At 65.8% G+C, this 113668-nt stretch carries 103 protein-coding genes (2 of these 103 only partly in view); 56 read left to right on the top strand and 47 right to left on the bottom strand.

Annotated elements, in window-relative coordinates:
- The 3 genes in view from rnr to dapE are tightly spaced (at most 31 nt apart) and all read right to left on the bottom strand, a layout consistent with a single transcriptional unit that may run on beyond the window.
- Positions 1–1790, bottom strand: the 5' portion of a protein-coding gene (gene rnr, locus EU800_RS06770; protein WP_129629881.1) for a ribonuclease R. It extends 538 nt beyond the left edge of the window; the window shows 1790 of its 2328 coding nt (coding positions 1–1790); the start codon lies at positions 1788–1790; its stop codon lies off the left edge, out of view.
- 31 nt (positions 1791–1821) lie between these two features.
- Positions 1822–2466 carry a TIGR04282 family arsenosugar biosynthesis glycosyltransferase gene (locus EU800_RS06765; RefSeq protein ID WP_129629879.1) on the bottom strand — a complete coding sequence of 215 codons (645 nt, stop codon included), beginning with the start codon at positions 2464–2466 and terminating at the stop codon, positions 1822–1824.
- 3 nt (positions 2467–2469) lie between these two features.
- The gene (dapE, locus tag EU800_RS06760; RefSeq protein ID WP_129629876.1) at positions 2470–3609 is read right to left on the bottom strand and encodes a succinyl-diaminopimelate desuccinylase; all 1140 of its coding nucleotides are present in this window, start codon (positions 3607–3609) and stop codon (positions 2470–2472) included.
- Between the two features lie 156 nt (positions 3610–3765).
- Here dapE and EU800_RS06755 point away from each other — a divergent pair, with 156 nt between their 5' ends.
- From EU800_RS06755 to yaaA, 3 genes are all read left to right on the top strand, one after another.
- A complete protein-coding gene (locus EU800_RS06755) occupies positions 3766–4056 on the top strand; it encodes a YggT family protein (RefSeq protein ID WP_129629874.1) in 291 nt (96 codons plus the stop codon).
- An 85-nt stretch (positions 4057–4141) separates the two neighbouring features.
- Positions 4142–6196: a DNA helicase RecQ gene (gene recQ, locus EU800_RS06750; RefSeq protein WP_129629872.1), complete on the top strand. Its 2055-nt coding sequence runs from the start codon at positions 4142–4144 to the stop codon at positions 6194–6196.
- Positions 6197–6255: 59 nt separating this feature from the next.
- Complete coding sequence (yaaA, locus tag EU800_RS06745) at positions 6256–7041, top strand: peroxide stress protein YaaA (protein ID WP_129629870.1); 786 nt, start codon at positions 6256–6258, stop codon at positions 7039–7041.
- Positions 7042–7045: 4 nt separating this feature from the next.
- Here yaaA and EU800_RS06740 read toward each other — a convergent pair whose 3' ends face one another.
- Positions 7046–9370, bottom strand: a complete 2325-nt coding sequence (locus tag EU800_RS06740; protein WP_129629868.1) for a response regulator — start codon at positions 9368–9370, stop codon at positions 7046–7048.
- A 163-nt stretch (positions 9371–9533) separates the two neighbouring features.
- On the opposite strand from EU800_RS06740, the gene EU800_RS06735 reads away from it, so the two are divergent.
- Both EU800_RS06735 and pbpC read left to right on the top strand, forming a co-directional pair.
- Entirely contained in the window at positions 9534–14978 is a 5445-nt protein-coding gene (locus tag EU800_RS06735; protein WP_242500423.1) for an alpha-2-macroglobulin family protein, read from the top strand.
- A 313-nt stretch (positions 14979–15291) separates the two neighbouring features.
- A complete protein-coding gene (gene pbpC, locus EU800_RS06730; RefSeq protein WP_129629866.1) occupies positions 15292–17325 on the top strand; it encodes a penicillin-binding protein 1C in 2034 nt (677 codons plus the stop codon).
- 103 nt (positions 17326–17428) lie between these two features.
- On the opposite strand, the gene EU800_RS06725 is transcribed toward pbpC, so the two are convergent.
- From EU800_RS06725 to EU800_RS06710, 4 genes are all read right to left on the bottom strand, one after another.
- Positions 17429–18604: an acetyl-CoA C-acyltransferase family protein gene (locus EU800_RS06725; protein WP_129629863.1), complete on the bottom strand. Its 1176-nt coding sequence runs from the start codon at positions 18602–18604 to the stop codon at positions 17429–17431.
- 241 nt (positions 18605–18845) lie between these two features.
- Positions 18846–19199, bottom strand: a complete 354-nt coding sequence (locus tag EU800_RS06720) for a hypothetical protein (protein ID WP_129629861.1) — start codon at positions 19197–19199, stop codon at positions 18846–18848.
- The gene (locus tag EU800_RS06715) at positions 19196–20128 is read right to left on the bottom strand and encodes a DnaJ C-terminal domain-containing protein (protein ID WP_129629859.1); all 933 of its coding nucleotides are present in this window, start codon (positions 20126–20128) and stop codon (positions 19196–19198) included. The genes EU800_RS06720 and EU800_RS06715 overlap by 4 nt, the downstream gene beginning before the upstream one ends.
- A gap of 136 nt (positions 20129–20264) precedes the next feature.
- Positions 20265–20699 carry a MarR family winged helix-turn-helix transcriptional regulator gene (locus tag EU800_RS06710; RefSeq protein ID WP_129629857.1) on the bottom strand — a complete coding sequence of 145 codons (435 nt, stop codon included), beginning with the start codon at positions 20697–20699 and terminating at the stop codon, positions 20265–20267.
- 129 nt (positions 20700–20828) lie between these two features.
- Between EU800_RS06710 and EU800_RS06705 the strand changes: the two genes are divergently transcribed.
- Together EU800_RS06705 and tdh are read left to right on the top strand one after the other, a co-directional pair.
- A complete protein-coding gene (locus EU800_RS06705) occupies positions 20829–22022 on the top strand; it encodes a glycine C-acetyltransferase (protein ID WP_129629855.1) in 1194 nt (397 codons plus the stop codon).
- An 8-nt stretch (positions 22023–22030) separates the two neighbouring features.
- Positions 22031–23056: an L-threonine 3-dehydrogenase gene (gene tdh, locus EU800_RS06700; protein ID WP_129630017.1), complete on the top strand. Its 1026-nt coding sequence runs from the start codon at positions 22031–22033 to the stop codon at positions 23054–23056.
- Between the two features lie 18 nt (positions 23057–23074).
- Here the strand turns inward: tdh and EU800_RS06695 are convergent, their stop codons facing one another.
- The 3 genes from EU800_RS06695 to EU800_RS06685 all read right to left on the bottom strand — a co-directional run bounded on the left by EU800_RS06695 (position 23075) and on the right by EU800_RS06685 (position 26907).
- Positions 23075–23914 carry an amino acid ABC transporter substrate-binding protein gene (locus EU800_RS06695; RefSeq protein ID WP_129629853.1) on the bottom strand — a complete coding sequence of 280 codons (840 nt, stop codon included), beginning with the start codon at positions 23912–23914 and terminating at the stop codon, positions 23075–23077.
- Positions 23915–24082: 168 nt separating this feature from the next.
- Positions 24083–25678 carry a phosphoglycerate dehydrogenase gene (serA, locus tag EU800_RS06690; protein WP_129629851.1) on the bottom strand — a complete coding sequence of 532 codons (1596 nt, stop codon included), beginning with the start codon at positions 25676–25678 and terminating at the stop codon, positions 24083–24085.
- A gap of 74 nt (positions 25679–25752) precedes the next feature.
- A complete protein-coding gene (locus EU800_RS06685; RefSeq protein WP_129629848.1) occupies positions 25753–26907 on the bottom strand; it encodes a phosphoserine transaminase in 1155 nt (384 codons plus the stop codon).
- A gap of 251 nt (positions 26908–27158) precedes the next feature.
- On the opposite strand from EU800_RS06685, the gene serB reads away from it, so the two are divergent.
- Both serB and EU800_RS06675 read left to right on the top strand, forming a co-directional pair.
- Positions 27159–28037, top strand: a complete 879-nt coding sequence (gene serB, locus EU800_RS06680) for a phosphoserine phosphatase SerB (protein ID WP_129629846.1) — start codon at positions 27159–27161, stop codon at positions 28035–28037.
- 75 nt (positions 28038–28112) lie between these two features.
- Positions 28113–28427 carry a YciI family protein gene (locus tag EU800_RS06675; RefSeq protein WP_129629844.1) on the top strand — a complete coding sequence of 105 codons (315 nt, stop codon included), beginning with the start codon at positions 28113–28115 and terminating at the stop codon, positions 28425–28427.
- On the opposite strand, the gene EU800_RS06670 is transcribed toward EU800_RS06675, so the two are convergent.
- Entirely contained in the window at positions 28414–29424 is a 1011-nt protein-coding gene (locus EU800_RS06670) for an asparaginase (protein WP_129629842.1), read from the bottom strand. The genes EU800_RS06675 and EU800_RS06670 overlap by 14 nt on opposite strands.
- A 169-nt stretch (positions 29425–29593) precedes the next feature.
- On the opposite strand from EU800_RS06670, the gene EU800_RS06665 reads away from it, so the two are divergent.
- From EU800_RS06665 to EU800_RS06655, 3 genes are all read left to right on the top strand, one after another.
- Positions 29594–30124 carry an invasion associated locus B family protein gene (locus tag EU800_RS06665; RefSeq protein WP_129630015.1) on the top strand — a complete coding sequence of 177 codons (531 nt, stop codon included), beginning with the start codon at positions 29594–29596 and terminating at the stop codon, positions 30122–30124.
- A 287-nt stretch (positions 30125–30411) separates the two neighbouring features.
- A complete protein-coding gene (gene rlmN, locus EU800_RS06660) occupies positions 30412–31599 on the top strand; it encodes a 23S rRNA (adenine(2503)-C(2))-methyltransferase RlmN (RefSeq protein WP_129629840.1) in 1188 nt (395 codons plus the stop codon).
- A 4-nt stretch (positions 31600–31603) separates the two neighbouring features.
- The gene (locus tag EU800_RS06655; protein ID WP_129629838.1) at positions 31604–32299 is read left to right on the top strand and encodes a DsbA family protein; all 696 of its coding nucleotides are present in this window, start codon (positions 31604–31606) and stop codon (positions 32297–32299) included.
- A gap of 50 nt (positions 32300–32349) precedes the next feature.
- Here EU800_RS06655 and EU800_RS06650 read toward each other — a convergent pair whose 3' ends face one another.
- Together EU800_RS06650 and EU800_RS06645 are read right to left on the bottom strand one after the other, a co-directional pair.
- The gene (locus EU800_RS06650) at positions 32350–32874 is read right to left on the bottom strand and encodes an HdeD family acid-resistance protein (protein WP_165354580.1); all 525 of its coding nucleotides are present in this window, start codon (positions 32872–32874) and stop codon (positions 32350–32352) included.
- Positions 32875–33009: 135 nt separating this feature from the next.
- On the bottom strand, positions 33010–33861 hold the full coding sequence (locus EU800_RS06645) for an LOG family protein (protein ID WP_129629834.1): 852 nt from the start codon (positions 33859–33861) through the stop codon (positions 33010–33012).
- 66 nt (positions 33862–33927) lie between these two features.
- Between EU800_RS06645 and EU800_RS06640 the strand changes: the two genes are divergently transcribed.
- The 7 genes from EU800_RS06640 to mepA all read left to right on the top strand — a co-directional run bounded on the left by EU800_RS06640 (position 33928) and on the right by mepA (position 40002).
- Entirely contained in the window at positions 33928–34863 is a 936-nt protein-coding gene (locus tag EU800_RS06640; protein ID WP_129629832.1) for a threonine/serine dehydratase, read from the top strand.
- A gap of 56 nt (positions 34864–34919) precedes the next feature.
- Positions 34920–35759: a 2,3,4,5-tetrahydropyridine-2,6-dicarboxylate N-succinyltransferase gene (gene dapD, locus EU800_RS06635; RefSeq protein WP_129629830.1), complete on the top strand. Its 840-nt coding sequence runs from the start codon at positions 34920–34922 to the stop codon at positions 35757–35759.
- 226 nt (positions 35760–35985) lie between these two features.
- Complete coding sequence (locus EU800_RS06630; protein WP_129629828.1) at positions 35986–36948, top strand: hypothetical protein; 963 nt, start codon at positions 35986–35988, stop codon at positions 36946–36948.
- A 60-nt stretch (positions 36949–37008) separates the two neighbouring features.
- On the top strand, positions 37009–37347 hold the full coding sequence (locus EU800_RS06625; RefSeq protein ID WP_129629826.1) for a hypothetical protein: 339 nt from the start codon (positions 37009–37011) through the stop codon (positions 37345–37347).
- A gap of 129 nt (positions 37348–37476) precedes the next feature.
- Positions 37477–37689, top strand: coding sequence for a hypothetical protein (locus EU800_RS06620; protein ID WP_129629824.1), 213 nt, complete (start codon positions 37477–37479; stop codon positions 37687–37689).
- Between the two features lie 37 nt (positions 37690–37726).
- A complete protein-coding gene (locus tag EU800_RS06615) occupies positions 37727–39136 on the top strand; it encodes an MFS transporter (RefSeq protein WP_242500422.1) in 1410 nt (469 codons plus the stop codon).
- Complete coding sequence (mepA, locus tag EU800_RS06610) at positions 39100–40002, top strand: penicillin-insensitive murein endopeptidase (RefSeq protein WP_129629822.1); 903 nt, start codon at positions 39100–39102, stop codon at positions 40000–40002. The genes EU800_RS06615 and mepA overlap by 37 nt, the downstream gene beginning before the upstream one ends.
- 43 nt (positions 40003–40045) lie before the next feature.
- Here the strand turns inward: mepA and EU800_RS06605 are convergent, their stop codons facing one another.
- From EU800_RS06605 to aguA, 4 genes are all read right to left on the bottom strand, one after another.
- On the bottom strand, positions 40046–42532 hold the full coding sequence (locus EU800_RS06605; RefSeq protein ID WP_165354578.1) for an ATP-binding protein: 2487 nt from the start codon (positions 42530–42532) through the stop codon (positions 40046–40048).
- 134 nt (positions 42533–42666) lie between these two features.
- Positions 42667–43530, bottom strand: coding sequence for a YjjW family glycine radical enzyme activase (locus tag EU800_RS06600; RefSeq protein WP_129629818.1), 864 nt, complete (start codon positions 43528–43530; stop codon positions 42667–42669).
- Positions 43502–45037 (bottom strand): YjjI family glycine radical enzyme, encoded by a 1536-nt coding sequence (locus EU800_RS06595; RefSeq protein WP_129629815.1) that lies wholly within the window; start codon positions 45035–45037, stop codon positions 43502–43504. Before EU800_RS06595 ends, EU800_RS06600 begins: the two co-directional genes overlap by 29 nt.
- Positions 45038–45116: 79 nt before the next feature.
- Entirely contained in the window at positions 45117–46208 is a 1092-nt protein-coding gene (gene aguA, locus EU800_RS06590; RefSeq protein WP_129629813.1) for an agmatine deiminase, read from the bottom strand.
- Positions 46209–46413: 205 nt separating this feature from the next.
- Between aguA and EU800_RS06585 the strand changes: the two genes are divergently transcribed.
- The 5 genes from EU800_RS06585 to EU800_RS06565 all read left to right on the top strand — a co-directional run bounded on the left by EU800_RS06585 (position 46414) and on the right by EU800_RS06565 (position 49994).
- The gene (locus EU800_RS06585) at positions 46414–47352 is read left to right on the top strand and encodes an aspartate carbamoyltransferase catalytic subunit (protein WP_129629812.1); all 939 of its coding nucleotides are present in this window, start codon (positions 46414–46416) and stop codon (positions 47350–47352) included.
- Positions 47349–47948, top strand: coding sequence for a hypothetical protein (locus tag EU800_RS06580; protein ID WP_129629810.1), 600 nt, complete (start codon positions 47349–47351; stop codon positions 47946–47948). The genes EU800_RS06585 and EU800_RS06580 overlap by 4 nt, the downstream gene beginning before the upstream one ends.
- Positions 47945–48358: a hypothetical protein gene (locus EU800_RS06575; RefSeq protein ID WP_129629809.1), complete on the top strand. Its 414-nt coding sequence runs from the start codon at positions 47945–47947 to the stop codon at positions 48356–48358. Before EU800_RS06580 ends, EU800_RS06575 begins: the two co-directional genes overlap by 4 nt.
- Positions 48355–49626, top strand: coding sequence for a dihydroorotase (pyrC, locus tag EU800_RS06570; protein ID WP_129629807.1), 1272 nt, complete (start codon positions 48355–48357; stop codon positions 49624–49626). Before EU800_RS06575 ends, pyrC begins: the two co-directional genes overlap by 4 nt.
- 80 nt (positions 49627–49706) lie before the next feature.
- Positions 49707–49994, top strand: a complete 288-nt coding sequence (locus tag EU800_RS06565; protein WP_129629806.1) for a hypothetical protein — start codon at positions 49707–49709, stop codon at positions 49992–49994.
- Here the strand turns inward: EU800_RS06565 and EU800_RS06560 are convergent.
- Positions 49991–50686 carry a class I SAM-dependent methyltransferase gene (locus EU800_RS06560; RefSeq protein ID WP_129629804.1) on the bottom strand — a complete coding sequence of 232 codons (696 nt, stop codon included), beginning with the start codon at positions 50684–50686 and terminating at the stop codon, positions 49991–49993. The two genes, EU800_RS06565 and EU800_RS06560, sit on opposite strands and share 4 nt — an antisense overlap.
- An 18-nt stretch (positions 50687–50704) precedes the next feature.
- Positions 50705–51721, bottom strand: coding sequence for a glycosyltransferase family 2 protein (locus EU800_RS06555; RefSeq protein WP_242500421.1), 1017 nt, complete (start codon positions 51719–51721; stop codon positions 50705–50707).
- 139 nt (positions 51722–51860) lie between these two features.
- Between EU800_RS06555 and EU800_RS06550 the strand changes: the two genes are divergently transcribed.
- From EU800_RS06550 to EU800_RS06535, 4 genes are all read left to right on the top strand, one after another.
- Positions 51861–53423 (top strand): glycosyltransferase family 39 protein, encoded by a 1563-nt coding sequence (locus EU800_RS06550; protein ID WP_129629802.1) that lies wholly within the window; start codon positions 51861–51863, stop codon positions 53421–53423.
- 107 nt (positions 53424–53530) lie between these two features.
- The gene (locus tag EU800_RS06545; RefSeq protein ID WP_129629800.1) at positions 53531–54583 is read left to right on the top strand and encodes an OmpA family protein; all 1053 of its coding nucleotides are present in this window, start codon (positions 53531–53533) and stop codon (positions 54581–54583) included.
- Positions 54584–54587: 4 nt separating this feature from the next.
- Positions 54588–56126 carry a caspase family protein gene (locus EU800_RS06540; protein WP_129629798.1) on the top strand — a complete coding sequence of 513 codons (1539 nt, stop codon included), beginning with the start codon at positions 54588–54590 and terminating at the stop codon, positions 56124–56126.
- Positions 56127–56254: 128 nt separating this feature from the next.
- On the top strand, positions 56255–56575 hold the full coding sequence (locus tag EU800_RS06535) for a hypothetical protein (protein ID WP_129629796.1): 321 nt from the start codon (positions 56255–56257) through the stop codon (positions 56573–56575).
- A gap of 274 nt (positions 56576–56849) precedes the next feature.
- Here EU800_RS06535 and EU800_RS06530 read toward each other — a convergent pair whose 3' ends face one another.
- From EU800_RS06530 to EU800_RS06515, 4 genes are all read right to left on the bottom strand, one after another.
- Positions 56850–57191, bottom strand: a complete 342-nt coding sequence (locus EU800_RS06530; RefSeq protein ID WP_129629794.1) for a DUF2853 family protein — start codon at positions 57189–57191, stop codon at positions 56850–56852.
- Between the two features lie 119 nt (positions 57192–57310).
- Positions 57311–59149, bottom strand: a complete 1839-nt coding sequence (locus tag EU800_RS06525; RefSeq protein ID WP_129629792.1) for an ABC transporter ATP-binding protein — start codon at positions 59147–59149, stop codon at positions 57311–57313.
- 300 nt (positions 59150–59449) lie between these two features.
- Positions 59450–60841 (bottom strand): adenosylhomocysteinase, encoded by a 1392-nt coding sequence (gene ahcY, locus EU800_RS06520; protein ID WP_129629790.1) that lies wholly within the window; start codon positions 60839–60841, stop codon positions 59450–59452.
- A gap of 103 nt (positions 60842–60944) precedes the next feature.
- Entirely contained in the window at positions 60945–61685 is a 741-nt protein-coding gene (locus tag EU800_RS06515) for a sulfite exporter TauE/SafE family protein (RefSeq protein WP_242500420.1), read from the bottom strand.
- 167 nt (positions 61686–61852) lie between these two features.
- On the opposite strand from EU800_RS06515, the gene EU800_RS06510 reads away from it, so the two are divergent.
- A complete protein-coding gene (locus EU800_RS06510) occupies positions 61853–62446 on the top strand; it encodes an HD domain-containing protein (protein ID WP_129629788.1) in 594 nt (197 codons plus the stop codon).
- Here the strand turns inward: EU800_RS06510 and EU800_RS06505 are convergent.
- From EU800_RS06505 to EU800_RS06495, 3 genes are all read right to left on the bottom strand, one after another.
- Positions 62441–62815, bottom strand: coding sequence for a hypothetical protein (locus EU800_RS06505; protein ID WP_129629786.1), 375 nt, complete (start codon positions 62813–62815; stop codon positions 62441–62443). The two genes, EU800_RS06510 and EU800_RS06505, sit on opposite strands and share 6 nt — an antisense overlap.
- 9 nt (positions 62816–62824) lie before the next feature.
- Positions 62825–63379, bottom strand: coding sequence for an ActR/PrrA/RegA family redox response regulator transcription factor (locus tag EU800_RS06500; protein WP_129629785.1), 555 nt, complete (start codon positions 63377–63379; stop codon positions 62825–62827).
- Between the two features lie 119 nt (positions 63380–63498).
- On the bottom strand, positions 63499–64122 hold the full coding sequence (locus tag EU800_RS06495) for an SCO family protein (protein WP_129629783.1): 624 nt from the start codon (positions 64120–64122) through the stop codon (positions 63499–63501).
- 99 nt (positions 64123–64221) lie between these two features.
- Here EU800_RS06495 and regB point away from each other — a divergent pair, with 99 nt between their 5' ends.
- The 11 genes from regB to EU800_RS06440 all read left to right on the top strand — a co-directional run bounded on the left by regB (position 64222) and on the right by EU800_RS06440 (position 79035).
- Complete coding sequence (gene regB / locus EU800_RS06490) at positions 64222–65619, top strand: sensor histidine kinase RegB (protein WP_129629781.1); 1398 nt, start codon at positions 64222–64224, stop codon at positions 65617–65619.
- A 78-nt stretch (positions 65620–65697) separates the two neighbouring features.
- Complete coding sequence (locus EU800_RS06485; RefSeq protein WP_129629779.1) at positions 65698–67290, top strand: PAS-domain containing protein; 1593 nt, start codon at positions 65698–65700, stop codon at positions 67288–67290.
- Positions 67291–67357: 67 nt separating this feature from the next.
- Positions 67358–67885, top strand: a complete 528-nt coding sequence (gene tsaE, locus EU800_RS06480; protein WP_129629777.1) for a tRNA (adenosine(37)-N6)-threonylcarbamoyltransferase complex ATPase subunit type 1 TsaE — start codon at positions 67358–67360, stop codon at positions 67883–67885.
- Positions 67869–68891 (top strand): aminoglycoside phosphotransferase family protein, encoded by a 1023-nt coding sequence (locus EU800_RS06475; RefSeq protein WP_129629775.1) that lies wholly within the window; start codon positions 67869–67871, stop codon positions 68889–68891. Before tsaE ends, EU800_RS06475 begins: the two co-directional genes overlap by 17 nt.
- Entirely contained in the window at positions 68876–69565 is a 690-nt protein-coding gene (locus tag EU800_RS06470; RefSeq protein WP_129629773.1) for a nucleotidyltransferase family protein, read from the top strand. Before EU800_RS06475 ends, EU800_RS06470 begins: the two co-directional genes overlap by 16 nt.
- Entirely contained in the window at positions 69558–72524 is a 2967-nt protein-coding gene (addB, locus tag EU800_RS06465; protein ID WP_129629771.1) for a double-strand break repair protein AddB, read from the top strand. Before EU800_RS06470 ends, addB begins: the two co-directional genes overlap by 8 nt.
- Positions 72521–75904 (top strand): double-strand break repair helicase AddA, encoded by a 3384-nt coding sequence (gene addA / locus EU800_RS06460; RefSeq protein WP_129629769.1) that lies wholly within the window; start codon positions 72521–72523, stop codon positions 75902–75904. The genes addB and addA overlap by 4 nt, the downstream gene beginning before the upstream one ends.
- Positions 75905–75962: 58 nt before the next feature.
- Positions 75963–76283, top strand: a complete 321-nt coding sequence (gene trxA, locus EU800_RS06455) for a thioredoxin (protein ID WP_129629767.1) — start codon at positions 75963–75965, stop codon at positions 76281–76283.
- 110 nt (positions 76284–76393) lie between these two features.
- Positions 76394–76951: an ATP-dependent protease subunit HslV gene (gene hslV / locus EU800_RS06450; RefSeq protein ID WP_129629766.1), complete on the top strand. Its 558-nt coding sequence runs from the start codon at positions 76394–76396 to the stop codon at positions 76949–76951.
- Between the two features lie 88 nt (positions 76952–77039).
- Positions 77040–77702: a TrkA family potassium uptake protein gene (locus EU800_RS06445; protein ID WP_129629764.1), complete on the top strand. Its 663-nt coding sequence runs from the start codon at positions 77040–77042 to the stop codon at positions 77700–77702.
- Position 77703: 1 nt separating this feature from the next.
- Entirely contained in the window at positions 77704–79035 is a 1332-nt protein-coding gene (locus EU800_RS06440) for a TrkH family potassium uptake protein (protein ID WP_207209865.1), read from the top strand.
- A 30-nt stretch (positions 79036–79065) separates the two neighbouring features.
- On the opposite strand, the gene EU800_RS06435 is transcribed toward EU800_RS06440, so the two are convergent.
- The 3 genes from EU800_RS06435 to EU800_RS06425 form a co-directional block, all read right to left on the bottom strand.
- On the bottom strand, positions 79066–79443 hold the full coding sequence (locus tag EU800_RS06435; protein WP_129629762.1) for a hypothetical protein: 378 nt from the start codon (positions 79441–79443) through the stop codon (positions 79066–79068).
- Between the two features lie 3 nt (positions 79444–79446).
- Positions 79447–79923 (bottom strand): hypothetical protein, encoded by a 477-nt coding sequence (locus tag EU800_RS06430; protein ID WP_129629760.1) that lies wholly within the window; start codon positions 79921–79923, stop codon positions 79447–79449.
- 92 nt (positions 79924–80015) lie between these two features.
- The gene (locus tag EU800_RS06425; protein WP_129629758.1) at positions 80016–80795 is read right to left on the bottom strand and encodes a GH25 family lysozyme; all 780 of its coding nucleotides are present in this window, start codon (positions 80793–80795) and stop codon (positions 80016–80018) included.
- A 140-nt stretch (positions 80796–80935) separates the two neighbouring features.
- On the opposite strand from EU800_RS06425, the gene hslU reads away from it, so the two are divergent.
- Positions 80936–82243 (top strand): ATP-dependent protease ATPase subunit HslU, encoded by a 1308-nt coding sequence (hslU, locus tag EU800_RS06420; RefSeq protein WP_129629756.1) that lies wholly within the window; start codon positions 80936–80938, stop codon positions 82241–82243.
- Between the two features lie 163 nt (positions 82244–82406).
- Positions 82407–83645 (top strand): MFS transporter, encoded by a 1239-nt coding sequence (locus tag EU800_RS06415; protein ID WP_129629754.1) that lies wholly within the window; start codon positions 82407–82409, stop codon positions 83643–83645.
- Here EU800_RS06415 and EU800_RS06410 read toward each other — a convergent pair.
- Genes EU800_RS06410 through EU800_RS06400 form a run of 3 tightly spaced genes read right to left on the bottom strand, consistent with a single transcriptional unit; the run spans position 83607 to position 85913 of the window.
- The gene (locus tag EU800_RS06410) at positions 83607–84212 is read right to left on the bottom strand and encodes a Smr/MutS family protein (protein ID WP_129629751.1); all 606 of its coding nucleotides are present in this window, start codon (positions 84210–84212) and stop codon (positions 83607–83609) included. The two genes, EU800_RS06415 and EU800_RS06410, sit on opposite strands and share 39 nt — an antisense overlap.
- A gap of 4 nt (positions 84213–84216) precedes the next feature.
- Entirely contained in the window at positions 84217–85248 is a 1032-nt protein-coding gene (locus tag EU800_RS06405) for a murein transglycosylase A (protein WP_129629748.1), read from the bottom strand.
- Positions 85245–85913, bottom strand: a complete 669-nt coding sequence (locus EU800_RS06400) for a Tim44/TimA family putative adaptor protein (protein WP_129629746.1) — start codon at positions 85911–85913, stop codon at positions 85245–85247. The genes EU800_RS06405 and EU800_RS06400 overlap by 4 nt, the downstream gene beginning before the upstream one ends.
- A 105-nt stretch (positions 85914–86018) precedes the next feature.
- Between EU800_RS06400 and EU800_RS06395 the strand changes: the two genes are divergently transcribed.
- Positions 86019–86507 carry an FxsA family protein gene (locus EU800_RS06395; RefSeq protein ID WP_129629744.1) on the top strand — a complete coding sequence of 163 codons (489 nt, stop codon included), beginning with the start codon at positions 86019–86021 and terminating at the stop codon, positions 86505–86507.
- 63 nt (positions 86508–86570) lie between these two features.
- A complete protein-coding gene (secB, locus tag EU800_RS06390; RefSeq protein WP_129629742.1) occupies positions 86571–87095 on the top strand; it encodes a protein-export chaperone SecB in 525 nt (174 codons plus the stop codon).
- 65 nt (positions 87096–87160) lie between these two features.
- On the opposite strand, the gene dnaQ is transcribed toward secB, so the two are convergent.
- From dnaQ to EU800_RS06370, 4 genes are read right to left on the bottom strand one after another with little or no spacing between them, the layout of a single operon-like run.
- Positions 87161–87850, bottom strand: coding sequence for a DNA polymerase III subunit epsilon (gene dnaQ / locus EU800_RS06385; protein WP_129629740.1), 690 nt, complete (start codon positions 87848–87850; stop codon positions 87161–87163).
- Positions 87843–88436 carry a dephospho-CoA kinase gene (gene coaE, locus EU800_RS06380; RefSeq protein WP_129629738.1) on the bottom strand — a complete coding sequence of 198 codons (594 nt, stop codon included), beginning with the start codon at positions 88434–88436 and terminating at the stop codon, positions 87843–87845. The genes dnaQ and coaE overlap by 8 nt, the downstream gene beginning before the upstream one ends.
- Positions 88433–89266: a shikimate dehydrogenase gene (locus EU800_RS06375; RefSeq protein WP_129629736.1), complete on the bottom strand. Its 834-nt coding sequence runs from the start codon at positions 89264–89266 to the stop codon at positions 88433–88435. Before EU800_RS06375 ends, coaE begins: the two co-directional genes overlap by 4 nt.
- Positions 89263–89859, bottom strand: a complete 597-nt coding sequence (locus EU800_RS06370) for a nucleoside triphosphate pyrophosphatase (RefSeq protein WP_129629734.1) — start codon at positions 89857–89859, stop codon at positions 89263–89265. The genes EU800_RS06375 and EU800_RS06370 overlap by 4 nt, the downstream gene beginning before the upstream one ends.
- Positions 89860–90266: 407 nt before the next feature.
- On the opposite strand from EU800_RS06370, the gene EU800_RS06365 reads away from it, so the two are divergent.
- The 7 genes from EU800_RS06365 (at position 90267) to EU800_RS06335 (ending at position 97653) form a co-directional block, all read left to right on the top strand.
- The gene (locus tag EU800_RS06365) at positions 90267–90719 is read left to right on the top strand and encodes a CopD family protein (protein WP_129629732.1); all 453 of its coding nucleotides are present in this window, start codon (positions 90267–90269) and stop codon (positions 90717–90719) included.
- A gap of 130 nt (positions 90720–90849) precedes the next feature.
- On the top strand, positions 90850–92121 hold the full coding sequence (rho, locus tag EU800_RS06360; protein WP_129629730.1) for a transcription termination factor Rho: 1272 nt from the start codon (positions 90850–90852) through the stop codon (positions 92119–92121).
- 22 nt (positions 92122–92143) lie between these two features.
- Entirely contained in the window at positions 92144–93424 is a 1281-nt protein-coding gene (mnmE, locus tag EU800_RS06355) for a tRNA uridine-5-carboxymethylaminomethyl(34) synthesis GTPase MnmE (RefSeq protein WP_129629728.1), read from the top strand.
- An 11-nt stretch (positions 93425–93435) separates the two neighbouring features.
- On the top strand, positions 93436–95298 hold the full coding sequence (gene mnmG / locus EU800_RS06350; RefSeq protein WP_129629726.1) for a tRNA uridine-5-carboxymethylaminomethyl(34) synthesis enzyme MnmG: 1863 nt from the start codon (positions 93436–93438) through the stop codon (positions 95296–95298).
- On the top strand, positions 95291–95923 hold the full coding sequence (rsmG, locus tag EU800_RS06345) for a 16S rRNA (guanine(527)-N(7))-methyltransferase RsmG (RefSeq protein ID WP_242500419.1): 633 nt from the start codon (positions 95291–95293) through the stop codon (positions 95921–95923). The genes mnmG and rsmG overlap by 8 nt, the downstream gene beginning before the upstream one ends.
- On the top strand, positions 95916–96725 hold the full coding sequence (locus tag EU800_RS06340; RefSeq protein ID WP_129629722.1) for a ParA family protein: 810 nt from the start codon (positions 95916–95918) through the stop codon (positions 96723–96725). Before rsmG ends, EU800_RS06340 begins: the two co-directional genes overlap by 8 nt.
- Before the next feature lie 10 nt (positions 96726–96735).
- Positions 96736–97653 carry a ParB/RepB/Spo0J family partition protein gene (locus EU800_RS06335; protein WP_129629720.1) on the top strand — a complete coding sequence of 306 codons (918 nt, stop codon included), beginning with the start codon at positions 96736–96738 and terminating at the stop codon, positions 97651–97653.
- 102 nt (positions 97654–97755) lie between these two features.
- Here EU800_RS06335 and hemW read toward each other — a convergent pair whose 3' ends face one another.
- From hemW to rph, 3 genes are read right to left on the bottom strand one after another with little or no spacing between them, the layout of a single operon-like run.
- A complete protein-coding gene (gene hemW / locus EU800_RS06330) occupies positions 97756–98955 on the bottom strand; it encodes a radical SAM family heme chaperone HemW (protein ID WP_129629718.1) in 1200 nt (399 codons plus the stop codon).
- Positions 98915–99526 carry an RdgB/HAM1 family non-canonical purine NTP pyrophosphatase gene (gene rdgB, locus EU800_RS06325; RefSeq protein ID WP_129629716.1) on the bottom strand — a complete coding sequence of 204 codons (612 nt, stop codon included), beginning with the start codon at positions 99524–99526 and terminating at the stop codon, positions 98915–98917. The genes hemW and rdgB overlap by 41 nt, the downstream gene beginning before the upstream one ends.
- Before the next feature lies 1 nt (position 99527).
- Complete coding sequence (gene rph, locus EU800_RS06320; protein ID WP_129629714.1) at positions 99528–100241, bottom strand: ribonuclease PH; 714 nt, start codon at positions 100239–100241, stop codon at positions 99528–99530.
- Positions 100242–100394: 153 nt separating this feature from the next.
- Here rph and hrcA point away from each other — a divergent pair, with 153 nt between their 5' ends.
- Positions 100395–101429, top strand: coding sequence for a heat-inducible transcriptional repressor HrcA (gene hrcA / locus EU800_RS06315; RefSeq protein ID WP_371685588.1), 1035 nt, complete (start codon positions 100395–100397; stop codon positions 101427–101429).
- An 8-nt stretch (positions 101430–101437) separates the two neighbouring features.
- The gene (locus EU800_RS06310; RefSeq protein WP_129629710.1) at positions 101438–102016 is read left to right on the top strand and encodes a nucleotide exchange factor GrpE; all 579 of its coding nucleotides are present in this window, start codon (positions 101438–101440) and stop codon (positions 102014–102016) included.
- An 80-nt stretch (positions 102017–102096) separates the two neighbouring features.
- Here EU800_RS06310 and mutS read toward each other — a convergent pair whose 3' ends face one another.
- A complete protein-coding gene (gene mutS, locus EU800_RS06305) occupies positions 102097–104727 on the bottom strand; it encodes a DNA mismatch repair protein MutS (RefSeq protein ID WP_129630005.1) in 2631 nt (876 codons plus the stop codon).
- 168 nt (positions 104728–104895) lie between these two features.
- Between mutS and EU800_RS06300 the strand changes: the two genes are divergently transcribed.
- Both EU800_RS06300 and EU800_RS06295 read left to right on the top strand, forming a co-directional pair.
- The gene (locus EU800_RS06300) at positions 104896–107151 is read left to right on the top strand and encodes an NADP-dependent malic enzyme (protein ID WP_129629708.1); all 2256 of its coding nucleotides are present in this window, start codon (positions 104896–104898) and stop codon (positions 107149–107151) included.
- 4 nt (positions 107152–107155) lie between these two features.
- Positions 107156–108049: a ribokinase gene (locus EU800_RS06295; protein ID WP_129629706.1), complete on the top strand. Its 894-nt coding sequence runs from the start codon at positions 107156–107158 to the stop codon at positions 108047–108049.
- Positions 108050–108152: 103 nt separating this feature from the next.
- Here EU800_RS06295 and EU800_RS06290 read toward each other — a convergent pair whose 3' ends face one another.
- Together EU800_RS06290 and EU800_RS06285 are read right to left on the bottom strand one after the other, a co-directional pair.
- Entirely contained in the window at positions 108153–108335 is a 183-nt protein-coding gene (locus EU800_RS06290) for a hypothetical protein (protein ID WP_129629704.1), read from the bottom strand.
- 144 nt (positions 108336–108479) lie between these two features.
- Positions 108480–109079, bottom strand: coding sequence for a L,D-transpeptidase (locus tag EU800_RS06285; protein WP_129629702.1), 600 nt, complete (start codon positions 109077–109079; stop codon positions 108480–108482).
- Positions 109080–109237: 158 nt separating this feature from the next.
- On the opposite strand from EU800_RS06285, the gene EU800_RS06280 reads away from it, so the two are divergent.
- Entirely contained in the window at positions 109238–109723 is a 486-nt protein-coding gene (locus tag EU800_RS06280) for a CAP domain-containing protein (RefSeq protein WP_129629700.1), read from the top strand.
- A 10-nt stretch (positions 109724–109733) separates the two neighbouring features.
- Here EU800_RS06280 and EU800_RS06275 read toward each other — a convergent pair whose 3' ends face one another.
- From EU800_RS06275 to EU800_RS06260, 4 genes are all read right to left on the bottom strand, one after another.
- Positions 109734–110240 carry a murein L,D-transpeptidase family protein gene (locus tag EU800_RS06275; RefSeq protein ID WP_207209864.1) on the bottom strand — a complete coding sequence of 169 codons (507 nt, stop codon included), beginning with the start codon at positions 110238–110240 and terminating at the stop codon, positions 109734–109736.
- Between the two features lie 85 nt (positions 110241–110325).
- Positions 110326–111147: an ion transporter gene (locus tag EU800_RS06270; RefSeq protein ID WP_129629698.1), complete on the bottom strand. Its 822-nt coding sequence runs from the start codon at positions 111145–111147 to the stop codon at positions 110326–110328.
- A gap of 23 nt (positions 111148–111170) precedes the next feature.
- Positions 111171–112400, bottom strand: a complete 1230-nt coding sequence (locus EU800_RS06265; RefSeq protein WP_129629696.1) for a class I SAM-dependent RNA methyltransferase — start codon at positions 112398–112400, stop codon at positions 111171–111173.
- On the bottom strand, positions 112397–113668 hold the 3' portion of the coding sequence (locus tag EU800_RS06260) for an ABC transporter ATP-binding protein (RefSeq protein WP_129629694.1). The gene runs 567 nt beyond the window's last position; 1272 of the gene's 1839 nt are visible here — the last part of the coding sequence; the start codon falls outside the window, past its right edge — the gene reads right to left on this strand; the stop codon is at positions 112397–112399. Before EU800_RS06260 ends, EU800_RS06265 begins: the two co-directional genes overlap by 4 nt.

Raw genomic sequence — 113668 nt, 5'->3', positions numbered from 1 at the left:
GCCGTCTGGTGAAGGCGGTCGATATCGTCGGGCGAGAGCCCGTCCTTGCCCCAGCCATGCGCCGCAATCAGGCCGCGATGAACGATGAGGTCCGAGTAGCGGCGGATCGGTGAGGTGAAATGAGCATAGGTCTTAAGCGCGAGACCGAAATGGCCGAAGTTCTCAGGGCTGTAATAGGCCTGCGTCATCGAGCGCAGGGTGGCCATGTTGATGAGTTCGGAGAGCTCGCTGCCGGCGCTGTCGTGCAGAAGCTTGTTGAGATGGCGGGTGTGCAGAACTTGCCCCTTGGCGAGCGTGAACCCGCTCGCCTGCGCCGTCTCGCGCAGCGCCTCCATCTTCTCGGGCGTCGGCTCCTCGTGGACACGGAAGAGGAGCGGGCTGCGCTTGTGTGTCAGCGTTTCGCCGGCACAGACATTGGCCAGCACCATGAATTCCTCGATTAGCCGGTGTGCCTCCAGCCGCTCCTTGAATTTCACCGATTTCACCTCGCCCGTCTCACTCAACTCGATCCTGCGCTCGGGCAGGTCGAGGTCGAGCGGCTGGCGCAGGTCGCGGGCGCGGGCGGTTGCATGATAGGCAGCCTGGAGCGGTTTGAGGATCGTCTCGAGCAGCGGGCCGCATTTGTCGTTGGGCGCACCGTCGAGCGCTTGCTGGACCTCCTCGTAGCTCAGCGAAGCCACCGAGCGCATCAGGCCGCGATGGAAGGAATGTCCGATCTTCTGGCCGTCCGCGTTGATCCGCATCCGCACCGCGATGCAGGCACGCGGCACGCCTTCGTGCAACGAACAGAGGTCACCCGAGAGCCTGTCGGGCAGCATCGGCACGACCCGGTCGGGGAAATAGGTGGAATTGCCGCGCGTGCGCGCCTCGGCGTCGAGCGCCGAGCCCGGGCGGACATAATGGGCGACATCGGCGATAGCGACCCAGACCACGTGGCCGCCCACGTTCTTCGGATCCTCGTCCGGCTCGGCAAAGACCGCGTCGTCGTGGTCCCGCGCGTCGGACGGGTCGATGGTGATGAGGGGCAGCGCGCACAGGTCCTCGCGGCCGGAAAGGCCGGCAGGCTTCATATGGTCGGCCTCGTCGATCACCCGGTCCGGGAAATCATCGGGGATGCCGTGCTGGTGGATCGCGATCAGCGAGACCGCCTTCGGCGCAGAGGGGTCGCCGAGGCGTTCGGTGATCCGTGCCGTCGGCAGGCCGAGCTTGCCGCGCGGGCTGGCCTGTTCGGCCTCCACCAGCTCACCGTCCCTCGCGCCGTGCGTGGCACCGGCGGGGACATGCCATTCGCGGTCGGCGCCCTTGTCGATCGGGGTGATCCGGCCGCCCTCGGTGCGCTTGCGGTAGATGCCGAGTATCTTCCTCGGATTGTGGCCGATGCGGCGGATCAGGCGGGCCTCGTACTGGTAGTCATCGGTGCGATTCTCGGTCAGCCGGCCGAGGATACGGTCGCCCTCGCCGAGCGCCGGGTCGCTTTCGCGAGGCACGTAGATCACGCGCGGCTCCGGCCCCTCGCCATGCCATTCGAGCGGCTTGGCGTAGAGATCGCCGTCGGAATCGGGGGCGAGGATGACGAGCACGCTAACCGGCGGGAGCTTGTCCGGGTCGCGGTAGTGGCGCCGTGCCTTTTGCAACTGCCCCCCAGCCTCGAGCTCCTTGAGCAGGCGCTTGAGCTCGATGCGTGCGGCGCCCTTGACCCCGAAGGCCTTGGCGATGTCACGCTTGGACGTCTGCGTCGGGTGATCGGTGATCCAGTCGAGAAGCTGGGTCTTGGTCGGAAGCTCTGCCATGCGCGCGAGGTAGCACGGCGACCGGGGGCTGTCACCTGTCGACGGAACGCCGCTTCGCGGCCTGCTTCCGGCGGGGATATCTGAGAGCAGAAGAAGACGCAGCGACGGCCAGATCTGCCGCCGTGTCGACATCGGCGAGGGTATCGACATGGGCGGTCCGGAGCGGCCCGAGGGAGCATAGCGTGTCCAACATCGCGGCGTCGCCGGACCAGCGGACATTCTCGAGAAAGCCTGCAGGCGCCGCCTGCACGCGCTTGAGGCCGATCAGCCAGTAGCCGCCGTCCGGCGCAGGTCCGAGGACGGCATCGTGATCTCCCAGCGCGGCGAAGGCGCGCGCGATGTGGTCGCGGTCGATGCAAGGTATGTCGGCGCCGATGACGAGGACCGGGCCCGGCGGCGCGTTGCGAAAAATCCGTGCCATGCGGGCGCCGAGATCGCCCCTGCCCTGCGGGTGGCGTGGCAGGTGGGCCGGCCAGATCCGGGAGGCCAGGCCCGCGTGATCTGGTGAGACGGCGAGGGTGAGCTGCCAGCGGGGGTCTTCGAGGCGACGGATCAACCGCGCGGCCTGGTGACGGAACCACCAGGCCGCGTCTGTCATGCCGATCTCGCGACCGAGCCGGGTCTTGACCCGGCCGGGGCGCGGCTCCTTGAGCATGACGATGAGCTGGCGGCGCATGGATCAGGCGAAATAGGCGGCGAGGATGCGGCCGTAGATCGCCTTGAGCTGGTGGATCTGCGCGATGTCGGCGCGTTCGTCCACCGCGTGCATCGTCTTGCCGACGAGGCCGAACTCGACCACCGGGCAATGATCCTTGACGAAACGGGCGTCGGAGGTGCCGCCGGAAGTGGAGAGCGCGGGGCTAAGGCCAGTTTCGGCCTCGACGGCCGCTGCGACGAGCGCGGAGAGCGGGCCGGGCGGGGTGAGGAAGGACTCGCCCGAGATCCGGTGCTCGACCGCGATCGTGACACCCGTCTCGGTGGCGACAGCCTGCGCCTCGCGCTGCAACCATGCGGCGAGGCTGGCGCCGCTGTGCAGGTCGTTGAAGCGGATGTTGACCGTGGCGCGGCAGATCGCAGGGATCACGTTGGTCGCCGGATTCCCGGCGTCGATCGTGGTGACGGCGAGGGTCGAGGGATCGAAATGGTCGCTGCCCGTGTCGAGCGGCTCGGCGGCCAGGCGCGTCACCAGGCGAGCGATCGCCGCCACCGGATTTTTCGCGCGATGCGGGTAGGCGACATGACCCTGCACGCCGGTCGCCGTGAAGAACCCGGAGATCGAGCCGCGGCGGCCGATCTTCAGCATGTCGCCGAGCCGGTCGGGGCAGGTCGGCTCGCCGACGAGGCAGACCGACATCGCCTCGCCCTGCTCCGCCATCCAGTCGAGCAGAGCGACCGTTCCGTCCGCCGCATCGCCCTCCTCGTCGCCGGTGATGGCGAGGAGGATCGCGCCTTCGGGCGGCGTGCGTTCAACGAAATCCACCGCGGCAGCGGCGAAGGCGGCGATGCCCGATTTCATGTCCACCGCGCCGCGCCCCCAGAGGAACCCGTCGCGGCGCTCGGCTCCGAAGGGATCGACGCTCCAGGCCGACGCGTCGCCCACCGGCACGACGTCGGTATGGCCGTTGAAACCGAAGCTCCGGGCGTGGCCTTTCTTGCCCCAGCGGGCGAAGAGGTTCGGTGTGCCGTTCCGGTCTACCCGCGTGCAGGAGAATCCGGCCGCCCCGAGAACTCGCTCCAGACAGACCAGCGCGCCGCCTTCCTCGGGTGTCACCGAGGGGCAGCGGATCAACTCGGCGGTGAGCTCTTCGGGATCGGTCATTCGGGCACCTCTCTGCGGACTGCCATCCGCCTAGCGGCTTTGCACCGGAGCCGCAATCTCGGCCCCGGCGCCAGCAAGCGCAGCACGGCGGAATGCTTGCGCCGCGGCCCCACGGCGCATACATCCGTCGCGCAACCAGATCCGGAGCCTGCCGACATGATCGCGATCATCCAGTTTCTCGACCTCCTTCTCAGCGTCGCCTTCTTCATCATGATCGTGCACATCATCATGAGCTGGCTGCTGAACTTCAACGTGTTGAACTACAACCAGCCGATGGTGCGCAGCATCTGGGACGGGCTGACACGCCTGCTGGAGCCGGTCTACCGCCCGGTCCGTCAGATCCTGCCGGACACACGGCCGCTCGATCTCGCGCCGCTCGTCGTCTTCATCGGCATCATCGCCCTGCGCGACATCTTCCTGCCGGCCCTGGCGCGCTCGGTCTACTAGGCCGCGGCGCGGCCTTGTTTACCGATTCTTGGTGTGGGATGCTGCAGGCATAACGAGCAGCAGAACAAAACCAGCAGGATCGGCCATGGCCGCAGCCTCCCCTTCGGACTACCTCGCCTCTGTCTTCGGATTCGATGCCTTCCGGCCCGGCCAGGCAGAGATCGTCGCGGCGGTGACGGCGGGCGAGAACACGCTCGCCATTATGCCGACGGGCGGCGGCAAGTCGCTCTGCTACCAGCTCCCGGCGCTTTGCCGCGAAGGCGTCACAGTGGTCATCTCGCCGCTGATCGCGCTGATGCGGGACCAGGTGCGCGCGCTGACCGAAGCGGGCGTCGCCGCCGGTGCCCTGACTTCCGGCAACACGCAAGAAGAGAACGACTCGGTCTTCGACGCGCTTTCCGCAGGCCGGCTGAAGCTTCTCTACATGGCGCCGGAACGGCTGGCGTCGGGGAGTGCCGAGCATTTCCTGCGTCGCGCCGGCGTCTCGCTCATCGCAGTCGACGAGGCGCACTGCGTCAGCCAATGGGGCCATGATTTCCGCCCCGACTACCTGCGCATCGGCGGGTTGCGCCGCGCCCTCGGCGTGCCGCTCGCCGCCTTCACCGCCACCGCAGACTCGGAAACACGCGAGGAAATCGTCACGCGGCTCTTCGACGGCGCGGCGCCGAAGACCTTTCTGCACGGCTTCGACCGGCCGAACATCCACCTTGCCTTCGAGGCCAAGAACAACCCGCGCAACCAGATCCTGAGCTTCGCCGCCGCGCGCATGGGCCGCTCCGGCATCGTCTATTGCGGCACCCGCGCCAAGACGGAGACGCTGGCCCGGGCGCTTGGCGAGGCCGGCCATTCCGCCTGCCACTACCACGGCGGCATGGAGGCCGAGGCGCGGCGTGAGGTCGAGCACCGGTTTCAGACCGAGGATGGTCTCATTGTCGTCGCGACCGTCGCCTTCGGCATGGGGGTGGACAAGCCGGACATCCGCTGGGTGGCGCATGCCGACCTGCCGAAATCGATCGAGGCCTATTACCAGGAGATCGGCCGCGCCGGCCGGGACGGCGCACCTGCCGAGACGTTGACGCTCTACGGGCCGGACGACATCCGCCTGCGCCGGGCGCAGGTCGACGAGGGTCTGGCACCGCCGGAGCGCAAGGCGGCCGACCATGCGCGGCTCAACGCTCTCTTGGGGCTGGCCGAGTCGCTCGCCTGCCGGCGCAAGGCGCTTCTCGGCTATTTCGGCGAGGCGTCCGAGCCTTGCGGAAATTGCGACCTCTGTGAGCGGCCACCGGAGTGTTTCGACGGCACGACCGCGGTGCGCAAGGCGCTTTCGGCCATTCTGCGGACGGGCGAGTATTTTGGCACCGGCCACCTGATCGACATCCTGATCGGCGAGGAGACCGACAAGGTCCGCGCCCGCGGCCACGCCGCGCTGCCGACCTTCGGCGTCGGCCGGGAATATGGGCGCAAGGAGTGGCAGGCGATCTTCCGGCAGATGATGGGCCATGACCTCGTCCGACCGGACCCGGAGCGGCATGGAGCGTTGCGGATGACGGAACCCGCAAGGCCGATCCTGCGCGGCGAGGTCGGGATTACCTTGCGCAAGGATTCGATCCGGAGCGCCGGAGATCGCCCGCAGGTCCGGGCGCTGGTACAGGAAGAGGACGCACCGCTGCTCTCGGCCCTGAAGGCGAAACGCCGGGCGCTGGCCGAGGCCGCCCGTGTACCGGCCTATGTCGTCTTCAACGACCGGACACTGATCGAGATGGCCGAGCGGCGCCCCGCCACGCTGGACGCGATGGCGGGCGTGAGCGGCGTCGGCGCGACCAAGCTCGAGCGCTACGGTGCGGCGTTCCTCGAGGTGATCACCGGCGCCGCGGCTGAGGAAATGCACCCCGCAAGGCGGCAGATTGCCGGCCGCGGCAGCGCACCGGTCTTCGACCGGTTGCAGGAGATCCAGCTCGACCTCGCCCGCGGCGCGGACGGGGCAGGAAAGTATCTCTCCTGCACCCACTCGACACTGCGCCAGATTGCCGAACGCCGCCCCGGCACGCTCGACGACATGGCGCGCATCCCCGGCATGGGGGCGCAGAAGGCCGAGCGCTTCGGTGCGGCCTTTCTCGAGGTGCTCGCCGAGGCGTCCTGAGGGCTGGACCCTGCCGGCGGGGCGACTAGATATGGCCGGCGACACAATCGGAGGGTCCCATGCTCGTCGTTCTTTCGCCTGCAAAGCGGCTTGACTGGTCGGAAGTGGCCGGGCCCGGGAAGACCGAGCCGGAGTTCCGGGCCGAGGCCGCGTCGCTTGCGTCAACCGCGCGCCGGCTCTCGAAACCGAAGCTTCAGGCGCTGATGGGGCTGAGCGACACATTGGCAGCGCTCAACAAGAAGCGTTTCGCTGAGTTCGAGGACACACCGGCGCCGGACCGATGCCGGCCGGCGATCCGCGCCTTCGCGGGCGACACCTATGCCGGGCTCGAGGCAAACTCGCTCGACCCCGAGGAACTCGCCTATGCACAGGACCATCTGCGCATTCTCTCGGGTCTCTACGGCGTGCTGCGCCCGCTCGATGCGATCCAGCCCTACCGGCTGGAAATGGGATCGCGCCTGAAGACGCGGCGCGGCGCGACGCTTTACGATTTCTGGGGCGACCTTCCGGCGCGGTCGCTGAAACGCGCTGCCGACGCAGCCGGGACGGATCTGCTCGTCAACTGCGCGAGCCAGGAGTATTTCGGCGCCGTGCGGGTCGAAACGCTCGGGCTGCGCGTCATTGCCCCGGTCTTCCTCGAGGACAAGCCGGGCGGACCAAAGATTGTCAGCTTCTTCGCCAAGAAGGCACGCGGCGCGATGGCGCGCTTCGTGCTCCAGAGGCGTCTGCGCGATCCGGACGGTCTGCGGGACTTCGATGCCGGCGGCTACAGTTTCCAGCCGGATCTGTCGGAGCCCGACCGCCCCGTCTTCCTTCGTGCAGAGCAGTCCGCCGTCGCGGCCTGAGCCGCTATTCGGCAGCGGCTGACGCTGCGTCCGCCTCGGGTGGCGTGGCGGATGGCCGACGGCAGTCGGGCGGACAGGCCTCGACAATGATCGCCGTGACCACCGCCTTCTTCATCGGTTTTGCCACGTAGAGGTCGAGCCCGGCGGAGAGGATGTCCTCCTTATCGCCGGATAGCGCGTGCGCTGTCATCGCCACGATCGGAACGTGACGACGGCCGGCCTCGCGTTTGCGGATCTCCTGCGTCGCCGCCTTCCCGTCCATCTCCGGCATCGAGATGTCCATGAACACGAGATCGGGCTGGAAGCTGCCGTAGAGCTCGACCGCCTCTCGCCCGTTGCCAGCGACGGCGAGTTCGATATCGAGGGATTTGACCAGCTTGCGGAAGACGAACTGGTTGGTGCGGTTGTCTTCCGCGGCAAGCACCCGCATCGCGCGGGGTTCGGACGCAGCGGTTTCGGCGCTTGAGAGTGGAGCAGGAGCCGGATCCTCGAGCGGGGCCGACAGCTCCGGATCCGGACACGCCGGGACGGCAGCCGCGACGCGCCGGGAGTCCGGCGCCATTAGCCAAGACTCTGAGCGTATCGTCAGGCTGGCCAGCGTCCGAAAGAGGTCGCTGCGCAGGATCGGGCGGGTCAGCACCGCGTCCACATTCTTCTCTTCGCGCGCCGGCACAGCGGTACGCTTGTCCGCACAGAGCAGAACCGTTGCGGTGCGGAGCCCGGCGAGCCGGATCGCCGCGGCCAGATCCGCCCCGGTCACATCCGGCAACCGCTCCTCGACCAGGACGATCTGCGGCCGGAATCCCGCCCCTACTTCGGCAAGCGCCATACTTCCGCTGGTCGCGCATCGGACCTCCATGCCGAGCTGCCGAAGCTGCCGCAACAGGATCTCCTGATCGAGCGTTCCGCCGCCGACCATCATTGCGTTCTCCAGCCTCGGCTCGAGCCCATACGGAACGGAGGCTGCGGACGGATCGGCGGCAAGATCGATCCGGAAGCCGAAACAGGCGCCCTTGCCCTTCTCCGATTCGACCCAAATCTGCCCGTTCATCCGTCTGACGATCTGCCGGCTGATCGCGAGACCGAGCCCGGTTCCCTGGAAGCTGCGCGAGGTATCCTGTTCTTCCTGCGCGAAGGATTCGAAGATCGTCTCCTGCATCCCGGCGGCGATGCCGACGCCGGTATCCTCCACGGTAACGTGGATGCGCCAGTCGCCTTCATTTGTCTCGCGGCCGACGACCCGGACGAGGACATGACCTTCCAGGGTGAATTTCACCGCGTTGCCGATCAGATTCGTCAACACCTGACGAATCCGACCTGAATCGCCGATGAGTTTGGTTGGCAGAAAGAGGTCGTAATCGACATGCAGGTCGAGTCCCTTTTCCCGCGCAACCGGCGCGGCAAGCGTCAGCACCTCGTGCAACAGCAGCTCCATGTCGAAGGCTTCAGACCGCAACTCCATTTTGTCCGCTTCGAATTTCGAGAAGTCGAGCACGTCGTTGATGATTGACAGGAGCGACTCGCCGGAACTGCGGATGGTGTTGAGGTAGAGCATCTGCTCTTCATCGAGATCATCGCCCTCCAGAAGCAGGTCCACCATTGCAACGACGCCGTTCATCGGCGTGCGCAGCTCATGGCTCATAGCGGCGAGAAAGGCGGACTTGGCGCGGTTGGCGGCCTCGGCGCGGCTGCGGGCCTCGCGCAACTCCGCCTCGCGCCGCTTCATTACCGTGATGTCCACCGCGAGGCAGACCATGTCGCCATCGCGTGCGCGACGGTGCAGGAGGCGCGAGAACTGGCCGTTCCAGAGACGGATCGTGACCTCCTCCGGCTCCGGCGAATCCCAACGGTCGAGCATTTCGGCGATCCAGGTCGAGGGCGCCACATCGCCGATGTCGAAAATGCCCTCCTCGGCGGCAAAGCGGATCACATCGAAATAGCGAATCCCCGGCTGGATGACCTCCGAATATTCGAAGAGCGACAGCCAGGCGCTGTTGGCGGCGATCAGCCGGTCCTGCTGGTCGAACACGGCGAAACCGTCCGTAATCGTCTCGACCGAATCCCACAGCCGGCGTTCATGGATCTCCGCCAGTTTCTCGGCGCGCTGCAATTGCGCCTGTGTGCGTTGGTTACGGCTCTTGAGCGCCTCCGCCTCGCTGCGCGCAAGCTCGGCCACTTCCCGTTGCTCGACGATCTGGTCCGACAGTTTCAGGGCGTGCTGCGAGAGCTTTCGGTTGGCCTCGAACAATTCGCGGCTCTTGAGATCCAACCTGCGTTCGGCCGCCAGCCTCGCCCTGCGTTCGGCCGCCAGTTTGTCCGTCAGGCTCATCTCTTGGCATGTCCCTTGCGGCCGACACCGGCCCGCCTTCCGGAGCCATCCTTTGTTGATTCCGGTGAACAGAGGCTTAACCCGCGCGGCTCTGGGAATCGTTGCATTCCGCCGCCTTGCCGTGCGACCCTGTGGATATCGATTTCCAAGCGGAGTCATTCTCATGCGCCGCCTCATCACCTTCCTCATTCTCGCGCTCGTCCCGCTCGCCGGAAGCCTCGCAACGGCCCAGCCACAGGGGTCCCCGATCCCCGAACGCCGCCTCATCGTGGAGCGCGACACGGATTTCTACGGCGACGACCTCCGCGCCATGTTCGACACCAGTTTCGACGCCTGCCGGCAGGCCTGCCTGAGTGATCCGGCCTGTGGTGCCTTCACCTTCAACGGCCGCCAGAACAGCTGTTTTCCGAAACGCGGCGTGAGCCGGCGCGAACCCTATGAAGGCGCCATTTCGGCAACGATTGTGCAGACACCTGCGGAGGTGCTCGCCCGCGCCAGCACCCGCGCTGGCGAACTGGGCTTCCTGCGGCCGGCGGATATCGACGCCGCGCGTTCGGAGGCCGAGGCCATTCCGCGCCGCCATCTCGCCGGTGGATGGACCCTCGAGGACCTGCTTGCCGGGCTGGCCGAGGCCCGGGCGAAGGGCGATCACACCAACGCGCTCCGCTGGGCAGGGGCGGCCATCGTGCTCACTGACGATGCGGAGCAATGGCGCAGCTATGCCGAGAGCGCACTCCGCGCCAAGGGTGAGGACGACACGCAGACCCGGCGCTTCCGCAACCGCGCCCTGCCGGCGGCGGTGAACGCCTATCTGCGCGCCGCCGATGCGCCGGCTCAGGCGCAGGCCCTGCTCGTCATAGCCGAGGCGCTGGAACAGGCAGGGCGCGGCCAGGCGAGCCTGCCGGCGCTCCGGCTGGCAGAGACGCTCGCGCCGTCGCCCGAAATCGCCGAGGCGCTTGCCTCCGCGATCGGCAAATACGGCTTCCGGATCACCGACGACCGGGTCGACAGCGATCCGGCGATCCCCCGCATCTGCGCTACATTTTCCGAAGATCTCGCTCCGGGCGTCGATTTCGAGCCCTATGTGCAGTTGCCCGGCACCGGCTTCTCGGTCGAGGCCGAAGGCCAGGAGCTTTGTGTCGAGGGCGTCCAGCATGGCCAGCGCTACCAGCTGACCTTCCGCGCAGGTCTGCCCGCCGCTTCGGGCGAGGGACTCGTCAAGGACGTGACGCTCACCCTTTATGTCCGCGACCGCGCGCCCGCGGTCCGCTTCCCCGGCCGCGCCTATGTGCTGGCGCGCACACCCGACGCGGCATTGCCTGTCGTCACCGTCAATCTCGAGGAGGTCGAAATTGCGCTGCGCCGGGTCGACGACCGCAACCTCATGCAGATGATCCAGGAAAACCTCTTCGGCGAGCAGCTTTCCGAATGGGAGGACCGGCGGCTCGAAGACGGCCTCGCCGAGACGGTCTGGACCGGCACCGGCGCCGTCGAGACCGCGCTCAACACCGAAGTGACCACGCTGTTGCCGATGGGAGAGGTGATCGGCGACCAGCCGGCCGGCCTCTATGCGCTGCAGGCCGCGGTGCCAGGCGCCGACCCGTATGACAGCCCGCCGGCGACCCAGTGGTTCGTGATCTCCGATCTCGGCCTTGCAAGCATGCGCGGCGCGGACGGCCTGCATGTCTTCCTGCGCTCACTCGCCTCGGCCGAACCGCTGGAAGGGCTTTCGGTGTCACTGATCTCCCGCTCTAACCGGGTTCTGGCCGAAGCCGCAAGCGATGCGCGGGGTCATGTCGCCTTCCCGCCCGGCCTGACCAATGGCCGTGGCGGCGCGGCGCCGGCGCTTGTCGTTGCCCGCCAGGGAGAGGAGGATATGGGGTTCCTGTCGCTCGTCGGCCCTGAGTTCGACCTCTCCGACCGTGGCGTCGAAGGCCGGCCCGCAGCCGGTCCTGTGGATGTCTTCCTCGCCACTGACCGCGGGGCCTATCGCGCCGGCGAGACGATCCACGCCACGGCGCTCGCCCGGGACGGAACGGCAAAGGCCATCCCCGGCCTGCCGCTCACCGCGATCCTGACCCGGCCCGACGGCGTCGAGTATGCCCGCGAGGTCTCGACCGGTGGCCCCGCCGGCGGCCATGTGCTGACGCTGCCGCTCGGTGGCACGGTCCCGCGCGGCACCTGGACGCTGGCGCTCCACACCGATCCCGAGGCCCCCGCGCTCGCCAGCCGCAAGCTGCTGGTGGAGGACTTCCTCCCCGAGCGGATCGATTTCGAGATGTCCCTACCCGATACCGCGCTCCGTCCGGACGACACGCCGCCGCTGCGCGTCGCCGCGCGATACCTCTTCGGCGCGCCGGCCGCCGACTTGCCCGTAACCGGCGAGGTGCAACTCGCAGCCGTCAACGGGCTCGCCGGCTTCCCCGGCTACAGCTTCGGCCGCCACGACGCACTCTTCGAGCCCCGTATGGCCGGGCTCGAGACGGCGCGCACCGATGCCGCCGGACATGCGGTCCTTCCGGTCACTTTCCCCGAAGCAGCCGAGACGACGCATCCGCTCGAGGCGCGCTTGACGCTCCGCGTCTCCGAAGGCTCCGGGCGGCCGGTCGAGCGCCACCTGTCCGCCGCGCTCGCCCCCACCGGCCCGATGATCGGTATCCGCCCGCTCTTCGACGACGTCGTGAGCGAAGGCTCCGAAGCACAATTCGAAGTGATCGGCCTCGGCGCCGATCTTGCGCCGCAACCGATGCGCGTCGCCTGGAAGCTCAATCGCGTCGAGACCCGCTACCAGTGGTATTCTTCCTATGGCAGCTGGGACTGGGAACCGGTCACCCGACGAAGCCGCATCGCCTCTGGCGAGGCCACGCTCGACGGCACGCCCCTGCGCCTCGCCGCGCCGGTCGACTGGGGCCGGTACGAGTTGATCGTCGAGCGACTGGACGGCCCATACGCCGCCGCATCGGTCGGATTCGATGCCGGCTGGTACGCCCCCGCAGATGCCGCCGCAGCGCCCGACATGCTGGAGGTCTCGCTCGACAAGCCGGCCTACCGCCCCGGCGACACCGCGCGCCTGCGCGTCGTGCCCCGCGCGGCCGGCAAGGCGCTGATCACGGTCGCGTCCAACCGGCTCATCGACATGAAGACGGTCGACCTGCCCGCCGGCGAGAGCCTGATCGACCTCACCGTCACGGACGAGTGGGGCGCGGGCGCCTATGTCACCGCAACGCTCATCCGCCCGATGGACGAACCGGCCGACGGCCACGCGCCGGCCCGCGCGCTCGGCCTTGCCCATGCCGCGGTGGATCCGGGTGCGGCACGGCTCGAGGCCGCCTTCGACGCACCGGAAAGCGCCGCCCCCCGCGCGACGCTTGACGTGGCGCTGAGGGTCGACGGCGTTGCCGAGGGCGAGACCGCCTTCGCCACCATCGCCGCGGTCGACCAGGGCATCCTTAATCTCACCGGTCACCAGACCCCCGATGCACCGGCGCACTATTTCGGTCAACGCAAGCTCGGCGCCGGACTACGGGACATCTACGGCCAGCTCATTGACGGCCGCTCCGGCACCATGGGCGCCCTGCGCTCCGGTGGCGATGCGGACGCACAGATGCGGATGCAGAGCCCGCCGCCGACCGAGGAACTCGTCGCCTTTTTCTCCGGCCCCGTCACGGTCGAGAACGGCATCGCGCACGCCACCTTCGACATGCCCGCCTTCAACGGGACAGTGAAGCTCATGGCGGTGGTCTGGTCCGCCAGCGGGCTCGGCAAGGCCGAGGCCGAGGTTCTGGTTCGCGACCCGGTGGTTCTCACCGCCTCGCTACCGCGTTTCCTCGCCCCGGGCGACCGCGCGCAGATGCTGCTGGAACTCGTGCATTCCGATGGCCCCACCGGCGATTTCGCGCTCGAGGCGAGCGCAACCGGCGTCACGCTCGACAGCTCCGCCATCCCCGCCGCGCTCGCGCTCGGCGAAAATGGCAGGGCGGTGCTCAACGTGCCCGTCCTGGCCAGCTTGCCGGGCCTTGGCGAGATCACCCTCGCCCTCACCACGCCGGCCGGAAAACGCCTGACAAAGGTTCTGAAACTCCCCGTTCAGATCAACGATCCCGCGGTCGCGGACACCTCCCGCTTCCCGCTTGCAGACGGTGCCAGTTTCACCCTCTCGCGCGACGTCTTCGCCGCCTACCGTCCCGGCACCGGCTCCGCCACGCTCGCCCTCGGCCCGCTCGGCAGTTTCGACGCGCCGGGACTGCTATCGGCGCTCGACCGCTATCCCTATGGCTGCACCGAACAAGTCACCAGCCAGGCGATGCCGCTGCTCTATTTCGACCAGGTCGCCCGCGCCATGGGGCTGACCGAACAAGACGACATCGCCGACAGGATCGGCCGGGCCGTCGATATCGTCCTGTCGCGGCAGAGCGGCTCCGGCGGCTTCGGCCTCTGGGGCGCCTATGACGGCGACCTCTGGCTCGACGCCTACGTGACCGACTTCCTCAGCCGCGCCCGGGCGCAAGGTCACGCCGTCCCTGGCCTCGCTTTCCGCCAGGCGATGGACAACCTGCGCAACCAGATCAACTATGCCGCGGATTTCGACGAGGGCGGCGAGGATCTCGCCTACGCTCTTCTCGTGCTCGCCCGCGAGGGCGCGGCGCCCATAGGCGACCTGCGCTACTATGCCGACGTCAAGGGCGGCGATTTCGGCACGCCGCTCGCCACCGCGCAGATCGGCGCGGCGCTGGCGCTCTACGGCGACCAGCCGCGCGCCGACGCGATGTTCCGCCGCGCCGCCGCCCAGCTTCTGCCACGGCTCAACGACGAGACCGAGGCCGTCTGGCGCGCCGATTACGGCACCAACCTGCGCGATACCGCGGCGCTGCTGACGCTCGCATCAGAAGCCGGCAGCGAGGCAATCGACCGGAAGGTGCTGGTCGAGCGTGTCTCCGAGGTCGCCCGCCCGCGCTCGACGCAGGAATCCGCCTGGTCGCTGCTCGCCGCGCATGCGCTGATCGAGACCACCGGCGAGGGCTTCCTGATCGACGGCGCGCCCGCCACCGGCCCGCTCCTGCAGGTGCTGGAAGACCAGACCGGCGCCGCGCCGATCACCGTCATGAACCACAGCGGCCAAGAGACCCAGCTCACGCTCACGACTCTTGGCGTGCCGGCGCAACCCGAAGAGCGCCGCAGCTATGGCCTTGCCATCGACCGGGAGTATTTCACAACTGACGGCGCCCCGGCCGACCCGGCCACGGTCGCCCGCGGGACGCGGTTGGTGACCGTGCTGACCGTGACGCCCTTCCAATACATGGAATCGCGACTCATGGTGGATGACCCGCTGCCGGCGGGCTTCGAGATCGACAACCCAAGCCTTGTCCGTTCCGGCGACATCCGAGAACTCTCATGGCTCGACCCGGCACCGACCGAGACCGCCGAGTTCCGCCAGGAGCGCTTCCTCGCCGCCGTCGACTGGCGCTCCAAGGACCCGTTCCGGCTGGCCTACATCGTCCGGGCCATATCGCCGGGCAGTTACCACCACCCGGCCGCCAGCGTCGAGGACATGTATCGCCCGCAGTTCCGCGCCCGGAGCGAGGAAGGCCGGGTGATCGTGACCGAATGAGACGCGCTGTGGTCGTTCCCCCCTGTCACCGACACGCCTCCGGCCCGGAGCCAAGATCGGCCGGGCCCGGGTGCGCTGCCGAGCCATTTCCCGGCCGCGGCGCGGCGATCCCACGGTTGGGCGGGGCACATTATCGTGCCGGCTCCGGAAAAGATCGGAGCGATGCGCCAGCGTCGACCTATCGCCGGGCCATGAGGGCGGCCCGGCGATGGCGCGGCAGCCTGCGGCCTTTGCTCCGAGCCATGGCACGAAGCTCGAAAGCCCACTTCGATCCAGCGGATAGCATTTTCGGTAGCACCCATGAGGCGTTCGCATGAGGCGCTACGCGCTCTTTCTCCTCGCCGGCCTGCTTTTCGCCGGTGCGCTGGCGCGGGACCAGTTCGATCGATGGGTGGCGGCGACGGAGATTCCGGTGCTGGTGATCGAGACGTCGATCGAAGTGCTCGACCGCGAAGGACGGCTGCTGCGCGCTTTCACTGTCGATGACGGCCGCTGGCGCCTCGCCGCGCAGCCCGCACAGGTCGACCCGCTCTACCCCGCTATGCTCATCGCCTTCGAGGACAGACGCTTTCTGCGCCACCACGGCGTCGACTGGCGCGCCATGGCCCGCGCCGCCGGGCAGGCGCTGTGGCACGGGCGGATCGTCTCTGGCGGCTCCACACTGACCATGCAGGTCGCCCGCCTGCTGGAGGACGGCACCACGGGGCAGATGGCCGGCAAGCTGCGCCAGCTTCGCCTCGCACTGGCGCTGGAACGGCAACTCACGAAAGACGAGATCCTCGCGATCTATTTCGAACGCGCCCCCTTCGGCGGAAATCTCGAAGGCGTGCGGGCGGCGACATTGGCTTATTTCGGCAAGGAGCCCCATCGGCTGACCCCGGCCGAGGCGGCGCTGCTCGTCGCCATTCCCCAGGCGCCGACCTCGCGCCGGCCGGACCGGCACCTCGCGAATGCCAGTGTCGCCCGCGACAGGGTTCTGGCACGCGTCGCCCGCGCCGGCGTGATCGACCACGACACTGCCGAGGCCGCGCGCACGACGCCGGTTCCCGCTCTGCGCCGCAACTTCCCCGCCCATGCGCCGCATCTCGCCGAGCGCCTGCGCGCAGAGCATCCGCTGCGCGACGTTCACCTGACGACGCTCGACCGCGACCTGCAGGCCGCGCTCGAGGATCTGGCCGGCGAATCCGCGCGGCAGGCGGGAGACCGGCTGTCGACCGCGATCGTGGTCGCCGACCACCGAACCGGCGACCTCCTCGCCTCGGTGGGCTCGGCCGATTACCTCGCCGAGACGCGCGGCGGCTGGCTCGACATGACCCGCGCCTTGCGCTCTCCCGGCTCGACGCTGAAACCACTGGTCTACGGCCTCGCGTTCGACGCCGGCCTCGCCCATCCCGAAACGCTCATCGAGGACCGCCCCACTGCCTTCGGCCGCTATGCGCCGGTCAATTTCGACGGCCAGTATCGCGGCACGCTGCGGGTGCGGCGGGCCTTGCAGATGTCGCTCAACATCCCCGTTGTCTCGCTGACCCAGGCGATCGGTCCGGCGCGTCTGGTCGCCCGGCTGCGCCGCGCCGGTGTCGAGCCGGTGATCCCGAGCGACACGCCGGGGCTTGCGGTTGCGCTCGGCGGCGTCGGCGTCACGCTGGAGGATCTCGTCCGACTCTACGGCGCGCTCGCCCGCGGTGGCCTGGCGATGCCGCTGCACGAGACCGGGGCGCCGGATGCGGAGCCGCGCCGGGTGCTCTCCGAGGTCGCCGCCTGGCAGGTCGCGGATATTCTCGCCGGCATGCCGCCCCCGGCGCATGCCGCGCGGCGCGCGCTCGCCTACAAGACCGGCACCAGCTATGGCCACCGCGACGCCTGGGCGCTCGGTTTCGATGGCCGTCACGTGGCCGGGGTCTGGATCGGCCGGCCAGACGGCACCGCAGTTCCCGGCGCCTTCGGCGGCGATCTCGCCGCGCCGGTCCTGTTCGAGACATTTGGCCGGATTGCCCCACGGAGCGAACCGCTGCCGCCACCGCCGCCTGCTGCGCTGCTTTCCTCCACCGCTGAGCTTCCGCTGCCACTGCAACGGTTCCGGCCGCGCAATGCCGTCTTCCAGACAGCCACTGACGGGCCCAAGCTTGCCTTCCCGCCGCCCGGCACCGAGGTCGAAGCGCGCGATGGCCTGGCGCTCAAGGTCCGCGACGGCACACCGCCCTTCACATGGCTCGCCAATGGCATGCCGGTGATCGTCGGGACGCGGGAGCGCGAGAGTTTCCTGCCGACACCGGGGAAGGGTTTCCTCGATCTCTCCGTCATCGATGCCGAGGGCCGTGCCGCCCGGACGAGCGTCGAACTGCGCTGAGCCGGGCGGGGTGCGGGTGAAGGGCCCCGCGTTTGAATCCGACCCGAATGCCGGCTCCCGCCCAGAGAATGGCCGCAACGGGAACCGACGGCCGGAGGTCGGATCAGATCCGTTCGATGGCCAGGGCGATGCCTTGCCCGCCACCGATGCACATGGTGATCAGCGCCGTCTTGCCGCCCGTCCGTTCCAGCTCGTAGAGCGCCTTGACGGTGAGGATCGCCCCGGTCGCCCCGATCGGATGGCCGAGCGCGATGGCGCCGCCATTGGGGTTGGTCTTCGCCGGATCGAGCCCAAGGGCGCGGTTGACCGCGATGGCCTGGGCGGCGAAGGCCTCGTTGCTCTCGATCACGTCGAAATCACCAACCGAGAGCCCGATGCGCGCGCAGAGCGCCTCGACCGCCGGCACCGGGCCGATGCCCATCACGTCGGGGCGCACGCCGGCATGGGCATAGCCCAGGATCCGCGCCTTGGGCGTAAGACCCGCCGCCTCGGCGGCATCGGCGCGGGCGAGAACGAGCGCGGCCGCGCCGTCGTTGATGCCCGACGCATTTCCGGCCGTGACCGTCCCGTCCTTCTGGAACGCCGGTCGCAGGCCGGCGAGTTGCTCGAGCGTGGTCGCCTTGGGGTGTTCGTCGCGGTCGAACATCACCGTGTCCCGCCTGACCTTCACTTCGACCGGAACGATCTCACGGGCGAACCGGCCCTCCTCGATGGCGCGCGCCGCCCGCGTCTGGCTTTCCAGCGCAAAGGCATCCTGGTCCGCGCGGCTCACGTCGTTCTCCCGCGCGACATTCTCCGCCGTCACGCCCATGTGCCCGGTGCCGAAGGGACAGGAGAGCGCGCCGATCATCATGTCCTGCGCGCCGACGTCCCCCATCTTCGCGCCCCAGCGGGCGGAGGAAAGGATATGCGGCGAGCGGCTCATGCATTCGGCACCCCCCGCAAGACCGAACTCGATATCCTCCAGCATCAGGCTCTGGGCGACCGACACGATCGCCTGCGCGCCGGACCCGCAGAGGCGGTTCACGTTCATCGCCGGAACGCTCTCCGGCATGCCGGCCTGCAAGGCCGCGACGCGGGAGAGATACATGTCCCGCGGCTCGGTGTTGATGATGTGGCCGAAGACCACGCTTCCGATCCGGTCCGGCGCCACGCCCGACCGCTCCAGCGCCTCGCGCGCCACCAGCGCTCCGAGATCGATCGGCGCGGTACCGGCCAGCGACCCGCCGAACGTACCGATGGCCGTGCGCACTCCTCCAAGAATCACGACGTCTTGCATTGTCTCCTCCTGACTTGCTGCCGCCACGTTAGCAGCCGCGAACGCTCATGGCTTGAGAAACCTCCCGGCTGGTGACGTTGCGGCGTCAGGTCGCGACTGACCAGCAGGATCGCGGGCCCCACGGCGCCGGAGGAACTGGTTCGAAACGCCCCGCCTGTTGCGGCTCGCGGAATAAGGAGTGCGTGGACAAAAGTTGGCCGTGCCCATCGGCGGACGACATAGGGCCCGCTAAACCGCGCGGTCAGCGCGCGCCTGTCGCCAGCCTTTCGCGCAGGCCCTCGGCGACCTGCCTCCGCTGGGCCTCCGGGAGGTCTCCGACGGCGTCCAGGACGGCCCGAAGTTCCGCCCGCGTGGTGTGGAGCCGGTCCACCAGCCTCAGGATGACGTCGAGCGCGTCATCCTCGAAATCGAAGCTCTCGCAAAGTTCGCAGGCCAGCCGCAGCCGCGCAACGTCGACCGGCAGGAACCCTCGCGTCCGTTCCGCGGGTCTGTCCAACGGGACCACGATCCGCGCCTTTACGAAACGCAGGAGCAGCGCCCGGTCGAGCCCGGGAACCTCGGCGATGATCTGTTCGTCGGAATAGACAACACTCATGGCTTCATCCCCTTGCGCGGATCATAGGCGTGTTTGCGGCGCCAGCCTTCCATGAAACCGGCCAGTTCATCGTCGATTGCGGGCGGCGCGACGATCTTCAGTTCCACGAGCTGATCGCCGCGCTTGTCGCGGCCGCGCGGAGCGATCCCGCGCTCGCGCAGGCGCAGTACCTGTCCCGAGCTGGCGCCCTTCGGGATGCTCAGATTGACCGGACCGCTGATCGTCGGCACTTCGACCTTTGCGCCGAGAACCGCCTCGTCGAAGGTGATCGGCAGCACCACGCGCACCGTGTCGCCCTCGCGGGAGAAAATTTTATGCGGCGCCACCGAGATCGTGATGAGCGCGTCGCCGGGACGACCCTTGCCGACCGCCGGACCGCCCTTGCCGCGCAGACGGATCGTCTGGCCATCCTCGATGCCGCGCGGGATCTGCACCCCGAGCGCCGACCCGTCCGGCAGGGTGATCCGCGTGCTGCCGCCAAGCGCGGCGTCCATGAAGGGCACTTCGAGGCGATAGCGGATATCCGCGCCGTCGGCATGGAAGCCGTGCATGTGGTCATGCCCCGCCCCGCCGCGCGCGCCACGCGCCTGGCGCATGAAATCGGTAAAGAAGTCCGACAGATCCTCGGATTCATCGAATTGCTGGCCACCCCGATACGGGTTGTCCCGCGCACCGGCGTAGCTGCGGTAGAAATGCGCCTCCGGACGATCCTGCCCCTGGGCGTCGATCTCGCCGCGGTCATATTGCGCCCGCTTCTCGGGATCTTTCAGAAGGTCATAGGCGTTCGCCGCCGCCTTGAACCGTTCTTCCCCGGCCGTGTCGCCCGGGTTCAGGTCCGGATGGCTTTCCTTGACGATCTTGCGGTAGGCCTTCTTGATCTCTTCCGCGCTGGCCGTCTTCTTCACCCCGAGGGCTTCGTAGGGATCCATGATGCGTCCCGTGCAAATTGCGTCACTGGCGGCCCGAGGGCCGTTCACAGGATGATATTGTCACGACACCGGGGATTTGCCAGAGTCGCAACGCGCGCTGCGGCGGTATGGCTGGGCGCTCCGACCTTTCGTCAGGTTATGCCCGGGCTTCGACCTGCGCGAGGCGCTCGACCGATTCGACGAGACCGTCACTCCCGGGGCCGAGACGCCCGAGAAGGTCCGCCTGGAAGGCGTTGGCCATCTGCGCCAGTTCCGCCATCACCGCATGCCCGGCCTCGGTCAGCGCCAGCGTGACCAGACGGCCATCCGCCGGATGTTCCCGTTTGCTGAGCAACCCCTCCTCCTCGAGGCGGCTGGCGGCGCGGGAGATGCGGCTTTTGTCGAGATCGACATGGGCGTGGATCTCCCGCACGCTCGCCTCGCCCTCGGCCGCAAGATGCGCCAGCACGCGCCACTCTGCACGGGAGAGGCCGAAGCGTTCGTGATATTGTCGCGAGAACTCCCGACTGATCTTGCCGGCGAGGACCGCAAGGCGGTAGGGGATGAAGCTGTCGAGGTCGAAGTCGCTCACGGGGGGTGCCCCATTGTTTGCCGACCCATTGCTTAATCACCCGGGGCGTTCCGTCAAGTCACGCCGGCACGAAAAGACCGCGACCAATGATTGCGGGCAGACTGCCCGGACCAGCAGGAGGAGGGCCGGATGACACCGGAATTCGAGCGCCATCTGACCGAGGAACTTGCCGCGATCGAGGCGCAGGGTCTGATGAAGCGCGAGCGTCCGATCGCCTCGCCGCAGGGCGCGCGGATCGAGGTCGCGGGGCGCGACATGCTCAACCTCTGCGCCAACAACTATCTCGGCCTCGCCGACGATGCCCGGCTCGTCGCGGCGGCGCGCGCCTCGCTCGAGCGCGACGGTTTCGGCATGGCCTCGGTGCGCTTCATCTGCGGAACCAAGCCGCTACACCGCGAGTTGGAACAGGCGCTCGCGCAGTTTCTCGGCAAGGAAGACGCGATCCTCTTTGCCGCCTGTTTCGACGCCAATGGCGGGCTCTTCGAACCGTTGCTCGGGCCGGAGGACGCCATCGTCTCGGACGCGCTCAACCATGCCTCGATCATCGACGGCATCCGGCTCTGCAAGGCGCGGCGCTACCGCTACGCCAATTCGGATATGGACGAACTGGAGGCGCAGCTCCGGGCAGCCCGCGAGGGCGGCGCGCGGCATATCATGATCGCCACGGACGGCGTGTTTTCGATGGACGGCTACCTTGCGAAACTGCCCGAGATCACGGCGCTTGCCGAGCGCTACGGCGCGCTTGTCATGGTCGACGACTGCCACGCCACCGGCTTCATGGGGCCCGAGGGCCGCGGCACGCCGCATCACTTCGGCGTGTCGGAGAAGGTCGACATCCTGACCGGCACGCTCGGCAAGGCGCTCGGCGGCGCGATCGGCGGCTACATCGCCGGTCCGCAGCCGGCCATCGACCTCCTGCGACAACGCGCGCGGCCCTATCTCTTTTCCAACTCGCTGCCGCCGTCGGTGGTGGCCGCGGGGATTGAGGCGCTGAAGATTGTCGAGGCAGGCGACGACCTAAGGTCCCGGCTCTTCGAAAACACCGCGTATTGGCGCGCGGGGCTCGCAGACCTCGGTTTCAACCTGTTGCCGGGCGAGCATCCGATCGTTCCGGTGATGCTCGGCGAGGCGCGGCTGGCGCAGGAAATGGCCGCCGCACTCTACGAGCATGGGGTCTACGTCGCGGGGTTCTTCTTCCCGGTGGTACCTAAGGGACAGGCGCGGATCCGTACGCAGATGAACGCGGCCCTGACGCGCGCGGATCTCGACCGGGCGCTAGACGCCTTCGGCAAGGCGGGACGTGAGACGAGGGTGCTGGCATGAAAACGACGATGAGGGCTTTGGTGAAGGCGGAGCCCGCGGTCGGGCTTGAGATGCAGGAAGTGCCGATCCCCGAGATCGGGCCGGACGACGTTCTGATCCGCGTCCACAAGACCGGGATCTGCGGCACCGACATTCATATCTGGAACTGGGATGACTGGGCGCAGAAGACCGTGCCGGTGCCGCTGGTGACGGGGCACGAATTCGCCGGCGAGATCGTCGAGATCGGCCGGCGGGTGGAGGACCTGCATGTGGGCATGCGCTGCTCGGGCGAGGGCCACCTTATCGGTCATCACTCGCGGCAGTCGCGCGCAGGCAAGTTCCATCTCGATCCGGAGACCAAAGGGGTCGGCGTCAACGTTCCGGGTGCTTTCGCCGAGTACCTACGCCTTCCCGCCTTCAACGTGGTGCCGCTGCCGGCAGATATCGACGACGAAATCGGCGCCATCCTCGACCCGCTCGGCAACGCCGTCCACACCGCGCTCAGCTTCGATCTGGTGGGCGAGGACGTTCTGATCACCGGCGCCGGGCCGATCGGCATCATGGCGGCGGCGATCGCCCGCCATGTCGGCGCGCGCCATGTGGCGATCACGGACGTGAACCCCGACCGACTGCGGCTCGCGACAGAGGTCGCCGACGTGCGGCCCGTGAACGTGGCCGAGGAGGATCTCAACGAGGTGATGCGTGAACTCGGCATGAAGCAGGGTTTCGATATCGGGCTTGAGATGTCGGGCAACCAGGCCGCGCTCGACCAGATGGTCGAGGCGCTGACCATGGGCGGGCGGATTGCGCTCCTGGGCATCCCGCCGGGCAAATCGCCGGTGGACTGGTCGCGCATCGTCTTCAAGGCGATCACCATCAAGGGGGTCTATGGCCGCGAGATCTTCGAGACCTGGTACAAGATGATTGCGATGCTCCAGAACGGGCTCGACGTACGAAAGGTCATCACGCACCGCTTCGGAGTCGATGACTTTCGCGACGGGTTCGAGGTGATGCGCGGCGGATCCTCTGGCAAGGTCGTGCTCGACTGGCGCTGAGGCCCGCCGCGTCGAGGCTCAGGGCAGGGTCGGGGCAATCATGATCAGCGCCCGCATCGCCATGCCGGGCTCCACGCCCGGCAGCATCGATTCATAGACGCGTTGCACGGCGCCGCGGCGGTACATGGTTCCGACGATGCCGTCGATCAGAAGGCGGAAATCGGTGTCGCCGCGCGCCATGGCGAGGCCCTGCTTCTCGACCGTCAGCAGCTGATTCGTGATGCGAAGCTCGCTCCCGAGGTTCTTGGTCGCCAATTGGTAGACCAGAATCGACTGGTCGCCAAAATAGGCCGCGATCTCGCCGTTGCGGAGCGCCTCGACGCCGGCGCCATGATCCTCGAAGGGAACGAGTTCGGCCTCGATCCCTTCCTTGACCAGGGAATTGTGCAGCGCGACCTGGGTCGTCGTGCCAGCCCTGACGCCGACCTTCTTGCCGGCGAGCGATTTCATCGAGGGATCGGCGTTGCGGGTCATCAGCGCGACGGTGCCGTCGACAAAGACCGGATCGGAAAAATCGACGATCTCGCGGCGATCCATGGTGATCGTTGCCGCCCCGCAGAGCAGGTCGATCTCGCCCGCGGCGACCTTCTCGAAACGGTTCTCGGTCGTGACCGGAACGAAGGAGACCTCGAGGTTGGGCAGCTCGAGGCGATCGGCGAGTTCCTGCGCGATGCCCACGCAGAGCAACGGGGTGTAGCCCGAGGCTTCGCCAGCCTCGTTGGCAAAGGAGAGCGGTGCCGCGTCCGAGCGGAAACCGAGCTTCAGCTCGTTTGTCTCGCGAATGCGCTCGATGGTCTGCGCCGAGGCGGATCCGGCGAGACCGATTGTGAGGGCGAGAATGGCGGCGACGATGCGCATGAAAGGCTCCCGGACTGGTTCGTATTCTGCGTTCGCGCGACCTTATCCGCGGGCCGCCCGACACACCACTCAATTCCGGGCGAGGCGGCGGCACGGTGCCGCCGGCGGGCTGCGAGGAAGCGCGCCGGCCGCGACCGGCGCGCGCTTTCCGGTGCGGCTCGCGCCGCCTCAGGCCACGTTGAACGCGAGCGGGCTGACGTTCTGGAAGAGTCCTGTCGCCTTCAGCTTGTCGAGCACCGGTTCCGGCACCCGCGCGTCGACATAGAGCAGAGCGATCGCATCCTTGCCAATGTCGGTCCGGCCGAGGGTGAAGTTGGCGATGTTGACGCCGTTTTCGCCCATTGTCTGGCCGAGCGTACCGATGATGCCCGGCACGTCCTTGTTGGTCGTGTAGAGCATGTGGGCACCGATCTCGGCATCGATGGTGATGCCCTTGATCTGGATGAAGCGCGGCTTGCCGTCGGAGAAGACCGTGCCGGCGATCGAACGCTCGCGAGTATCGGTCACCACGGTCAGCTTGATGAACGCGTCGAAGACGCCCGACTTGGCCTGGGTGGTGCGCGATACCTTGATGCCGCGCTCCTCGGCCTGGATCGGCGCAGAGACAAGGTTCACGTCCGGGTTCGACGCCGCCATCACCCCGGCGATGGCCGAACAGCCGAGCGCGTCGAGGTTCATCTTCGCCACCGCGCCATCATAAGTGATGTTGATCGCCTTGATCGGTTCGTTGGTCATCTGGCCGATGAAGGCGCCGAGATGTTCGGCGAGCTTCAGCCACGGACTCATGACCTTCGCCTCCTCGGCGGTGACCGACGGCATGTTGAGCGCGTTCTCGACGGCGCCGGTGTTGAGATAGGCGGCCATCTGCTGGGCCACCTGCAACGCCACATTCTCCTGCGCCTCGGTCGTGGAGGCCCCGAGATGCGGCGTGCAGACCACGTTCGGCATGCCGAAGAGCGGGTTCTCGGTCGCCGGCTCCTTGGCAAAGACGTCGAAGGCCGCGCCCGCCACGTGACCCGATTTCAGAAGCTCGGCCAGCGCGGCCTCGTCAACGAGACCGCCGCGGGCGCAGTTGATGATGCGCACGCCCTTCTTGGTCTTGGCGAGGTTCTCGCGGCCGAGGATGTTGCGGGTCTTGTCGGTCAGCGGGACATGCAGGGTGATGAAGTCGGCACGGCTCAGAAGCTCGTCGAGCTCGACCTTGGTCACGCCGAGCTTGCCGGCACGCTCGTCCGAGAGGAACGGGTCATAGGCGATGACCTTCATCTTCAGTCCCACCGCGCGGTCACAGACGATGCCGCCGATATTGCCCGCACCGATCACACCGAGCGTCTTGCCGGTGAGTTCCACGCCCATGAATTTCGACTTCTCCCACTTGCCGGCATGGGTCGAGGCCGAGGCTTCGGGGATCTGGCGGGCGACGGCGAACATCAGCGCGATGGCATGTTCGGCGGTGGTGATCATGTTGCCGAAAGGCGTGTTCATCACGATCACGCCCTTCTTGGAGGCGGCCGGAATATCGACGTTGTCGACACCAATGCCGGCGCGGCCGACCACCTTGAGGTTGGTGGCGCGCTCCAGGATGTCGGCGGTCACCTTGGTCGCCGAACGGATGGCAAGGCCGTCGTAATTATGGATGAGCTCGGCGAGCTTCTCCGGTTCCTTGCCGAGGGTCGGCAGGAAATCCACCTCGATGCCGTTATCGCGGAAGATCTGGACGGCGGTTTCGCTGAGCTTGTCGGAGACGAGAACTTTCGGGGCCATGTCAGGCACTCCTTGGGAAGAACGGGGGAAGGGCCGGGAGCCGCAGCCCCCGGCGATCTGTCACGCAGGATTGATCAGGCGTCCGCCAGCTGGGCGTCCATCTCGGCTTCAAAGGCCCAGACGAGCCAGGGCACGAGCGCTTCGAGATCGGCGGTCTCGACCGTTGCGCCACACCAGATCCGGAGTCCCGGAGGCGCGTCGCGATAGGCACCGATGTCGAACGCCACGCCCTCCGCGTCGAGCCGCTTGGCGACCGCCTTGGCAAAAGCAGCGCCGTCCTTGATCCGCGCGTCGGTGAATTTTAGGCAGACGCTGGTGTTCGAGCGAATGGCCGGGTCGGCGGCGAGGAAGTCGATCCAGTCGTTCTCGGCAACCAGGCGCTCGATCACGGCCGTGTTGGCGTCGGCCCGCGCGATCAGGCCCGCGAGTCCGCCCACGGATTTCGCCCAGTCGAGCGCGACGAGGTAATCCTCGACCGCGAGCATCGACGGCGTGTTGATCGTCTCTCCCTTGAAGACGCCCTCGATCAGCTTGCCGCCCTTGGTCAGGCGGAAGATCTTCGGCAGCGGCCAGGCGGGCGTGTAGCTCTCGAGCCGTTCGACGGCGCGGGGCGACAGGATCAGCATGCCATGCGCCGCCTCGCCTCCCAGCACTTTCTGCCAGGAGAAGGTGACGACATCGAGCTTCGACCAGGGCAGGTCCACCGCGAAGGCGGCGGAGGTGGCGTCACAGATCGTCAGGCCCGCACGGTCGGCGGGGATCGAATCGCCGTTGGGAAGACGCACGCCAGAGGTGGTACCGTTCCAGGTGAAGACAACATCCTTGTCGAAATCGACCTCAGCGAAATCGACGATCTCGCCATATTCGGCGGTCCTGACCACGGCATCGAGCTTGAGCTGCTTGACCACGTCGGTCACCCAGCCTGCACCGAAGCTTTCCCATGCCAGCATCTCGGCCGGGCGCTCGCCCAGGAGCGACCACATGGCCATCTCCATCGCACCGGTGTCGGAGGCCGGCACGATGCCGATCCGGTAGTCATCGGGAACGCCGAGCACCGCGCGGGTGTCATCGATCGCCTGCTTGAGTTTCGCCTTGCCGAGGGCGGCGCGGTGCGACCGGCCGAGGGCGGCGTCCTTAAGGGCGTCGAGCGTGAATGTGGGGGGTTTGGCACAAGGGCCGGAGGAAAAACGTGGGTTCGCCGGCCGCGCAGCCGGAGATTGAGTCGCCATTGGTGGTATCCTTCCAGATATATGCCCCTCGTTGGGGAGGGGTGTCCCGAGGCCGCTCATATGGCGGAAGGGGCCGGGCTGGCAACAGGCAAATGTCGTTTCCTCGGGACGCAACGCCGCATTCTGCCTGCCAGCATCCACTATCGGAAACTCCGGGGCCACCGGCGACGGCTGGACGGAAAGCGCCGGGGCTGGCAAATCGGGCCCGGGCGGTGTCTAAGCCGCGGCATCAACCGTCACCGGAGACCGAAATGCATGTCGTAACGCTGCTGTCCAACCCCGCCAGGCCCGCCCTCGAGGCCGGCGCCGTCGAGGCGCTGTGCAATGCCTGGGGCGGCGGCGAGGCACAATGGCTCGCGCCGGATGTCGCGGCGGAATTTGCTATGGATGAGGTTCCGTCGAACCGCTGGCAGGTCTGGGAAGATCTCCAGGCAATGGGCATCGACCTCGTGGTGCAACCGGAGGCGGGGCGACGCCGGAAGATGCTTCTGGCCGACATGGACAGCACCATGATTGGTCAGGAATGCATCGACGAGCTCGCGGACGTCGCCGGCGTCGGCGCGCGGGTCAAGGACATCACCGCGAGGGCGATGAACGGGGAGCTCGATTTCGAGAGCGCTCTGCGCGAGCGGGTCGCGCTCCTGAAGGGGCTCGATATCGGCGTGATCGACCAAGTTCTGGCGGAGCGCATCACCTTCACGCCCGGCGGACAGGAACTCGTCGCGACCATGAAGGCGCAAGGCGGCTACGCGGCGTTGGTCTCGGGCGGGTTCACCGCCTTTACCGCGAAGGTCGCCGCGGCTCTCGGCTTCGACGAGCATCGCGCCAACACGCTCCTGGTGGCAGATGGCAGGCTGACCGGCGCCCCCGGCGAGCCGATCCTCGGGCGCGCGGCCAAGGTCTCGGCGCTGGAAGAGATCGCCTCCCGGCTCGGTATCTCCGAGGCGGATGTGCTCGCCGTCGGGGACGGTGCGAACGATCTCGGCATGCTCGCGCGCGCCGGAACCGGCGTGGCGCTGCACGCCAAGCCCAGCGTCGCGGCGCAGTGCGACATCCGGATCAACCACGGCGACCTGACAGCGCTTCTCTATATCCAGGGCTATTCGCTCTCCGAGTTCGAAGGCGTCTGAGCCCGCCGGCATGATGCCGATTGGCAGCGCCCCAGCGGGTCCGCTAAGAAGGGACCACGAACAGGGAGGAAGAAAATGCCAAAGTTCCTATATGCCTATCATGGCGGAAAACAGCCCGAGAGTCCGGAGGAAGGCGCCAAGGCCATGGAGGCCTGGTCCGAATGGTTCGACAAGATGGGTGACGCCGTGGTGGATGCCGGCAACCCGGTCGGCGCGTCCTGGACCGTCAAGAAGGGAACGGTCGAGCAGACCGGCGGGGCGAACCCCGTCTCGGGCTATTCGATCATCCAGGCGCCGGACATGGTGACGGCGGTGAACTACGCCAAAGGCTGTCCGATGGTGACCGATGGCAGCGGCTCGATCGAGGTCGCCGAGATCATCCCAATGTAGGTCGGTCGAAGGTTCCGGGCACCGGGCGAAGCTGTCCGGTGTCCACCCCACGGCGGTTCGGGATGCGCGGCGCTATGAAACGGCGCGCTGTCGGATGGGCCGGGTCCAGCACACCGAGCGCCACAAGGATCGCCGAGATTGCGCTTTCCGAGGCACGCGTCGTCCCGTCCTCGATCTTCAACGCCACGCCGAACCCCTTGCCGGGCAGGATCGCGGCAAAGCACCCCTCCGCACCGGTCTTGGCAACGCCCGCGCCGGCGAGCGCGCGCATCAGCTCGGTGCAGGCGCGGCCCTCACCTGCCACCAGCTCGGGATGCGCCATCATCGCCTCGACCAGCCGCGCCTGCGCCTCCTGCCTCGATCCCCGGCCTCTGCGGGCGGCGGCGAAGGAAGCCATGGCGCGGGCCATGCCGGCGAGCGTCGAGGCGAAATTCGGCGCCGAGCAGCCGTCGATCCCGTAGCCGGGGCAATCCTCCTGAGTGAGGTCCTCCCAGGCCGCGCGCACCGCCTGCTGCACTGGGTGAAGAGGGTCGATATATTCCGGCCCGGCGTCGAGATGCTGCGCCAGCGTCAGGAAGCCGGTGTGCTTGCCCGAGCAATTGTTGTGTAGCTGGCACGGGGCGTCCTCCGAACAGGTGAAGTGCCTGAATGCATCCGGGTCATCCGGCATCTGCGGACCACAGCGCAGGTCCGTTTCAGAGAGGCCGAGGTCGGCCAGCCAGCGCGCCACGCGCCCGGTGTGGATCTCCGCGCCGTTGTGGCTCGCGCAGGCCAGAGCGAGCTGTTCGGAGCCGAGCCGGCGCGCATCGGCCGCCCCGCTCTGGACCAGCGGCAGCGCCTGAATCATCTTCGAGGACGAGCGTGGCAGGAACACCTTGTCGGGGTCGCCCCAGGAGGCGACAATCGCACCCGAGGCGTCGCAGACCACCGCATGGCCCCTGTGCACCGATTCGCGGAAACCGCCGCGCCAGATCTCCACCATCTCGACTGAGGCCATCGCGCCATCCTTTCCGGCAAAATTCCGCCTGCGGGTCTTCACCCGGCCGCCACATCTGCGTTACCATGCCAAGCAGCGGGTTGTAATCCCAGCCGCCTCGCGGAAAGTCCGGTCAACGGACCCAGGTGGTAACAGAATGAGGCAGAGACAGCTGGAGGCTGTGACAGACATGTTTTCCCGGATACTGACCGGCGTGGCCGCCGCTTCCGTCCTCCTTTCAGGAACGGTCGCGATGGCGCAGGACGTTTCGACCAACCAGGTTGCCGCCAAGACCGACTGGAGCGTCTTCGTCGAGGACGACCCCACCGAGTGCTGGGGCGTGTCCTCGCCCAAGTCAACGGTGAACACGCGCGACGGCAGGACCGTCTCGGTCAGGCGCGGTGACATCCTGCTCTTCGTGACCTTCCGTCCGGGCGCGGGCGCGGCCGGCGAGGTCTCCTTCACCGGCGGCTATCCCTTCGCCAAGGGCTCTACCGTGACGGCCGAGGTCGGAGGCAGCAGTTTCGAGCTCTTCACCGAGGGCGAGTGGGCCTGGCCGGCCTCGCCGGACGATGACTCCAAGCTGGTGACTGCGTTGAAGCGGGGCGCAGAGGCGACCTTCACCGCGCGCTCCACCCGCGGCACCCAGACCAAGGATACCTTCTCCCTGATGGGCTTCACGGCCGCGATGGAAGAGGCCGAGAAGCGCTGCGGGGAATAGCCTGCCGCCGGCTTGGCTGGCATAGGATACAGTCCGACTGCGCCCACGGCGCAGATCGCCTCTTCGCAATCTGCGCCTGGGCTACGGGGTCACTTTTAGCGATGAGCAAAGCGCCGCGCGCCGCGACTGCCCGATTCCGCTTGGCTGCGCCACGATATCCACCTGCCCGAAGTCGCTAAGCAGCCGCGGGATTGGAGGGAGCAGCTCTGACAGCCGGATCCTGGGCGGGCTTGGAAAACCGCCGGCCACCGCGTATATCAGGCGCCTCAACCCTGAAGGACGAACCGATGAGCGCCAGCGCCCCGATCACGCAGGATGTCGTGACCATTGCCCGCAAGCTGCCCGAAACCGGGAAGACGAACCTCGTCGGGCTGACGCGGTCGGAGCTGCGCGAGGTCCTGATCGCCCACGGGACCGAGGAGAAGAAGGCCAAGATGCGGGTCGACCAGCTCTGGCAGTGGATCTACCAGAAGGGCGTGCGCAGCTTCGACGAGATGACCAATCTCTCGAAAGCCTATCGCGCCGAGCTCGCCGAGCGCTTTGAGATCTCGGTGCCCGAGGTGGTCTCCAAACAGGTGAGCGAGGACGGCACGCGGAAATACCTGCTGCGGATCGCCGGCGGCCATGAGGTCGAGACCGTCTACATCCCCGAGGAAGGGCGCGGGACGCTCTGCATTTCCTCTCAGGTCGGCTGCACGCTGACCTGCTCCTTCTGCCACACTGGCACGCAGAAACTGGTGCGCAACCTGACCGCGGGCGAGATCGCCGGGCAGGTGATGGTGGCGCGTGACGATCTTGGCGAATGGCCGGAGCCGGGGCGGGCCCCGAAGGACGAGACGCGGCTTGTCTCCAACGTCGTGATGATGGGGATGGGCGAGCCGCTCTACAATTTCGAGGCCGTGCGCGACGCGATCGCCATCATCAAGGATGACGAGGGGCTGAGCCTCAGCCGCAAGCGGATCACCCTCTCGACCTCGGGCGTGGTGCCGGAGATCGCGCGGACCGCCGAGGAGATCGGCTGCCTTCTGGCCATCAGCTTCCATGCGACCACCGACGAGGTGCGCGACAGGCTGGTGCCGATCAACAAGAAGTGGAACATCGAGACGCTGCTCAACGCGCTGCGCGACTATCCGCGCCTGAGCAACTCGGAACGAATCACCTTCGAATACGTGATGCTCAAGGGCGTGAATGACGGCGACGCGGATGCGCGCCGCTTGGTCAGGCTAATCGCCGGCATCCCGGCAAAGATCAATCTGATCCCGTTCAACGAATGGCCCGGCGCACCTTATGAACGCTCTGACTGGGAACGGATCGAGAGCTTCGCGGACATCATCTACAAGGCGGGCTATGCCTCGCCCATTCGCACGCCGCGCGGCGAGGACATCATGGCGGCCTGCGGCCAGCTCAAGTCGGCCACCGAGCGGGCGCGCAAGAGCCGCGCCGAGATCGCCGCCGAGACCGGTCTGGGCGGCTGATCACATGGCGTCGCGGCGGCAGTTCTTCTGGCTTGCTGCGGGCGGCGCGGTGATGTCGGCCTCGGTTTCGGGCTATCTGCGCAATCGCGCGATCCCGCTCGAGACCCGGCCGATCACCGGGCTGCCGGGCTTCAGCTATCTCGAGGCCGGGCCGAGGACCGGCGGCCTGCCGGACCCGTTCTTTGGCCTGGACGCTGCCGAGACGCCGGCAGGGTCGCTGGAGGACCTTTTCGATGGCACACCGGCGCCGGGCGTGGTGCCGGTGGCGTCCTTCTCGGACTACAACTGCGCCTATTGCCGGGTTCTGACCAAGATGCTGCCGGAGATCGACGGTATCGACATCACCTGGCACGAGTTGCCTCTGCTCGGAGCGCGGTCGGTCATGGCCGCGAAAGTGGCGATCGCCGCCGACATGCAGGGTGCGTACATGCCGATGCATGCGCGGCTGATGCGCAGTGGCTACCGGATCGACGCGGCCTGGCTGCACCGCGCAGCCGATGAGCTCGGTCTCGATGGCGCGCGACTCGTCGCCGACATGGAGGGGCCGGAGGTGGCCGACCGGCTCGAGCGGAGCGCCGGGGTCGCGGCGCTGTTCGGGATTTATGGCACACCGGCGCTCGTGGTCGGGCATGTTCTTGTGCTGGGCAATATCGACCGGGCAGATCTCAACCGTCTGATCGAGCAAGAGCGCCTGGGCTGACGCGACCCACCGGCGCAGGCGCCGGCGGGTCCCGGACATGTGCGCCCTGTTCAGGCGGCCGCTTCCTCCGAATCGCGGCTGAAGGCGAGGATCAGCGCCGTTACGCCGTTTGACAGCAGCTCGATCCCGAGCAGGATGCCCAGAGACGTGGCGGCCGACAGCGGCCAGTTGGCGAAAATGATGATGCCGAGTGCCAGCGATGCGATGCCGGCCAGGATCATCACCCAGAAGAACTGCCGGTCTTCCATCGAGAAGGCGAGGATGATCTTGGAGATCCCGCCGGCGAGGAACAGGATCGCCACCATCGTGGTGAGCGCGATCATCCCCCTGAGCGGGTGGCCGAGGATCGTGATGCCGAGATAAAGCGCCAGCAGGCCGAGGAGGATGGTCCAGATCTTAGCTCCGGCTCCGGGCAGGCGGAACGCAGCGAAGATCTGAAGGACCCCCATGATCAGGAACATCCAGCCGGCGATCGCGGTCGCGGCGAGGCTGGCGGCAAAGGGGTTGGCGAGGGCGAAGACGCCCCCGAGGATCGCGAGGATTCCGACGATGGACCAGAGGATGCGGTTGGACACGGTGATTGACCTTCTGTTGCGTGGACCCGTTCACCGCGGACCGGGAGCGGGCGACACGGGGCGAGCGCCGCCCCTCTTGTCACTCTGCCCCGGAATACACTGTTCCGGAAACAGTTTCTTGACGTCGCCCGGCGATCAGCGGCCCGGAACGGTGCCGCGCTTGACGCCGACATTCGGCCAGCTGTCGATCGCCTCCACAGCCTGTTCGGCTGTTTCGACGATGCGAAAGAGCTCGAGGTCTTCCGGGCTGATCGTGCCGACCTCCGCGAGCGCCTCGAAATCGATCACCCGCTCCCAGAAATCGCGTCCGAAGAGCAGGAAGGGCACCTGCCGCATCCGGCCGGTCTGGATCAGCGTCAGCGCCTCGAAGAGCTCGTCCATCGTGCCGAAGCCGCCCGGGAAGATGGCAATTGCCGAGGCGCGCATCAGGAAGTGCATCTTGCGGATGCCGAAATAGTGGAAATTGAAGCACAGCTCCGGGGTGATGTATTCGTTCGGCGCCTGCTCGTGCGGGAGCACGATGTTGAGCCCGATCGACTTGCCGCCGGCATCGGCAGCGCCTCGGTTGCCCGCCTCCATCACGCCGGGGCCGCCGCCGGTGACGATGATGTCGTCGCGGCCGCCGGAGCGGGCGAGGCTGCGCTCGGTCATGATCCGGGCGAACTTGCGCGCCTCTTCGTAAAAGCGGCTCATCCCGGCGATCTCGGGTGTCGCGGCGTCCGCCACCCGTGCCGGCTCTGGGATACGCGCGCCGCCGAAGAGCACGATGGTGGAATCGACCCCCTGCTCGGTCATCGCGATCTCCGGCTTCAGGAGTTCGAGCTGGAGTCGCACCGGGCGCAGGTCGTCGCGCAGGATGAAATCCTGATCGTCATAGGCGAGCCGGTAGGCCGGAGAGCGGGTCTGCGCCGTGTCGCGCACGCCGGAGGAGGTTTCTATGTCCTCGTGAGCGTCCCGGAAGGATCGCTTCGACGGATCGTCTTTCATCGCGCGCGCGCCTGTGATTTGTGTGTTTCCCGACGCTAGACCGTGCCGCGACAAGAGGAAAGCCAAATGAACGACTGGAGAGAACGCATCGACGCCGCGGCGGACCGGATGTCGGGACTGAACCGGCGGACCCCGCTGATGGTGTCGACCGCGCTCTGGAACGATACGCTGGTGGAGATCAAGCTGGAGCAAATGCAACATACCGGCAGTTTCAAGCCGCGCGGTGCATTCAACACGCTCTTGTCGAAAAAGGTGCCCGAGGCGGGCGTCGTCGCGGCCTCGGGTGGCAACCACGGTGCGGCGGTGGCCTACGCGGCAGGCAAGCTCGGGCACAAGGCGAAGGTCTTCGTTCCGGAACTGGCCGGCCCCGCGAAGACGGCGCTGGTCGAAAGCTACGGCGCGGAGCTGGTGACGGTCCCCGGCTCCTATGCCGATGCGCTGGCGGCGGCACAGGACTGGGAAGCGGAGAGCGGCGCGCTTCAGGTTCACGCCTATGATTCGCCCGAGGCGGTCGAAGGCCAGGGGACGCTCTTCCGCGAGTGGGAATCCCAGGGGCTCGAGGCCGACACGGTGCTCGTTGCCGTCGGCGGCGGTGGGCTGATCGGCGGCGCGATGGCGTGGTTCGAAGGCGACCGAAAAGTGGTCGCGGTGGAATCGGAGGGCTGCGCGACACTCGCAACGGCGATGCGCGATGGGCCGGATGCGGAGATCGAGGTCTCCGGCGTCGTCGCCAATGCGCTCGGCGCTCGGAAGATCGGGCGGATCTGCTACGACCTCGCCATGGAACAGCAGATCGAATGCAAGGTAGTGAGCGACGCGGCGATTCTCGAGGCCCAGCGCCTTCTCTGGCAGAAGCTGCGTCTGCTGGTCGAGCCCGCCGCCGCCACGCCGCTCGCTGCGCTCCGCGCCGGCGCTTACCGACCCGAGAGGGGCGAGCGCGTTGCGGTGCTGCTCTGCGGCGCCAATGTCGAACCGGACCCGCTCGTCGGGGACGTTGCCTGAACCGGCCTCGGAGTGTAGAGCCTGCCGGAACGAAACCAAGCCAACAGGACTGCCACATGTCGGACGCTCAGACCAATGCCCAGCTCGAGGAGGCCATCGAAGCCGCCTGGGAGATCCGCGACAGCGTGACCCCGCATACCGGCGGCGCAACGCTGGAAGCGATCGAAGACACGCTGGCGGCGCTCGACAGCGGCCGGCTGCGCGTTGCCGAAAAGCAGGACAACGGTGACTGGCACGTCAACCAGTGGGCCAAGAAGGCGGTCCTCCTCGGCTTCCGCGTCAAAAACATGGAACAGCAGGACGGCGGCCCGCAGGGCGGCCACTGGTGGGACAAGGTCGACAGCAAGTTCAAGGGCTGGGGCGACAACGAGTGGGGCGCGGCGGGCTTCCGTGCCGTGCCGACCTGCATCGTCCGCAAGTCGGCCTTCATCGCCCCCGGCGTGGTATTGATGCCCTCCTTCGTCAATCTCGGCGCCTATGTGGACGAAGGGACGATGGTCGATACCTGGGCCACCGTCGGCTCCTGCGCCCAGATCGGCAAGAACGTGCACCTCTCAGGCGGCGTCGGCATCGGCGGCGTGCTGGAGCCGATGCAGGCCGGCCCGACGATCATCGAGGACAACTGTTTCATCGGCGCCCGCTCCGAGGTGGTCGAGGGTTGCATCGTGCGCGAGGGCTCGGTGCTTGGCATGGGCGTCTTCATCGGCAAGTCGACCAAGATCGTCGACCGCGAGACCGGCGAGGTCATGTATGGCGAGGTGCCGCCCTATTCGGTGGTCGTCTCGGGCTCGATGCCGTCGAAGAACGGCATCAACCTCTATTGCGCGGTGATCGTGAAGCGGGTGGACGCGCAGACGCGCTCCAAGACCGGCATCAACGAGTTGCTGCGCGACTGATTCGCGCCGCCGCGCAACTGGAATCCGACGAAATCCGTCATAATGCGGATTTCGTTTACCATTGTGGCGCCGGTTCGTCCAAAGAGCTGGTTCGCGGCAGCATTGTTGCCGCTGTGTGGCCAATTCACGGCTCGATTCAAATATTGATCATTTTCAACAAATTGTCCGCCCGGTTTCGGGCGAATTCGACGGGCAGTGTCTCCGCATGCTGGAGAACGATTCCCCGATGCTCGGATTTCGGGCCTTGCAGGCCGTCATGGACCTGCGCGCCACCGCCGGGCGGCAGCCGCGCTCGGCGATCCGGGGCATCGCGGCGCGGATTCCACCGGCCGACCGGGCCCGCGGCGCCGACGAACAGGCGCTGACCCGGCTGATCCTGCACCAGGGCGGACGACTCGAGAGCGGCGACGACCTCCGGCTCCGGGACGCGCTGCAACTCGCCGCTTCCCAGCCGCAGGCCGATGCGACCGCCTTTGCCGCCGCCACCGCGATCCTTCTGGCCGACAGGCTCCAAAACGGGCTCGGGAATGTCGACATGGGGCTCTACTGGGACGATTTCCAGCCGGACTATCTGGCCCTGCCCGCGCATGACCGCGCGGCGGTGCTTCAGGGTTTCCTGACAGGAGCGGATCTGGGGCGCCTGCGGCCTTGGCTGGGACCTCTGCCAGCGCGGCTGACCGAAACCACCGAAGCGGTCCGCGCCGACCTTCTGGCGGCTGCCGTCGCGGGGCGCACGCAGCTCATCGCGGGGGTTCTCGAGGCGGCCGGCGACCAGAGGGCGGAGCTGATCCTGCCGCAACTCCGCAGCCTGCTCGCAGGATCCCGCCAGCCACCGCTCACCGGAGACAGCCCTCTCTTCGCGCCGCTCATGGAAATCGCCGCGAGCGCTGGGCACGCCGCAACCCTGCCGGCGACCGTCCTGTTGATGGCTGAGGCGGTGTTGACCGGGGATGAGGAGGGATGGTTCGCCATCACCCTCTGGCCCGAGTCGATCCGCCGCTGGCTGGCGCTCGACCGACGCGCGGGCCGGCCGATCCTCTCCGGCCTGCGCCATCTCTACGAGAAGGACCTCGACTGGGTGCCGATGCCGGACCGGCGTGTTTCGCCCAAAGATATGGCGGAGGTACCGCTGTTGCCGGTGCTCGACGGCAGCTTCGCCGGCGGCGGTCACGGCACCCGGCTCGGCTGAGCGCTCCCGGACAGGCATTCCGGTCTTGGCAAGCGGCGCAGGAGCCCCTATGGCCGGCGCATGAGCACCAGGAATGACAAACCACAGAAGCGTCGGCAGCAGGTCTATACCCTGCTGGTCGAGGTCGGCCGCCACTCTGGCGACGGGCTGCCCGCGGAGTCCACCGGGGCGGCGCTGATGTGCTATGCTTCGGGCGTCGACGAGGCGGAGGCGGTGCGCGAGACCGTGGCGCTTCTCAAGCAGGCCGATCTCGCGCCGCTCGATGTCACTGGCTACGGCACGCTCGAGGAACGGCTGGCCGAGGGCCACGAGGTTCCCGACGAAGAGCGTGCCCTGATGGACCGGGCCCTGGCCGAGAATTCGGTCGTCATTGCGCAAATGACACCCTTTTTCGACTGAGCCGTCACGGAGAAAATGTGGCGTAATTGTGGCAGAAACCGCTCCACCAGGTGGCCAGTTTCCGCATCCCCGCCGCATTTCGGCCGAAGCTCCCGTCTAGAGTGACCGCAGGCAAGGGATGGGGAGACTATGACCTTCTTTTCCGTTCTCCGCGGCACCGCGGCGGGCGTCACCCTGACCGCCGGCGTCTTTGCCGCCGCGGTCCGCTTCGGCCCCGCGGTCGCGCCGCAGCATCACGAGGCGGCGATGGCCACCCTCGCCGCCGCCTTCGGCCAGGATCTCGATCCCTTCGGCGACGAACGACACCAATCAGACCCAGCGATGCCGGCCATCCTGCGCTGAGCACAGCATCGCGCGGCTTGCCCGAACCGGTCGCTTCATGCTCTATGCCCGCTATCTCGGGGCGCGGAGCGGCATGGCGAACATCTCCCACAGGAAACGCATCTGGGGCTGGTTCTTCTTCGACTGGGCCAGCCAGCCTTACAACACGCTGCTGCTCACCTTTGTCTTCGCCCCCTATATCAAGGAACTGCTCGACGACGGCGTCGCCGCGCAGGCGGCCTGGGGCTACATGATCGGCGCTTCGGGGCTGGCCATCGCGCTTCTCGCGCCGTTCCTCGGCGCCCTGGCCGACAAGGGCGGGCACCGGATCGGCTGGATCTGGGGCTTCTCGGCGCTCTACGTGATCGGCGCGGCGGGCACCTGGTTCGCCGATCCCGCCGGTTTCAACCTTACCCTCGTGCTTGGCCTCTTCGCGCTCGGCCTCGTCGGCATGGAATTCGCGACGATCTTCACGAACTCGCTGCTGCCGGATCTCGGCCCGCCCGAGGAGATCGGCTCGATCTCCGGCTCGGGATGGGCCTTCGGCTATGTCGGCGGGCTGGTCGCGCTTGTCATCATGCTCCTCCTGTTCGCCGAGTCCGGCGCGGGCACGACGCTGCTCGGACGCCCGCCAGCGCTCGGCCTCGACGCGGCTTCCCGCGAAGGAACCCGCTTTGTCGGCCCGTTCACAGCACTCTGGTATGCGGTCTTCATGGTCCCCTTCTTCCTCTGGGTGAAGGAGAGCCCCGGCCACGCGCGCGAACCGCTGCGCGACGCACTCCGCGACGCCTGGCCGGAGCTGCGCGCAACGCTCCGCGCATTGCCCCGGACGCCCTCGCTCTCCGCCTTTCTCGGCGCCTCGATGTTCTACCGCGACGCGCTCAACGGCCTATACGTCTTCGGCGGGCTCTATGCGGCGGGCGTGCTCGGCTGGAGCGTCGTCGACACCGGCATTTTCGGCATCATCGCCGTGGTCACCGCCGCTCTCTTCGCCTGGATCGGCGGCAAGGCAGACAGCCGGTTCGGGCCGATGCCGGTCATCGCCGTCTGCCTGGTTCTTCTCGCGGCAGTCGGACTGGCGGTGATCTTCATCTCCCGCCAAAGCGTCTTCGGCATAGGCGTTTCCGCGAATTCCTCGCTCCCGGACCTCGCCTTCTACGCCGCCGGCGCAACGATCGGCGGGGCTGGCGGGGCGCTGCAAACAGCGAGCCGCTCCATGATGTGCCGGCAGGCCGATCCCGAGCGCATGACCCAGGCCTTCGGCCTCTACGCGCTGGCCGGCAAGGCCTCGTCCTTTCTCGCGCCGCTCTCCATCGGCCTGCTGACCGACATCAGCGGAAGCCAGCAAACCGGCATCATTCCGGTCATTATCCTTTTTCTGTTGGGGCTGGTGCTGCTATTCTGGGTCAAAGCAGACGGGGAGAGAGCAGCATGTACACCTTTCGACGCACCCTTGCCGCCGGGCTGATCGCCCTTCTGGCGCTTCCGACCGCCGCCGCGGCGCAACAGAAGGCGAGCCACCTTCTCGGCGCCAAGGCCACACCATCGCAGCATGAATCCCAGCCGATCGGCTTCTATTCGAGGGGCTGCGCGGCCGGCAATATCGAGCTGCCGGAGACCGGCCCGACCTGGCAGGCGATGCGGCTGTCACGGAATCGCAACTGGGGCCAACCGGAGATGATCGACTTCCTGAAGGATCTCTCCGCCTACGCAGCGACTGTCGGCTGGAAGGGCCTCTATATCGGCGATATCGGCCAGCCGCGTGGCGGGCCGATGGTCTCGGGACACGCCTCGCACCAGATCGGGCTCGATGCCGACATCTGGATGAAGCCCGCGACCAACCTGCGGTTGAGCCGGCGCGACCGGGAGAATATCAGTTCGGTCGATGTACGCTCCGCCGATCAGCGTTCAGTCAACGGCAACTGGACGCCGGCCCATGCTGCGATCCTGAAACGCGCGGCGATGGACCCGCGGGTCGACCGGATCTTCGTCACCCCGCCGGTCAAGGTCGAGTTCTGCAAGACGGCAAGCAAGCGCGACGCGAAATGGCTGCAGAAGATCCGCCCCTATTGGGGGCACAACTACCATTTCCACGTGCGTCTCAAATGCCCCAAGGGCGCGCGGGGATGCGTGACGCAGACACCGACAGTGAAGGACTTGTCCAAAGGCGGAACCGGCTGTGACTCGACGCTTACCTGGTGGGTCACCGATATGCTGGACCCGCCCAAGACCACCGCCAAACCAGCCAAGCCCGCACCGAAGAAGCGCCACCCGCGCGACTACACGATGAAGGATCTGCCGGGTCAGTGCGGCGCCGTTCTCGCCTCGCGCTAGAGGGACAGGCGGTCGGGAAGATCGTCGCTTCCGGAAACGTGACCTAGAGCGGCGCTGCTCGGCCAAGGACGGTCTCGACCGCTGAGACCAGTTCGTCGCGGGAAACCGGCTTGTTCAGGTGCAGGGTCCGCAAGTCGCCCGGTTCGTCCGGGTCACTCGGACCCGAAGCGTGGCCGGAGAGGAACACCACCGGCAGGCCCGGCGACATGCAGCGGACAGCGCGCGCGAGGTCGGTGCCCTGGAGCTTGCCCGGCATGACGATGTCGGTGAGCAGCAGATCGATTTCGGGAGAGTTCTTGAAGACCTCGAAGGCGGCATCGCCCGAAGACGCCTCGGTGACATTGTAGCCGACGCGGGTGAGGGCGGAGGCCAGCGTCTGGCGCACATCTTCCTCGTCCTCGGCGAGCAGGATTCGCGCCTCGCCAGGACCAGTGTGTACCGCCCGCGCGGCCTCGGACCTGCCGCCGTCCTCCGACGCGTCGTTCGTACAAAAGAGGAGCCTGACCGTCGTCCCCTCGCCGAGTTCCGAGGAGGCGATCACGGCGCCGCCAGATTGTTCCATGAACCCCTTCACCATCGACAGGCCGAGCCCGGCGCCCGAAGCCGGCGGCTTTGTGGTGAAGAAGGGCTCGAAAATGCGTGGAAGCGCGTCGGGCGCGATTCCCTTGCCGGTGTCGCGCACCACCAGTTCGACACAGGTCCCCGGCGCGAGCCCGCGTTCGCGGCAATAGGGATGCCCGGCTTCGAGCTCGAGGCTGAAGGTCTCGATATAGAGCCGGCCGCCATCCGGCATCGCGTCGCGGGCGTTGATGATGAGGTTCAGCAGGGCGCTCTCGGCCGAACCGCGATCCACCTGCACCAAAGGTAGGCTCTCCTGGAGTATGGTCTCGACGTGAATCGTGTCCGGCAGGGTGCGGCCCGCCCAGGCGGCGGTCTCGCGCACGATGTCGTTGATGTCGATACGCGCCGGCTCAAGCCGGGCGCGGCCGGCGAAGGCGAGCATCTTCCGCGTCAGGTCCGCACCGCGCTCCGTCGCCCTCACGCTGCTCTCGACGAAATCGAGCAACTGCGGGTCGGGCAGTGGATTCATCGCCAGGAGCGCCTCGCGCAGCAGTTCCTGGTTGCCCATGACTACCGCCAGAAGGTTGTTGAAGTCATGCGCGACGCCGCCCGTGAGCTTGCCGAGGCTGTCATTCTTCTGGGCGATGAAAGTCAGCTCACGCTGGCGTTCGAGTTCGGCCGCACGCTCAATATCGGCAGTTACGTCCGCCACCAGCGCATACAAACGGGTCGAGCCGTCCGAAAGCCGCGTTGGGTGACTGCGGACCTGGAGCCATTTCTCCGCCCCGTCCGCGGTCCGGATCGGAATCGTGTCGGAAAAGGGCGTCAGCCGCTCGGCTGCTTCGGCCGCCTTTCGCTCCAGTTCGCGTTGCCGTTCGGCGTCGGTGCCCATCGCCCAGAGAACCGCGACATGTGCCTCCGCCGCCGAAGCCGGAACGCCCCAGATCTCCTCGCAGGCGCTCTTGTTGAAGAACTCGACCCGGTCCTCGGGCCCTGGGCTTACCCGGCCGGGTGGCATCGTGTGGGAAAGCACCGCGCCCGGCAGGTTGGCAATCACGCCGGTCAGCTTCTCCCGGATCGCCTCGAGCTCGCCAATGGTCTCGCGCCTGGCGACAGCGTAGCGGTTGGCAAGCAGCGTCGGCGCCAAGACGACAGCGCCGAGCAGGGCCAGATAAAGGCGGTAGCGCAGCTTCTCGCCGGACTCCGGCGCCCATCCGCCGCGTGGTTGCGCCAGGATGGTCCAGTTGCGATCGGAGATCGAAACTTCCTCGCTGACGGCGGCCTCCCGGGAAATGTCGTCGGCGCCATAGACGCGCTTTTCGACGCCGCCGATATCGTCCGAATACAGGATCGCGAGGTCGTGTTTACGCTCGACATCCGACGCACCGACCTGCTCGAGAACCTCTGCGATGTCGAGCTGGACCGAGAGAACGCCCTCAACGATCTCCGATTTGTCGTTGGTTGTCAGGACCGGCAGTCTCAGGACTACGACGTTTCTTCCATCCGTGCCCACGAGCGGGCCGAAGACCAGGACGGCAAAGGATGCGCCCACCCTGATCTCGCCGGGAAGCTCGCCAGGGGTCCCGCTTATGTCGCGGCCGAGTCGCGCCTCGTTGCCTTCGAGCGGATGGACGCGCGCCGTTCGGGACCCGGGCGCGAATTCGGTCAGCAGCAATTCGGACCGACCCTCGAACGCTTCCTGGACCAGTTGTTCGAAATCCGCCTGTGTCGGCGTCCTGACCCGGGATGCCGCTTCAAGCGCGTTGGCGAGGTGATAGCTCGACAGGATATCGTCATCGATCCGTTGCTCGATACCCGAACGGAGGGAGTCTACCGTCTTGGAGACCTCCTCCCGCTTCGCCTGCTGTAACACCCGGTCATGCTGCGCGTCGGTGAGGAAGATGACAAGCAGGATGGCGAGCCCGACCACAAGAGTCGGCAGGTATTGGAGTGCTCTGGATCTTGCCATTCCCGGGCCGCCTTCGCCCATTTCCAGCCGCAGCCTAGCATGCCGGATATTCTGAGCAAGCGCGGGGATTTGCACGGGAAGGCGACGGACGGACCGATATAATCAGCCGGTCACGTGACGGTATTGTCGCGCTCTCAGAAGACGACTGCCGTGGCGATGTTGCAAAGGCCCGCCTGGGACAGTCTGTCCGCAACACGCTCGATCGTGGCCCGATCGGACGTGGGCCAGGAGGCGGCCGGACCGGTAACGCCATGCGTGCGGAACGCATTGAGCCGCAGGCGGAGGCGCGTGTCGAGCGCGCGGACGAACTCAGCCAGCGCCGCGACCTCGCGCTCGGCATCGGTGATGCCGGGGACGACGAGGAAGCGCAGTTCGGCGAGGCGGCCCGCCCGGTACAGCAACCGGGCGCTCTCGAGAACACGGGCATTGTCCTTGCCAGTCAGGCGGCGGTGGGTGTCTGGGTCCATCGCCTTGATGTCGAGCATCACACCGTCAGTCCATGGAAGCAGGCGTGCCCAACCGGTGCCGGCGAGATATCCGTTGCTGTCGATCATGCAGCTCAGCCCGGAAAGCGACGGGTCCTCTTTGATCGCCCGGAACAGGGCGGCGACGAATTTCGCCTGAACCGTCGCCTCGCCGCCAGAAAGGGTAATGCCGTCGAGAAAGGCGCGCCTGTCGCGGAGGATGTAGAGCACGTCGCCGACCGTCATCTCGCGCACCATCGGGTTGGCCGAGATCGGGCAGGCGGCAAGACAGTCGTCGCAACCGGTGCAGCGGGCCGCGTCGAAGACAATCGCGCCATCTTCGAGTGTCAGCGCTCCGGTCGTGCAGGCCGGGATGCAGTCGCCGCACCCGTTGCAATGGCCCCTTGTATGCGGGTTGTGGCAGGTCACGCAGGCGAAATTGCACCCCTGCAGGAAGAGCACGAGCCGGTTGCCCGGCCCGTCGACGCAGGAGAATGGCAGAAGCCTACTGACCGTAGCCGTGGGCGAATTCATGGCCAATCACGCGGGGTTTGCGCTCGAGAATTCGGGTCAACTCCGCGGCCTCCGCGCCGAGCGCCGTGGTGTTGGTGCGAGAGCCGCCGTCCTGGCGGAATTTCTCCAAATCCGAGAGGCGGATCATGTAGCCGGTCACGCGCACAAGGTCGCCTCCAGCGACATTCGCCGTGAAGTCGCGAAAGCCGCTGGCAAGCGCACCTTTAGCAAGCGTGAAGAGGGCCCGCGGATTCGCTTTCACCGTCTCGTCGATGGTCAGGATCTCGGAGACCCCGGAGGGGTAGTGAAGGTGGTGCGGTGCCAGCGCCATCACATGGGTGACCGGGTCCGGCTCGCTGCCATACGGGATGCGCACGCCCGGTGTGGCGTCGATATCGGTGCTGATGCCGGCCTGGGCGTGCAACATCGCCTGGCCGCGCCATGCGTGTTCGACCGGCGTTGCCTCGACGCGGTCGGCCAGCGCCCGGGTGATGCCGAGGCCGAGCGCATTGGCCTCCGCGTCGAGACCGTAGCGGCCGGCACGCCCCTCGAGATCCTGCAGGTGGTTCACCGCCTCAGCCATGCCGTAAATCCCGAACATTGCCGTGAAGCGGTCCCGGTCGACCCAGCCTTCGGTGACGATGAAGTTCTCGAAGAAGCCGGAATGCTCGAACAGGTGGCCCATCCGCGCCTCGATGAGGCGGAATTGCAGGTCCATGTAGCGCGGCAGGACGTTGTCCGCGAAATCCGCCGTGTCGGTGGCGCGTTTCGCGGCCTCATGCAGGTTCAGCCGTACCAGCGTCGCGGCGCCGCCCGCAAGCGGCAGGGCATTGTAGCAACTGACGATGGCATAGCCGCGCGCGTCGAAGGCGGCGGTATGGAGCGGGTGGTTCGCGACATGCGGCTTGGAACAGGTAATGATCGCGTCGGTGGCCCGCCGCAGCAGCGCCTCGCCGCTGGTCTCGGGATCGTAGAGCAGCGTCAGGTTCGGTGCGATCTGTTTCAGTTCGCTGTCGACATCGAGCACGGCGCGGGCGACGCGGTTGTCCTCTGGGCCGATATTGACGTGCAGAAAAGCGTCGGGAAGGACACGGTCGATATAGCGCCAGAGCAGGCGCAGCTTCGCACGGAGATCCTCGTCGCCAACGCCCTCACAGAAAGGCAGCAGAAGACGGTCGATATGGCCGATGAAGACCGGCATGGCCGTCACCGAGGGCACGTGGTGCCAGGCGATCATCAGGCAGGTGATCGCCTCGTCCAGCGTCTCCGGCGGGTCCAGTTCGAGATAGGCGCTGCCATTCTTCAGCAGCACCGCGTAATCGGGCACGACATAGCGCGGCTTGTAGGGTGCGTGACCTTCAGCGAGATCACAGAGCACGCCCTCGGCAAGGGCCTCCGCCACCGCATCGTCGATCTTGGGATAGGGCAGCATGTTCTCCGCCTCAAGCGAGAGGAAGCGCGCCTTTTGCGCCGGGCTAAGGCCCGGATCCGTGACGATGGAGCGGAGTTTTTCGAGGGTTTCCGGCATGTGCGCCTCCCGGGCGATCTGTGGAGCGAGTGTAGCGCAGGGACACGGGCGGCGAAATCGGCGAGATCGCCGCGCGGCCTCAGATCGCCGGCACCTGCTGGGTGATGCAATGGATATTGCCGCCCCCGAGCAGGATCTCGCGGGCGGGAAGGCCGACAATCTCGCGCTCCGGGAAGGCCGACTGCAACTCGGCGCGGGCCGCAGCGTCGCGGTCGGGATCGAGCAGCGGGAAGATCACCCGTCCGTTGGTCACGAGGAAATTCACGTAGGAGGCGGCAAGGCGGGTGCCCGCGGCGCGCGCCATGTCGCCCGTCGGGTCGATCCCGCCGGCCTCCTCGCCGGTGATGTGGAGCGGGGCGGGGATGTGCAGCTTGCGGATCGTCAGGGTGCGGCCGGCGGCATCCTGCGCCGCTTCCAGGACGGCGAGCGCCTCGCGGCAGATCGCGTGGTTCGGATCGGCGGGATCGTCGCACCAAGACAGGATCACCTCTCCGGGACGCGCCACATGCATGAGATTGTCGACATGCCCGTTGGTTTCGTCGCCGTCGAGGCCCCGCGGCAGCCAGATGACCTTCTGTTGCCCGAGCGCGGCCTTGAGCGCCGCCTCGATCTCGGATTTCGCTAGGTCCGGGTTCCGGGAAGGATGCAGCAGGCATTCCTCGGTGGTGAAAAGCGTTCCAGCACCATCAGTGTGAATCGCGCCGCCCTCCATCACGAGTCCGGGACGATAGATGTCGGCCCGGTGCAGTACGCAGATCTTCGAGGCAACGCGGGCATCCCGGTTCCACGGGAAATAGAGCCCGTCCAGCAGGCCGCCCCAGGCGTTGAACTCCCAATCGACGCCGCGGCGGCGGTCCTTGGCATCGGTGACGAAGGTCGGACCGATGTCGCGCATCCAGGCATCGTCGGTCGACATCTCGACCACGCGCACCGTCGCCGGAAGGCGGGCGCGCGCATTGTCCCACTGAGCGGCGGAGACGGCCATGCTGACCGGCGTTACCTCGGCGATGGCACCTGCCACCGCGGCAAAGGCGTCCTGCGCCGGTTTCGCACCCAGACGCCAGTTGTCGGAACGTTCCGGCCAGGCCATCCAGACCTCCTCCTGGGGCGCATGTTCGCCAGGCATGGCGAAGCCGTCGGCGGCGGGCGTGGTATCGAGGATGCGGCTCATCATGCGGTCCCTGGCAACTCGCCGCGCAAGGTGGCGGGGTCGGCGAGGGCTGTCAATTCGTCCGGAGCGGGGCCGGCTGGATGCGGGCGTACCGTTTCCTCGTCCGTCCGGCAGACAGCACTTCGCCCCGCTGTCCGATCCGCCGCGTTGTCCGCCCCCGCACCTCTGCTATAAGCGGCGCAGGGCAGCAGACGGGAGCGCTGGGATGACATTTCGCGGGCGGCATCTTCTCGGGATCGAACCCCTGCACCCGATGGAGATCACGACTATTCTCGATCTCGCCGACGAGTATGTCGGGCTGAGCCGGTCCAGGTCGAAACATTCCGACGTTCTCAAGGGGCTCACCCAGATCAACATGTTCTTCGAGAACTCGACCCGGACGCAGGCGAGCTTCGAGCTTGCGGGAAAGCGGCTCGGGGCGGATGTGATGAGCATGCAGATGCAGGCGAGTTCGATCAAGAAGGGCGAGACGCTGATCGACACGGCGCTGACGCTCAACGCCATGCATCCCGATCTGCTCGTGGTCCGCCACCCGCATTCGGGGGCGGTCGACCTGCTCGCCCAGAAGGTCAATTGCGCGGTTCTGAATGCGGGCGACGGACGCCACGAGCACCCGACCCAGGCACTGCTCGACGCTCTGACCATCCGCCGCGCCAAGGGGCGGCTGCACCGGCTCAACATCGCGATCTGCGGCGACATCGCCCATAGCCGGGTGGCGCGGTCCAACATCCTGCTGCTCGGGAAGATGGAGAACCGGATCCGCCTCGTCGGGCCGCCGACACTCATTCCTTCCGGCGCCGCGGACTGGGGCGTCGAGGTCTATGGCGACATGAAGGAGGGCCTCTCGGGCTGCGACGTGGTGATGATGCTCCGGCTCCAGAAGGAGCGGATGGATGGCGGCTTCATCCCATCGGAGCGGGAATATTACCACCGCTTCGGGCTCGATGCGGCGAAGCTCGCGGTCGCGAAGGAGGATGCCATCGTCATGCATCCCGGACCGATGAACCGCGGCGTGGAGATCGACGGCACGATCGCCGACGACATCAACCGCTCGGTGATCCAAGAACAGGTCGAGATGGGCGTGGCGGTGCGCATGGCGGCGATGGACCTTCTGGCGCAGAACCTCCGGGCGGAGGCGGCATGACCCCGCTCCTGGAGAGGGATGCCCGATTCTGGATGAAGCGCCTTAGGCCGGTGGAGCGGCTGGTCTGGGTCGGCCGGCCGCGTCTCACGATCCGGATGGGCTGGCCGGTGATCGTGGCAGCCGGCCCGGCGGCGCTCTATGCTGCGTTCTACCTTTGGCACGCGATGTCCGGACCGCAGGGCGCCACGCTCGGCGAGATCCTGACCGATTGGTCCGGTCACGGGATCGAGTTCTTCATGATCGCGGCGCTTGCCTGGTGCCTCTTCTACTTCCTCCGCCACGGCCTGATCTTTCCCTTCCAGCAGCGCTACGCGGTGACCGACCGCCGCCTCATGGTCTGGCGGCACGGACGATCGCCGGCACTGGTGGACGAGGAGATCGACCTGTCGCTGAGGCTCCGGCGACCGGCACGACCGCGAAATTCGGTGCTTTTCTCGAAAGAGCGCCTCTTCGCACGCGGATCGCAGATCGCCGGGTACCTGCCAGCTCGGGCGGCAGAACGGCCGGTGGGCTTTCTAAATGTGGCCGATTCCGAGGGCATGGAGACGGCGCTGGCGGTTGTCCTCGACGGCATGGAAGAGAGGGCCTGGCGATGAATGGCGAAACGGTTCTTGCGGAGTGGCAGGCAGATCGCTCCACCTATATCCAGGATCACGTCATCATTGCGGTGATCGGAGCGGTGATCTGCTCGGCGGTGCTGATCTGGGTGGGCAATTCCAGTTTCTGGGTGGCCTTCGTGGCCGCACCGCTCGCGGTCGCCGTGCGTGGCGTCTACCTCGCCTCGGAGGAGTTGACCCAGACCTGGGTTCTGACGAACGACACGCTCACCAGCTCCAACGGCAAACGCATTCCGCTGGTGCAGGTCAAGTCGGTCAACAGGCTCGGCAGCGCCGTGCAGCTCGTCACGCATGCCGGCGACAAGCACCTGATGAAATATCTCCCCGACCCGAAATCCGTCCGCACCCGGATCGAGGCAGCCTGCAACATCGAGAGAGGCGAGAGATGACGATCCTCTTCAAGAACGCCCGACTGATCGACCCCGAGGCAGGGAGCGACGCGCCGGGCTGGCTCGTCGTCTCGGACGGCACGGTCACACAGCTTGGTACGGGGGAACCGCCGGCGGCCGGCGAGGTCGTCGATTGCGCCGGGAAATGCCTCGCACCCGGGATCGTCGATATCGGCGTGAAGATCTGCGAGCCGGGTGAACGGCACAAGGAAAGCTTCCGCTCGGCCGGGCTGGCGGCGGCGGCGGGCGGCGTGACCACGATGGTGACGCGGGCCGACACGCTGCCGGCGATCGACACCCCGGAGGTGCTGGAGTTCGTCACCCGGCGCGCGGCGCAGGACAGCCCCGTCCGGATCGCGCCGATGGCAGCGCTGACCAAGGAGCGCGCAGGGCGGGAGATGGTCGAGATCGGCTTCCTCCTCGATGCCGGCGCGGTGGCGTTTTCCGACGGCGACACTGTCACCGGCGATACCAAGGTTCTCAGCCGCGCCTTCACCTATGCGCGCTCGCTCGATGCGCTGGTGATCGCGCATCCACAGGAACCCGGGCTTTCGGCCGGCGCGGCAGTGACGTCCGGCAAGTTCGCCGCGCTGAAGGGCCTGCCGGCGGTCTCGCCGATGGCCGAGCGCATGGGGCTCGACCGGGACATCGCTCTGGTCGAAATGACCGGCGTGAAATACCACGCCGACCAGATCACCACCCGCCGCGCGCTTCCGGCGCTCGAGCGTGCGAAGGCGAACGGTTTCGACGTGACCGTCGGCACCTCGATCCATCACCTGACGCTGAACGCGCTCGACGTGGGCGACTACCGGACATTCTTCAAGGTGAAGCCGCCGCTCCGCTCGGAGACCGACCGGTTGGCGGTGATCGAGGCGGTGGCCTCCGGGCTGATCGACACGATCTCGTCCTTCCACACACCGCAGGACGAGGAAAGCAAGCGGCTGCCCTTCGAGGAGGCCGCCTCTGGCGCGGTGGGGTTGGAGACGCTGCTTCCGGCCGCAATGCGGCTCTACCACGCCGAGTTGCTGACGCTGCCGCAGCTCTTCCGGGCGATGGCGCTCAACCCGGCGCGGCGGCTCGGGCTGCCGGGCGGGCGGCTCAGCGCCGGCGCCCAGGCCGATCTCGTGCTCTTCGACCCGGACGCACCCTTCGTTCTGGACCGCTTCACGCTCCGGTCGAAATCAAAGAACACGCCCTTCGACGGGCAGCGGATGGAAGGCAGGGTGCTCGGTACCTGGGTTGGCGGCGAGCGGGTGTATGGGGGCTGATACGGCCCTTTGAGACGGCCAGGTGAGGCATCTGGGTTCGCGCCGCACTCTGAGCCGCGGGAAAGCACGACGGAGGCAGAATGACACTTGCAGAACTCCTGCCCACCGGGCTCGCAGCGGAACTCGTCGGCATGATCGGCGGGGCGATCTTCTTCGGCTCCTGGATGTTGCAGGCCTGGGAGACGCGTCGGGCCGGCAAGCCGGTCGTCTCCGCGCGGTTCTTCGCACTTCGCTCGCTTGCCTCGGCGCTGATGGCAGCCGAAGCGCTGCGCGTCGGCTCGCTCTCCATCTTTGCCGTCATGGCGGCGACGCTGGTGTTGATGCTCTACAACCTCTGGTCGGCGATCCGGGCGGAGCGGGCCGGTTAGGGTATCGACAAGAGGTCGGTCGCGTCCGGCAGCGGCAGGCAGACTGCCAGCCCCTCCAGCCGCTCGACCTTCAGCCCCGAGGCGGCAATCGCCTTCCGGTAGCGTTCCCGCTTGGTGTCGTCGAAGAGGATGTAGCCGCCCGGCGCGAGCTTCGGAATCGCCTCGAGCAGGCAGGCCTCCCGCGCCCGCCCGTCGATCACAATGAGGTCGAACGGCCCCTCGTGGTCGCGGATCGACCGGACATAGGCGTCGAAATACTGCCCCTCGAATCCCTTCTTGCCCGAAGGGATCTCGCCCGACGCGGCCGCCGGCACGCCGATGACCCAGGTGTCGGGGAACCCGGCAGTCTTTTCGCCCACCGCGCTGGCCCAGTCCGGGTCATGCTCCACTGCCGTAACCTTTGCGCCGCGGCGCGACAGCCAGAGCGTGCTCGCCCCGCTGCCCCATTCGAAAACCCGTGCGCCGGGATGCGATGCAAGAAAGTCGTCGACCGTTTCGACAGCATCGAAGGTCCACCAGGGCAGGTCGAGGCCCGACAGGTCCTCGAGATCGTAGATCGCGAAGAGCGAGCGCAGCCACGCCGCCCGCCGGCTCTCCGACCGTTCCAGCGCTCCGAGCAGGCCGGTCGGCTTCAGGACCCTGCGGAGGCCATGGGCGGTGGCGACATAGGCGGAGCGCAGGGCGTCACTCATCGAAAATCCTCGACTCGGTCATTGACGGCGGGTCTCGCCGTCTTCGGTTATGGTGTCGACAACGTATTTGTCGCCCTCGCGCATCGAGGAATTCCGCATCAGCTCGGCGACAAAGCCGACGGAGACGATCTGCGTTCCCGTCACCACCAGCAGGATGCCGATGAGCAGGAGCGGCCGGTTGCCGATCGGCCCCATGTCGAGGAACCAGAGCGCGGTCAGATAAGCGATGAAGAGCCCGCCGAGAAGGAAGAGCGGCAGTCCGATCATGGCAAAGAAATGCAGCGGGCGGCCGGAATAGGAGGTCATCATCTTCACCGTGAACATGTCGAGGAAGCCCTTGATCATTCGCATGGTGCCGTATTTCGAGACCCCGAACTCACGCGGGTTGTGTTTCACCACGATCTCGGTGCCGGAGTAGCCGGCCGCGTGCAGAAGCGCCGGCGTGAAGCGGTGCATCTCGCCATATAGATTCAGATGCCCTGCCGCTCGGCGCGTGTAGGCCTTGAATCCGCAATTGATGTCATGGATCTCGATGTCGAACATCCAGGAAGTCATCCGGTTGAAGATCCGCGAGGGCAGCGTCTTGGAGGCCGGATCGTTGCGCTTCTGCTTCCAGCCAGACACGAAATCGTTTCCCGCCTCCAGCATCTCGATGAAGCGGGGGATCTCCTCGGGGTCGTCCTGCAGGTCGGCATCCATGGTCATGACGATATCGCCACGCGCCGCGCCGAAGCCCGCCGAAAGTGCCGCCGCCTTGCCGAAATTTCGCGTGAAGCGGATCAGTCGGACCCGTGGATCGTCCGCCGAGAGCTTTGCGGCGATCTCCGCGCCATCGTCGGTCGAGCCGTCGTCAACGAAGACGATCTCGAAGGGTCGACCCAGTTCCGCGAAGACCGTGGCAATCCGGCGGGCCAGCTCTGCCAGCGTGTCACGCTCGTTGAGAAAGGGAATGACGATGGACACGAGGGCAGGATCGACCGCGGAATCGCTCTGCGCGACGCCCGTCACCCCGGCCATCTCGGCTTGCTGAAGCATCATATTTCCTTGGGTGGAAGCACTGCTCGGTGTTTCACGAATCGTAGTGGCCTTTGTTGACAAGGGCAAGAAATGCCGATTTCGTGGCTAGAAAAACGGGGCGCCCGTGGCAGGGTCGAGGCGAGAAGCGAGCAACTTCATGGAATCCGACCACGACATCCGGCGGGTCTGTTTCATTGCAGCGCTTCTTCCGCTGCTCTTCGGCGCCTTCACGCTCTTCGAACCCTTCGGCCGCGACCAGGGCATCCACGCCACGATCGCCTATGCGCTGCAGGAGGGTCTCGCGACCTACCGCGACGTCTACAATATCAAGCCGCCGATGACGACGGCGACGCATTGGCTGGCGCTCGAACTCTTCGGACACAGCTATCACGCCATCCGCATCCTCGATCTGATCTTCGTTTCCGCCGGCCTTGCCAGCCTGTCGGGAAGCGTGCTGCTGCTCGGTGGCAGCCGAGCGCTTGCGCTCGGCGCTTCGGTCGGCTTTGCCTCCCTGTTCTACGTCATGGGCTACTGGGAGCATGCACAGACCGACGGATGGGCCACGATCTGGCTGATCTTTGCGCTGAATTTCACCGCACTCGGCTGGAACGAGACACCCGGACACCGGCGCTCGCTGCTTTTCGCCTTCGCCGGTTTCGCCATGGGCGTGGCGTTCTGCTACAAATACACCATCGGCACGGTCGGCCTGCTGGTGTTCGCTCCGCTTCTTGTGCCGGGCCGGGAGGTTCGGTTCCACTGGCGCGACCTCTTCTGGCTTGTGATCGGTGGACTGGCCTGCCTCGTTTTCGTCTTCGGGTTCCTCGCGGCAACCGGCGTGCTGGACCCCTTCCTCGAGATCCAGAGCTACATCCGCAGCTACTTATCTTATTCACGAACGATCCCGTCGATCATCACCCACTACGCGGTCCTGACCTGGGCGTCGTCCGTCGGAAATGCGGCGCTGATCGCCCTTGGAGCCTTGGCTTTCCTCGTCACCGCCATACAGCGCTCGACGCTTCTGCATGTGGTCACGCTGGTGATGATCGTCACCGGAATGATCTCCGCCATCGCCCAGGGAAAGGGTTTTCCGTATCACTACCTGCCCGTCTATACCGGCGCCGCGCTGCTGATAGGGTTCGGCATCGAGGCACTCACTTCGGCGCTGATGCGGAGCAGGGCACTCGCCCGCCGGAGGGGCCTTGTCTGGGCCGTCATCATCCTCGGAATCGGGCTCGCCTGCGGGGCCTTGTATCCGAACCTGAAACGCGTCGCGCTGGTGGCAACCGGCAAGATCAGCCCGCGCGACATCGCAATGGCCTATGACAACGAGAGCGACTACAGCTTTGCCGACCTGCTGGCCTTCAGCGAGCAATTCGCCGAGATCCGCCAACCTGGAGAGACCTTCTTCCTCTGGGGATACGAGACCGGGCTGTATTTCCTGATGGAACAGCCGCCGCTGCATCGCTACCCCTATTCCTGGCCCTTCGTTGTCCGTTTCCACGACGGCCGCTACACGCCCGACCTGCGGGCGCGGCTCGAGGCCGACCCGCCCGACTACATCGTCATCCAGAACAGTGACGCCACGCCCTGGGTTACCGCCAACCCCGATGACAGCCGCGCCTTCCTGCCGAAGCTGCCGGAGATCAACGATTTCGTCACTGAGGGCTATGCCCTGATGCTCGAGGCCGAGCGCTTCGACCTGTGGAAGCGCAAGATGTGATCGCGAAACCCATATTGCTGCCGTCATTGGGTTTTATTTTCGCCTGAGCGTCCGCTAACATGCCGGGCATCGCGACAGGATGCGCCATGTGGCGCGGAAGGACATTCATGAGATTTTCCGCATTCGTGCGAGGCGTCGCGCTGCTTTGCGGCCTTGGCCTCATTCCGGGCAGCCAGGCGCAGGCAGGGCCATTCGACGGAGGCTGGACGCTGGACGGCGCCGCATCCTCGATCGCCTTCCAGTCGATCAAGGACCAGACCAAGGTTGAATTGAACAGCTTCGCCGCGCTGGAGGGCGCAATCGACGCGGGCGGCACGGCCACGGTGACTGTCCACCTGGAATCGGTCGATACCAAGATCGACCTGCGAAACGTGCGCATGCGGTTCCTGTTCTTCGAGACCTTCCTCTACCCGGAGGCGACGATCACCGCCCAGATCGACCCGTCCGCGATTGCCGATCTCGCCGAGACCCGGCGCAAGACCATCCCCATGCCCTTCACGCTCGATTTGCACGGGGTGACGAAGGCTTACGAGGCCGACGTCACCGTGACGCTGCTCGACGCGGATCGGGTCTTCGTCAACTCGGCGCAGCCAATCTCGATCCCGGTGGCGGATTTCGGCATGGAATCGGGGCTGACCAAGCTCGAAGAAGCCGCGGGTCTGCCGATCATTCCTTCGGCCACCGTCTCATTCGAATTCGCCTTTACTCGGAACGGCGCGACAGCCGCGACGCCGGTGCAGCTCGCCGCGGCTCCGGCGAACAGGGCGCTGGAGAGCAGCGGCGATTTCGCACCCGAGGAATGCCGCAACCGGTTCCAGACCATGTCGGAGGCCAACGAGATCTCCTTCGCCTCGGGGTCGACGCGGCTGCAGGCGAGCAGCGCCCCTGTGCTCGACTCGCTTGTGGAGATCATCACCCGTTGCCCGGGCCTGACCATCGGCATCAGCGGCCACACCGACAATGTCGGTTCGGATGAGGCGAACCAGCGGCTTTCGGAGCGCCGCGCCGCCTCGGTCGCGGACTATCTCGTCGGCAAGGGCATCCCGGCGAACCGCTTCGAGACCGCCGGATACGGCGAGACAAGGCCGATCGCCGACAATGCGACCGACCGGGGCCGCTGGCGCAACCGGCGGATCGATTTCACCATCTTGGGCGGGTGAGACGATGCGATCTGGCCTTTCCTGCCGGTTGCGCGCAGCCACGATCTGCGCCCTGGTCCTGCTCTTCGGGCTCTCGGGCGTCGCGCGGGCCGAACCGCGCATTGCGTTGGTGGTCGGCAACGGGGCCTACGGGACCGTCACGCCGCTCGACAACCCGATTGCCGACGCCAACGCGGTGGCGGAAACGCTTGAGGCGCGGGGCTTTTCCGTCACCCTGCTCACCGACGCCGACCAGGTCACGTTCAACCGCGCCATCGCCCAGTTCGGGCGCGACCTGAGATCCGGCGGGAACGAGACCACGGGGCTGTTCTATTACGCCGGCCACGCGGTGCAGTCCTTCGGCGCGAACTACCTTCTACCGACCGATGTGGCGCTGACCGATGCTGCCGATCTCGGCCTCGTCGCGGTCCGTGCCGACGCGATCCTGCGCCAGATGGCCTCGGCGGCGAACCGGGCGAATATCGTCATCCTCGATGCCTGCCGCAACAACCCGTTCAGCAACATCCCTGACATGAACGACAACGGTCTGGCCGAGATGAAGGCGCCGACCGGCACTTTCATGGCTTATTCGACCGCGCCCGGCAGCGTTGCGCTCGACGGAACCGGCGACAACAGCCCCTTCACGGAGGCGATGGTCGCCGAGATGCAGGTGCCGGGGCAGAACATCGAGCAGATGTTCAAGCAGGTTCGGGCACGTGTGCTGGAGGCATCGCACGGCCAGCAGACCCCGTGGGACACCTCTTCGCTCACGACCGAGATCCAGTTCACGCCGGGCACCGAGGACACCGCCGCGGGGTTCACCGAAGCGCGGATCTTTGAGTCGATCGAAAAGAGTCGGGACCCGGTTCAGATCGTGCTGTTCCTCCAGAGCTATCCTGACAGCGTCCATACCGAGGCGGCGAAGCGGCTGCTCGTCGAGGCGCTGGACGCCGAGGAGGCCAAGGGAGGGAGTGCGTCCGAAGCCCTGGTCGCGGCGCTCAAGCCGCCCTCGCCGGCGACATCGCCGGTGCAGGGCAAGGTTCCGTCGGACGAGGAGCGCGGCCTGATTTCCACCGCCCAGAGCACCGGCGCGATCGAGGATTACAGGGCCTATCTCGACGCTTATCCCGACGGTGTCTTTGCAGAGCTCGCGGCGACTGAGATCGCGACGCGCGCCGCAAAGGATCCCGAAGCCCCTGCCGGCGGCCTAGCTGCGGCGATGCTGACCGCACCGCCGGAGCCGAAAGCGGAGACCGGCGCGCCTGCGACGCTCGACGTGACTATGGACACGCCGCTTCCGCTCGACGACCCGGCGCTCGCGGGCAAGTCCATTGCGCAGCTGATCAGCGGTACGCCGCGCTATCCGCCGATCGAGAACCTGCCGGAGGAGCTGTGGAAGGGGCAGCCTTGCAGCAATTGCCACCAGTGGCACCAGGAATCGCTCTGCACCCAGGCGCAGACCTATATCGCCGCGTCGGGGACTCGCGCGCTCGGCAAGGAGCATCCATATGGCGGCGGGTTCAAGCGCGTCCTGCGGGACTGGGCCAGCGGGGGGTGTCGCTAACCGGGGCGGACCGTCCGGCCGTGGGGCACAGTTGCGGCGCTGACGGAGCGGCCGGAAATTGCGTGATCGAGGATGGTCGCTGAACGTGATACCCTGTCAACAACGTTTCGGACTGCCGGGAGGTGCGCATGCGCAGGAGACGTGTCGGACTTGCGGTTGGTATCTTCGCCGCTGTCGTCGCGATTGGCTACGGCCTCTATCTGCTTGGCGCCCGTCAGGGCGCCGAGGCGGCAGAGACCGATCCGTTCCGCTTTGGCTTCCTGCTGATCCCCGTTCTTGCGGTTGCCGGAGGATGGATGGTGGAGTGGAACGAGGCGCTTGCGGCGCTGCTTCTGGCCGCGGGGGCGGTTGTCGCGCTCATGGCCTTCGGGCTGTCACTTCCGGCGCTGATCCTGATCGTGCTGCTGGGAGGCGCCGCTCTGTTGATCATGTTGCCGGATCTGCTCTGAGCGGACTCGGTCTGTCCGGGGTCTCGCAGATCCGCGTGTCAGCGCTCTGGCGGGCCTGGCTTTCCGCCTATGCTACCCGGGAGCTGAAAGAAAATGGAGGGCTCCACCCCGGAACCCTCCATCACCCCACGTGCCTCAAGGTGCACCACACGCGTCGGACGTTGTATCCGGGGTCATCCTTGACCCGTTGAAAACTTGATACGCCGACGGACGCTTCCATGCAAACTTCTAATTCCACGCATTTTTCTCAAACGCGTGGCGAATTGCGACGGTCTTAACCGTAGACCGCTTCCTTCCCGAAATGCTTGACGAGCAGATAGTAGATGACGGCGCGATACTTGTTGCGCTCGGATGAGCCATAGATGTCGATCACCTTGGCCAGCCCCGCGTCGAGGTCCGGCCCATCTGAAAGGCCCAGCTTCCCGATCAGGAAGTTCTTCTTCACCGTCTCCAGTTCGCCCGGCTGGCTCGAGGCGACGGTGGACGCGTCGGCGTCATAGATCGACGGTCCGCAGCCGATCGTGACCTTGGTCAGAAGATCCATGTCGGGCTCGACGCCGCATTTGGACTTCAGGTCGTCGGCATATTTGGCGATCAATTCGTCGCGCTTGCTCATTGTTTTCCTCCACAGGTCAGCAACACAAGAATCAAGAATAGAGTGGCCGGAGCCGTTTTTCGGCTCCGGCGCCTTCGCACGTTAACCAAGTGTCCCGGCGTGGCATAGCGCTTTTGCGCTCATTCGGCGGCGGCACGCGCCAGGAAACCGCCTGATTGCCGCTGCCAGAGACGTGCATAGAGCCCGTCCTTGCGCATCAACGCCTCGTGCGGACCCTGCTCGACAATGCGGCCGGCCTCCAGCACCACGATCCGGTCCATCTCCGCAATGGTCGAGAGACGGTGGGCAATCGCGATTACCGTCTTGCCTTCCATCGCCGCGTGCAGCGAGCGCTGGATGGCCGCCTCGACCTCGCTGTCGAGGGCCGACGTGGCCTCGTCGAGGATGACGATCGGCGCATCCTTCAGGATCATCCGCGCGATCGCCACCCGCTGACGCTGGCCACCCGACAGACGCACTCCGCGCTCGCCGACATGGGCGTTGTAGCCCCGCCGGCCCTCGCGATCCTCGAGCCCGAGGATGAAGTCATGCGCCTCCGCCTTCCGCGCCGCCGAGATCACCGCCGCCTCCCCTGCATCCGGCCGGCCATAGAGGATGTTGGCGCGGATCGAGCGGTGCATCAGCGAGCTGTCCTGCGTCACCACGCCGATGGCGCGGCGCAGGCTCTCCTGGCTGACGCGGTCGACATCCTGCCCGTCGATGCGGATCTGCCCGCGTTCGACGTCCCGGAACCGCAGGAGGAGCGAGATCAGCGTCGACTTGCCGGCACCCGACGGGCCGACGAGGCCGACCTTCTCGCCCGGCCGAATGGTCAGGCTGACGTGGTCGAGCCCACCGGTACGCTTGCCGTAATGGTGGCTGACATCGTCGAAGACGATCTCTCCCGGGCCCCGAACGAGCGCCGGTGCCGCGGGCGCGTCGACCACCGAATGCGGCACCGAGATCGACCGCAGACCTTCCCGGATCACCCCGAAATGTTCGAAGAGCCGGATGGTGACCCACATGATCCAGCCGCTCATGCCGTTGAGGCGGAGCGTCAGCGCCAGCGCGGCCGAGACCTCACCGATCGTGACCTGACCCTGCGACCAGAGCCAGATCGCCAGTCCGCCGACCCCCGCCATCAGGAAACCGTTCAGCAGGTTGAGCACGACATGCATCTCGGTCGCCAACCGGGTGAAGCGCAGGAGCCTGAGGCGCAGCCGCCGAAAAGCGTTGAGGCCGAAGTTCTCCTCGGCATCCGTACCGGCAAAGAGCTTTACGGATTCGACGTTGGTATAGGCGTCCACAACCCGTCCGGTGACCGCCGAGCGGCCATCGGAGAATTTCTCCGACGCGTGGGTGACGCGCGGAACGAGGATGAAGAGATAGCCGATATAGAGGCCGAGCCAGACCAGCAGCGCCAGGGCGAGGACCGGCTTGATCCCGGCGACCACGAGGAGCGCGCCGATCACGTAGACCAGCGAGAACCAGATTGCCTCGAGGAAGATATAGGCCGAATCCTCAACGGCGTTGCCCATCTGCATGACGCGATTGGAAAGCCGACCAGCGAAGTCGTTCTGGAAGAATCCCACCGACTGGCCGAGCATATGGCGATGCGCCCGCCACATCGCCTGGACATGCAGCGTGCCGACGAGGGTGTTTTCCAGAAACAGGTGGTTGAGCCCGATCACCGCCGGGCGGAGCAACAGCAAAACCGCAGCGGCGACGAGGAGCTCCGGTCCGTTGGCGGCCCAGAACCCGGCCGGGCCGGAGTCGGCCATCAGGTCCACAACCCGGCCGGCGTAGAAGATCAGCAGGCTCTCGCCCACCGCGACGATGAGCGAGGTAAGCGCAATGACCGGCAGCCAGGGGCCGAGCGTCCGGACCTGGGTCCAGAGATAGGGCAGGAGTTTTTTCGGCGGCGTCTCGGCGGCAAAGGGCTGAAACGGGTCGACGAGATTTTCGAAGAATCGGAACATGACGGACCATCCGCAAGCAAAGAGGGCAAGGGGGAGGAGAGAGATTTCGGGAGAGGCGAAAGGCGGGGCACGTGCCCGCCCGAACAGGACCGGCAGTTAACGCTGGCGAGGGGTCCTGATCTGCATCATCCTACGAATCTCCATTCGTCATTCCGCGGCTGTCGTAGCCGATCTCCCGCCAAAGGTCACCCCCTTGCGGGCAGAAACTGCGCTCGAGCTCGGACGCGCACCGCCGCAGAGCCAAAACGCCCGACCATCCGGCCGGGCGTTTTTCTTTCGAATTCAGTCTGTTGTCTTGGCTCAGTAGCGGTAGTGCTCTGGCTTGAACGGGCCCTCTACCGTCACGCCAATATACTGGGCTTGCTCCGGCGAAAGCTCCGAGAGGCGAACGCCGATCCGGTCGAGGTGGAGCCGCGCAACCTTCTCGTCGAGATGCTTGGGCAGGATGATGACCTCGTTGCCGTATTTGTCGCCATTCTGCCAGAGCTCCATCTGCGCCAGAACCTGGTTGGTGAAGGAGGCGGACATCACGAAGGAGGGGTGGCCGGTGGCGTTGCCGAGGTTCAGCAGGCGCCCCTCGGAGAGCAGGATCAGCCGGTTGCCGTTCGGCATCTCGATCATGTCGACCTGATCCTTGATGTTGGTCCACTTCATGTTCTTCAGCGAAGCGACCTGGATCTCGTTGTCGAAATGGCCAATGTTCCCGATGATCGCCATGTCCTTCATCTCGCGCATGTGCTCGAGACGTATGACGTCCTTGTTGCCGGTGGTGGTGACGAAGATATCGGCCGTCGACACGGCATCCTCGAGCCGCACCACTTCGTAGCCGTCCATAGCCGCCTGAAGCGCGCAGATCGGGTCGATCTCGGTGACCTTCACCCGCGCTCCGGCACCCCGCAGCGAGGCCGCCGAGCCCTTGCCGACGTCGCCGTAGCCGCAGACCACGGCGGTCTTGCCGGCCATCATCGTGTCGGTCGCGCGGCGGATACCGTCGACCAGCGATTCCTTGCAACCGTATTTGTTGTCGAATTTCGACTTGGTCACGCTGTCGTTGACGTTGATCGCCGGGAACGGCAGCAGGTCCTTCTTCATCAGCTCGTAGAGGCGATGCACGCCGGTGGTCGTCTCCTCGGACACGCCCTTGATCGCGTCGCGCTGCTTGGTGAACCAGCCCGGCGTCTCGGCGAGGCGCTTCTTGATCTGGTTGAACAGGCAGACCTCCTCCTCGGAGCCCGGAACCGCGATCAGGTCCGTCTCGCCGGCTTCGACGCGGGCGCCGAGAAGGATGTAGAGCGTCGCGTCGCCGCCATCGTCGAGGATCAGGTTGGCGCCCTCCTCGAACTGGAAGATCCGGTCGGTATAGGACCAGTATTCCTCCAGCGTCTCGCCCTTCACGGCAAAGACCGGCGTGCCGCCCGCAGCGATGGCGGCGGCGGCGTGGTCCTGGGTGGAGAAGATGTTGCAGGAGGCCCAGCGAACATCCGCACCGAGCGCGACCAGCGTCTCGATCAGCACGGCGGTCTGGATCGTCATGTGCAGGCTGCCGGCAATCCGCGCGCCCTTGAGCGGCTGGGCCTCGCCATATTCCGCTCGGAGCGCCATAAGGCCCGGCATCTCCGTCTCGGCGATATCGAGCTCCTTGCGCCCGAACTCGGCCAGCGAAATATCCTTGACGATGTAATCCTGAGCCATCGGGCGCTCCTTCAGATGAGTGTCGCGTTTCGCGGGGACATAGCGGGGAAGGTGGATGCCGACAAGTCCGGAGGCACGGGCAGGACACCCGCGGCGGTCGGGTTCAGCCGAGCAGCACCTCGTAGGCGAGCTTGGCCGAGACAACAGCCAGTGCGAGCTCGATCAGAAGGAAGAAGAACCACTCGGGCAGCACGCGCGAGATCGCCGCGCCGCTCCACGCCCCGGCCAGCGCCGCCGGCGCCAGCCAAATCGCCTGCTGGAAGCTTGCCCAGGTGATCTGCCCCGCCATGATGAAGGCCGGCAGCTTCAGCAAGTTCATGATCGCGAAGAAAATCGTCACGGTTCCCAGATAGACCATCTTGTCCAGCTTTTGCGGCAACACATAGGCCTGAAACGGCGGCCCCCCCGCGTGGCTGAGATAGCTGGTCAGGCCGGCGAGGGCGCCCCAGAAGAGGCCACGCGGAACATCTGCCGGCTTTTTCGGCACCGGTCGCTTGGATAGCCGGCCGCGCAGGGCGTTCGCCAGATAGGATATCCCGATTCCGGCCACCAGGAGCTTCACGGCATCGCCTGGGATTGACGACACCGTGAGAAAGCCGACGAGAATGCCAACCACCGCGCCGGGCAGAAGGATCTTCAGGTTGCGGCGCGAGAAAGCGCGCCGGAACAGGTAGACCGCATAGGAATCGGCAACGATATAGATCGGCAGGAGCAGTCCGGCCGCATGCGCGGGATCCATGAACAGCGACATCAGCGGCACCGCCAGCATCGAGATCATCGGCACGCCACCCTTGGACAATCCCATTAGAAAGGCCGCGAGCCCCGCAACGATCCAGAATTCCAAAGCTGCGCCTCCGATACGCCATTCCCGCGATCCCGGGTATTCCCCGTTGCGCCGGGCCGCAAGGGCAGAGCGCGGTCGATTTCCGGCCGGCCAGCGACAAACGGGCTACACAGGGCGAGCCGAATTCGCTAGGTCACCGGACCGACACTGCAACGAAAGAGACCGCCATGGCCAAGGCCGCCCGCGCATGGCAACGCATGCTGTCCGGCCGCAGGCTGGACCTGCTGGATCCGACGCCCGTGGATATCGAGATCGAGGACATCGCGCACGGGCTCGCCTTCGTGGCGCGCTGGAACGGCCAGACGCGGGGTGATTTCGCCTATTCGGTCGCCGAGCATTCGGTGCTGGTGGAAGAGATCTTCGGCCGTCTCCAGCCCGGGGCGGAGGCGAAATGGCGCCTGGCGGCGCTTCTCCACGATGCGCCGGAATATGTCATCGGCGACATGATCTCGCCGGTGAAAGCGGCCGTGGGGCCGGATTACAAGCAACTCGACGAGCGGCTGACTGCGGCTGTGCATCTGCGGTTTGGCCTGCCGGCGACGCTTCCGGTGAAGGTCAAGAGGCAGATCAAGAAGGCCGACCGGATCTCGGCCTGGCTCGAGGCGACGCAGCTCGCGGGCTTCTCGGTCGCCGAGTCCAACCGGTTCTTCGGGAAACCCGACCCGGAGGTCATTTCCGGGCTGATCCTGCACCTGCGGCCGCCGGTCGAGGCACGCAGGGCCTATACCCGCAGGCATGCGGAGTTGCTCGCCGCGCTATGAGGCGCAGACGCGCCCGGCGCTCTGCCCGCCATGTTGCCAGCCGATGAAGGCAGGCGGGTCGAAGGGGCGCGTTTCGAAAAAGAGCGTCGTGCCGTCGGGCCAGCGCGCCGCGCGAAGGCCTGGGCAGGCACCTGCGGTCGAGGCAGGGGCACTCCCCATCAGTTTCGACATGGCGGCGATGGCACCGGGCTCGGCGCGCTGGAAATCGATCTCCTTGCCCGTCGCCCCGGCGAGGATGCCCTGCTCGGTAAAGACCGGTTCCGCTACGGGAGCAGAGGCAGTGACCGGGCCCGGGCCGGCCGAATTCACACAGGCGCCGAGAAGCAGACAGCCGGCCGCGAGGACCGGCTGTTTCTGATGAAGGCGCAAGGCCATGCCCTAGCGCGGGCTGCGCTTGGCGAGGATCCGCTGCAGCGTCCGGCGGTGCATGTTGAGGCGCCGGGCGGTTTCCGAGACGTTGCGGTCGCAGAGTTCGTAGACCCGCTGGATATGTTCCCAACGCACCCGGTCGGCCGACATGGGGTTCTCCGGCGGCGGCGGAAGCGCGTCGCCATTGGCCAGAAGCGCGGCGGTGACGTCATTGGCATCCGCAGGCTTGGAGAGATAATCGGTTGCGCCGATCTTCACCGCCGCAACGGCCGTGGCAATGGCGCCGTAGCCGGTGAGCACGACGACGCGCGCCTCCGGTCTCTTTTCCCGGATTGTCTCGACGACATCGAGGCCGTTTCCATCCTCGAGCCGCAAATCGACCACGGCATAGGCCGGCGGGCGGGCCGTCGCCACGGCCTTGCCCGCGGCCACTGACTGGGCGATCTCAGGCTCGAAGCCCCGCTTCTCCATCGCCCGCGCAAGGCGGCGCAGGAACGGCTCGTCGTCATCCACGATCAGGAGGGACTTGTCCTCGCCGATATCCTGCAGTTCGCGCTCCACCATCGGCTGCCTCCGGCTCCAGTATTCGGATTATGTTGTGTCGGTGGGACACTAGTGTCATGTCGCCACAGCGTCAAACGGTTGCGTCAGTCGCCTGTGTCCGCATTGCAACGTCGGAAGCCTCAGATCCTGTCAAGAAAGCACTGCACGCTATCGGCGAGTTGCCCCGGCGTCAGGTCGCGTCGGAAATACTCAAGGAATCCCGTCTCCGGCAACACCAGGTAGGTGAAGGTCGAGTGGTCGATCAAGTAATACTCGTCCTCCGGATCGCGGATAGAGAAATAGGTCCGGTAGGCTTTGGAAGCCGCGCGGATCTGCTCCTCAGACCCGGTCAGCCCAAGCATGTCCGGATGGATGTTGTAGGTAAAATCGGCCATCGATTGCGCGTCATCCCGGCCCCAGTCGACGGAGACGAAGACCGGCTGAACGTCAAGGCCGCGTTCCTTCAGGATATCCACCGCCTCGGCGTTGCGGACCGTGTCGAGCGGGCACACATCCGGGCAATAGGTATATCCGAAGTAGAGCAGCGACGGGCGGGTAAAGATCTCCTTGTCGGTGACGGTTTCGCCGGTCTCGCTGACGAGTTCAAGCGGTCCGCCGATCTGTTCCGTCCCGCCGGCCACTTTGCCGGTGCGACACGCGGCGAATCGATCCTCCTCGCCGCCGGTCATGACAAAAGCCAGGGTTCCGCCAATAACCGCGGCGAGCGCCCCCGCTGCGAGGATGGCCAAAGTGCTTGTATTCATGATCTCTCCATCGATCGGATCGGAGGCGCGCAACCCGTTTGCCGAGATATCCGCGCTTGGCTATTGAGGGCAAGTCACACAGGCGAGACTGGAACGCAAATGGCCGACACTTCCTTCCCGGTCTTCGACGGAATGTCGCGGAGCCACTGGGTCCGACTCAGGACGCTGATCGTGCTGCGGTGGGTGGCGATCTTCGGTCAGCTCGTGGCCATGCTCGTCTCGGTCGTGCTGTTCCGGTTGCAGCTCGAAATCGGGCTCTGCCTGATGGCGGTCGGCGTCTCGGTCGTGGCCAACCTGCTGGCCGACTTCATCTATCCGCCCAACAAGCGGCTCTCGGAGAACGAAACTCTGTTGACGCTGCTCTTCGATCTCTCCCAGCACGCGTTCCTGCTCTATCTCACCGGCGGGTTGAACAACCCCTTCGCGCTCTTGGTCCTCGCGCCGGTCACCATCGCCGCCACCACGCTGCGCCTGCGCTCCACGGCACTGCTCGCCGGCACTGCCGTCACCTACATCACCCTGCTTGGATTCTTCTTCCTGCCGCTACGGGATGTCGATGGCACCGTGCTCAGCATGGCCGACATCTTCCGCTTCGGCTTCTGGGTCTCGATTGTCGTCGGCATCGGCTTCCTGGCGCTCTACGCGCGCCGCGTGGCGGTCGAGGTGCATTCGATGTCGGACGCGCTGGTGGCGACGCAGATGGCGCTTGCGCGCGAACAGAAGTTGACCGACCTCGGCGGCGTCGTGGCCGCCGCGGCGCATGAACTCGGCACGCCGCTGGCGACCATCAAGTTGGTGAGTTCCGAGATGATCGAGGAGCTGGACGCCGAGGAGGATCTTCGCCAGGACGCCATGCTGATTCGCGACCAAGCCGATCGCTGCCGCGATATCCTCCGCTCGATGGGTCGCGCGGGCAAGGACGACCTCCACCTGCACAAGGCGCCGCTCGACACGGTGATCCGGGAGGCCGCCGAACCGCACGGCGACCGCGGCAGTACGATCCATTTCGATGTCGCCCCTGGTCCGGGCGGCGGCAACCGGCAGCCCTCGGTGACACGCCGGCCCGAGATCATCCACGGGCTCCGAAACCTTGTGCAGAACGCCGTGGATTTCAGTCAGGAGAACGTCTGGGTCGACGCGCGCTGGACACCCGACAAGATCCTGATCCGCATCGCCGACGACGGCCACGGCTTCCCCCCGCAAGCTCTGGGCCGGATCGGCGACCCGTTCATGCGAATCCGCAAATCCGCCGCCGAGCGCGCCAAGCGGCAGGAATACGAGGGCATGGGGCTCGGCCTCTTCATCGCCAAGACGCTGCTCGAACGCTCCGGGGCGGTGCTGACCTTCTCCAACGGCTCCGACCCCTTCCTCACCGAAGCCGAGCGGCCTACCCGCAGCGGCGCCATTGTCGAGGTTGCCTGGCACCGCAGCGATATCGGGGCCGATGACGAGGAGAGCTTGGCATTGGGTGAGAACACGCCGTTTTCCGTTGGCTGAAGGCGTGTTTTAACGCCGGATTAACCACTTGGCCGTTAGTGCAGGGCCATCTGCTTGGTGGATGGACCCCGGACGGTGATGCAGCAACTGGACCTGACGCTCGGCCTCGTCATGGTCGTGTCCTCGCTCGGCACGGCCTTTCTGGCGTTGCTCCTGATGAGCTATCTGCAACCAGCGCGCCGGATCGCCTGGACGCCGATCGACGAGATGGGGGAACGCGTGGTCTTCCTGTTCCGGGACAGGGCATTGGTCGACGCCACGCCCGACGCCCGCGCACTGCTCCAGACAGGTCCCGATTTCCTTTCCGATTGGCCGCGCCTTCTCGCCGTGCTGGACCAACGATTCTCTGGGTTCGCCGGCGAGATCGGACAACTTGCGGAACGGCAGTATTTCCTTCTTCGCAACGACGTTGGCGAAACCATGGAGGCCGAGTGGCGCGGCGGGCTGGCGCGGATCGTGGTGACCGAGGCCGAAGGGGCTGAGGCGCAAACGCCGGCCGTGGACCATTTCGCACAGACCGCGCTCAGCGAGGAACTGGCGACGCTTCGCAGCGTGCTCGACGGCGCACCGATCCTGGTCTGGAAGGAGGATGCCGAAGGAGCCGTCCGTTGGGCCAACGGTGCCTATGTCGCGCTCGCGGAGCGTCTGATGGCCGAGGACAGTGCGATCGGCTGGCCGCTTCCTCGCATCTTCGAGCAGCGTCCGGTCGGGCCCGACATGGCCACGCCGCCCCGGCGGCTCTCGGTGCGCGACCCGGCAACCGAGAGCGAACGGCTCTGGTTTGAGACATATGACGAGGCTCAGGGCGAAGACACGCTGGTCTTCGCGCTCCCGGCCGACAAGCTGGTGCGCGCCGAGGATTCGCTGCGCGAGTTCGTTCAGACACTGACCAAGACCTTCGCGCATCTTCCGACCGGGCTGGCCGTCTTCGACAGCGACCGCAGGCTGGCGCTGTTCAACCCCGCGCTTACCGACCTCTCGGCGCTCGAGCCGCATTTCCTCAGCGACCGCCCGACACTCTTCGAGTTCCTCGACCGGCTGCGACAGAAGCAGCGCGCGCCCGAGCCCAAGGATTTCAAGAGCTGGCGGCGCGAAATTGTTGAACTCGAAAGCGCTGCCGCCTCGGGAACCTATCAGGAGACCTGGTCCCTTCCGGACGGGCAGACCTTCCGCGTCACTGGACGGCCGCACCCCGGCGGCGCCATTGCCTTCCTTTTCGAAGATATCAGCTCGGAAGTTTCGCTTACACGCCGCTTCCGCGCCGAACTGGAACTTGGTCGTGCAGTGCTGGACAACATCGACGAGGCAATCGCGGTTTTTACCGGCTCGGGCAGGCTGGTCTATTCGAACTCCGCCTATGCACGGCTGTGGAACCACGACCCCGACGCGACTCTTGGCGACACCGGGATCGTCGAGGCAACGCAGCTCTGGCAAAAGGCCTGCGCCCCGACGCCGACCTGGGGCGACCTGCGCGATTTCGTCAGCGCTCCGATCGAACGTACGGAGTGGACCGCCCAGGTGCGTCGCAAGGACGGGGTGCTGCTCAACTGCCGCTTCGTCCCATTGGTCGGCCATGCCACGCTGGCGGCATTCCTGCCGGTCGCCGAGACGCGCGAGGCGCACGATGCCCCGCCCAAGGTCTGGACACGCATGCCCGCCGCCCTGCGCTGACCGGCGGACGCGCCCGGACCGGTGCATTGGCAGTTGCGGGCGACCCGCAGAACGCTAACCTGCGCGCATGGCGACGCCCCATTCGAGCAACCAGATCCGGCTCTCTCTCGACCTTCCCCGGGCCGCGGATACCGCCGCGCTCGGCAGGGCGCTGGCGCATCTTCTCCGGAAAGGCGAGACGCTTCTCCTCGCCGGCCCCATCGGCGCCGGAAAGAGCCATCTGGCGCGCGCCACGATCCGCGAAGTGATGGCGCGGCACGGTGCAGCGGCCGAAGACATCCCCTCGCCCACCTACACGCTGGTCCAGACCTACGCAGCCGGCACCGCGGAGATCTGGCACGCCGATCTCTACCGGCTGACCGACCCCCAGGACGTTTTCGAGCTCGGGCTCGACGAGGCGTTCACCGAAGCGATCTGCCTGGTCGAGTGGCCGGACCGACTCGGTGAAACCGCTCCGGAAAGCGCGCTGTTGATAGAGCTGTCGCTCGCAGGAGACGGCCGACGTGCAGATCTCTCGGGTGTGAAGACTCTCTGGGCGGAGCGTCTCTCCCACCTGGCCGGACTGCCGGAGACCCTCGATGACCCGGCAGGATGAGTGTCGGGCCTTCCTTGTGGCCTCCGGCTGGGAGGCCGCGACGCGAACGCCGCTTGCCGGCGACGCATCGGCGCGCCGCTACGAGCGTCTGAGCCACCCCGATCTCGGCAGGGCCGTCCTGATGGACGCGCCTCCGGACACCGGAGAGGACACCCGCCCTTTTCGCCGCATTGCCGACCATCTCGCCAGGCTCGACCTCTCGCCGCCGCGTTGCCTCGCGCAGGATACCGATCTCGGCTTCCTGCTGCTCGAGGATCTCGGAGACGCCATCCTCGCGCGGCTCGTCGCCGCCGATCCGGCGCGCGAAACGCCGCTCTACCTTGCCGCGACCGAGACCTTGCTGGCGCTTCACGCCTATCCGCCCCCGCCCGGCCTGCCGCCCTTTGGCCCGCCGGAAATGGCTCGGGCCACGGATCTCGCGCTTACCTTCTACGCCACCGCCGCCGGCGCAACCGCAACACCGTACGCGACGGCGGAGCTCGCCCGTCTTGTCGAGGGCGCGCTCCGCCGCCTACCGGAGGCACCGCCGGTTCTCGCCCTGCGGGATTTCCACGCCGAGAACCTGATCTGGCTACCAGACCGGACCGGCCCTGCGCGGATCGGCCTGCTCGACTTCCAGGACGCCTTTGCCGGTCACCCGGCCTATGATCTCGTCTCGCTCCTCGAAGACGCGCGGCGCGATGTCTCCGAACCGACGCGCGCCGCAGCGCTCGCGCATTTCGCCGCGCGCGGCGGACACGATCCCGACGCGCTCGCGCTGGCCTGTGCCACGCTCGGCGCACAGCGAAACCTGCGCATCCTTGGCGTCTTCGCCCGCCTTTGCCTGACCCGCGGCAAGGCGCAGTATGTCGACCTCGTTCCACGCGTCTGGGGCCACCTCGCGCGCGACCTGACGCATCCGGATCTGGCGGAACTGGCTGCCTTCGTCCGGACGACCTTGCCCGCACCGACCGAGGCGCGGCTGGCCCGGATCAGGGAGGCCGCCGGCACATGCCCAACGCCGTGATGCTCTTCGCCGCCGGATTTGGCACCCGAATGGGGGCGCTGACCACCTCTCGCCCGAAACCGCTGCTCGATGTCGCCGGACAACCGCTCCTCGACCACGCGATTGCGCTCGCCGACGCGGCCGGGATTGGCAGGAAGGTCGTTAACACGCATTACCTCGGCGATCAGATCGCCGCGCATCTCGCCGGACGTCCCGACATTTTCGTGTCACACGAGGCCCCCGAGATCCTCGAAACCGGCGGCGGGCTTCGCGAGGCACTGCCGCTTCTGGGGTCCGAGCCCGTCTTCACCCTCAACACCGACGCTGTCTGGACTGGCGCCAACCCGCTCGCAGCGCTGCGCGCGGCCTGGGACCCGACGCGGATGGACGGGCTTCTGATGCTCGTCGCCCCGGAGCGTGCGCGCGGCCATTCCGGCGCAGGCGACTTCCTGCGCGACGCGGAAGGCCGCCTACACCGCGCGCCCGGCGCGATTTATACCGGCGCGCAGATCCTCTCCACCAAGGGCCTTGCCGGTATCAGCGAGCGCGCCTTCTCGCTGAACCTGCTCTGGGACGAGATGCTGGCCAGCGGACGGCTCTTCGGCCTCCTGCACAGGGGCGGCTGGTCCGATGTCGGCCGACCGGACGGCATTGCCACGGCGGAGGCGATGCTGGCGGAGGCGCGGGATGACTGACCCGGCCCGCCTCTTCGCCGTCGGCCTTGGGCAGGACTACCCCGAGAGCCTCGTCGCCGGTCTCGCCGCGCGCCTGCCCGCCGACGATCCCGTCGCCTGGGCGCGCACGACGATCTTTGCCAGCAGCGGCCGGATGCTCCGCCGCATCCGCGCTGTCTTCGACGCTGGCCCGCCGCGCCTGATACCGCGGATGCGGCTTCTGACCGACCTCCCGGTCGCAGCGACCGGCCCCGAGATTCCCCCAGCACTCAAGCCGCTCGAACTGAAGCTCGATCTGGCGGAACTCATCCTGTCGCTGATGGAACGCGGCCTCGTCGCGGCCCCGCGCACCGCCGCGTTCGACCTCGCCGAGCAGCTTGCGGCGCTGCTTGACGAAATCCATGGCGAAGGGGTCGATCCCGCCCGGCTCGCGGCGCTCGACCTCGGAGATTTCGCCGAGCACTGGAAGCAGGGACGGACTATTCTCGATGCGGCCATGTCGTTGTTCGCGGACCGTTCCGACAACTTGCCCGGGACGGAGGCGCGCCGGCGACGGATCGTCGCGCAACTGGCGGAAAGCTGGCGGACCGTGCCGCCCGCGGGCCCGATCGTAATCGCCGGCTCGACCGGTTCGCGCGGGGCGACGCGGTTGCTCATGAACGCCGTTGCACGGCTCCCTGAGGGCTACGTCGTCCTGCCGGGCTTCGATTTCGACCAGCCGGACGCGGTCTGGCAGAGGCTGGATCGCGACACGCCGCAGGAAGACCACCCCCAATATCGCTTTGCGGCGCTGATGACTGCGCTCGACCTATCTCCAACGGCGGTTCAGCCCTGGCACGAGTCGCTGGCCGCCGATGCGGCCCGCAACCGCCTCGTGTCGCTGGCGCTGCGCCCGGCGCCGGTGACCGATCAGTGGCGGCGGGAGGGGCGCCGACTGGGCGATCTCGCCGCGGCAACTGCGGGGATCAGCCTCATCGAGGCGCCCGGTCCGAGGGCGGAGGCGGCGGCGATCGCGCTCCGGCTGCGCCGCGCGGTCGCGGACGGGCAGGTCGCTGCACTGATCTGCCCCGACCGGATGCTTACCCGCCGCGTCGCCGCCACGCTTCAACGCTGGGAGATCGAACCCGACGACAGCGCCGGTGAACCGCTCCATCAGACCGCGCCCGGGCGTTTCCTGCGGCATGTCGCAGCGCTGCTCGAGGCGGAGCCCGACCTGCCCGGGCTTCTCGTCCTGCTGAAGCACCCGCTGACCGCCTCGACCGAGAGCACGCGCGGTCCGCATCTGCGGTGGACGCGCGAGCTCGAGCTTTATCTGCGGGGCAACTCGGAGGCGCGGCCGGGCGCGCGGGCGCTCCTGGAATGGGGAAGTCGCGGAGCCGTGCAGGATGGCCGCGGTGACTGGGCGGGCTGGCTCGCCAGCCTGCTGGACGGCGTCGCGCGGCCGGACCGCGCGGGGCTCGGCCACCGCGTCGCGGCGCATTTCGCACTGGCCGAGCGGCTCTCGGCCGGCTGCGGCGCGGCGGGCAGCGGCGCGCTCTGGACGCAGCGCTCCGGCGAGGCCGCCGCCGCAGCGATGCAGGATCTCGTCAGCGCCGGCGATCGCGGCGGGGACATCACCGCGCGCGACTATTCCACGCTCCTCGTGAACCATCTCAGCGGCGTCAACGTACAGGAACCGACACGGCCGCATCCCGGCGTGATGATCTGGGGCACGCTGGAGGCACGGGCAGGCGGCGCGGATCTGACGATCCTCGCCGGCCTGACCGATGGCACCTGGCCCGGCCTGCCGGCCCCCGACGCCTGGCTCAACCGGAAGATGCGCGCCGAGGCGGGGCTTCTCAGTCCCGAGCGCAGCATCGGCCTCTCGGCGCATGATTTCCAGCAAGCGATCGCCGCGCCGGAGGTGGTGCTGAGCCGGTCGCTGCGCGATGCGGAAGCCGAGACGGTGCCGTCGCGCTGGCTGAACCGGCTGACCAACCTGCTCGGCGGGCTCGGCGAGGAAGGCACGGCGGCGCTCGAGGCCATGCAGGCACGGGGAAAGACATTGCTCGACCTCGCCGCGCGGCTCGACCAGCCGGAACGCCGGTGCGATCCGGAGCCTCGCCCCAAGCCCTGCCCGCCGGTCTCGGCGAGGCCGCGACAGCTCTCGGTCACACGGATCACCCAGCTTGTCCGCGACCCCTACGCGATCTACGCGCGCCACATCCTGCGCCTGCGACGGCTGGAACCGCTTGCGCCGGCAGCCGATGCACGGCTCCGCGGGACGGTCCTGCATCGGATCATGGAAGATTTCATCGCCGCCCGCGAAGAGTGGCGCGACTCCCCGGACGCGGCGCGCGCCTGCCTCGCCGACAGGGCGGCCGAACGCCTCGCCCAGGATGTGCCGCAGCCCGCGATGCGGGCGCTCTGGCGGGCGCGGCTGATGGCGGTGGCCGACCGGCTGATCGCGGGCGAGATCGGGCGGCTGTCCGCGGGCGACCCGGTGCTGATCGAGGAGCGGGGCCGGCTCGAACTCGCGGATCTCGACTTCACGCTGGTCGCGCGGCCCGACCGGATCGACCGGCGGAGGGACGGCAGCTACGCTATATATGATTACAAGTCGGGTCAGCCGCCCTCCTATAAACAGGTCCTGCATTTCGAAAAGCAACTGCCGCTCGAGGCGGCGATGCTGGAGCGCGGCGCCTTTGCCGGGCTTTCGCCGGGCGTGGTCGCGGAGCTCGGCTATATCGCGATCGGCGCGAGCGGTCAGGACCGGCCGATTGACACCGAGACGGACGCCGGGCAGCTCGCGGATGTGACGCTTGACGGGTTGCGCCGGCTGATCGCTCGCTACCGGCGACCCACACAAGGTTACACCGCGATCCGCGCCGCCGAGACGACGCGCTTCTCGGGCGATTACGACCAGCTTGCACGCTATGGCGAATGGGACCTGACGCAAGCGGCGGTGCCGATCCGGGTCGGGCGGGAGGAGGAAGCATGATGCCGGTCGACGAGGCGACGCAGCGGCAGATCGAGGCGGCGAATCCGCGCGCCTCAACCTGGCTCTCGGCCAATGCCGGTTCAGGCAAGACGCGCGTGCTGACCGACCGGGTGGCGCTCCTGCTGCTGGGCGACGTACCTCCGCAGAACGTGCTCTGTCTGACCTATACCAAGGCCGCGGCCTCGGAGATGCAGAACCGCCTGTTCCGGCGGCTCGGCGAATGGGCGATGCTGGAGGATGACGCGCTGCGCGACGCGCTCGCTGTGCTCGGCGTGGCAGGCCGGCTTGATGCAGAGACCCTCGCCCGGGCGCGGCGGCTGTTCGCGCGGGCCATCGAGACGCCGGGCGGTCTGAAGATCCAGACGATCCATTCCTTCTGTGCGGGGTTGCTGCGCCGGTTCCCCCTGGAGGCAGGCGTCAGCCCCGGGTTCAGCGAGCTCGACGAGCCGGCGACGCGGGACTTGCAGACGGCGGTACTGGACGACCTTGCGCGGGACGCGCCAGCGCTTTTCGCCGAGATGGCGGCGCTGGTAAGCGACGCGGATCTGACGGGCCTGGTCTCGGAGATCGCCTCGCACCGGGAAGAGTTCGCGACGGCACCGAGTTGGGACAGCACTCTGGAGCTGGTCAGCCTGCCCGCGGGTTTCACCGTGCAGGCGGCGCTTGCCGAGGTGACAGAGAGCGAGCACCCCGATGGCGTGAGAGCGCTCGCCGCGGCGCTTGCCTGCCAGACGGCGACGACAAAGAAGATCGCCGCAGAACTTGAGGACATCCTCGAGCACGGGATCGACCGGTCGCGCTTCGACCGGCTTGCCGACCTTCTTCTGCGCAAGAGCGACGGCCAGCCAAAATCCAACACGCTCGCGGACAAGCGGCGGGCGGAACTCGGGGACTTGGCGGAGGTGTTCGACGCGCTGGCAATCGCAACGGCACTGGCGGTGGACCAGCTCAAGGCGCTGGATGTCGCCCTCAAGACGGATATCCTCCATCGTTTCGCGGCAGCCTTCCTGCCCGCCTATGCCGCCCGCAAGGAGCAGGGCGGCTGGCTCGATTTCGACGACCAGATCCAAAAGGCCGAGGCGCTGCTGGCGCGCGAGGGCGTTGCCGAATGGGTGCTCTACAAGCTCGACGGCGGGATCGACCATGTTCTCGTCGACGAGGCGCAGGACACGAGCCCGCTGCAATGGCGCGTCATCGAGCACCTGACGCGGGAATTCACCGCCGGGACCGGGCGGGCGGAGGCCGGCGAGCGGTCGGTCTTTGTCGTCGGCGATCTCAAGCAGTCGATCTATTCATTTCAGGGTGCGGATCCGAGCGGTTTCGAGAGGATGCGCCGGGCCTTCGCCGAGCGGCTCGCGCATATCGACCTGACGCTCCAGGAGCTGGAACTGAAATACTCCTTCCGCTCCTCGGGCGAGATCCTGAGCACGGTCGATGCAACCTTTGGCGCGGATAATACCAGCGGCATGAGGGGCGCTGTCCGCCACATCGCCTTCAAGACCGGTCTGCCCGGGCGGGTCGATCTCTGGCCGATTGTCGAACGGGTCGACGCGACGGAGCCCGCCGCGTGGTTCGATCCGGTCGACATGGTCAGCGATGCGCATCACGTCGTGCAGCTCGCCCGTCAGGTCGCGGCTCAGGCGCGCGAGATGGTGGAGAGCGGCCTGCTCTGGGAGGAACGGCACGGCGCGCTTGTCCCACGGAAGATCACCGCGGGCGACATCCTGATCCTTGTACGGGGACGCGGGGCCGGCGCGGCGGTGTCGCTCTTCCAGGAGATCATCGCCTGCTGCAAGGCAGAGGGGCTCGACGTTGCCGGGGCCGATGTGCTCAAGCTCGGCGAGGAACTGGCGGTCCGCGACATCCTCTCGGTGCTGGCGTTTCTGGCGTTGCCGGAAGACGATCTCTCGTTGGCCGAAGCGCTGCGCTCGCCGCTCCTCGGCTGGAGCGAGGCGGATCTCTACGATCTCGCCACCGACAGGGCTACGGGCGAATATCTCTGGGCGGCGCTGCGCCGGCGACAGGCGGAATTCGCCGCGACAGCCGGAATTCTCAACGACCTGCGCGACACGGCCGATTTCCTCCGCCCCTACGATCTGATCGAACGCCTTCTCACCCGGCATGACGGCCGGCGCGCGCTCGTCGCCCGGCTCGGTGAGGAAGCCTCCGACGGGATCGACGCGCTGCTCGCGCAGGCGCTGGCCTTCGAACAGACCGACCCGCCGAGCCTCACCGGCTTCCTTGCCCGGATGGAGGGCGCAGAAGTCGATGTGAAGCGGCGCGCGGAGGGGCGCGGCACGAAGCTCCGGGTGATGACCGTGCATGGTGCGAAAGGGTTGGAATCGCCGATCGTCATCCTGCCCGATTGCGGCCAGAACAGGCGGGCGCGGGAATTGCGGGGCAACCTCCTGCCGACGCCGGGCGCGCCGCTTTGGGCCACTCCACAGGCCGAGAGCCCGGAGGCAGTCAACGCCTTCCGTCAGGCGGCGATCGACAAGCGGCTCGAGGAATCGCAACGGCTGCTCTACGTGGCGATGACACGCGCGGAGCAATGGCTGATCGTCGCGGCGGCAGGGGATCCGGGGAGTTCCGGAGAGACCTGGTACGAACAGGTAAAGGCCGGGATGGAGCAAGCCGGTGCGGCCACAGTCGAGTTTCCCTTCGGGCCGGGCCTGCGGCTGGAATCGCCACAATGGGCCACCGCGACGCGACCGGAGCCAGAACGCGACGCGACCGCCCAGATATCGGAACTGCCGGGCTGGGCGCGCGAACCGGTGGTCGCCCCGCGACGCCCCGAGGCTACGCTCTCGCCGTCGGACCTTGGCGGTGCCAAGGCCTTGCCGGGCGAGATGGCGGGGCTGGACGAGGCGGCGGCAATGGCGCGCGGCAGCCGGATTCACCTCCTCCTCGAACGGCTTCCGGCCCTGCCGCGGGAGGATTGGCCGGCGGCGGCGCATCGTCTGATCGGACAGGATCTGCTGTCATCGGACGTGGCGGCGCTGCTGGAAGAGGCAAGACGCGTGCTCGACGCCGACGCCCTCGACTTCCTCTTCACGGGCGAGAGCCTTGCCGAGGTGGACATCACCGCGGCGCTTTCTGCGCTCGCCGGCCGCCGGATCCACGGCACGATCGACCGGCTGATCCTGCGCGGCGAAGCCATTCTCGCGGTGGATTTCAAGACCAATGCCGTTGTTCCGGAAACGGCGGCCGATGTCCCTGACGGTCTTTTGCGCCAGATGGGCGCCTATGCCGCCGCCCTGAAACAGGTTTTCCCGAGCAAACGCATCGAGACGGCAATCCTCTGGACCCGCACCGCCCGCCTGATGGCCCTGCCCGAAGCGCTCACCACGGCGGCGCTGCGCGCTGCCGCGCTGCCTTGACGCGGGGCAGGGCGCTACTTACGTTCCGATCCAACGCATGCCGCGAAGGAGATATATCATGGCAACCCACGCAGTGACCGACGACAGCTTCGACACTGACGTCAAGAATTCGGATATCCCGGTCGTGGTGGATTTCTGGGCCGAATGGTGCGGCCCCTGCAAGCAGATCGGGCCGGCGCTCGAGGAGCTTGCCATCGAATATGACGGCAAGGTCAAGATCGCCAAAGTGAATGTGGACGAGAACCCGACCTCGCCGGCGATGCTCGGCGTGCGCGGTATCCCGTCGCTCTTCCTGTTCAAGGACGGCAAGGTTGTGTCTTCCAAGATCGGCGCCGCGCCGAAGGCCGCGCTGAAAGCCTGGATCGACGAATCGGTCTGAACCGCACCAATCCTTAACTGAACCGGGGCGCTTCGGCGCCCCGTTTTCTTTGCCATTGCGCGCCCGGTGCGGCGCGACCATATGAGGCGAAACGAGCAAAGGAGACAGCGATGTCCGAGAGCGATTTCCCCGGCTGGCACGGCACGACGATCATCGGCGTTCGCAAGGGCGGCGAAGTGGTGATCGCCGGCGACGGGCAGGTGAGCCTCGGTCAGACCGTGATCAAGGGCACTGCGCGCAAGGTGCGCCGCCTTTCGCCCGGCGGACAGGACGTGATCTGCGGCTTCGCGGGCTCGACGGCGGACGCCTTCACGCTGCTGGAGCGGCTGGAGAAGAAGCTCGAGGCCACGCCCGGCCAGCTTGCCCGCGCCGCCGTGGAACTGGCGAAGGACTGGCGCACCGACAAATACCTCCAGAAGCTCGAGGCGATGCTGATCGTGAGCGATGGCACAGAGCTGCTCGTTATCACCGGCGCCGGCGACGTGCTCGAACCCGAGCACGACATCGCTGCCATCGGCTCCGGCGGGAACTTCGCGCTGGCCGCGGCCCGCGCGATGATCGACCGCGACATGTCGGCCGAGGAAATCGCCCGCAAGGCGATGGCGATCGCTGCCGACATCTGCGTCTACACCAACGGCAACCTGACGGTTGAACACGCATCCGCGTGACGGCCCTTTAGGATTGTGCGCGATGCCCTTGTAACGCGTCGCGAATGGCCAATAGTACGGCCACATCCTCCGCTCCGCAGGTGTTCCGATGCCAGCTCCCACCCGCAATTTCGCCGTGATCGGCCTCGGCACCTTCGGCGCGACCGTGGCCAAGGAACTGTTCCGCTTCGGTGACTATGTCGTGGGTCTCGACACGGACGAGCGCGCGGTGACTGCCGTGGCCGACCTCGTATCGCATGCCGTGATTGCGGATGCCCGCGACGAGGCGGCCCTGCGGGAGGCCGGGGTCGGCGACTGCGACGTCGCGCTGATCGCCATCGGCGAGGAGCTCGAGGCAAACGTGCTGGCCACGATCAACGCCCGGATGCTGGGCGTGCCGACGATCTGGGCCAAGGCGATGAGCCGCACCCATCACCTGATCCTGAGCAAGATCGGCGCCGAACGGGTGATCCTACCCGAGGAGGAGGTCGGGCTCCAGGTAGCGCAGGTGCTGCACAATCCCAGGATGCGCAGCTACCTCAGCCTCGGCAACGGGTTCTATGTGGTGAATTTCCTTGTTCCCGAGACGATTGACAGCAAGCGCCTGAGCGCGCTTGGCTTCGGCGAGAGCTTCGAGCTCCGCTGTCTCGGCGTGATGCGCGGCACCGATTTCATCGGCACCGCCGTGGAGGACCCGGAACTCGCGACCGGGGACAAGCTGAAGATCCTCGGCAAGCGTACCGAGCTGCGCGACTTCGCGGCGAGCCTCTGACATGGCGGGGCGCCGCCGCCGTCCCTGGCGCCTTCCGGCGCCGCCGGTGCTGTTGGCGATGCTCTATTTCGGGCTGATCCTCACCGGAACCGCCTTGCTCATGCTGCCGATCAGCAGCCATGTGTCGATTGCCCTGATGGAAGCCTTCTTTACCGCGACATCTGCGGTCACGGTCACCGGGCTCTCGGTGATCGACACGGGGAGCGACCTTACGCTTTTCGGTCAGGCGGTCCTGCTGATGCTGATTCAGGTCGGTGGGATCGGCTTGATGACCTTCGCGGTGCTCCTGCTCTCCTCGCTCGGCCTGCCGATCGATCTGCCGTCGCGGCATGTCCTGCGCGAGGATCTCAACCAGGTCTCCACGCACCAGATCCTGCCGCTCGTCACCTCAGTCCTGCGGATTTCGCTCGCGGTGGAGGCGGCCGGTGTTGCGGTACTTGCCACGGTCTTCGTGCCGGAATTCGGTCCGGCCCGCGGGCTCTGGGCCGCGCTCTTCCACTCTGTCTCGGCCTTCAACAATGCCGGTTTCTCGCTCTGGCCGGACAGCTTGTCGCGATGGGTCGGCAACTCGGTCATCAATCTCGCTGTACCGGCACTCTTCATCCTGGGTGGACTCGGCTTCGTGGTGATCGGCGATGTCCTCGAGCACCGTCGCTGGCGACTCCTGACGCTGCATTCCAAGCTAATGCTCGTGAGCAGCGTCGCGTTGGCGGTTTACGGGACCGCGGCCTTCGCTGCGCTCGAATGGCGCAATCCGGCAATGCTCGGAGGTCTCGACAGTTGGGACATCAGGCTCGCGGCAAGCTGGTTTCAGGCCGTCACCACCCGCACGGCAGGGTTCAATACGGTCGAGATCGGGGATCTGCACGATTCGACTGCGCTCCTGATGATCGCGCTGATGATCGTGGGTGGCGGCAGCGCCTCGACCGCGGGCGGGATCAAGGTCACGACCTTGATGGTGTTGGTTCTGGCCACGATCGCCTTCTTCCAGCGCCGCGAACCGCGCGCCTTCGGACGCACCATCGCCAGCGACCAGGTGTTGAAGGTGCTGGCGCTGACGTCACTCACCATCCTCGCCATGCTGACGGGGCTGTTTCTCGTCTCGATCTCGCATGACGGAGATTTCCTCGACCTCGCCTTCGAGACCGCCTCGGCCTTCGGGACCACCGGTCTGAGCCGCGGCGCCACCGCCGAACTCGACTCGGTCGGCCGGTTCATCATGATCTTCCTGATGTTCATCGGCCGGGTCGGTCCACTGACGCTCGGCTTCTTCCTCGCCACACGGAAATCCTCGCGCGTGCGTTTCCCGAAGGGTTACGTCTACCTGGGGTGATCGCCTGTCAAGACAGGCGCTGTTTCAGCGTCAGGCGGTCGTCTCGGGAGCGACTGAGGCGCCGCTGCGCCGGGCGAGCTTCGGAACGACGCGGCGCACCAGCTTCAACCAAAGGAGGGCGCCGCGCCACCCCGTCCGGCGTGCCAGTCTCTTGCACCCATCCGCGGATGCGAGGAGCCGTCGCAGAAGCCGGGAGTCGCCGTCCGGCATCAGGTTTTCAAGGCTCACATCTTTCGCGTAGTCCGGACGCGCGACGCGCCAGGAACCCGACAGAAGCAGCCAGCAGACCAGTTGCTCCTGCACAAATGTCCGAAGCCTGTAACCGCCGTCGCCCATATGCGACGTCCGTGCGTTGTCGGGCAGATCCGCGCCGCCAGCCTCCACATGGTCAACGTAGGCGCGTGCCAACCGTTACCATTCCTCCCAGAACGATCGCTTGGCGACGAAATAGTTGGAGTAGACCGACGTGTCGAAATCGCTCACCACGCGACGCGGGTCGATTTCCTGACCCTGATGTGCGAGGAACCGCTCGGTGCAAGCAATAAGCCCCGGGTGGAACATTTCACCACGAAGCCAAGTGTTTTCATACAGCGCGAGCGCCGTCCAATTGTAGGTGAACAAGGCCACGTCGCTATCCGGGTTCGCGGAGAGGACTCGGTCGATCTCTTCCCGTGTCAGGAGCGCCTTTTCCGGAAACTTGGGAGAGAAGAAACCATACCATGTGCGGTCTTCGAGTGTATTCGTTTCCAAGTAGTGCAGGATCGGCCAGAGCTCGAACCAATCCGCTGGACCATCGCAATTGTCGAGCGGGATGTAGCCCGGTCCGATCGATGCCTGACTGTCCCGATCATAGAAAATCTTGAAAAGCTTGACCTTTGGGACGTCCATCGGATCGCCTCTGCTTCTATTTTGCCTGCACGTGACTTCGCGGAAACCTAGCCCGATCGAGGGATACGGAACAGCCGAATTGTTGAGGCTCGCTAGCCCGGATACCGCTGCCAGCTCTGCACCGAGCCCCGGAAGACGTTGATATCGACCTTGCCCGGCACGCCCGGCACCAGCCCGGTGCCGGTATACTGCCAGAAATCCCAGTTCGCGCCGGGATAGCGTTCGGCCGGTTGCGCCGAGACCGAGCGCAGCCAGAAACGCGTTCCGGGCAGGCGGCCGATGCCGGTATCCTCCCAGAAATCGACGGTCGTGTAGAGAATCGGACGCTGCCCGTAATGCGCCTCGAGTATGTCGAGGAAAGTCTTCGCCTCGGAGCGCACCTCCGGGCCCGGCGGACGCTTGCGGCAGGTGGGAGAGCGGTGGTTCCACTCCATGTCGAGCACATGCGGCAACCCGCCTAGAATGCGCGGAACGTTGGCGATGAACCAGCGCGCTTGCGCCGCGGCCGGAGCGCAGAAGTAGAAGTAATGGTAGGCCGCGCGCGGGAGTCCGGCCCGGCCGGCGCCTGCCCAGTGGGTCTCGAACTTCGGATCGATCTCCTCGACGCCTTCCGTCGCCTTGATGAAGACAAAGGAGATGCCCGCGGCCCGGGCGGACGTCCAGTCGATGTCCTGCTGCCAGCGGGAGACGTCGAGCCCGTGAACCGGATAGCGTTCGGGTCTGCGGCCGGTCCAGGGATGTGGATCGGCGTCCTCGAAAGCAGGATAGGCGCGGTCGACGGGCCGGGCGGACGAGGACGCTTGGCGGCTTCCGCCGCCGCCGCAGGCCGTCAGGAAGAGCGCGAGAAGAGGCAGTATCAGGACAAGTCGCATCGGCAATCTCCGGAACGTCCCGGCCAATCGACCCGGGCGCCGGGCCCATCAAGGCATGGAGAGCGATTCCCGGCAACCGCGAAGGCTTGCGTCCGGGCCGCGCATGACTACCTAGGCGGAGACACGCCGGAGTAGATTGAATGACAGACCTGACCCCCCGCGAGATCGTGAGCGAGCTCGACCGTTTCATCATCGGCCAGAAGGACGCCAAGCGCGCCGTGGCCGTTGCGCTGCGCAACCGCTGGCGGCGCAAGCAGCTCGACGACGACCTGCGCGACGAGGTGTATCCCAAGAACATCCTGATGATCGGACCCACCGGCGTCGGCAAGACCGAGATATCGCGCCGGCTGGCGCGGCTTGCACGCGCGCCCTTCATCAAGGTCGAGGCGACCAAGTTCACCGAGGTCGGCTATGTCGGCCGCGACGTCGAGCAGATCGTGCGCGATCTGGTGGACACGGCGATCCAGCAAACTCGCGAGTACATGCGCGACGAGGTGAAGGCGAAGGCGCATGCGAATGCCGAGGAGCGCGTGCTCGAAGCGATCGCCGGCCGGGACGCGCGCGAGCAGACCCGCGATATGTTCCGCGGCAAGCTCAAGCGCGGTGAGCTCGACGACACGGTGATCGAGCTCGAGGTTGCCGACAGCGGCCCCTCGATGCCGATGTTCGAGATCCCCGGTCAGCCCGGGATGAACATGGGAGCGATGGATCTCGGCTCGATCTTCGGCAAGGCATTCGGAGGGCGCACCACCAAGCGGCGGATGACGGTGGCCGACAGCTACGAGGTGCTGATTTCCGAGGAGGCGGACAAGCTGCTCGATGACGAGCAGGTGACCCGTGTCGCCCTGGACTCCGTTCAGGAGAACGGAATCGTCTTCATCGACGAGATCGACAAGGTCTGCGCCCGGCAGGAGGTGCGCGGCGGCGATGTAAGTCGCGAGGGCGTGCAGCGCGACTTGCTTCCGCTGATCGAGGGCACGATCGTCTCGACCAAGCATGGACCCGTCCGGACCGACCATATCCTTTTCATCGCCTCGGGTGCGTTCCACATCGCAAAGCCCTCGGACCTGCTGCCGGAACTGCAGGGGCGGCTGCCAATCCGCGTGGAACTGCGGGCGCTGACGGAGGGCGATTTCATCCGCATTTTGACCGAGACCGACAATGCGCTGACCCGGCAATACACGGCACTGATGGCGACCGAGGAGGTCGTGGTCGACTTCACCGATGACGGGATCGCAGCGCTGGCGCGGATGGCGGCGGAGGTTAATTCCAATGTCGAGAATATCGGCGCGCGGCGGCTCTACACGGTGATGGAGCGGGTCTTCGAGGAGCTGAGCTTCACCGCGCCCGACAGGTCCGGACAGCGAGTCACGGTCGACGCCGCTTTCGTCGAGGAGAACCTGGGCGAGCTTGCCAAATCCGCCGACCTGAGCCGCTACGTGCTCTGACGCACCAGACGCGCGATCGGGGCATGGCGTTTGCCCCGGTCGCGCGCTAGAGTTTTCGGACGACGGGTTACGCCTATTGGGTCGCCGTGAATTTTGTGCGGGCGCAACGGATCCTGCGGGATCGGACCTCTCCCTTGGGCGAACCGGTTTTGGCAGGTGCATCATGCTGGCATTCATTCGGGACAACGCCGCCTGGCTGGCGGCGGGTTTCCTCCTCACTTTCACGTCGAGCTACGGGCAGACCTATTTCATCTCCATCTTCGCGGGTGAGATACGCGCGGATTTCGGGCTGAGCCACGGAAGTTGGGGCGCGATCTACGCGCTCGGAACGCTCGCCTCGGCCATCACAATGCTCTGGACGGGCACGCTGGCCGACCGTTTCCGCGTGAGGGGGTTGGCGCTCTTCGTGCTGCCGTTCCTCGCCGCGGCCTGTCTCGCGATGGCGGCGGTGCCTTACGTCTGGGCCTTGCCCCTCGTCGTCTACGCGCTCCGGCTCGGCGGTCAGGGAATGACGACCCACATTGCCATCGTCGCGATGGGACGCTGGTTCGTTGCCGGCCGCGGCAAGGCTCTTTCGGTCGCCGCACTCGGTTTCACGATCGCCGAGTCGCTCCTGCCAATCGTCTTTGTCGCGCTGATGGGGCCTGTCGGCTGGCGGGCGCTCTGGGTGTTGGCTGCCTTTATGGTGCTGGCCGTGATCCCGGTTCTCCTGATACTCCTGCAGCGGGAGCGCGTTCCCTCCGCGGACGCGGAGATCAACATTTCCGCCGGGATGGACGGGCGGCATTGGCGGCGGGGCGAGATGCTGCAGCACTGGCTCTTCTGGGCCATGTTGCCGCTGATGGCAGGCCCCTCGGCCTGCATCACCTCGCTCTTCTTCCACCAGGTCCATGTCGCCGAGATCAAGGAGATCTCGCATCTCGCCTTCGTCGCGATGTTTCCGATCTTCACGGCCACGTCAGTGGCCATGATGGTGCTGAGCGGTTTCGCTCTGGACCGGTTCGGAACGGCGCGGCTTCTGCCTTTCCTGCCGCTGCCGATCGCCGCCGGATTCCTCGTGCTCGGAACCACCGGCAGCATTGCGGGCATTGCATTCGGGATGGCGCTGATCGGGCTCTCGATGGGGGCCAATTCGACCGTGCCCAACGCGTTCTGGGCGGAATTCTACGGTACCCGCAACCTCGGCGCCATCAAGTCGGTAGCGACGGCGGTCATGGTTTTCGGCTCCGCCGTGGGGCCGGTTCTGACCGGCGGGTTGATCGATGCCGGGGTCGGTTTCCAGTTCCAGTTGCAGATGATGGGGGTCTATTTCCTCGTCACTGCCGGTATCGTCACGCTTGCAATGCGGCGGGCGGGACGGCTCCTAGCGCCTGCGGGCGAGGTAGACATAGTAGGCGCCTGAGCCGCCATGGCTGATATGGGCGTCGGTGATCTGCAGGATCAACGCGCCAAGGGGCGGCTGGCGCAGCCAGTGTGGGACCTGGTTCCGCAGCACGCCGCGGGGCGTGGGGATGGGGCCGTCATCCTCCTTGCGCTTGCCCTTGCCGGTCACCACGAGCACGAGGCGGCAGCCATCGGCATGGGCGGCGATGATGAACCGCGCAAGCGCCGGATGGGCGCGGGCGAGCGTCATGCCGTGCAGGTCGATCTTGCGCTCCGGGCGCAGCTTGCCCTTCTTCATCCGGCCGAAGGTCTTCTTGTCCATCCGCACCGGTTGGCCGGCGAGGCGCGTCTCGAGCGTATGGGCGAGGTCGTGGCCCTTGGACTGGTCAAGCTTCGCCGCTTGGCCGATCCGGAAGGGTGGGATGGACTCCGGTTCCACCGTCTTGCGAAGCATCGGCGCGGCCGGCGGCTTGGGCTCCGGGCCCATGCTGGCGGGCATTCGCTCCGGATGCAGCGGCCGGGTGGTCCTGGCGACCAGCCGCCACAGCGCGCGGTCTTCCTCGGACAGACGCCGTTTGCGGACCATCGGTCTACTCTCCGTCGAGCATCGCATAGGCGCGCTGGATCGGCATCAGCACGATCATCCGACCCGGATCGCGGGTCTTTCCGGCCGCACGACCGGCTGTACCGCCGGTGCCGAAGAAGATGTCCGCCCGCTGACGGCCCTTGATCGCCGAACCGGTATCCTGGGCGATCATCAGCCGGTGCATCGGCTCGGCCCCGCCTTTCTCGATCCAGACCGGCGCACCGAGCGGCGTGTAGTCTGGATCGACAGCGATGCTGCGACCGGCGGTGACGGGCCGGTTCATGGCACCGATCGGACCCGAGTCCGGATCGTTGCCCGTGACCTCCCGGAAAAAGACGAAGGAGGGATTGTGGCGCAAAAGCCGGGGGCCTTCGACCGGGTTGCGGCGCACCCAGGACTTGATGACCTCGGCGGAGACCTGATGTGCCTTGTAGATCCCGCGGCGAATCAGTTCCTGGCCGACGGAGCGATAGCTGTGGCCGTTGTGACCGTCATAGCCGACGCGCAGGAGCTGTCCGCCGGGCAACCGAATTCGGCCGGACCCCTGGATCTGCAGGAAGAACAGCTCGACCGGATCCTCGACCCAAGCGATTTCGAGGCCGCGGCCATCGAGCAAGCCGAATTCCTCGATCTCGGCACGGGACGCCCAGGGTTCGCCCTCGGGCAGATCCTTCGGCCGTGCGAAGAGCGGGTAGCGGAATTTCTCCGTCCGGGTGAGCGAGCCGCGGAGTTCCGGCTCGAAATAGCCGGTGAAGAGCGCCTCCTCCTCGCCGCCGATCAGGACCGGGCGAAAGAAGAGCTCGAAGAAGCTCCGACCGCCGCCCTTCTCCCGCGCGAGCTTGCACAGCCCCTGCCATTCCGGGCCGTCAGGGATGTCGCATGTATTGAGAAAGACCTCGAGCGCGGCCGCGTGGTCGTCCTGCGCCCAGCCGTCGAGCTGATCGAAGGACAGGATCTGAAAATCGCTGTCGGCAAGGGCCGGAGCTGCGGCCGCGAGGAGGGCCGCGAGACCTATCGCGCGGCCCGCTGGCGTCATTCGCCTGTGGCCACCAGCTGCCAGTTCGGATCATCCCCGCCCATTTTCCGGGCGAAGGTCCAGATATCGCGCTGCCGCTTGATCTCGCTGGCGGAGCCCTCGATCACCTCGCCCGCGGCGTTGCGTACCACCGAGGTCAGCTCGCCGACGAAGCGGACGGTGATCTCGCCGGTATCGCTGGCCTTGTCGAACTCCGCGCCAACAAGGGACAACTCGCGAACGCCGACGAAATTGGCGTCGACCGAAAGGCCCTCTGCCTCGCGCTGCCGGATAACATCGGCAAAGGCGTCATGGACATCCGGGCTCAGGAACGGAGCGACCTGGTCGATATCGCCATGCTCGAACGCCATCAGGATCATTTCGTAGGCGCCACGGGCACCTTGCAGGAATTCGCCGACACTGAAGGCGGGCTCGACCCGCTTCATCTGTCCGAGCGCTTCCGCAGCCGGGCTTCCCTCCGCGACATGGTCGGTGATGTCATGGTCCACCCCACCTTCGATCACCTCGAAATCAGGGCGACCGCCGGAACGGTCCGCCTTGCTCTCGTTGAGCGGAAGCGGCGGCTTTTCAAAACCTTCTCGCGTCCCGAGGACGGACCGGAGCCGCAGAATCAGGAAAATCGCGATCCCGGCCAAAACCAGGAGCTGGATCACGGCAGCGCTCATCGAATTCCTCTTCTTCGTCCTCGGGGTTGGTAAGCGGGTGTCACCGCACTTATGTATGCCGTCGGGGATGACAAGTCCACAAACACCGCCCTTCGGAGATAACCCATGCCGCTGTTCCTGCTGTTCCTCGCCGTACCGCTGATCGAGATCGCGCTGTTCATCCAACTCGGCTCGCTGCTCGGTCTCGGCTGGACGCTGCTGATCGTCGTTCTGACCGCGCTGCTGGGCACCTGGCTCGTCCGTCAGCAGGGACGCGATGTCCTCGTCCGGGTCCAGCGGTCGATCGGCGAGCTCGACGATCCGACCGAACCGCTGGCGCATGGTGCGATGATCCTGTTCGCCGGCGCGCTGCTACTGACGCCGGGCTTCTTCACCGACACGGTAGGTTTCCTGCTGCTGGTGCCGAAGGTCCGGGAGAGGATGTTCCGGTGGATCCGCTCGAAAGTCGTCGTGACATCTGCGAGTGGCACGACGCGGCGGACCTATCACTCCGGGGCGCACCCGGCGGGGGGCGATACGATCGACGGGGACTATACCGAAGTCGGAAGCGCGCCGCGGCGCACCAGAGGTCCTTCAGGCTGGACACAGGATTGAGGCGCCGCGCTGGCTCTGGTAAGGCCGCTGCAGCCAATGACGTGAACCATTCTGGAGACCATGATGTCCGACCAACCCAAAGACAACGGTGCAGCCCCTGACGGCACTGCACAGCAGCCCGCTCAACCGAAGATGCAGGTTCTCGGGCAGTATATCCGCGACCTGTCCTTCGAAAATGTCGTTGCGCAGAAGGGCGTGAACGGTGAGGTGCAGCCGGATGTTCAGGTCCAGGTGAATCTCGACGCCAAGAAGCGCAATGTCGCAAACCAGTATGAGGTGGTCACCAAGTTCAAGGTCGAGTCGCGCAACAAGGGCGAAGACAAGTCACCGCTCTTCCTGCTTGAGCTGGAATATGCCGGCATCTTCCTGATCGAGAACGTGCCGGAAGAGCAACTGCATCCCTTCCTGCTGATCGAGTGCCCGCGGATGCTCTTCCCCTTCGTACGCCGGATCGTGTCGGACATGACCCGCGACGGTGGCTTCCCGCCGCTCAACCTCGACAATGTTGACTTCGTGGCGCTCTACCGGCAGGAGCTCATCCGCCGGGCCCAGGCCGAGCAAGCCAAGAAAGCGCAACCGGACGCCTGACCTGCCGGACCGCGCCGCCTGTCGATTGGAACGTCGGTTTCCGGGGTTGCGAAAGCGCGGACGGATCAGTCCGCGAAGCTTTTCCAGAGCGCATCGTCACCGAGGCTTTCGACACGCCTCGCATGGGCGACGCGCTCTTCTTCTGTGAGGCGGGACGGCAGCGGCTTCGGACGCGGATGCGGCCGCCAGGCGCCGTCATCGACCATGGCAGGCCCGGTCTTTCTCGACAGCACAAAGTCGGGCTGACGGCCGCCGATGAGTTCGAGATAGACATCCGCAAGGATCTCGGAATCGAGAAGGGCGCCATGCAGCGTCCGGTTCGAGTTGTCGATACCGAAGCGCCGGCAGAGCGCATCGAGCGACGCCGGTGAGCCGGGGAACCGCTTTCGAGCGATGGCGAGCGTGTCGAGCGCGCGCGACATCGGAAGCTGCGGGAATCCGGCCCAGTCGAATTCGGCATTAAGAAATTTCATGTCGAAGGAGGCGTTGTGGATGACGAGAATCGCATCGCCAACGAAATCGACGAATTCCTGCGCGATCGCTTCGAACGGCGGTTTGTCGGCGAGGAAATCGGCGGAAATGCCGTGGACCTCGAAGGCCTCGGTCGGCATGTCGCGCTTCGGATTGATGTATTGGTGATAGGTGCGGCCGGTTGGGACGTGGTTATCAAGCTCCACGCCGCCGATCTCGACGATCCTGTGGCCATCGAACGGATCGAGGCCGGTGGTCTCGGTGTCCATCACGATTTCACGCATGATCTCTCCTCAGCGTTTTCATCAGGCTGCGAACCCCTTGCCGGGCGCCGTCGAGCGTCGTGCTATCGATCACGGTGTCGGCGCGGGCACGTTTTTCGGCATCCGGCATCTGCTTGCTCAAGATGGCATGGAACTGCTCGGGCGTCATGCCCGGACGGGCGAGCACGCGGCGACGTTGTTCTGCGGCCGAGGTCGAGACGACGACGACATGGTCCATATCCGCGTTGGCACCCGTCTCGAACAGAAGCGGAATGTCGAAGAGCAGGAATGGCGCCGGATTACTTGCGATCCAGTCGATGCGATCGGCCAGAACAAGCGGATGGACGACCGCCTCGATCCGGCGCAATGCCGTCTCGTCCCGCGCGATCCAGGATTTCAACGCGTGACGGCTGACCGTGCCGTCGATGATGGCCTCCGGATGGAGCGCCCGGATTGGTTCGATCGCCCCGCCGCCGGCGCCGTACAGACGGTGAACGGCTGCATCGGCGTCCCAGACCGGAACGCCTTCGTCGGCAAACATCGCCGCCGTGGTCGACTTTCCCATGCCGATGGATCCGGTCAGGCCGATCAGGAAAGGAGATGTCATTCGCTGAGCACCGCTGCACGCAGGGCCTCGTTGACCTCTGGCCGGTGGCCGAACCAGCGCTCGAAACCGGGTACCGCCTGGTGGAGCAACATGCCGAGACCGTCGACGGTATGGCATCCGCGCGCGGCGGCCTCTTCGAGAAATCGCGTGCGCAACGGCACGTAGACCGCGTCGGTCACGACGGCTCCGGGGGTCAGGGCGTCGAATGAGATCTTCATCTCCGGCTCGCCGGCCATGCCAAGCGACGTGGTGTTCACGACCGTGGCGGCCCCTGCGAACATCGCACCCGCCCGGGACCAGTCATGCACGCTGATCTTCGGTCCGAACTCGGTGCGCATGGCATCGGCGCGCGCCCGGGTCCGGGTGGAGATCCGGACCTCCGGCGCACCGGCCTCGAGCAGCGCGGTGACGATGGCACGGGAGGCGCCGCCGGCGCCGAGCACTGCGGCCGGCCCTTTGCGTGCGTCCCAGTCCGGCGCGTTCTGGCGCAGATTCGAAAGGAATCCGTAACCATCCGTGTTATCCGCGTGGATGCGTCCGTCCTCGTGGAAAATCAACGTGTTGGCGGCACCGATAATGGCGGCGCGGTCCGTCACCATGTCGGCCACCACGAGCGCAGCTTCCTTGTAGGGGATGGTGACATTTGCTCCGACGAAACCCATACGCGGCAGCATCCGCAGGACGTCGGCCAGGTCCTCCTCAGTGACCTCGATCGGAATGTAGTGGCCCGCGATACGATAGCTGCGCAGCCAATACCCGTGCAGTTTCGGTGACAGCGAATGCGCAACCGGGGCGCCAATGACCCCTGCAAGCGGAATCCTGTTGCTCATGTCTCGATCACCCCCCGAGCCGCAAGATGGTCCAAGAGCGGCAGAAGCGGAAGCCCGAGAACGGCGAAGAAGTCCCCGTCGATACGCGTGAACAACCGAATCCCCTCTGCCTCGACCTGATACCCGCCGACGCAGTGGCGAATCTCATGCCAGTTGCGCTCAACATAAGCGTCGACATAGGCCGGAGAGAGAGAGCGCATGGTCAGCGTCACGCGCTGGACGTGGCGCCAGACCGGATGGCCATGATCCACGAGGACGGCGGCGGAGTGCAATTCATGCGTCTTGCCTGACATCCCGAGGATCTGTGCAACAAGCTGATCCGCTGAATCCAGCTTTGCGAGCACCGCGCCTTCGAACTCAAGGATCTGGTCACAACCCAGCACCAACGCCTCGGGCGCCTTGCGGGCAGCTTTCATTGCCTTGGACTCGGCCAGGTGATCGGCCATGTCGCGCGGAGAGAACCCTTCCGCCTGCATCGCAAGGCGCAAGGCCTCCTCGTCAATGCGTGCCTTGACAACATCGAAGGGCACCCGCGCGTCTTGCAGCATCTTCGCCCGGATTGCCGAGCTCGACGCGAGGAGTAGGGGTGGCATGTGGATATCCTCGTGGAGAAGGCAGGGGGTTGTGTCAGGACGCCTTGTGGCCCGATTGGGACAGAATTTCCAGCCCGGGCATTTTCGCGCCTTCTTCACCCGAGAGCGTCGATCGCTCCACCTGTCCGAAACCTTCTTCACTGGTCCGGGACAATGCAACGCATCCACAGAGCGTCATGAATGATCCACACATCTATCCAGAGGTCCACATACACTAAACATCTAGAATTTATGTGTTTTTTCGGATTGTCAGGACTTGGGGACAGGCAGTTCTTACGAAAATCACGTTGTGGACAACCTCACGATTCACGCGGCAATCCACAAATCCACAGCTCCAACATCAACTCCTTCTTTTCTTTTCTTTCTTTCTTATTTTAAGGAGACCGAGGCACGAGGAGGGTACCCGCATGATTGGTGACTGGTTGGCGAACATCTATCTCTGGACGAAGTCGCTGCATGTGATCTCGATACTGGCCTGGATGGCCGGTCTGTTCTACCTGCCTCGGCTGTATGTTCATCACACCGAGCAGACTGTGCCAGGCACAGAGATGGACACCGTGTTCCAGATGATGGAGCGGAAGCTCTTGAAACTGATCATGAATCCGGCAATGATCGCGAGCTGGGTGTTCGGGCTGATGCTGGTCTTCACGCCCGGGATCGTCGATTGGACGTCCCTGTGGCCCTATACGAAGGGTGCGGCGGTTCTGGCAATGACCTGGGTTCACATGTGGCTCGCGTCGCACCGGCATGATTTCGTGAACGGCGATTTCAAGCTCTCGGGTCGGACCTACCGGTGGATGAACGAGCTTCCGACAGTGCTCATGATCATCATTGTCTTCTCGGTGATCCTGCGCTTCTGAGCCCAAATCGGCAGGAGTGATTGACTTGTGGCGGAGAAGCCCCTAGATGGGCGCCCAATGGCTCTTCTGCCAGGTCTCTCCAGTCACAGCTGAAAACAACGCCGAATGACCCGGCGTAGGAACGTTATTCATGGCCGAAATCTCTCTCACCCTCTCCGAACTGAAGGCGAAAAGCCCGAAGGATCTTCTGTCGATGGCCGAAGAGCTGGAGATCGACAACGCGTCGACGATGCGCAAAGGCGACATGATGTTCGCCATCCTGAAGGAGCGCGCCGAGGACGGCTGGGAGATCGCCGGCGACGGGGTGCTTGAGGTGATGCAGGACGGGTTCGGGTTCCTGCGTTCGCCGGAAGCGAACTATCTGCCGGGTCCCGACGATATCTACCTTTCGCCCGACATGATCCGGCAATACGCTTTGCGGACCGGGGACACGGTGGATGGCGTGATCCAGGCGCCGCGGGAGAACGAGCGCTATTTCTGCATGACGAAGGTCACGCAGATCAATTTCGAGGATCCGGAGCGGGCTCGCCACAAGGTCAACTTCGACAACCTGACACCGCTCTATCCGGACGAGCGCTTCCAGATGGAAATCGACGATCCGACGACCAAGGATCGGTCCGCGAGAATCATCGACCTGGTCGCGCCGATCGGGAAGGGGCAGCGTTGCCTGATCGTGGCGCCGCCGCGGACGGGTAAGACGGTGCTCCTGCAGAACATCGCCCATTCGATCGAGCGGAACCACCCGGAGTGCTATCTGATCGTGCTCCTGATTGACGAACGGCCGGAAGAGGTGACCGACATGCAACGGAGCGTGAAGGGCGAGGTGATCTCCTCGACCTTCGACGAACCGGCGACACGTCACGTGGCGGTTTCTGAGATGGTGATCGAGAAGGCAAAGCGTCTGGTCGAACACAAGCGAGATGTTGTTATACTTTTGGACTCGATCACAAGACTTGGTAGGGCGTTCAATACAGTCGTACCCTCTTCGGGAAAGGTCCTGACCGGTGGTGTGGATGCCAATGCGCTGCAACGGCCGAAGCGGTTCTTTGGTGCAGCGCGGAATATCGAAGAGGGCGGGTCCCTGACGATCATTGCGACCGCGCTGATCGATACCGGCAGCCGGATGGACGAAGTGATCTTCGAAGAGTTCAAGGGCACCGGTAACTCGGAGATCGTTCTGGATCGGAAGGTCGCCGACAAGCGGGTCTTCCCGGCGATGGACATCCTGAAATCCGGAACTCGGAAGGAAGAACTTCTTGTCGACAAGGGCGATCTTCAGAAGACCTTTGTGCTTCGGCGAATCCTCAACCCGATGGGCACCACGGATGCGATCGAGTTTCTGATCTCCAAGCTGAAACAGACGAAGAGCAACGCGGAGTTCTTCGATTCCATGAACACCTGAGCGGGCGATCTCCGGGGAAGCGATGGATACGATCTATGCCCTGGCAACGGCGCCCGGCCGATCCGGGGTCGCCGTGGTTCGCGTTTCGGGACCGCTGGCGCGGGAGGCCTGTCGGCAGCTTGCTGGAGACGTTCCGGAACCGCGCCGCGCATCGCTGAGGCGTCTGCACGACGACGGCGTGGTTCTCGACCAGGCCCTGGTATTGGTCTTCCCGCGAGGCGAGAGCTTCACCGGCGAAGATGTTGTGGAATTTCAGACACATGGAAGTCCGGCCGTCGTGTCACGATTGCTGACGGCATTGTCGAGGCGAGACGGGCTACGCGCGGCCGAGGCGGGAGAGTTCACGCGGCGGGCGCTGGAAAATGGCCGGATGTCGCTCTCGGAAGTGGAGGGACTCGCGGATCTTCTCGAGGCGGAGACGGAAGCACAACGAGTTCAGGCATTTCGGACGTTCGATGGCGAGCTCGGGCGTCAGGTCTCGATCTGGCGGGCGGACATGGTGCGTGCGGCGGCGTTGGTCGAGGCCGGGATTGATTTTGCAGACGAGGAGATCCCGCAGGATGTTCGATCCGAGGTTGAGGATATCCTGTCTCGCCTGGTGGCGGAATTCCGCGATGAGATTCGCGGCGTGGGTGCGGCGGAGCGCGTGCGCAGCGGATTCGAGGTCGCTATTGTTGGTCCGCCCAATGCCGGGAAGTCGACCTTGCTCAATCGCCTTGCGGGTCGTGAAGCGGCGATCACGTCGGAGATCGCCGGAACGACGCGCGACATTGTCGAGGTCCGGATGGATGTGGACGGCCTGCCGGTTACGTTTCTGGATACGGCCGGGTTGAGGGAGACGACAGACGTCGTCGAAGCGATTGGTGTCGGGCGGGCGCTTGAACGGGCGAATGCGGCGGATCTCCGGATCTCTCTCGGAGATGTCGCAGACGGGCTTCGGATGCGTCCGGATGACCTTGTTCTGGTTCCGAAGGCCGACCTTCCGGGATCCTCGGAGGGGCTGCGGATTTCCGGGCTGACAGGGGAGGGAGTGAGCGACCTTCTGACCCATGTGAGTTCGGTGTTCGGGCGCCGGGTCGGGGAAGCGCATCTCGCGACTCGATTGCGGCACGGTGAGATGCTGTCCGCTGCGGCCGGATATCTGGAGGAAGCGCTGAGCCTCCTGTATCGTGGGGAGGACAGGGATGAACTGGTCGCGGAAGCGATTCGATCCGGTGTTCGAAGCATGGACGGTCTTGTCGGGCGTGTCGGTGTGGAAGATGTTTTGGGCGAGATTTTCAGCAGTTTCTGCATCGGGAAATAGAGGTGTTTCACGTGAAACATGACTTCGATGTCATTGTCGTTGGTGGCGGTCACGCCGGATGCGAGGCCGCTGCGGCTGCGGTGCGGGCAGGAGCGCGCACCGCGCTCGTGACGCTGCGCGAAACCGACCTCGGTGTCATGTCCTGTAATCCGGCGATCGGAGGCCTGGGGAAGGGTCATCTGGTCCGAGAGATCGACGCGCTCGACGGGCTGATGGGGCGCATTGCCGATCAGGCTGGGATCCAGTTCCGTCTCCTCAATCGCCGCAAGGGACCTGCCGTGCAGGGTCCGCGGGCCCAGGCGGACCGGAAGCTCTACCGGGCCGCGATGAACCGGGCCATCACCTCTATGCCGGGCCTTTCTCTGGTGCTTGGTGAGGTTGCCGGCCTCCATATTACGAGCCACGGGATCCGTGGCGTCCGGCTCGCCGATGGTTCGGAACTGGCATCACAGGCGGTCGTCCTGACCACCGGAACCTTTCTCAACGGGTTGATCCATATTGGAGATATGCGCTCGCCTGGCGGGCGCATCGGCGACAGGAACTCCGTCGATCTCGCGTCCCAGATCCGGGATATTGGCCTCGGCGTCGGGCGGCTCAAGACGGGCACTCCGCCGAGATTGGATGGACGCACGATCGATTGGGACAGGCTCGAGTCTCAGCCAGGCGATGAGCAGCCTGTAATGTTCTCCTTTCTCTCCCGTGCCCCGGTCGCCCGGCAGATCTCCTGCGGTATCACTCATACGAACACCGCGACCCATGACATCATTCGGGAAAATCTCTCGCGTTCGGCGATGTATGGCGGCCATATCGAAGGGGTCGGGCCACGATACTGTCCGTCCATCGAAGACAAGGTGGTTCGCTTTGCAGAGAAGGAGTCTCACCAGATTTTCCTTGAACCGGAAGGCCTTGATGATCACACGATCTATCCCAACGGGATATCGACCTCGCTTCCCGAAGAGGTACAGGCAGCCTATGTCCACTCGATCCATGGCCTCGAGAATGTGCAAATCCTCCAGGCGGGATACGCGATCGAATACGACTATGTCGATCCGAGAGGTCTCGATTCGAGGCTTGCGGTCAAGGAGTTGTCAGGTCTCTTCCTTGCCGGCCAGATCAACGGAACGACCGGATACGAAGAGGCGGCAGCACAGGGGTTGGTTGCCGGTCTGAACGCGGCCAGGGACGCGACGGAAAAGAGCCCAGTCACATTTGCTCGGAACGAGAGCTATATTGGCGTGATGATCGACGACCTCGTGACACAGGGCGTGAGCGAACCTTACCGGATGTTTACCTCCCGGGCCGAATACCGGTTGTCCTTGCGAGCGGATAACGCCGATCAGCGCCTGACGCCACGTGCCATCGAACTGGGTATTACCTCTGACGAGCGGACGCGCGCCTTCCGGGAGAAACTCGAGGAACTCGACACGGCCCGCACCCTTCTTGCAGGTGCCGAGGTAACATCCCGCGCGCTCAACAAGGCCGGGTTTCAGGTGAACGTCGACGGCCCGAAACGATCGGCACTTGAGGCATTGGCGCTGCCCGAGGCGACGGCCGAACAACTCGAAGCTCTGGTGCCCGAAGTGGCCCTGCTTGACGCATCGATCCTGAAACAGGTGCAGAACGACGCGCTCTATGCAAATTACATCGCACGTCAGGAAAGGGATGTGGAAGCGCTGCGGCGGGATGAGGCCTGGGAAATTCCGGAGGATTTTCAATATTCTCTGTTGTCCGGACTCTCGAACGAGCTTCGTGACAAGCTGGAGAGAGTGCGTCCGCGGACCCTAGCTCAAGCCGGCAGGATCGACGGGATGACGCCCGCAGCCCTGACGCTCATTCTCGCCCATGTCCGGCGCGAGGTCCGGCGGCGTGCCTGACCTCGAACGGTCGTTACGAGAGGCTGTCCGGGGCCATGTTTCACGTGAAACACTCGATCGCCTGAAAGCGCATCTGTCCCTTCTTCGGAAGTGGAACGCCGCAATCAATCTGGTCGCGCCATCCACGCTCGCAGAGGGATGGGATCGGCATATCATTGATTCGGCGCAGGTCTTTTCATGCGCGCCACAACATGAGGGACACTGGATCGATATCGGCAGCGGCGGAGGATTTCCCGGCCTCGTCTGTGCCATCATCGCCAAGGAGCGCGCACCCGGCCTGGAGTTCAGCTTCGTGGAGAGTGACAAGCGAAAGGCGGCGTTCCTGTCGACGGCCGTTCAGGCGCTCGACATCGAGGCGCGCGTTCTGCCGAGCCGGATCGAGACTCTCCCATCGCAGAACGCCGACATTGTGACAGCCCGTGCCCTGGCACCTCTCTCAAAGCTGCTGGGGCTTGCAGCGCCGCATCTTGCGCCCGCCGGAACATGCATCTTTCCAAAAGGCGAAAGACATGCTGAAGAGCTTTCGGAGGCGCGGCCGCACTGGCGCTTCAAGCTGTCGCAAGTCCCGAGTATAACCGGGGCGAACGCAGTCATCCTTGTCCTTGGAGAAATCGAGCGTGTCTGATTCGAACCGGCCGCGCGAGCCGAAAATCATCGCCGTCGCCAACCAGAAGGGCGGGGTGGGTAAGACCACGACGACGATCAATCTTGGCGCGGCGCTCGCTGAGGTCGGCTTCAAGGTCCTTGTTGTCGACATCGATCCGCAGGGGAATGCTTCGACGGGTCTGGGGGTCGACGCGTCCGATCGAGACATGACGACCTACGATCTTCTGCTCGAGGACGCCGCTCTCGATTCCGTCCTGCGGCCCACGAGCGTTCCGAACCTGATGCTCGCACCCTCCACCACGGATCTCAGTTCGGCGGATATCGAGCTTGTGGCCAACGAGCGCCGGATCCACCTGCTGCACGATGCGCTGCGCAATGCGGACATCCAGAAACATGCCTTCGACCACATCCTGATCGACTGTCCGCCATCGCTGAACCTTCTCACCGTCAACGCGATGGTCGCGGCGCATTCGGTTCTGGTCCCGCTTCAGAGCGAATTCTTTGCACTGGAGGGGCTCTCGCAACTCATGCTGACACTTCGCGAAGTCCGCCAGACCGCCAATCCGTCGCTGAGGATCGAAGGCGTCGTCCTGACCATGTTCGATGCCCGAAACAACCTCTCGCTGCAGGTCGAAGAAGATGCCAGGGAGGCGCTTGGTGACCTGGTCTTCGACACGCGGGTGCCACGGAATGTGAGGATCAGCGAGGCGCCCAGTTTTGCGAAGTCCGTTCTTGAGTATGATACACGATCGAAGGGTAGCGCAGCGTATCGCGCACTCGCTCAGGAAATGTTGAACCGAAAAATCGGAGCGCCCGTCTGAAAAGGCCATGATGGAAAAGAAACCAAGAAAAAACCGGGGATTGGGACGAGGTCTCTCGGCTCTTATGGCCGATGTGTCAACCGACTCAGCGGAGGCGGAGACCGCCACAGCGGCCGTCCCGGAACATGTTCTGCCGATCGAGGCGCTCGAACCCAATCCGGACCAGCCGCGGAAGGATTTCTCGCAAGAGGCCCTTCAGGACCTCGCTGCGTCGATTCGCGAGAAGGGCGTGATCCAGCCGCTCATCGTCCGCCGTAGTCCGCGCGACGGAGACCGGTACGAGATCGTCGCGGGCGAACGTCGCTGGCGCGCGGCCCAGATCGCACAACTCCATGAAATCCCTGTTCTTCTTCGGGAGTTCGATGATTCTGAAGTTCTTGAGATCGCCATCATCGAGAACGTCCAGCGGGCCGATCTCAACCCGATCGAGGAAGCACTCGGATACCGCCAGCTGACCGAACGATTCGGGCATACGCAGGAGAGACTGGCCCAGGCGCTCGGAAAGAGTCGCAGTCACATCGCGAACGTGATGCGCCTTTTGCAGCTTCCGGACGAAGTGCAGGGATACCTGCGCAACGGACGGCTCTCGGCGGGACATGCCCGGGCGCTGATCACCGCCGAAGCGCCGGCCGACCTCGCCCGGCAAGTGATCTCGAAGGGCCTCTCCGTCCGCGAAACCGAGGCGCTCGCAACCCGCAGCACCAATCCGAAAGGAAGCGGCCGCAAGAAACTCGGACGTCATAGCGAAAAGGATGCGGACACACGGGCCCTCGAATCGGATCTATCGGCAAATCTCAGGATGAAGGTCAGCATCGAACATCTCGATGTCGACGGATCCGGGAGAATGGTCATCCAGTACCGTTCGCTGGATCAGTTGGACGCGTTGTGTCAGCGCCTCTCGGCAGGTCCGCTGGACGAACTTCCGTAGCGACAGGCAACGGTTCCATCGCGCGCCGGAAAGGAAGCTCGATATCCGTGCAAATGTCCCGCCGGGCCACGCCAACTTGGGCGATGGCCCGCATCGAACAGTCTAAGGCGCTCCCACCAGCAGTTCACGCAGCACGGCGTTCAACACGTTGCGCCCCCCTTTCGTCGCCCGAATCGTGTCACCGGACCAGGCGATCATGCCGGCTTGCTCCATTTCCCGGATCCTGGATTCCATCCCGGCATCGGCGCCCATCTGCATCAACCGGCCAAAGGAAATCCCGGACACCAGCCGAAGGCCCATCATCAGATATTCTTCCGCGCATTCCTGACCGGACAGAGGCTCTGCCTGCCAGAAGACACCCGGTGCGTTTTCCGCCCCGCCAAGCCATGCTTCCGGGCTTGATGGCGAAACGGTGGCGTGACGGCGCCCGTCAAGGGTCAGCCTTCCATGGGCACCGGGCCCAATACCTACGTAGTCTCCACCCGTCCAATACAATATATTGTGTCGACATTCGGATCCCGGATGAGAAAAATTAGAGATCTCATAGAGGTCGAGACCGCGTGCCGCACAGGTCTCCACCGTTAGGTCATACATGTCGGCGGACAGATCCTCGTCTGGAAGGCCCCTTAGCCCGCCAGCGGCAAAGCGTTTCCCGAACGCGGTTCCGGGTTCGATCGTCAGTTGATAGAGGGACAGGTGGTCAATCGCCATTTCCAATGCGCGATTCAGCTCCTCCTGCCACTCCGCAATCGTCTGGTCCTGACGCGCATAGATCAGGTCGAAGGACACCCGATCGAATGCCGCCTTCGCCAGCACGAAGGCCTCACGCGCTTCGCGTGCCGAGTGCATCCGCCCAAGGCGCCGTAGATCGGTGTCGTTCAGCGCCTGAACCCCGAGCGACATCCGGTTCACACCGGCTTCGCGATAGCCTTCGAACCGCTTTGCCTCGACCGACCCCGGATTGGCCTCAAGGGTCACCTCCCAGTTGTTGGACACCGACCAGCATTCCCGGATCTCCTCGAGGATCGCACGCACCGTCTCCGGTGCCATCAGGCTGGGCGTCCCGCCCCCGAAGAAGACCGAATCGAGTTTCCGGTCCGGGACCACCGCCGCAGCCGCCCGGATCTGGCGCCGGAACGCCTCCGTCCAGCGCGCTTGGTCGATGGATTTGGCGACATGAGAGTTGAAATCGCAATAGGGGCATTTGGACTGGCAGAATGGCCAGTGCAGATACAGACCGAAGCCCGCGTTCTGCCAGTCATCAAGCGGCAAAGCACCCCGCAACGAGTTTGGCGAAGGCATCGGCCCTGTGGCTCATCGCGTGCTTCCGGGACGGGTCCATCTCCCCGAAGGTTTCCGTCTCGCCAACCGGCTGGAACATTGGATCGAAGCCGAAGCCATGTTCTCCCCGAATCGGCCAGATCAGGTGGCCCTCGACCTTTCCGTCGAAAATCTCGTCATGCCCATCCGGCCAGGCGAGGCAGAGCAGGCAATGGAACCGCGCCACGCGAGGTTCCGGTGCAGCAATCTTCTCGCACTTTTCCCAGACTTTCCGCATCGCCAGGTTGAAGTCGCGGCCCGTCGGCGTCTCTGCCCAGTCGGCGGTGTAGACACCGGGAGCACCGCCCAGCGCATCCACGCTCAGCCCGCTGTCGTCGGACAGTGCCGGCAATCCAGAGGCCCGCGCCGCTGCATGCGCCTTGATCCTTGCATTGCCAGCGAAAGTATCCTCGGTTTCCTCCGGCTCCTCTAGCCCGAGCGCGCCGGCCGATGTCACCTCAACGCCGAACGGCGCGAGCAGCGAACCGATTTCGCGCAGCTTGCCGGCATTATGCGTGGCGATGACGAGTTTCTTGCCCTCGAATCGGCGCATCTCAGGCCCCTACGGCCGCTTTCTGTGCGGCCACCAATTCGGACGTCCCGGCCACCGCGAGATCCATCAGGGTCTCAAGGTCGTCTCGCCCGAATGTGGCACCTTCCGCCGAGGCCTGGACCTCGACCAGCCGTCCACGTCCGGTCAGGACGAAATTCGCGTCCGTCCCGGCCTCGCTGTCCTCGAGATAGTCGAGATCGACCACCGGCTGGCCGGCATAGATCCCACAGGAGACGGCCGCAACATGATCGGTGAGCGGATCGGAGATCACGTCGCCCGCCTTCATGAGCTTGTTCACCGCCAGGCGCAGCGCCACCCAGCCGCCGGTGATCGAGGCGCAGCGCGTCCCGCCGTCGGCCTGAATCACGTCGCAATCGACAACGATCTGCCGCTCCCCGAGCGCCACCCGGTCGACGCCCGCACGCAAGGCACGCCCGATGAGACGCTGGATCTCCTGCGTCCGTCCTGACTGGCCGCGCTTCGCCTCCCGGTTCATCCGGGTATGCGTCGCCCGCGGCAGCATTCCATATTCCGCGGTCACCCAGCCCAGTCCCGAGTTCTTCAGGAATGGCGGGACGCGCTCATCAATCGACGCCGTGCAGAGCACATGCGTGCCGCCACAGCGGATCAGGCAGGACCCCTCGGCATGCCGGGTCACCCCGGTTTCGATCGAAATCTCGCGCATCTGGTTGGTCTCGCGGCCGGACGGGCGCATCGGCAATCTCCTTTTCGGTTGACCCGTCTTGACCCCCACCCGCTTGTGATGCAAGCCCGATTGACCCTGACCCACCCCGACACCTACATCCTGTAGAGACATCATGGAGATCGGGAAGGATCCGTGAACGACACGAGCCAACTTCTTGAGCAGATGAATGCGCGCTCCCGCGAGGTTTTCCGTCTCGTGGTCGAGGGTTATCTGTCGTCGGGCGACCCGGTCGGGTCCCGCACGCTCACACGGTCGATGTCGGAAAAGGTCTCTGCGGCGACCATCCGGAACGTGATGCAGGATCTCGAACATCTCGGCCTGCTCGCCGCGCCGCATGTCTCCGCCGGCCGGATCCCCACGCAGCAGGGCCTGCGGATGTTCGTCGACGGCCTGTTGGAAGTGCGCGACCTGGATGCGCAGGACCGGGAGCGCATCGATGCGACCCTCGGCAACGGGGACAGCGATATCGGGGACCTGATGGGTCGGGTCGGGGCCGCGCTGTCAGGCGCCACGCAGGTGGCGAGTTTAGTGCTTGCGCCGAAGCATGAGGCGCCGATCCGCCATATCGAATTCGTCCAGCTTGCGCCCGACCGCGCATTGGTGGTTCTGGTATTCTCCGACGGACAGGTCGAGAATCGCGTCTTCACCCCGCCGCCGGGCCAGACCCAGGCCTCCATGAGGGAGGCAGCAAATTTCGTGAACGCGCTCGCCGAAGGCCGCACGGTGAGCGAGCTGCGCGATGTCATTGCCCGCGAGATCGAGGCCCGGAAGCAGCAGATCGACAGTCTCGCGCGAGAATTGGTCGAAAGCGGGCTCGCCACTTGGGCAGACACGGAGGAATCGCCCGAGCGGTTGATCGTCCGCGGGCGTGCCAATCTGCTCGAGGTGGGGACGGAGGCGCAAGACCTCGACCGCATCCGATCGCTCTTCGACGACCTCGAGCGCAAGCGCGACATTGCCGAGTTCCTGGAGCTCACCGACGAGGGCGCGGGCGTGCGCATTTTTATCGGATCGGAGAACAAGCTTTTTTCACTTTCGGGTTCCTCTCTGGTGGTTTCTCCCTATATGAACGCGGATCGAAAGATCGTGGGTGCGGTTGGCGTGATCGGGCCCACGCGACTGAATTATGGACGCATCGTGCCCATCGTGGACTACACCGCGCAGCTCGTGGGCAGGATGATATCGGACCGGAGTTAAGGCGAAGAATGGCCGACGAGAAGCAAGAGGAAAAACGAGACGAGGCGACCGAGGAGATTTCCCTCGAGGGTCTCGCAGAGGAGGCCGAGGACTATATGAGTGACCCGTTGGCCGAGACCGACGAGCTGGAAGCCCTCCGGGCCGAACGCGACGAGTTCCGCGACCGATTCATGCGCGCGCTCGCCGATGCCGAGAACTCCCGGAAGCGTGGCGAGCGCGACCGTCGCGAGGCCGAGCAATACGGTGGCTCGAAGCTCGCCCGAGACATGTTGCCGGTATATGACAATCTGAGCCGTGCCCTCGAGGCGGCGACGGACGAGCAACGCGAACAAGCGGCCGGGCTGATCGAAGGCGTCGAACTGACCATGCGCGAGTTGCTGAACGTCTTCGCAAAGCACGGGATCACGCTCGTGAAGCCGGACGTCGGAGACAAGTTCGACCCACAGATCCACCAGGCAATGTTCGAGGCGCCGCTGCCGAATACCGCTGCGGGCGATATCATTCAGGTCATGGCCGTGGGTTTCCTCCTGCACGACCGGCTGCTGCGCCCGGCGCAGGTCGGCGTCTCCTCGACGCCCGCTTCCTGAGGGAACATCGCGAGGGGAACGCCGCCGGCGCGGCGTGCCTCCGGTGTGGACGTTTCCGAGCAGAGGAAGGCGGAGAGCGCCTACTGGCTCGGACTGGCGATTGACTTGAGCTCATAGAGGCGCTCCAGCGCCTCTCTCGGGGACAAGTCATCCGGCTGAAGTTCCTCGATTTTCTGCCTGAGCGGATCAGGTTTCGTAGACGCCGCTCGAGCGGGCGCCGTCGATGCGGCCGAGAAGAGCGGCAGGTCGTCGACCAACGCGAGCTGGCGCTTTCCACCTTCGCGGTCACCCTTCTCGAGAAGCTCGAGAATGACCCGTGCCCGCTCGACCACGGATTGCGGCAGGCCGGCGAGCCGCGCGACCTGCACGCCGTAAGAACGATCCGCCGCCCCGTCGCGGACTTCGTGCAGGAAGATCACCTCGCCGTCCCACTCCTTGACAGCCACGGTCGCGTTCTCCACCCCGTCAAGCTTGGCCGCGAGTGTTGTGAGTTCGTGGTAATGCGTCGCAAAGAGCGCGCGACAGCGATTCTCGCCGTGCAGGTGTTCCAGCGTTGCCCAGGCGATGGAAAGCCCGTCATAGGTCGCCGTGCCGCGGCCGATCTCGTCCAGAATCACCAGCGAGCGGTCGTCTGCCTGGTTCAGGATCGTCGCCGTTTCGACCATCTCGACCATGAAGGTTGAGCGCCCCCGGGCAAGGTCGTCCGAGGCGCCAACGCGGCTGAACAGCGCTGAAACCAGGCCGATCCGGGCGGATTCGGCAGGCACGTAGCTTCCGATCTGAGCCAGAAGCGCGATCAGCGCATTCTGCCGGAGATAGGTCGACTTGCCTGCCATGTTCGGACCGGTCAGCAGGCGGATATGTGCGGAGGCATCCTCGGCGGTCAGGCTGCAATCATTGGCGACGAAGGTCCTGCCGTCGCGCTTGAGCGCCAGCTCGACGACTGGATGACGCCCTCCGGCGACATCGAAATCCCGGCTTTCGTCGACGGCCGGCCGGCACCAGTTCTCCGACCGCGCGAGATCCGCGAGTCCGGCAGCAACGTCGAGCTCCGCGAGCGTTGCCGCGGCCGTGCCGATGTCGCCCGCGGCCTCCAGGATGCGGGCGCGCAGGTTTTCGAAGAGCCGTTTCTCGATTTCCTGCGCATGGTTGCCCGCATTCAGGATCCGGGTTTCCAGCTCGGAGAGCTCGACCGTGGCGAAGCGCACGGCATTGGCCGTAGTCTGCCGGTGGATGAAGGTCTCGGAGAGTGGCGGCGACAACATTTTGTCCGCATGTGTCGCCGTCGTCTCGATGAAATACCCTAAGACATTGTTATGTTTTATTTTTAGAGAGGCTATTCCGGTCTGGCCGGCGTAGCGCGTCTGCAGCGAAGCGATCACGCCGCGACCTTCGTCGCGGAGCGTGCGGGCGTCGTCCAGGTCGGCGTCGAAACCGGAGGCAATGAACCCGCCGTCTCGGACCATGAGCGGCGGCTCGGCGACGAGCGCACGATCGAGAAGCTCCACGATCTCCGCGTGGTCCTGCAACCCGGCGACCATCGGCAGGAGCCACTGCGCATTCGGCAGTGCATGGATTTGCCCTGCGATCTCGCCCGCCTGGCGGAGCCCGGCGCGAATCGCCGCGAGGTCCCGCGGGCCGCCGCGTTCGAGCGAGAGCCGGGAGAGCGCGCGGTCCATGTCCGGAACCTTGCGCAGGGCGGCGCGGAGCGTTTCGCAGGCGTCGATATCCTCGACGAAAAGTCCGACGAGATCGAGCCGTTCGTGGATCTGTTCCACCCGGCAGGACGGACTGGCGATCCGCCGCGCGAGCAGCCGCGCGCCGGGGGCGGTCACACAGCGATCAACGGCCGAAAGCAGCGAGCCGTCGCGGCCGCCCGACAGACTGGAGGTGAGCTCCAGGTTGCGGCGCGTTGCCGCGTCGATCTGCATGACCTCGGTGCCGAGATCCCGCTGCGGCGGGCGCAGCAGCGGTAGTTTGCCCTTCTGGGTCAGTTCCAGGTAGGCGACGATCGCGCCGAGTGCGCCGAGTTCCGCCCGGCCGAACGCACCGAACGCGGCCAGATCGGCGACGCCGAAAACCTCGCGCAGCCGCTGCGCGGCGCCGGCGCTGTCGAAGGTGTTGCGAGAAAGCGGGGTCAGCGCGGCGCCGGATTCAGAAATGAGGTCGGATAAAAGAGACTCGGTGTTTTCCGCGACCAGCACCTCCCGCGGCGCGCGGCGCGCCAGTTCGGGGCCGAGCCGGACCAGCGGGCAGGGACTGACGCGCAGCTCGCCCGTCGAGATGTCCACCGTAGCCAGCGCGGCTTCCTCGCGTACCTGCGCGATGGCGCAGAGAAAATTGTTGCGCCGCGCCTCGAGCAGGCTGTCCTCGGTCAGCGTTCCGGGCGTCACCAGCCGCACGACTTCGCGCTTTACCACCGATTTCGAACCACGCTTCCGCGCCTCGGCGGGGTCCTCCATCTGCTCGCAGACCGCGACTCGAAACCCCTTCCGGATCAATGTCAGCAGGTACCCCTCGGCGGCATGAACCGGCACACCGCACATTGGAATGTCTTCGCCCGCATGCTTGCCCCGCTTTGTCAGCGCGATATCGAGCGCCGCCGCCGCCGCCGCCGCGTCGTCGAAGAACATCTCGTAGAAGTCGCCCATGCGGTAGAAGAGCAGCGCTTCCGGGTGATCCGCCTTGATCTCCAGGTATTGCGCCATCATTGGCGTGACGGTCACTTGGCTCCCCGCTCGTTTCTGCCTCGCGGGGAGCCTACGCGAGGCGCGCGCCGCTTTGAAGATGTGCTGCCCGCGTCAATCGGCGGTTTCGCTTTTCTCCGAAAGGAGAGATATTCGAGATCTCGAATAAAAGACCGGGGAAAAGAGGCGGCCATGCCAAAGACCAAGATTACCTCCGACGAAGCGCTGCACTATCATCAGGAACCGAGCCCCGGCAAGTTCGAGGTCGTGGCCACGAAACCGATGACCACGCAGCGCGACCTCAGCCTCGCCTATTCGCCCGGCGTCGCCGTGCCTGTCGAGGCCATCGCGGCGAACCCGGAGAGCGCCTATGACTACACGACCAAGGGCAACATGGTCGCGGTGATCTCCAACGGCACCGCAATCCTCGGTCTCGGTAATCTCGGGGCATTGGCCTCGAAGCCGGTGATGGAAGGAAAAGCTGTTCTTTTCAAGCGTTTCGCCGATATCAACTCGATCGATATCGAGCTCGACACGGAGGATCCGGAGGCCTTCGTCAACGCGGTTAAGCTGATGGGGCCGGCTTTCGGGGGCATCAATCTCGAGGATATCAAGGCGCCCGAATGTTTCATCATCGAGCAGCAGCTCAAGGAGGTGATGGACATCCCGGTTTTCCACGACGACCAGCACGGAACGGCCGTGATCTGTGCCGCGGGCCTGATCAACGCGCTGACGCTGACCGGTAAGAAGATCGAAGACTGCAAGATCGTTCTGAACGGTGCGGGCGCGGCCGGCATTGCCTGTCTCGAGCTGATCAAGACGATGGGCGCCCCGCATGACAACTGCATCGTCTGCGACACCAAGGGCGTGATCTACCAGGGCCGCAAGAAGGGAATGAACCAGTGGAAATCGGCTCATGCCGCCAAGACCGACGATCGCACGCTGGAAGACGCGATGCGCGGCGCCGATGTCTTCCTCGGCGTTTCTGCTAAGGGCGCGCTGACGCAGGAGATGGTCGCGTCGATGAACGACAACCCGATCATCTTCGCCATGGCCAATCCGGATCCGGAGATCACCCCGGAGGAGGCCAGCGAGGTTCGCGGCGATGCGATCGTAGCTACTGGCCGGTCCGATTATCCCAACCAGGTCAACAACGTGCTGGGCTTCCCCTATCTCTTCCGCGGAGCGCTCGACATCCATGCCCGGGCGATCAACGACGAGATGAAACTCGCCTGCGCACGGGCGCTGGCGGCACTGGCCCGCGAGGATGTGCCGGACGAAGTTGCCATGGCCTATGGCCGGAAACTGAGCTTCGGGCGCGACTACATCATCCCGACGCCATTCGATCCGCGGCTGATCTACACAATCCCGCCCGCGGTCGCGCAGGCCGGCATGGATACCGGAGTCGCCCGCCGTCCGATCGTCGACATGAACGCCTACCGGGAAAGGCTGCTCGCGCGGATGGACCCGACCGCGACGATTCTTTCCTCGATCTCGGCCCGCGCCAAGGCGGCGCAGGCGCGGATGATCTTTGCCGAGGGCGACGATCCGCGCGTGTTGCGCGCCGCGGTCGCCTATCAGCGGCAGGGGTTCGGAAAGGCATTGGTTGTCGGGCGCGAAAGCGAGGTGAAGCGGACGCTGGAAGAAGCAGGCATGGGCGAAGCCTGGCGGGAGCTCACGGTCGTCAATGCCGGCAACACACGCCATCTCGAGGCCTACACGGCGTTTCTCTACAAGAAGCTTCAGCGCAAGGGGTTCGATTCTTCAGACATCTACCGCATGGCGGCACGCGACAGGCATGTCTTTTCGGCGCTGATGCTGGCGCACGGTCATGGCGACGGGCTGGTCACCGGCGTGACGCGCAAGGCTGCGCATGTGTTGCACCAGATGAACCGCGTGTTCCCCGCTTCGGCCGAGGATGGCGCGGTGGGCGTCACCGCGGTGCTGCACAATGGCCGGATCGTGCTCGTCGCCGATACTCTGGTCCACGAATGGCCGGACGAGGAGGATCTCGGCGATATCGCGATCGTTGCCGCCCGGGTGGCGCGCGGGCTCGGACTGGAGCCGCGCGTGGCCTTTGCCAGCTTCTCGACCTTCGGCTACCCGCTCTCGGAGCGGGCGCACAAGATGCATATTGCGCCGAGCGTGCTCGACAGGCGCGGCGTGGATTTCGAGTATGATGGCGAGATGACCATCGACGTGGCGCTCAACCGCGAGCAGATGGCGCTCTACCCGTTCTGCCGGCTTTCCGGACCGGCAAACATCCTCGTCATGCCGGCGCGCCATTCGGCCTCGATCTCGGTGAAACTGCTGCAGGAAATGGCGGGTGCGACGATCATCGGGCCAATCCTCGCCGGTGTCGGAGCACAAATCCAGATCTGTCCGATGGGCTCCACGGTCAACGACATCCTGCACATGGCCGCCATCGCCGCCTGCAAGATCGGGTGATCCCATGGCGATCTACTCCCTCGGTGCCATCAACGCGGACAGCTTCTACAGAGTGGATCGCTGTCCGCTGAACGGCGAGACAGTAGTCGCCCATGACTGTTCCCTCGGGCTAGGCGGCAAGGGCGTCATCCAGTCCGTCGCGGCGGCGCGTGCGGGATCGCAGGTGCATCATATCGGATCGGTCGGTGATGACGGGGTCTGGGCGGTGGAGCAGCTGAAATCGATGGGCGTGGACGTGACGCATGTCGCCATCGAGCTCGGCAAGCCCTCCGGCCACGCACTTATCTTTGTCGAGCCGGATGGCGAGAACAGGATCGTGATCTATCCCGGTACCAACCGGATGATCGAAGAGGCGGACGTCAAGACGGCCCTCGCGCGTGCGCAGGCCGGCGACATGCTGCTGCTTCAGAACGAGACCAACGCGCAGCTATATGCAGCAAGACGGGCGCGTTCGCGGGGAATGCGCGTCGCCTATTCGGCCGCGCCGCTCGAGAATGCAGCGGTGAACGACCTGCTTCCCTTTGTCGACCTGCTATTGCTCAGCGCCACGAAGGCCGAGTCGCTCTCCGGTGCCCTGGGTGTTCCGCTCTCGGAGCTCCCGGTCGCGGAACTCATCGTGACCGAAGGTGCGAAGGGGGCAACCTGGCACGACCTCAACAGCGGCGAGACCCTGAAGGTTTCGGCGCCAACGGTCGATCCCGTGGATACAACCGGGGCGGGAGATACGTTCGCGGGATATTTCTGTGCCGGCCGTGACCAGGGCGCGCCGGTCGTCGAATGTCTGGAGCTGGCAGTAACAGCTGCGGCTCTGAAGGTCACCCGGGCGGGGACATCCGAGGCGATCCCGACGCTCGACGAAGTTCGGATATTTCGGAGCGAAGCGGTGACAGCCGGCTAACCCGGTCACCCAAGGGGCTGCTGCGCCACTGTGTCCATGCGGTACAAGCGAAGAAAGGCGGGCCTTGCGACCCGCCTTTCCCCAATGTCTTCAACGCAAGATCTTAGTGGCTGCCAGCCGCAGCAGCGGCGATCACAGCGAAGATCAGAAGCGGAATCCACACGCCGCTCGAGGACCCGGTCTCTTCTTCGATGATGACGGGCTCGATGACCGGCTCGGAATAACCGCCGGCGAAAGTGGCGGTCGCCGCGAGCGAAAGGACAGCAGCGAGAGCGAACTTTTTCATGTTAACCTCCAGTTAATGCGCGGACGTGGTTAGTGAGGACGCCCGCGCCCCAAGTAGTCGTACCTCGTGCTCAATTCCTTGCAGAGGAATCCCCTTTTGGCAATTGGTCACGCGAGGCCGTTGCGCACCATCGGTGGGATGTCGTCAAATTAGCAACACCTGCGCACCGGGCGACACGAGCGCAAAAAGTTCTGCAATATGCTCGTTGTAGAGGCCGATGCAGCCGTTGGAAGACGGTCGCCCGATCTTGCGCGTGTCATGCGTTCCGTGGATTCGGTAGTATTTCCAGCTGAGGTAGAGCGCGTGCGTACCGAGCGGATTGTCGGGTCCCGGGGGTACGTAATCGGGCCATTCCGGGTTGCGTATCTTCATCGACGGGGTGGGTGACCAGGACGGGCCCTCGACCTTCTGGACCACGGAAGTCCGGCCGCGCCGGGTCAGCTCTTCTGAGACCGGAACGGAGGTCGGGTAGAGCTTGTAGATCGTCTGATCGGCGGACCAGAAGTGCAGCGCGCGGGACGTCGTGTCCACCAGAATGGCGCCTCCCGCCGTCGACGAGAAGTAGGGTTGCCAGTTCAAGGCGCGGAAACTCGAGATGTTGCGGCGAACTTCGGGATCGTTCTCCGGGATGGGCTCGAAGACCGAACTCTGCGCAAAGGCAGGCGTCGCCAACCCGCCGAGAAGGGCCGCACCGGCGCCGAGCACGCTCCGTCGGTCTGGCCGGGTCCATTTCGAATCGTTCATGTTGTCCTCGTCGATGAATGCCGCGCTTGCTTGACGGCGAATTCTATTGCGTCGGACCCGTGATCGCAAATCAAACGCTGCTGAGGCGATCTCGAAGTGTTTGAAACGCCCGGGGGTTCCGGCTAGAGGGATGTGACAGTTTGGGATTGGCCGACGACATGAAACCCATTATCGCCCTTTTCGCCGCGTTGGCGATGCTCCTCGCCGCCTGTGGAGGCCCGACCGGCGGTTCGGGATCCTACCGAATCTCCGCCGGGGACACGACCCGAATCCAGTATCGCACGCTCGATTCGATCAACAGCGCCCGGATCGCTGCCGGCCTCCCGACACTTCAACTCAACGCAGAGTTGAACTCTGCCGCCTTGACGCATTCGCGCGACATGTCGGCCCAGAACCGCCCCTGGCACTTCGGCTCCGACGGTTCTTCGCCGCTCGACCGTGTGGCGCGAGCGGGCTTCATGGGCCGGATGCTCGGCGAGAATATCTCCGAGACCTACGAGAGCGAGGTGGAGACGCTCGCCGCCTGGATGAGCCAGGCCGACACGCGCAACGTGATCATGGACCCGGACGCGCGCCAACTCGGCTTCTCCTGGTATCAGGAGCGCAACGGCAAGATCTGGTGGACCCTGATTACCGGCACCTGAGTGCCGGTGTTCACGCGCGGGCGTGGATGTCGATCGGGGTGCCGACGCCGACCATGGCGTAGATCTCCTCCATCTGCTTGTCCTTCACGGCGATACAGCCCGCGGTCCAGTCCTTGCCGCGTGGGTCCTGCTTGCGCCGATCGCCATGGATGAAGATGTCGCCGCCGGGGTCCCGGCCGAGGGACTGCGCATAGGCGACGTCCTCGGCATTCGGGTAGGAGATCCCGAGCGAGAGGTGGAACAGGCTGTTGGGATTGCGCCGGTCGACGTAATAGGCGCCCTCCGGCGTCTTGCCGTCGCCGCGAAAGCGCTTGGGTCCCTCGGCATTGTTGCCAAGGTTGACCTTGTATTCCGCCAGCAACTCGCGGTTGTGGAACAGGTAGAGCCGGCGCCGGTCCTTGACGATCTGCAACCGGGTCACTTCCGGGCCGTCATAACGCCGGAACTTGCTCGAGGAACAGGCCGTTAGGCCCAGTGCCGCGGCGCCGGATAGAAAAAGCCTTCTTTGGATCAACATGCTTGAACTGCCCCATCTGCACGTTTTCCGCTTCCATACATCAAATCTCGGCCGAAATGAAGCTTACGAATTCGGTCGCCGGCGATCACGAAGCCTTGAACCGCTCCGCCTTTTCCTCGTTCTCCTTCGATGCCGCTCCCTCGCCCTGCACCCGAAGCAACCCTTCGATGACCTCGAGCCGGGCAAGCACGTCGTCGCGATAGGCGCCGGTCTGGGCGACGTCCTCCTCGTGATGGGCGTCCTGCATCGAATTGACGATGAGACCGACGAGCAGGTTCACCACCGCGAAGGTTGTGAGCAGGATGAAGGGCACAAAGAAGGCCCAGGCGCCGGGATACTCGGCCATGACCGGGCGGACGATCCCCATCGACCAGGATTCCAGCGTCATGATCTGGAACAGCGAGTAGAGCGAGCGGCCGAGCGAGCCGAACCACTCAGGGAAACTTGCGCCGTAGAGCTTGGTCGCCATGACCGCACCGATATAGAAGACGAGCCCCATAAGCAGGAAGACCGACCCCATACCGGGCAATGCCGAGATGAAACCCTCGACCACGCGCCTAAGCCGCGGCATCACGGAAATCACGCGCAGCACCCGGAGAACCCGGAGCGCCCGGAGCACGCTGAAGGCATGCGCTGCGGGCACCAGGGCAATGCCGACGATGACGAAGTCAAAGATGTTCCAGGGGTCGCGGAAGAAGCGCAGACGATAGGCCACGATCTTTGCCGCGATCTCGATGGTGAAGATGGTCAGGCAGAGATAGTCGAGCCCGATGATGAGCCCGCCCGCCCGCGCCATGATTCCCGGATAGGTTTCGAGCCCGAGCAGGACCGAATTGAACAGGATCACGCCGATTACGAAATTCCGCGTGGCCGGTCTTTCCAGCCACGTCATCAGTTGGCCGCGCATGACGCTCCCTCGTTCTTTTCCTGTCAGGCGCCGATATGGTCGCGCGAGAAGCGCGCTGCAAGTTCGACATGGGTGGACCAGCGGAACTGGTCGACGACCTGCACCCAGTCGAGCCGGAAGCCGGCCCGGACGAGGATCGCGGCATCGCGGGCGAAGCTGACCGGATTGCAGGAGATCGCGGCGATCCGGTCGATGCGCGAGGCGGCAAGCTCGGTGGTCTGGGCGCTGGCGCCGGCGCGCGGCGGGTCGATTACCGCCGCATCGAACCGGGCCAGCTCATCGGACATGAGCGGGCGGCGGAACAGGTCCCGGATCTCGGCGGTGACCGGCTTGAGCCCCTCGGCGCCGCGCCAGCCGGCGTCGAGCGCCCCTGTCAGCGGGGCGAGACCCTCGACGGCGTGAACCTCGGCACGCCGCGCCAGCGGCAGCGAAAAGGTGCCGCAGCCGGCGAAGAGATCGACCACGCGCCCCACTTCGCCGACGGCGTCGCGAACGGAGGCGAGAAGCGCCGCCTCGCCCTCAGCCGTCGCCTGCAGGAAGGCGCCCGGAGGCGGGCTCACGGCGATGCCGTCGAAACGCAGGACCGGGGCCGCGCGCAGCGCGACGACCTCGTCCTCCCAGCTCAGCCGCGCCAAGCCATGCGCTTCGGCGATGCCGGCGAGTGCTCCGCGAAGCTCTATATCGAGCGGTTTGCCGCCAGTGACGGCGACGTCCGGCCCGATGTCGCTCAGCATCGTCGTGAAGGACAGTTCACCCTTGCGCGATCCGCCGGCCCGAACCATCGCGGCCAGTGCCGGCCGCAGCGCAAGCAATCCCGGTGCAACAAGCTCACAGCCGGGCACCTCGACCAGCGTCTCCGAGGCGCGGGCATGGAAGCCGATGAGCGCCTCCTTCCGGGTGCGCCGACCGGAAAAGGCAGCGCGACGGCGGCTCTGCGGCGGCGAGGTCAACACGGGCCGGAACTCCGTCTCCAACCCCTGAGCTTCCAACGCCGCGCGGACGATCCCGAGCTTCCATTCGGCGACAAACGCGTCCCCGGCGTGCTGGACCGCGCAGCCGCCGCAGCTCCGAAAGTGACGGCAGGGCGGGGAGACGCGATCCGGCGAAGGCGTCTCGATCCGCGGCGACTCGATCCGGTCGCCGGCCAGCTCGCCCGACACCACTTCGCCCGGCAGCGTACGCGGGACATAGATCGGGCCGGGTGCGATCCCGTCGCCGTGATGTCCCAGGCGCTCGACAGTGACCGTTGTCATTCCGCCGCCGCGTCGATGTTCAGGAATCCGCCCGATTGCCGCTGCCAGTAGCGCGCATAGAGTCCGTCCTGTGCCAGCAGGGCGGCGTGGCTGCCTTGTTCGACGATGCGGCCCTGGTCGAGCACCACGATCCGGTCCATCCGGGCGATGGTCGAGAGCCGATGGGCGATGGCGAGCACGGTCTTGCCCGCCATGACCCGCTCCAGCGCCGCCTGGATCTGCGCCTCGACCTCGCTGTCGAGCGCCGAAGTCGCCTCGTCGAGCACCAGGATCGGCGCGTCCTTCAGGATCGCGCGGGCAAGCGCGATTCGTTGCCGCTGCCCGCCCGAGAGCCGCACGCCGCGTTCTCCGAGATGGGCATCATAGCCCTCGCGGCCTTTGAAATCCCTCAGGCCGAGGATGAAATCATGCGCCTCGGCGCGCCGCGCGGCGGCTATCATCTCGGCGTCGGTGGCGCCCGGCCTGCCATAGAGCAGGTTCTCGCGCGCCGAACGGTTGAACATCTCGGTCTCCTGGGTGACCAGCCCGACCTGGCGGCGCAGCGAATCCTGGGTGATGCCGCGTATCTCGTGGCCATCGATCCGGACCGCGCCGGCCTCGGGATCGTGCAGGCGCAGCAGGAGGCTCACCAGCGTCGACTTGCCCGCACCCGAAGCCCCGACAAGCCCGACCTTTTCGCCCGGATGCAGAAGCAGGGACACGTCGTCGATCCCGCCCGCGCCCGCGCCGCGGCCATAGTTGAAAGACAGGTTCTCGAATCGGATCTCGCCTCGGCAGGCCGGCAGCGGCCTTGCGCCGTCGGCGTCAGTGAGCCCGTGCGGCACGGCGAGCGTGCGTATTCCGTCCTCGACCTCACCCAGATTGGCGTAGATGGCCATCAGCGTGAAGCTGACCCAGCCGGTCATCTGGGCGATGCGGATCGCGATCGTGCCCGAGGCGGCAATGTCGCCCGCGCTCGCATGGCCCTGCGACCAGAGCAGCAATGTGCCGCCGATGAGAAGCACCGGCAGGGTGCCCGCAAGTGTCATCAGGAGGGTCCGGAACAGCGTGGCGATGGTTCCGAAATGGATTGCCGTGTCGCGAAAGCGCGCCATGGCCGAGAGCGCCGCGCGGTCTTCCTGTCCGACATGGGCGAAGAGCTTGACCGTCTTGATGTTGGTGATGGTGTCGACCACCTGGCCCGAGACCATCGCCCGGGCCCCGGCCCGCGCCTTGGAACGCAGCCGGATGCGGGGCAGGAAGTAGCTGACGAGCGCGAAATAGCAGGC

The sequence above is a fragment of the Tropicimonas sp. IMCC6043 genome, from assembly GCF_004146235.1.
In the GTDB taxonomy this organism is placed as follows: domain Bacteria; phylum Pseudomonadota; class Alphaproteobacteria; order Rhodobacterales; family Rhodobacteraceae; genus Tropicimonas.
Note: the sequence above shows the minus strand (reverse complement) of the source record. Positions and strands in the feature narration are given on the sequence as shown.

Coding starts and splice junctions, on each gene's coding strand:
- EU800_RS06765 (WP_129629879.1), bottom strand. CDS start 2,466: ATGCGCCGCCAGCTCATCGTCATGCTCAAGGAGCCGCGCCCCGGCCGG.
- dapE (WP_129629876.1), bottom strand. CDS start 3,609: ATGACCGATCCCGAAGAGCTCACCGCCGAGTTGATCCGCTGCCCCTCG.
- EU800_RS06755 (WP_129629874.1), top strand. CDS start 3,766: ATGATCGCGATCATCCAGTTTCTCGACCTCCTTCTCAGCGTCGCCTTC.
- recQ (WP_129629872.1), top strand. CDS start 4,142: ATGGCCGCAGCCTCCCCTTCGGACTACCTCGCCTCTGTCTTCGGATTC.
- yaaA (WP_129629870.1), top strand. CDS start 6,256: ATGCTCGTCGTTCTTTCGCCTGCAAAGCGGCTTGACTGGTCGGAAGTG.
- EU800_RS06740 (WP_129629868.1), bottom strand. CDS start 9,370: ATGAGCCTGACGGACAAACTGGCGGCCGAACGCAGGGCGAGGCTGGCG.
- EU800_RS06735 (WP_242500423.1), top strand. CDS start 9,534: ATGCGCCGCCTCATCACCTTCCTCATTCTCGCGCTCGTCCCGCTCGCC.
- pbpC (WP_129629866.1), top strand. CDS start 15,292: ATGAGGCGCTACGCGCTCTTTCTCCTCGCCGGCCTGCTTTTCGCCGGT.
- EU800_RS06725 (WP_129629863.1), bottom strand. CDS start 18,604: ATGCAAGACGTCGTGATTCTTGGAGGAGTGCGCACGGCCATCGGTACG.
- EU800_RS06720 (WP_129629861.1), bottom strand. CDS start 19,199: ATGAGTGTTGTCTATTCCGACGAACAGATCATCGCCGAGGTTCCCGGG.
- EU800_RS06715 (WP_129629859.1), bottom strand. CDS start 20,128: ATGGATCCCTACGAAGCCCTCGGGGTGAAGAAGACGGCCAGCGCGGAA.
- EU800_RS06705 (WP_129629855.1), top strand. CDS start 20,829: ATGACACCGGAATTCGAGCGCCATCTGACCGAGGAACTTGCCGCGATC.
- tdh (WP_129630017.1), top strand. CDS start 22,031: ATGAGGGCTTTGGTGAAGGCGGAGCCCGCGGTCGGGCTTGAGATGCAG.
- EU800_RS06695 (WP_129629853.1), bottom strand. CDS start 23,914: ATGCGCATCGTCGCCGCCATTCTCGCCCTCACAATCGGTCTCGCCGGA.
- serA (WP_129629851.1), bottom strand. CDS start 25,678: ATGGCCCCGAAAGTTCTCGTCTCCGACAAGCTCAGCGAAACCGCCGTC.
- EU800_RS06685 (WP_129629848.1), bottom strand. CDS start 26,907: ATGGCGACTCAATCTCCGGCTGCGCGGCCGGCGAACCCACGTTTTTCC.
- serB (WP_129629846.1), top strand. CDS start 27,159: ATGCATGTCGTAACGCTGCTGTCCAACCCCGCCAGGCCCGCCCTCGAG.
- EU800_RS06675 (WP_129629844.1), top strand. CDS start 28,113: ATGCCAAAGTTCCTATATGCCTATCATGGCGGAAAACAGCCCGAGAGT.
- EU800_RS06670 (WP_129629842.1), bottom strand. CDS start 29,424: ATGGCCTCAGTCGAGATGGTGGAGATCTGGCGCGGCGGTTTCCGCGAA.
- EU800_RS06665 (WP_129630015.1), top strand. CDS start 29,594: ATGTTTTCCCGGATACTGACCGGCGTGGCCGCCGCTTCCGTCCTCCTT.
- rlmN (WP_129629840.1), top strand. CDS start 30,412: ATGAGCGCCAGCGCCCCGATCACGCAGGATGTCGTGACCATTGCCCGC.
- EU800_RS06655 (WP_129629838.1), top strand. CDS start 31,604: ATGGCGTCGCGGCGGCAGTTCTTCTGGCTTGCTGCGGGCGGCGCGGTG.
- EU800_RS06645 (WP_129629834.1), bottom strand. CDS start 33,861: ATGAAAGACGATCCGTCGAAGCGATCCTTCCGGGACGCTCACGAGGAC.
- EU800_RS06640 (WP_129629832.1), top strand. CDS start 33,928: ATGAACGACTGGAGAGAACGCATCGACGCCGCGGCGGACCGGATGTCG.
- dapD (WP_129629830.1), top strand. CDS start 34,920: ATGTCGGACGCTCAGACCAATGCCCAGCTCGAGGAGGCCATCGAAGCC.
- EU800_RS06630 (WP_129629828.1), top strand. CDS start 35,986: ATGCTCGGATTTCGGGCCTTGCAGGCCGTCATGGACCTGCGCGCCACC.
- EU800_RS06625 (WP_129629826.1), top strand. CDS start 37,009: ATGAGCACCAGGAATGACAAACCACAGAAGCGTCGGCAGCAGGTCTAT.
- EU800_RS06620 (WP_129629824.1), top strand. CDS start 37,477: ATGACCTTCTTTTCCGTTCTCCGCGGCACCGCGGCGGGCGTCACCCTG.
- EU800_RS06615 (WP_242500422.1), top strand. CDS start 37,727: ATGCTCTATGCCCGCTATCTCGGGGCGCGGAGCGGCATGGCGAACATC.
- mepA (WP_129629822.1), top strand. CDS start 39,100: ATGTACACCTTTCGACGCACCCTTGCCGCCGGGCTGATCGCCCTTCTG.
- EU800_RS06605 (WP_165354578.1), bottom strand. CDS start 42,532: ATGGCAAGATCCAGAGCACTCCAATACCTGCCGACTCTTGTGGTCGGG.
- EU800_RS06600 (WP_129629818.1), bottom strand. CDS start 43,530: ATGAATTCGCCCACGGCTACGGTCAGTAGGCTTCTGCCATTCTCCTGC.
- EU800_RS06595 (WP_129629815.1), bottom strand. CDS start 45,037: ATGCCGGAAACCCTCGAAAAACTCCGCTCCATCGTCACGGATCCGGGC.
- aguA (WP_129629813.1), bottom strand. CDS start 46,208: ATGAGCCGCATCCTCGATACCACGCCCGCCGCCGACGGCTTCGCCATG.
- EU800_RS06585 (WP_129629812.1), top strand. CDS start 46,414: ATGACATTTCGCGGGCGGCATCTTCTCGGGATCGAACCCCTGCACCCG.
- EU800_RS06580 (WP_129629810.1), top strand. CDS start 47,349: ATGACCCCGCTCCTGGAGAGGGATGCCCGATTCTGGATGAAGCGCCTT.
- EU800_RS06575 (WP_129629809.1), top strand. CDS start 47,945: ATGAATGGCGAAACGGTTCTTGCGGAGTGGCAGGCAGATCGCTCCACC.
- pyrC (WP_129629807.1), top strand. CDS start 48,355: ATGACGATCCTCTTCAAGAACGCCCGACTGATCGACCCCGAGGCAGGG.
- EU800_RS06565 (WP_129629806.1), top strand. CDS start 49,707: ATGACACTTGCAGAACTCCTGCCCACCGGGCTCGCAGCGGAACTCGTC.
- EU800_RS06560 (WP_129629804.1), bottom strand. CDS start 50,686: ATGAGTGACGCCCTGCGCTCCGCCTATGTCGCCACCGCCCATGGCCTC.
- EU800_RS06555 (WP_242500421.1), bottom strand. CDS start 51,721: ATGCTTCAGCAAGCCGAGATGGCCGGGGTGACGGGCGTCGCGCAGAGC.
- EU800_RS06550 (WP_129629802.1), top strand. CDS start 51,861: ATGGAATCCGACCACGACATCCGGCGGGTCTGTTTCATTGCAGCGCTT.
- EU800_RS06545 (WP_129629800.1), top strand. CDS start 53,531: ATGAGATTTTCCGCATTCGTGCGAGGCGTCGCGCTGCTTTGCGGCCTT.
- EU800_RS06540 (WP_129629798.1), top strand. CDS start 54,588: ATGCGATCTGGCCTTTCCTGCCGGTTGCGCGCAGCCACGATCTGCGCC.
- EU800_RS06535 (WP_129629796.1), top strand. CDS start 56,255: ATGCGCAGGAGACGTGTCGGACTTGCGGTTGGTATCTTCGCCGCTGTC.
- EU800_RS06530 (WP_129629794.1), bottom strand. CDS start 57,191: ATGAGCAAGCGCGACGAATTGATCGCCAAATATGCCGACGACCTGAAG.
- EU800_RS06525 (WP_129629792.1), bottom strand. CDS start 59,149: ATGTTCCGATTCTTCGAAAATCTCGTCGACCCGTTTCAGCCCTTTGCC.
- ahcY (WP_129629790.1), bottom strand. CDS start 60,841: ATGGCTCAGGATTACATCGTCAAGGATATTTCGCTGGCCGAGTTCGGG.
- EU800_RS06510 (WP_129629788.1), top strand. CDS start 61,853: ATGGCCAAGGCCGCCCGCGCATGGCAACGCATGCTGTCCGGCCGCAGG.
- EU800_RS06500 (WP_129629785.1), bottom strand. CDS start 63,379: ATGGTGGAGCGCGAACTGCAGGATATCGGCGAGGACAAGTCCCTCCTG.
- EU800_RS06495 (WP_129629783.1), bottom strand. CDS start 64,122: ATGAATACAAGCACTTTGGCCATCCTCGCAGCGGGGGCGCTCGCCGCG.
- regB (WP_129629781.1), top strand. CDS start 64,222: ATGGCCGACACTTCCTTCCCGGTCTTCGACGGAATGTCGCGGAGCCAC.
- EU800_RS06485 (WP_129629779.1), top strand. CDS start 65,698: ATGCAGCAACTGGACCTGACGCTCGGCCTCGTCATGGTCGTGTCCTCG.
- tsaE (WP_129629777.1), top strand. CDS start 67,358: ATGGCGACGCCCCATTCGAGCAACCAGATCCGGCTCTCTCTCGACCTT.
- EU800_RS06475 (WP_129629775.1), top strand. CDS start 67,869: ATGACCCGGCAGGATGAGTGTCGGGCCTTCCTTGTGGCCTCCGGCTGG.
- EU800_RS06470 (WP_129629773.1), top strand. CDS start 68,876: ATGCCCAACGCCGTGATGCTCTTCGCCGCCGGATTTGGCACCCGAATG.
- addB (WP_129629771.1), top strand. CDS start 69,558: ATGACTGACCCGGCCCGCCTCTTCGCCGTCGGCCTTGGGCAGGACTAC.
- addA (WP_129629769.1), top strand. CDS start 72,521: ATGATGCCGGTCGACGAGGCGACGCAGCGGCAGATCGAGGCGGCGAAT.
- trxA (WP_129629767.1), top strand. CDS start 75,963: ATGGCAACCCACGCAGTGACCGACGACAGCTTCGACACTGACGTCAAG.
- hslV (WP_129629766.1), top strand. CDS start 76,394: ATGTCCGAGAGCGATTTCCCCGGCTGGCACGGCACGACGATCATCGGC.
- EU800_RS06445 (WP_129629764.1), top strand. CDS start 77,040: ATGCCAGCTCCCACCCGCAATTTCGCCGTGATCGGCCTCGGCACCTTC.
- EU800_RS06440 (WP_207209865.1), top strand. CDS start 77,704: ATGGCGGGGCGCCGCCGCCGTCCCTGGCGCCTTCCGGCGCCGCCGGTG.
- EU800_RS06430 (WP_129629760.1), bottom strand. CDS start 79,923: ATGGACGTCCCAAAGGTCAAGCTTTTCAAGATTTTCTATGATCGGGAC.
- EU800_RS06425 (WP_129629758.1), bottom strand. CDS start 80,795: ATGCGACTTGTCCTGATACTGCCTCTTCTCGCGCTCTTCCTGACGGCC.
- hslU (WP_129629756.1), top strand. CDS start 80,936: ATGACAGACCTGACCCCCCGCGAGATCGTGAGCGAGCTCGACCGTTTC.
- EU800_RS06415 (WP_129629754.1), top strand. CDS start 82,407: ATGCTGGCATTCATTCGGGACAACGCCGCCTGGCTGGCGGCGGGTTTC.
- EU800_RS06410 (WP_129629751.1), bottom strand. CDS start 84,212: ATGGTCCGCAAACGGCGTCTGTCCGAGGAAGACCGCGCGCTGTGGCGG.
- EU800_RS06405 (WP_129629748.1), bottom strand. CDS start 85,248: ATGACGCCAGCGGGCCGCGCGATAGGTCTCGCGGCCCTCCTCGCGGCC.
- EU800_RS06400 (WP_129629746.1), bottom strand. CDS start 85,913: ATGAGCGCTGCCGTGATCCAGCTCCTGGTTTTGGCCGGGATCGCGATT.
- EU800_RS06395 (WP_129629744.1), top strand. CDS start 86,019: ATGCCGCTGTTCCTGCTGTTCCTCGCCGTACCGCTGATCGAGATCGCG.
- secB (WP_129629742.1), top strand. CDS start 86,571: ATGTCCGACCAACCCAAAGACAACGGTGCAGCCCCTGACGGCACTGCA.
- dnaQ (WP_129629740.1), bottom strand. CDS start 87,850: ATGCGTGAAATCGTGATGGACACCGAGACCACCGGCCTCGATCCGTTC.
- coaE (WP_129629738.1), bottom strand. CDS start 88,436: ATGACATCTCCTTTCCTGATCGGCCTGACCGGATCCATCGGCATGGGA.
- EU800_RS06375 (WP_129629736.1), bottom strand. CDS start 89,266: ATGAGCAACAGGATTCCGCTTGCAGGGGTCATTGGCGCCCCGGTTGCG.
- EU800_RS06370 (WP_129629734.1), bottom strand. CDS start 89,859: ATGCCACCCCTACTCCTCGCGTCGAGCTCGGCAATCCGGGCGAAGATG.
- EU800_RS06365 (WP_129629732.1), top strand. CDS start 90,267: ATGATTGGTGACTGGTTGGCGAACATCTATCTCTGGACGAAGTCGCTG.
- rho (WP_129629730.1), top strand. CDS start 90,850: ATGGCCGAAATCTCTCTCACCCTCTCCGAACTGAAGGCGAAAAGCCCG.
- mnmE (WP_129629728.1), top strand. CDS start 92,144: ATGGATACGATCTATGCCCTGGCAACGGCGCCCGGCCGATCCGGGGTC.
- EU800_RS06335 (WP_129629720.1), top strand. CDS start 96,736: ATGGAAAAGAAACCAAGAAAAAACCGGGGATTGGGACGAGGTCTCTCG.
- hemW (WP_129629718.1), bottom strand. CDS start 98,955: ATGCCTTCGCCAAACTCGTTGCGGGGTGCTTTGCCGCTTGATGACTGG.
- rdgB (WP_129629716.1), bottom strand. CDS start 99,526: ATGCGCCGATTCGAGGGCAAGAAACTCGTCATCGCCACGCATAATGCC.
- rph (WP_129629714.1), bottom strand. CDS start 100,241: ATGCGCCCGTCCGGCCGCGAGACCAACCAGATGCGCGAGATTTCGATC.
- hrcA (WP_371685588.1), top strand. CDS start 100,395: ATGAATGCGCGCTCCCGCGAGGTTTTCCGTCTCGTGGTCGAGGGTTAT.
- EU800_RS06310 (WP_129629710.1), top strand. CDS start 101,438: ATGGCCGACGAGAAGCAAGAGGAAAAACGAGACGAGGCGACCGAGGAG.
- mutS (WP_129630005.1), bottom strand. CDS start 104,727: ATGATGGCGCAATACCTGGAGATCAAGGCGGATCACCCGGAAGCGCTG.
- EU800_RS06300 (WP_129629708.1), top strand. CDS start 104,896: ATGCCAAAGACCAAGATTACCTCCGACGAAGCGCTGCACTATCATCAG.
- EU800_RS06295 (WP_129629706.1), top strand. CDS start 107,156: ATGGCGATCTACTCCCTCGGTGCCATCAACGCGGACAGCTTCTACAGA.
- EU800_RS06290 (WP_129629704.1), bottom strand. CDS start 108,335: ATGAAAAAGTTCGCTCTCGCTGCTGTCCTTTCGCTCGCGGCGACCGCC.
- EU800_RS06285 (WP_129629702.1), bottom strand. CDS start 109,079: ATGAACGATTCGAAATGGACCCGGCCAGACCGACGGAGCGTGCTCGGC.
- EU800_RS06280 (WP_129629700.1), top strand. CDS start 109,238: ATGAAACCCATTATCGCCCTTTTCGCCGCGTTGGCGATGCTCCTCGCC.
- EU800_RS06275 (WP_207209864.1), bottom strand. CDS start 110,240: ATGTTGATCCAAAGAAGGCTTTTTCTATCCGGCGCCGCGGCACTGGGC.
- EU800_RS06270 (WP_129629698.1), bottom strand. CDS start 111,147: ATGCGCGGCCAACTGATGACGTGGCTGGAAAGACCGGCCACGCGGAAT.
- EU800_RS06265 (WP_129629696.1), bottom strand. CDS start 112,400: ATGACAACGGTCACTGTCGAGCGCCTGGGACATCACGGCGACGGGATC.